96 protein-coding genes (1 of these 96 running past the window's edge) are annotated in these 115,343 nt (G+C 67.9%); 65 read left to right on the top strand and 31 right to left on the bottom strand.

Features of this window, described 5'->3' with window-relative positions:
* The 15 genes from ACFWFP_RS14380 to ACFWFP_RS14310 all read left to right on the top strand — a co-directional run.
* Positions 1 to 12,639, top strand: the 3' portion of a protein-coding gene (locus tag ACFWFP_RS14380) for a hypothetical protein (protein WP_379295214.1). 3,981 nt of this gene lie to the left of the window's left edge; only the last 12,639 of its 16,620 coding nucleotides appear in the window; its start codon lies beyond the left edge, outside the window; its stop codon occupies positions 12,637 to 12,639.
* A gap of 22 nt (positions 12,640 to 12,661) precedes the next feature.
* Positions 12,662 to 13,411: a toxin-antitoxin system YwqK family antitoxin gene (locus ACFWFP_RS14375; protein ID WP_379295213.1), complete on the top strand. Its 750-nt coding sequence runs from the start codon at positions 12,662 to 12,664 to the stop codon at positions 13,409 to 13,411.
* 16 nt (positions 13,412 to 13,427) lie between these two features.
* Positions 13,428 to 14,627, top strand: a complete 1,200-nt coding sequence (locus tag ACFWFP_RS14370; RefSeq protein WP_379295212.1) for a hypothetical protein — start codon at positions 13,428 to 13,430, stop codon at positions 14,625 to 14,627.
* Between the two features lie 97 nt (positions 14,628 to 14,724).
* Positions 14,725 to 15,201 carry a YbaB/EbfC family nucleoid-associated protein gene (locus ACFWFP_RS14365; protein ID WP_379295211.1) on the top strand — a complete coding sequence of 159 codons (477 nt, stop codon included), beginning with the start codon at positions 14,725 to 14,727 and terminating at the stop codon, positions 15,199 to 15,201.
* Positions 15,202 to 15,376: 175 nt separating this feature from the next.
* The gene (locus ACFWFP_RS14360; protein WP_379295210.1) at positions 15,377 to 17,125 is read left to right on the top strand and encodes a hypothetical protein; all 1,749 of its coding nucleotides are present in this window, start codon (positions 15,377 to 15,379) and stop codon (positions 17,123 to 17,125) included.
* Positions 17,122 to 17,904: an ESX secretion-associated protein EspG gene (locus ACFWFP_RS14355; RefSeq protein WP_379295209.1), complete on the top strand. Its 783-nt coding sequence runs from the start codon at positions 17,122 to 17,124 to the stop codon at positions 17,902 to 17,904. Before ACFWFP_RS14360 ends, ACFWFP_RS14355 begins: the two co-directional genes overlap by 4 nt.
* A gap of 29 nt (positions 17,905 to 17,933) precedes the next feature.
* Positions 17,934 to 18,266 (top strand): hypothetical protein, encoded by a 333-nt coding sequence (locus tag ACFWFP_RS14350; protein WP_379295208.1) that lies wholly within the window; start codon positions 17,934 to 17,936, stop codon positions 18,264 to 18,266.
* A 25-nt stretch (positions 18,267 to 18,291) separates the two neighbouring features.
* Entirely contained in the window at positions 18,292 to 18,588 is a 297-nt protein-coding gene (locus ACFWFP_RS14345; protein ID WP_379295207.1) for a YbaB/EbfC family nucleoid-associated protein, read from the top strand.
* 101 nt (positions 18,589 to 18,689) lie between these two features.
* On the top strand, positions 18,690 to 19,001 hold the full coding sequence (locus ACFWFP_RS14340) for a type VII secretion target (protein ID WP_378632320.1): 312 nt from the start codon (positions 18,690 to 18,692) through the stop codon (positions 18,999 to 19,001).
* Between the two features lie 32 nt (positions 19,002 to 19,033).
* Positions 19,034 to 20,365 carry a hypothetical protein gene (locus ACFWFP_RS14335; protein WP_379295206.1) on the top strand — a complete coding sequence of 444 codons (1,332 nt, stop codon included), beginning with the start codon at positions 19,034 to 19,036 and terminating at the stop codon, positions 20,363 to 20,365.
* Positions 20,366 to 20,393: 28 nt separating this feature from the next.
* Positions 20,394 to 20,696 carry a PE family protein gene (locus ACFWFP_RS14330; protein ID WP_379295205.1) on the top strand — a complete coding sequence of 101 codons (303 nt, stop codon included), beginning with the start codon at positions 20,394 to 20,396 and terminating at the stop codon, positions 20,694 to 20,696.
* Positions 20,696 to 21,676 (top strand): PPE domain-containing protein, encoded by a 981-nt coding sequence (locus tag ACFWFP_RS14325; protein WP_379295204.1) that lies wholly within the window; start codon positions 20,696 to 20,698, stop codon positions 21,674 to 21,676. Before ACFWFP_RS14330 ends, ACFWFP_RS14325 begins: the two co-directional genes overlap by 1 nt.
* Entirely contained in the window at positions 21,673 to 22,464 is a 792-nt protein-coding gene (locus tag ACFWFP_RS14320; RefSeq protein WP_379295203.1) for an ESX secretion-associated protein EspG, read from the top strand. Before ACFWFP_RS14325 ends, ACFWFP_RS14320 begins: the two co-directional genes overlap by 4 nt.
* Positions 22,465 to 22,506: 42 nt before the next feature.
* Entirely contained in the window at positions 22,507 to 22,836 is a 330-nt protein-coding gene (locus ACFWFP_RS14315; protein WP_378993625.1) for a WXG100 family type VII secretion target, read from the top strand.
* 31 nt (positions 22,837 to 22,867) lie between these two features.
* The gene (locus ACFWFP_RS14310) at positions 22,868 to 23,161 is read left to right on the top strand and encodes a WXG100 family type VII secretion target (RefSeq protein WP_378632332.1); all 294 of its coding nucleotides are present in this window, start codon (positions 22,868 to 22,870) and stop codon (positions 23,159 to 23,161) included.
* Between the two features lie 177 nt (positions 23,162 to 23,338).
* On the opposite strand, the gene eccE (ACFWFP_RS14305) is transcribed toward ACFWFP_RS14310, so the two are convergent.
* Complete coding sequence (eccE, locus tag ACFWFP_RS14305) at positions 23,339 to 25,090, bottom strand: type VII secretion protein EccE (RefSeq protein ID WP_379295202.1); 1,752 nt, start codon at positions 25,088 to 25,090, stop codon at positions 23,339 to 23,341.
* Positions 25,091 to 25,196: 106 nt separating this feature from the next.
* Between eccE (ACFWFP_RS14305) and eccB (ACFWFP_RS14300) the strand changes: the two genes are divergently transcribed.
* The gene (gene eccB / locus ACFWFP_RS14300) at positions 25,197 to 26,705 is read left to right on the top strand and encodes a type VII secretion protein EccB (RefSeq protein ID WP_379295201.1); all 1,509 of its coding nucleotides are present in this window, start codon (positions 25,197 to 25,199) and stop codon (positions 26,703 to 26,705) included.
* A 51-nt stretch (positions 26,706 to 26,756) separates the two neighbouring features.
* On the opposite strand, the gene eccA is transcribed toward eccB (ACFWFP_RS14300), so the two are convergent.
* On the bottom strand, positions 26,757 to 28,598 hold the full coding sequence (gene eccA / locus ACFWFP_RS14295; RefSeq protein WP_379295200.1) for a type VII secretion AAA-ATPase EccA: 1,842 nt from the start codon (positions 28,596 to 28,598) through the stop codon (positions 26,757 to 26,759).
* Between the two features lie 157 nt (positions 28,599 to 28,755).
* Here eccA and eccD (ACFWFP_RS14290) point away from each other — a divergent pair, with 157 nt between their 5' ends.
* From eccD (ACFWFP_RS14290) to eccCa (ACFWFP_RS14280), 3 genes are read left to right on the top strand one after another with little or no spacing between them, the layout of a single operon-like run.
* Positions 28,756 to 30,216: a type VII secretion integral membrane protein EccD gene (gene eccD / locus ACFWFP_RS14290; RefSeq protein ID WP_379295199.1), complete on the top strand. Its 1,461-nt coding sequence runs from the start codon at positions 28,756 to 28,758 to the stop codon at positions 30,214 to 30,216.
* Positions 30,213 to 31,625, top strand: coding sequence for a type VII secretion-associated serine protease mycosin (gene mycP, locus ACFWFP_RS14285; protein ID WP_379295198.1), 1,413 nt, complete (start codon positions 30,213 to 30,215; stop codon positions 31,623 to 31,625). The genes eccD (ACFWFP_RS14290) and mycP (ACFWFP_RS14285) overlap by 4 nt, the downstream gene beginning before the upstream one ends.
* A gap of 8 nt (positions 31,626 to 31,633) precedes the next feature.
* Positions 31,634 to 35,701, top strand: a complete 4,068-nt coding sequence (eccCa, locus tag ACFWFP_RS14280; RefSeq protein WP_379295197.1) for a type VII secretion protein EccCa — start codon at positions 31,634 to 31,636, stop codon at positions 35,699 to 35,701.
* A gap of 8 nt (positions 35,702 to 35,709) precedes the next feature.
* On the opposite strand, the gene ACFWFP_RS14275 is transcribed toward eccCa (ACFWFP_RS14280), so the two are convergent.
* Entirely contained in the window at positions 35,710 to 36,309 is a 600-nt protein-coding gene (locus ACFWFP_RS14275) for a GNAT family N-acetyltransferase (protein WP_379295196.1), read from the bottom strand.
* Positions 36,306 to 37,115 carry a GntR family transcriptional regulator gene (locus tag ACFWFP_RS14270; protein WP_379295195.1) on the bottom strand — a complete coding sequence of 270 codons (810 nt, stop codon included), beginning with the start codon at positions 37,113 to 37,115 and terminating at the stop codon, positions 36,306 to 36,308. Before ACFWFP_RS14270 ends, ACFWFP_RS14275 begins: the two co-directional genes overlap by 4 nt.
* A 281-nt stretch (positions 37,116 to 37,396) precedes the next feature.
* Between ACFWFP_RS14270 and ACFWFP_RS14265 the strand changes: the two genes are divergently transcribed.
* Positions 37,397 to 37,789 carry a DUF4254 domain-containing protein gene (locus tag ACFWFP_RS14265; RefSeq protein ID WP_379295194.1) on the top strand — a complete coding sequence of 131 codons (393 nt, stop codon included), beginning with the start codon at positions 37,397 to 37,399 and terminating at the stop codon, positions 37,787 to 37,789.
* Positions 37,790 to 37,840: 51 nt separating this feature from the next.
* Here the strand turns inward: ACFWFP_RS14265 and ACFWFP_RS14260 are convergent, their stop codons facing one another.
* Positions 37,841 to 41,002, bottom strand: a complete 3,162-nt coding sequence (locus ACFWFP_RS14260) for an AAA family ATPase (RefSeq protein ID WP_379295193.1) — start codon at positions 41,000 to 41,002, stop codon at positions 37,841 to 37,843.
* Between the two features lie 341 nt (positions 41,003 to 41,343).
* Here ACFWFP_RS14260 and infA point away from each other — a divergent pair, with 341 nt between their 5' ends.
* The 11 genes from infA (at position 41,344) to ACFWFP_RS14205 (ending at position 49,607) form a co-directional block, all read left to right on the top strand.
* Complete coding sequence (gene infA / locus ACFWFP_RS14255; RefSeq protein WP_003418601.1) at positions 41,344 to 41,565, top strand: translation initiation factor IF-1; 222 nt, start codon at positions 41,344 to 41,346, stop codon at positions 41,563 to 41,565.
* A gap of 145 nt (positions 41,566 to 41,710) precedes the next feature.
* Entirely contained in the window at positions 41,711 to 41,824 is a 114-nt protein-coding gene (gene rpmJ / locus ACFWFP_RS14250) for a 50S ribosomal protein L36 (RefSeq protein ID WP_056818299.1), read from the top strand.
* A 177-nt stretch (positions 41,825 to 42,001) separates the two neighbouring features.
* Positions 42,002 to 42,373: a 30S ribosomal protein S13 gene (gene rpsM / locus ACFWFP_RS14245; protein WP_067448181.1), complete on the top strand. Its 372-nt coding sequence runs from the start codon at positions 42,002 to 42,004 to the stop codon at positions 42,371 to 42,373.
* Between the two features lie 9 nt (positions 42,374 to 42,382).
* Positions 42,383 to 42,796, top strand: coding sequence for a 30S ribosomal protein S11 (rpsK, locus tag ACFWFP_RS14240; protein WP_019045110.1), 414 nt, complete (start codon positions 42,383 to 42,385; stop codon positions 42,794 to 42,796).
* 24 nt (positions 42,797 to 42,820) lie between these two features.
* Entirely contained in the window at positions 42,821 to 43,426 is a 606-nt protein-coding gene (rpsD, locus tag ACFWFP_RS14235) for a 30S ribosomal protein S4 (protein WP_067448178.1), read from the top strand.
* Between the two features lie 91 nt (positions 43,427 to 43,517).
* The gene (locus ACFWFP_RS14230; protein ID WP_056818293.1) at positions 43,518 to 44,576 is read left to right on the top strand and encodes a DNA-directed RNA polymerase subunit alpha; all 1,059 of its coding nucleotides are present in this window, start codon (positions 43,518 to 43,520) and stop codon (positions 44,574 to 44,576) included.
* Positions 44,577 to 44,597: 21 nt separating this feature from the next.
* Positions 44,598 to 45,113, top strand: coding sequence for a 50S ribosomal protein L17 (rplQ, locus tag ACFWFP_RS14225; RefSeq protein ID WP_379295192.1), 516 nt, complete (start codon positions 44,598 to 44,600; stop codon positions 45,111 to 45,113).
* A 90-nt stretch (positions 45,114 to 45,203) separates the two neighbouring features.
* Positions 45,204 to 46,016 (top strand): tRNA pseudouridine(38-40) synthase TruA, encoded by an 813-nt coding sequence (gene truA, locus ACFWFP_RS14220; RefSeq protein WP_379295977.1) that lies wholly within the window; start codon positions 45,204 to 45,206, stop codon positions 46,014 to 46,016.
* Between the two features lie 301 nt (positions 46,017 to 46,317).
* A complete protein-coding gene (locus tag ACFWFP_RS14215) occupies positions 46,318 to 47,292 on the top strand; it encodes a helix-turn-helix domain-containing protein (RefSeq protein WP_379295191.1) in 975 nt (324 codons plus the stop codon).
* A gap of 246 nt (positions 47,293 to 47,538) precedes the next feature.
* Positions 47,539 to 48,489: a helix-turn-helix domain-containing protein gene (locus ACFWFP_RS14210; protein ID WP_379295190.1), complete on the top strand. Its 951-nt coding sequence runs from the start codon at positions 47,539 to 47,541 to the stop codon at positions 48,487 to 48,489.
* A gap of 167 nt (positions 48,490 to 48,656) precedes the next feature.
* Positions 48,657 to 49,607, top strand: coding sequence for a nitrilase-related carbon-nitrogen hydrolase (locus tag ACFWFP_RS14205; RefSeq protein WP_379295189.1), 951 nt, complete (start codon positions 48,657 to 48,659; stop codon positions 49,605 to 49,607).
* A gap of 38 nt (positions 49,608 to 49,645) precedes the next feature.
* Here the strand turns inward: ACFWFP_RS14205 and ACFWFP_RS14200 are convergent, their stop codons facing one another.
* Both ACFWFP_RS14200 and ACFWFP_RS14195 read right to left on the bottom strand, forming a co-directional pair.
* Complete coding sequence (locus ACFWFP_RS14200) at positions 49,646 to 51,022, bottom strand: ATP-binding protein (protein ID WP_379295188.1); 1,377 nt, start codon at positions 51,020 to 51,022, stop codon at positions 49,646 to 49,648.
* Between the two features lie 104 nt (positions 51,023 to 51,126).
* A complete protein-coding gene (locus tag ACFWFP_RS14195; RefSeq protein ID WP_063004986.1) occupies positions 51,127 to 51,462 on the bottom strand; it encodes a metal-sensitive transcriptional regulator in 336 nt (111 codons plus the stop codon).
* A 133-nt stretch (positions 51,463 to 51,595) separates the two neighbouring features.
* Here ACFWFP_RS14195 and ACFWFP_RS14190 point away from each other — a divergent pair, with 133 nt between their 5' ends.
* Positions 51,596 to 52,402, top strand: coding sequence for an S-methyl-5'-thioadenosine phosphorylase (locus ACFWFP_RS14190; protein WP_379295187.1), 807 nt, complete (start codon positions 51,596 to 51,598; stop codon positions 52,400 to 52,402).
* On the opposite strand, the gene ACFWFP_RS14185 is transcribed toward ACFWFP_RS14190, so the two are convergent.
* Positions 52,403 to 53,407, bottom strand: coding sequence for a GAF domain-containing protein (locus tag ACFWFP_RS14185; RefSeq protein ID WP_379295186.1), 1,005 nt, complete (start codon positions 53,405 to 53,407; stop codon positions 52,403 to 52,405). It abuts the gene before it with no gap.
* 83 nt (positions 53,408 to 53,490) lie between these two features.
* Between ACFWFP_RS14185 and ACFWFP_RS14180 the strand changes: the two genes are divergently transcribed.
* A complete protein-coding gene (locus ACFWFP_RS14180) occupies positions 53,491 to 54,051 on the top strand; it encodes an NADPH-dependent FMN reductase (protein ID WP_379295185.1) in 561 nt (186 codons plus the stop codon).
* A 48-nt stretch (positions 54,052 to 54,099) separates the two neighbouring features.
* Here ACFWFP_RS14180 and eccE (ACFWFP_RS14175) read toward each other — a convergent pair whose 3' ends face one another.
* Positions 54,100 to 55,743 (bottom strand): type VII secretion protein EccE, encoded by a 1,644-nt coding sequence (eccE, locus tag ACFWFP_RS14175; protein WP_379295184.1) that lies wholly within the window; start codon positions 55,741 to 55,743, stop codon positions 54,100 to 54,102.
* A gap of 113 nt (positions 55,744 to 55,856) precedes the next feature.
* Here eccE (ACFWFP_RS14175) and eccB (ACFWFP_RS14170) point away from each other — a divergent pair, with 113 nt between their 5' ends.
* On the top strand, positions 55,857 to 57,335 hold the full coding sequence (gene eccB / locus ACFWFP_RS14170; RefSeq protein ID WP_378993603.1) for a type VII secretion protein EccB: 1,479 nt from the start codon (positions 55,857 to 55,859) through the stop codon (positions 57,333 to 57,335).
* On the opposite strand, the gene ACFWFP_RS14165 is transcribed toward eccB (ACFWFP_RS14170), so the two are convergent.
* The 3 genes from ACFWFP_RS14165 to eccD (ACFWFP_RS14155) all read right to left on the bottom strand — a co-directional run bounded on the left by ACFWFP_RS14165 (position 57,332) and on the right by eccD (ACFWFP_RS14155) (position 61,043).
* Positions 57,332 to 58,099, bottom strand: coding sequence for a potassium channel family protein (locus ACFWFP_RS14165; protein WP_379295183.1), 768 nt, complete (start codon positions 58,097 to 58,099; stop codon positions 57,332 to 57,334). The genes eccB (ACFWFP_RS14170) and ACFWFP_RS14165 overlap by 4 nt on opposite strands.
* A 62-nt stretch (positions 58,100 to 58,161) precedes the next feature.
* Entirely contained in the window at positions 58,162 to 59,517 is a 1,356-nt protein-coding gene (gene mycP, locus ACFWFP_RS14160; RefSeq protein ID WP_379295182.1) for a type VII secretion-associated serine protease mycosin, read from the bottom strand.
* A 59-nt stretch (positions 59,518 to 59,576) separates the two neighbouring features.
* Positions 59,577 to 61,043, bottom strand: a complete 1,467-nt coding sequence (gene eccD, locus ACFWFP_RS14155; protein WP_379295181.1) for a type VII secretion integral membrane protein EccD — start codon at positions 61,041 to 61,043, stop codon at positions 59,577 to 59,579.
* A 187-nt stretch (positions 61,044 to 61,230) separates the two neighbouring features.
* On the opposite strand from eccD (ACFWFP_RS14155), the gene eccCa (ACFWFP_RS14150) reads away from it, so the two are divergent.
* The 4 genes from eccCa (ACFWFP_RS14150) (at position 61,231) to ACFWFP_RS14135 (ending at position 68,263) form a co-directional block, all read left to right on the top strand.
* The gene (gene eccCa, locus ACFWFP_RS14150; protein ID WP_379295180.1) at positions 61,231 to 65,268 is read left to right on the top strand and encodes a type VII secretion protein EccCa; all 4,038 of its coding nucleotides are present in this window, start codon (positions 61,231 to 61,233) and stop codon (positions 65,266 to 65,268) included.
* Entirely contained in the window at positions 65,265 to 66,695 is a 1,431-nt protein-coding gene (locus ACFWFP_RS14145; RefSeq protein ID WP_379295179.1) for a type VII secretion-associated protein, read from the top strand. The genes eccCa (ACFWFP_RS14150) and ACFWFP_RS14145 overlap by 4 nt, the downstream gene beginning before the upstream one ends.
* Positions 66,692 to 67,252 carry a hypothetical protein gene (locus tag ACFWFP_RS14140; protein ID WP_379295178.1) on the top strand — a complete coding sequence of 187 codons (561 nt, stop codon included), beginning with the start codon at positions 66,692 to 66,694 and terminating at the stop codon, positions 67,250 to 67,252. The genes ACFWFP_RS14145 and ACFWFP_RS14140 overlap by 4 nt, the downstream gene beginning before the upstream one ends.
* A gap of 150 nt (positions 67,253 to 67,402) precedes the next feature.
* Complete coding sequence (locus ACFWFP_RS14135; RefSeq protein WP_379295177.1) at positions 67,403 to 68,263, top strand: hypothetical protein; 861 nt, start codon at positions 67,403 to 67,405, stop codon at positions 68,261 to 68,263.
* 96 nt (positions 68,264 to 68,359) lie between these two features.
* Here the strand turns inward: ACFWFP_RS14135 and ACFWFP_RS14130 are convergent, their stop codons facing one another.
* From ACFWFP_RS14130 to ACFWFP_RS14090, 9 genes are all read right to left on the bottom strand, one after another.
* Positions 68,360 to 68,662 carry a WXG100 family type VII secretion target gene (locus ACFWFP_RS14130; protein ID WP_378661988.1) on the bottom strand — a complete coding sequence of 101 codons (303 nt, stop codon included), beginning with the start codon at positions 68,660 to 68,662 and terminating at the stop codon, positions 68,360 to 68,362.
* A gap of 33 nt (positions 68,663 to 68,695) precedes the next feature.
* Positions 68,696 to 69,019, bottom strand: a complete 324-nt coding sequence (locus tag ACFWFP_RS14125; RefSeq protein ID WP_378661991.1) for a WXG100 family type VII secretion target — start codon at positions 69,017 to 69,019, stop codon at positions 68,696 to 68,698.
* Positions 69,020 to 69,367: 348 nt separating this feature from the next.
* Entirely contained in the window at positions 69,368 to 70,597 is a 1,230-nt protein-coding gene (locus ACFWFP_RS14120; RefSeq protein ID WP_379295176.1) for a hypothetical protein, read from the bottom strand.
* A 26-nt stretch (positions 70,598 to 70,623) separates the two neighbouring features.
* Positions 70,624 to 71,832 (bottom strand): hypothetical protein, encoded by a 1,209-nt coding sequence (locus ACFWFP_RS14115; protein WP_379295175.1) that lies wholly within the window; start codon positions 71,830 to 71,832, stop codon positions 70,624 to 70,626.
* A gap of 85 nt (positions 71,833 to 71,917) precedes the next feature.
* Complete coding sequence (locus ACFWFP_RS14110) at positions 71,918 to 73,462, bottom strand: serine/threonine-protein kinase (protein ID WP_379295174.1); 1,545 nt, start codon at positions 73,460 to 73,462, stop codon at positions 71,918 to 71,920.
* 87 nt (positions 73,463 to 73,549) lie between these two features.
* The gene (locus ACFWFP_RS14105; protein WP_379295173.1) at positions 73,550 to 74,782 is read right to left on the bottom strand and encodes a hypothetical protein; all 1,233 of its coding nucleotides are present in this window, start codon (positions 74,780 to 74,782) and stop codon (positions 73,550 to 73,552) included.
* Positions 74,779 to 75,972, bottom strand: a complete 1,194-nt coding sequence (locus ACFWFP_RS14100) for a hypothetical protein (protein WP_379295172.1) — start codon at positions 75,970 to 75,972, stop codon at positions 74,779 to 74,781. The genes ACFWFP_RS14105 and ACFWFP_RS14100 overlap by 4 nt, the downstream gene beginning before the upstream one ends.
* A gap of 50 nt (positions 75,973 to 76,022) precedes the next feature.
* The gene (gene tnpB / locus ACFWFP_RS14095; protein ID WP_379295171.1) at positions 76,023 to 77,504 is read right to left on the bottom strand and encodes an IS607 family element RNA-guided endonuclease TnpB; all 1,482 of its coding nucleotides are present in this window, start codon (positions 77,502 to 77,504) and stop codon (positions 76,023 to 76,025) included.
* Between the two features lie 130 nt (positions 77,505 to 77,634).
* A complete protein-coding gene (locus ACFWFP_RS14090) occupies positions 77,635 to 78,834 on the bottom strand; it encodes a hypothetical protein (RefSeq protein ID WP_379295170.1) in 1,200 nt (399 codons plus the stop codon).
* A 144-nt stretch (positions 78,835 to 78,978) separates the two neighbouring features.
* Here ACFWFP_RS14090 and ACFWFP_RS14085 point away from each other — a divergent pair, with 144 nt between their 5' ends.
* Entirely contained in the window at positions 78,979 to 80,301 is a 1,323-nt protein-coding gene (locus ACFWFP_RS14085; RefSeq protein WP_379295169.1) for an FHA domain-containing protein, read from the top strand.
* Here the strand turns inward: ACFWFP_RS14085 and ACFWFP_RS14080 are convergent.
* Positions 80,298 to 81,743, bottom strand: coding sequence for a metallopeptidase (locus ACFWFP_RS14080; protein WP_379295168.1), 1,446 nt, complete (start codon positions 81,741 to 81,743; stop codon positions 80,298 to 80,300). The two genes, ACFWFP_RS14085 and ACFWFP_RS14080, sit on opposite strands and share 4 nt — an antisense overlap.
* A gap of 107 nt (positions 81,744 to 81,850) precedes the next feature.
* On the opposite strand from ACFWFP_RS14080, the gene ACFWFP_RS14075 reads away from it, so the two are divergent.
* The 7 genes from ACFWFP_RS14075 to ACFWFP_RS14045 all read left to right on the top strand — a co-directional run bounded on the left by ACFWFP_RS14075 (position 81,851) and on the right by ACFWFP_RS14045 (position 89,034).
* Positions 81,851 to 84,388: an ATP-binding cassette domain-containing protein gene (locus ACFWFP_RS14075; protein WP_379295167.1), complete on the top strand. Its 2,538-nt coding sequence runs from the start codon at positions 81,851 to 81,853 to the stop codon at positions 84,386 to 84,388.
* A complete protein-coding gene (locus ACFWFP_RS14070; protein ID WP_379295166.1) occupies positions 84,385 to 84,528 on the top strand; it encodes a hypothetical protein in 144 nt (47 codons plus the stop codon). Before ACFWFP_RS14075 ends, ACFWFP_RS14070 begins: the two co-directional genes overlap by 4 nt.
* A complete protein-coding gene (locus ACFWFP_RS14065; protein WP_379295165.1) occupies positions 84,525 to 85,883 on the top strand; it encodes a hypothetical protein in 1,359 nt (452 codons plus the stop codon). The genes ACFWFP_RS14070 and ACFWFP_RS14065 overlap by 4 nt, the downstream gene beginning before the upstream one ends.
* Positions 85,884 to 86,059: 176 nt before the next feature.
* Positions 86,060 to 86,503 (top strand): 50S ribosomal protein L13, encoded by a 444-nt coding sequence (gene rplM, locus ACFWFP_RS14060; RefSeq protein ID WP_194825954.1) that lies wholly within the window; start codon positions 86,060 to 86,062, stop codon positions 86,501 to 86,503.
* Positions 86,500 to 87,024 carry a 30S ribosomal protein S9 gene (gene rpsI, locus ACFWFP_RS14055; RefSeq protein ID WP_379295164.1) on the top strand — a complete coding sequence of 175 codons (525 nt, stop codon included), beginning with the start codon at positions 86,500 to 86,502 and terminating at the stop codon, positions 87,022 to 87,024. Before rplM ends, rpsI begins: the two co-directional genes overlap by 4 nt.
* A gap of 142 nt (positions 87,025 to 87,166) precedes the next feature.
* Positions 87,167 to 88,504 carry a phosphoglucosamine mutase gene (gene glmM, locus ACFWFP_RS14050; RefSeq protein WP_379295163.1) on the top strand — a complete coding sequence of 446 codons (1,338 nt, stop codon included), beginning with the start codon at positions 87,167 to 87,169 and terminating at the stop codon, positions 88,502 to 88,504.
* A gap of 167 nt (positions 88,505 to 88,671) precedes the next feature.
* Entirely contained in the window at positions 88,672 to 89,034 is a 363-nt protein-coding gene (locus ACFWFP_RS14045; protein WP_379295162.1) for a hypothetical protein, read from the top strand.
* Here the strand turns inward: ACFWFP_RS14045 and ACFWFP_RS14040 are convergent.
* Both ACFWFP_RS14040 and ACFWFP_RS14035 read right to left on the bottom strand, forming a co-directional pair.
* Entirely contained in the window at positions 89,031 to 89,456 is a 426-nt protein-coding gene (locus ACFWFP_RS14040) for a hypothetical protein (RefSeq protein WP_379295161.1), read from the bottom strand. The two genes, ACFWFP_RS14045 and ACFWFP_RS14040, sit on opposite strands and share 4 nt — an antisense overlap.
* A 3-nt stretch (positions 89,457 to 89,459) precedes the next feature.
* Positions 89,460 to 91,100 carry an ABC-F family ATP-binding cassette domain-containing protein gene (locus tag ACFWFP_RS14035; RefSeq protein WP_379295160.1) on the bottom strand — a complete coding sequence of 547 codons (1,641 nt, stop codon included), beginning with the start codon at positions 91,098 to 91,100 and terminating at the stop codon, positions 89,460 to 89,462.
* Between the two features lie 144 nt (positions 91,101 to 91,244).
* Between ACFWFP_RS14035 and ACFWFP_RS14030 the strand changes: the two genes are divergently transcribed.
* The 5 genes from ACFWFP_RS14030 (at position 91,245) to ACFWFP_RS14010 (ending at position 94,286) form a co-directional block, all read left to right on the top strand.
* Positions 91,245 to 91,436, top strand: a complete 192-nt coding sequence (locus tag ACFWFP_RS14030; RefSeq protein WP_063057023.1) for a PspC domain-containing protein — start codon at positions 91,245 to 91,247, stop codon at positions 91,434 to 91,436.
* A gap of 92 nt (positions 91,437 to 91,528) precedes the next feature.
* Positions 91,529 to 91,837 (top strand): DUF6802 family protein, encoded by a 309-nt coding sequence (locus ACFWFP_RS14025; protein ID WP_379295159.1) that lies wholly within the window; start codon positions 91,529 to 91,531, stop codon positions 91,835 to 91,837.
* A 17-nt stretch (positions 91,838 to 91,854) separates the two neighbouring features.
* Complete coding sequence (locus ACFWFP_RS14020; RefSeq protein ID WP_379295158.1) at positions 91,855 to 92,307, top strand: hypothetical protein; 453 nt, start codon at positions 91,855 to 91,857, stop codon at positions 92,305 to 92,307.
* A 31-nt stretch (positions 92,308 to 92,338) separates the two neighbouring features.
* On the top strand, positions 92,339 to 93,898 hold the full coding sequence (locus ACFWFP_RS14015; protein ID WP_379295157.1) for a hypothetical protein: 1,560 nt from the start codon (positions 92,339 to 92,341) through the stop codon (positions 93,896 to 93,898).
* A gap of 31 nt (positions 93,899 to 93,929) precedes the next feature.
* The gene (locus ACFWFP_RS14010) at positions 93,930 to 94,286 is read left to right on the top strand and encodes a hypothetical protein (protein WP_379295156.1); all 357 of its coding nucleotides are present in this window, start codon (positions 93,930 to 93,932) and stop codon (positions 94,284 to 94,286) included.
* A gap of 70 nt (positions 94,287 to 94,356) precedes the next feature.
* On the opposite strand, the gene ACFWFP_RS14005 is transcribed toward ACFWFP_RS14010, so the two are convergent.
* Positions 94,357 to 95,211, bottom strand: coding sequence for a dienelactone hydrolase family protein (locus ACFWFP_RS14005; RefSeq protein WP_379295155.1), 855 nt, complete (start codon positions 95,209 to 95,211; stop codon positions 94,357 to 94,359).
* Positions 95,212 to 95,247: 36 nt separating this feature from the next.
* Between ACFWFP_RS14005 and glmS the strand changes: the two genes are divergently transcribed.
* On the top strand, positions 95,248 to 97,128 hold the full coding sequence (gene glmS, locus ACFWFP_RS14000; RefSeq protein WP_379295154.1) for a glutamine--fructose-6-phosphate transaminase (isomerizing): 1,881 nt from the start codon (positions 95,248 to 95,250) through the stop codon (positions 97,126 to 97,128).
* A gap of 36 nt (positions 97,129 to 97,164) precedes the next feature.
* On the opposite strand, the gene ACFWFP_RS13995 is transcribed toward glmS, so the two are convergent.
* Positions 97,165 to 97,590 (bottom strand): plastocyanin/azurin family copper-binding protein, encoded by a 426-nt coding sequence (locus tag ACFWFP_RS13995; protein ID WP_379295153.1) that lies wholly within the window; start codon positions 97,588 to 97,590, stop codon positions 97,165 to 97,167.
* 71 nt (positions 97,591 to 97,661) lie between these two features.
* Here ACFWFP_RS13995 and ACFWFP_RS13990 point away from each other — a divergent pair, with 71 nt between their 5' ends.
* The 7 genes from ACFWFP_RS13990 to tsaD all read left to right on the top strand — a co-directional run bounded on the left by ACFWFP_RS13990 (position 97,662) and on the right by tsaD (position 104,164).
* Positions 97,662 to 99,110 carry a bifunctional ADP-dependent NAD(P)H-hydrate dehydratase/NAD(P)H-hydrate epimerase gene (locus tag ACFWFP_RS13990; protein WP_379295152.1) on the top strand — a complete coding sequence of 483 codons (1,449 nt, stop codon included), beginning with the start codon at positions 97,662 to 97,664 and terminating at the stop codon, positions 99,108 to 99,110.
* Between the two features lie 71 nt (positions 99,111 to 99,181).
* Complete coding sequence (gene alr, locus ACFWFP_RS13985) at positions 99,182 to 100,318, top strand: alanine racemase (protein WP_379295975.1); 1,137 nt, start codon at positions 99,182 to 99,184, stop codon at positions 100,316 to 100,318.
* Positions 100,315 to 101,391, top strand: coding sequence for an alpha/beta fold hydrolase (locus tag ACFWFP_RS13980; RefSeq protein ID WP_379295151.1), 1,077 nt, complete (start codon positions 100,315 to 100,317; stop codon positions 101,389 to 101,391). The genes alr and ACFWFP_RS13980 overlap by 4 nt, the downstream gene beginning before the upstream one ends.
* Positions 101,384 to 101,839 (top strand): tRNA (adenosine(37)-N6)-threonylcarbamoyltransferase complex ATPase subunit type 1 TsaE, encoded by a 456-nt coding sequence (gene tsaE / locus ACFWFP_RS13975; RefSeq protein WP_056818220.1) that lies wholly within the window; start codon positions 101,384 to 101,386, stop codon positions 101,837 to 101,839. Before ACFWFP_RS13980 ends, tsaE begins: the two co-directional genes overlap by 8 nt.
* 65 nt (positions 101,840 to 101,904) lie before the next feature.
* Positions 101,905 to 102,597 (top strand): tRNA (adenosine(37)-N6)-threonylcarbamoyltransferase complex dimerization subunit type 1 TsaB, encoded by a 693-nt coding sequence (gene tsaB / locus ACFWFP_RS13970; RefSeq protein ID WP_379295150.1) that lies wholly within the window; start codon positions 101,905 to 101,907, stop codon positions 102,595 to 102,597.
* Between the two features lie 29 nt (positions 102,598 to 102,626).
* The gene (gene rimI, locus ACFWFP_RS13965; protein ID WP_379295973.1) at positions 102,627 to 103,121 is read left to right on the top strand and encodes a ribosomal protein S18-alanine N-acetyltransferase; all 495 of its coding nucleotides are present in this window, start codon (positions 102,627 to 102,629) and stop codon (positions 103,119 to 103,121) included.
* On the top strand, positions 103,118 to 104,164 hold the full coding sequence (gene tsaD / locus ACFWFP_RS13960; protein WP_379295149.1) for a tRNA (adenosine(37)-N6)-threonylcarbamoyltransferase complex transferase subunit TsaD: 1,047 nt from the start codon (positions 103,118 to 103,120) through the stop codon (positions 104,162 to 104,164). Before rimI ends, tsaD begins: the two co-directional genes overlap by 4 nt.
* Positions 104,165 to 104,224: 60 nt before the next feature.
* On the opposite strand, the gene ACFWFP_RS13955 is transcribed toward tsaD, so the two are convergent.
* The gene (locus tag ACFWFP_RS13955) at positions 104,225 to 105,703 is read right to left on the bottom strand and encodes an Hsp70 family protein (RefSeq protein WP_379295148.1); all 1,479 of its coding nucleotides are present in this window, start codon (positions 105,701 to 105,703) and stop codon (positions 104,225 to 104,227) included.
* A gap of 365 nt (positions 105,704 to 106,068) precedes the next feature.
* Between ACFWFP_RS13955 and groES the strand changes: the two genes are divergently transcribed.
* Positions 106,069 to 106,368, top strand: coding sequence for a co-chaperone GroES (groES, locus tag ACFWFP_RS13950; RefSeq protein WP_056818214.1), 300 nt, complete (start codon positions 106,069 to 106,071; stop codon positions 106,366 to 106,368).
* A gap of 144 nt (positions 106,369 to 106,512) precedes the next feature.
* Entirely contained in the window at positions 106,513 to 108,123 is a 1,611-nt protein-coding gene (gene groL, locus ACFWFP_RS13945; protein ID WP_379295147.1) for a chaperonin GroEL, read from the top strand.
* 55 nt (positions 108,124 to 108,178) lie between these two features.
* Here groL and ACFWFP_RS13940 read toward each other — a convergent pair whose 3' ends face one another.
* The 3 genes from ACFWFP_RS13940 to ACFWFP_RS13930 all read right to left on the bottom strand — a co-directional run bounded on the left by ACFWFP_RS13940 (position 108,179) and on the right by ACFWFP_RS13930 (position 109,490).
* On the bottom strand, positions 108,179 to 108,430 hold the full coding sequence (locus tag ACFWFP_RS13940; protein WP_379295146.1) for a hypothetical protein: 252 nt from the start codon (positions 108,428 to 108,430) through the stop codon (positions 108,179 to 108,181).
* Between the two features lies 1 nt (position 108,431).
* Positions 108,432 to 109,049 carry a sigma-70 family RNA polymerase sigma factor gene (locus tag ACFWFP_RS13935; RefSeq protein WP_378635331.1) on the bottom strand — a complete coding sequence of 206 codons (618 nt, stop codon included), beginning with the start codon at positions 109,047 to 109,049 and terminating at the stop codon, positions 108,432 to 108,434.
* Positions 109,050 to 109,196: 147 nt separating this feature from the next.
* A complete protein-coding gene (locus tag ACFWFP_RS13930; RefSeq protein ID WP_022567299.1) occupies positions 109,197 to 109,490 on the bottom strand; it encodes a WhiB family transcriptional regulator in 294 nt (97 codons plus the stop codon).
* Positions 109,491 to 110,110: 620 nt separating this feature from the next.
* Here ACFWFP_RS13930 and ACFWFP_RS13925 point away from each other — a divergent pair.
* The 3 genes from ACFWFP_RS13925 to ACFWFP_RS13915 all read left to right on the top strand — a co-directional run bounded on the left by ACFWFP_RS13925 (position 110,111) and on the right by ACFWFP_RS13915 (position 112,790).
* Positions 110,111 to 110,944 carry a hypothetical protein gene (locus ACFWFP_RS13925; RefSeq protein ID WP_379295145.1) on the top strand — a complete coding sequence of 278 codons (834 nt, stop codon included), beginning with the start codon at positions 110,111 to 110,113 and terminating at the stop codon, positions 110,942 to 110,944.
* 156 nt (positions 110,945 to 111,100) lie between these two features.
* Positions 111,101 to 111,679 carry a sigma-70 family RNA polymerase sigma factor gene (locus ACFWFP_RS13920; RefSeq protein WP_056818204.1) on the top strand — a complete coding sequence of 193 codons (579 nt, stop codon included), beginning with the start codon at positions 111,101 to 111,103 and terminating at the stop codon, positions 111,677 to 111,679.
* Positions 111,672 to 112,790 carry an anti-sigma-D factor RsdA gene (locus ACFWFP_RS13915; RefSeq protein ID WP_379295144.1) on the top strand — a complete coding sequence of 373 codons (1,119 nt, stop codon included), beginning with the start codon at positions 111,672 to 111,674 and terminating at the stop codon, positions 112,788 to 112,790. The genes ACFWFP_RS13920 and ACFWFP_RS13915 overlap by 8 nt, the downstream gene beginning before the upstream one ends.
* A 166-nt stretch (positions 112,791 to 112,956) precedes the next feature.
* Here ACFWFP_RS13915 and ACFWFP_RS13910 read toward each other — a convergent pair whose 3' ends face one another.
* Positions 112,957 to 113,370: a DUF5319 domain-containing protein gene (locus tag ACFWFP_RS13910; RefSeq protein WP_022567296.1), complete on the bottom strand. Its 414-nt coding sequence runs from the start codon at positions 113,368 to 113,370 to the stop codon at positions 112,957 to 112,959.
* 221 nt (positions 113,371 to 113,591) lie between these two features.
* Between ACFWFP_RS13910 and guaB the strand changes: the two genes are divergently transcribed.
* The gene (guaB, locus tag ACFWFP_RS13905) at positions 113,592 to 115,136 is read left to right on the top strand and encodes an IMP dehydrogenase (protein ID WP_379295143.1); all 1,545 of its coding nucleotides are present in this window, start codon (positions 113,592 to 113,594) and stop codon (positions 115,134 to 115,136) included.
* Positions 115,137 to 115,343 lie beyond the last annotated feature (207 nt).

Genomic DNA, 115,343 nt, shown 5'->3' with positions numbered 1-115,343 from the left:
AACCCCGTCGAACCCCGGCTCGTCTCGCCCGACTACCCGGACACCGATTTCATGGGCGACGACGATGATGTCGCCGGTCCGGATCGCGGGTCCGATGATTCGGTGCCGCCGGGGATGGTGCGTGGGGAAGACGGGCTGTTGCACCGGCCGGGGGATCGAACAGACAGCTATCGGGATCCGGATGGGACCTGGCATCACGTCGATGACCCGGCGGGCACCAAGCGCAATGTCAACTTCGGCCTGCACGGGCCCGGCGGGGCGTTCGCCAAGGATCATCTGAGCAGCGCCGACTACCTGTACGACGCGATGAAGGGCGATTCGGATTCGCACGAGATGCGCGATCCGGACCGGGCTGCCGAACTGGAAGCCGCGTCGCAACGGCGTCTCGAACTGCAAACCGAACGTGACGGCGTTCGGACCGAGCTCAAAAAGCTCATGGCCGAGTTCGAGATCAAAGAGGCGAAAGAGCTGGCGCCCAAGCGTCTTTCCGACGCGATCCAGAACCTGCGCCAGGACATCCGGTCCGATGCCGCGCTGAGCCCGGACGAACGGACCGCCAGGCTCGAGCTGCTCGGCGATCTGGAAGACACCGCCACCGACTACAACGACCTCGGTCGCGAGATGATCGAGGTGTCCAAGACGCTCGGCGAGGTAGCCGGAATCGACTTCGCGCTCGATCCGGACGCCCGCCCGCGCGCCGTGCTGCTGACGCCGTTCGAAGGGGCATTCGACGGCGCCGGTGTGGTCGACATCGCTGCCTACGTCCCGCGCGCGGACGCCGACTCGGCGCCGACTCTGGTCGTCGTCGAGGCCAAGGGTGTGGGCTCGGTCCTGGGCGGCTCCAAAATTGCGCAGGCGGAACAGGGTTCGCCGGAATACCTCCGGCGCACCTTGGACATGGACCGCAATCTCGCGCAGATCCTCAACGAGACTCCCGACCAGATGGCGGCACGGGGCATCGACCCCGACAGCCCCGAGGGCCGCGCGCTGACCGACGCGGTCGCCGACCTGCGGCAAGCGATGGAAGACGGCACCCTGCAGGTCGAGTACCGGCTGGTACACACTGCCGCCGACGGAACGATCACCGTCACCGAGCTGCTGCTCCAGCGCGACGGCGTGAATGTGCTCGCCGATGTCCCGTTGCCGTTCGGCGCCGATCCGAATGCGCTCGACCGTGGCGATGACGCGCCCGACGACGACATCGATTTCATGGATGACGACGACGATCTGGTGCCCGGCGATACACCGGATTCACGGGACAGCGATCCGCCTGAGCTCGCCCCCGCGATGTCGAAGGTCCAACCCGTGCCCGCCGTCGACGCAGAGCTGGGGTCGAGCGATGTGCCCGCCGCGAAGGCGCACCTGCTCGGCGAGCTGACCGGCGACATAGTCCGGGATGCCGACGGCTACATCACCAAGGTCGACGGTGAGTACGTCGACGAACTCGTGCGCCGGGTGGCTGCCGAGCGGTTGCCCTTGTACGCGGCGGCCAGCGAAGCGGCGGACCGGCAGAAGGCAGCCGATATCGCGGCGACCAAGCCGGAGAAGACCCGTCTCGCTGACGAATTGGACGACGCCAGGCGTGCGCGAGGCATCGCGAATCGCAATCTGAAGGACGCGGCGCCCGAGGATCTCGATACCTTGACCGAGATTCGCGACCAGGCGAACGAAAAGTTCGAAGCCTTGGAGAAGAAGGCTGCGGCGGCGAAATCCGCGTTCGGTGAGGCGAATGGGCGGCCGAACCCGATCGGACCCGTTGTGGCCGTCACGATCGATCGTCTGACCGGGCGGGTCTACGAAGCGGCGAACGGCGCGCCGGAATCGGGCCTGCGCGTCGCCGACCTTCACCCGAGGTTGTACGAAAACGCCGAAGCGACCGGTCAAGATATGGCCGAGCTGGCCAAGGGCAACAAGGACGCGACGGTGTGGGATCACGGCGACGATCCGCTTCGTCATGCCGAGGTTCGCACGACCAACGAAGCGCTACACGATCGCGAACGCAACGGTGAGCGCACCGATCGCGCCTCGATGGCGGCGCTCGTTCACGCACCCATGAATCTCAAGTCGGCCGAAGGCGTCGTGTGCTGTGCGAACTGCACCCGAATGGTTTCCGGGACGGAGAGCGCGGAGGGCTTCTCCCGCAGGCACGTCGACGGCGTGCCGCACGACATCGTCGACGCCGAACTGCGCGCAGACCTCGAAGGCTCGACGAATCCGGACGGCACGCCGCGGAGGCCGGCCCTTGTCTCCTGGGACGGTGCTCTGCGGGCCGACACCGACTTCATGGGTGACGAGGACGGCGAAACACAAAACCGGAAACCAGATTTCGCCGACCCGGAACCCGAACCGCCGCAGCGTGAGGTCCGCGTCGAGCTCGGTGCCAACGGGGAAGTCGTCGCTCTGCACATCCAGCTGGCCGACGGGCAGTGGGTGGTCGCGCGGAACGACGGTGACGAGGCCGCGCAGAATGTGCCCGCGCGCAACGACGCCGACATTCCCGAAGTCGACAACCGGAATGCCCTGCGGAAACTGGTCGATGATCTCAACGCCGGGTATCAAGGGCTGAATCTCAAGTACCCGTCCGGATCCGGCCTCGATCATCGTGGCCAGACCGCGATCCGCGATGGGGTGTCCGGTGGCGCGCATCTGATCTCCGATCCGGCGCCCACGCCGGCGCAGCCCGCACCGCCGCCAGTGGATGGTCCGACGATCGGTGAGCCGCCCCCCGGCGCGGGCGATCCCGCGTTGAATGTGGCGCGGATCGGCAGGGAAGGGCTCACCTGGTACCACAACCGTGAGCACATTCCGGTGATCGGCGGGATACTGGGACGTGAGGCGGATTCGGCAGGCGACTACCGCCCGGTGTACTTCCCCGACGGCACCGAATACCGGCCGTGGATCTCCGACGCCGATCCGAACGCGGTGCGCGACACCGTACTCAGCGAGCTGCGGGCCAACCGGATGGACGCCGACGAGGTCCGCGACATCCTGCAGCAACTGTTCGCCGATGCTCGCGATCCGCGACTGCGCCAAGACCTGATCGACGATCTGGAATTCAACGGACTCATCGACACCGACGAGGCGCGGGCGATGGAGGACGCACCCCTTCCGCCCGCCGAGACGCCGCCGCAACAGCAGGGCCTGCCGCCCGAAGGCGAGACGCTGACCGAGATGGCCGAGCGGCTCGGCATCGACCTCGACGGCGAGGGACCCCGCGATGTGCGCCGGGCGATCGACGTCCAGAGCCACCGGCTGCTGCGCGAGATCGGCGCGATCGAGGGCCTGGCCGACGCGGCACGCCGAGCCGACGAGGAACAGACCCGCCCGTACCGGCGCGCGGATCATCCCGCCGACCCCGCACCCGCCCCCGATGACCGGACACTGCACGGACCGGACCGCCTGCGCGAGATCGAGTCGGACGAACCACGCGACGACGCCGACTACTACGACGACGACGAACCGGCCGGTGCCGAGCCACCGCGGAGTCACTGGGGCGACACCAGTGCCCCACGCCCGGTGCCGTTCTCTCGGGAGGTCAGCTTCCTCGACAAGGATCCGCTCGGCCGGTTCCTGCGCGACCTGATCGTCGCCTTCGAGGGCGTCACCTCGCTGCGCGACTACGACCGGGTCGGCAACGGCGCGGACCGGCTGCCCGAATGGGCCAGCTTCTCCGATGACCGGGAGCCGGGCCGGGACGAGGCACGGGCCCGCGAGTTCTTCGAACACGCACTGCGCCGTGACCAGTTGCGTGACGAATTGTCCGGCTGGGCGGCGATGTTCGGCCGCGATCTCAGCGATCTGTCCGGCGATCGAATGGAGCCGACGCTGAACGAGCTGCGTGACGCGGCGCGACAGCGGGCACAGAACCTCGCCGATTTCATCGCCGCCGCGCAGCCGATCCTGCAGGGTGACGGCGCCGAACCGGTGGGCAAGTCCTACGGTGACCAGGTCGCGCGGGTGCCCGATGCCGACGGCGGTCCGGACCGGCTGCTGGTCGTCGACGGTGCGCTCGACCGCGAGGAGGCGCTGGCCCGCGCGCTGCGGGACAACCCGGAGCTGGCGATCGACATCGACAACGGGGTGCTGCGGCCCGATTTCCGGGCCGTGCACGCCGATGGCGCGGGCAGGCAGTTCCTCGATCCGGTGGCGACCCCGGAGGTGCAGCACATTCGGCGCACCGTGGACGGCGCCGAACTGCAGGTGACGATGATGCGCGGCGAGGACGGCCAGTGGCGCCCCGTCCAGCCGACGCCCGAACCGCCGCCCGCCCCGCGCGACCGCGCCGACATGGTGCGCGACATCGTCGATCTGGCACGGCAACTCGAGCTCGGACCGGCCGCACTGCACCCGGACAACATCGATGCCACCATCCGCGCGCTGCACCTGGACAACGCGGTGCGCGCCGGGCAGGCCGAGGCGCTGTTCGACTACGCCCGCACGATGGCCGACATCGAGACCTTCTACCTGGTCGGTGACGCGCGCGATCAACTGACATCGCGGCTCGGTATCCCGGAGGGCGAGCTCACGCCGAGACGGATCGCCGAGGCACTGACCGATCCGAAACAGCGGCGCGGCAAACGCCAGCAGCAGTTCGAGGACCTGCTCGACGGGCAGCAGCGCGACCCGAGCAAGACCGCGGGTTACTCCCAGCAGCTGCGCAACGTCGACGCGGCCGCGGTCAAGGCGGCGCAGGAAGCGCTGATCCAGGCACTGAGCCCGGGGAATCCGGAGGCGCTGCGCCCGAAGGTCAGCAAGACCGACCCACTCACCGGCCGTTCGAAGGTCGGCCCGGCCGCGAGCGGCATCGATCCCGCCAAGCTGCGCAAACTCGTCACGCGGATGCACCGGCTCGGCGCGGGCGACCATGCGCGGGCGGCGCTGGCCGCCTACGCCGACGCGCTGATGCGCATCGACCCGTATACCGATCATCCCGCGGGCACCAGAGCGGCTGATCCGCGCACCACCGGCGACCCGCACATCTACGACCGCGACGCGATCCACGCTCTGCGCGATGTGGTCGGCGCCGCCGAGCCGGGTGCGAATCCGGTCGACTTCGCCGCCCAGGTCGCCGACAATGTCGCCCGCTCCTATGGCGCGGACGAGCCGGTGGGTCAGAATGATCCACGGCCACAGCCGAATCGGGATTGGGCGCGCTTGGTCGGTGTGGATGTGTCCACCGCCGACGGCGCGAAGTTCGTCGAGATCTACGAGGCCTACCGCGACGGCAAGATCGAGAAGCACGAGGGCCTGAGCCCGGAGGAGCTGGCCGCCGAGATCGCGGCCGTCCGCGAGGAGATCCGCCTCAGGACCGAGCAGCTCGAGCAGCTGAAGGCGCTCACCGACGAGTTCTACCGGCCGGTGGCCGATCTGCCGCCCGCCGAGGGCACGCCGGCCGGGCAACACCCAGGGCCACGGCCCGACGCATTGCCCGAGGGCCGGCGCGGGCTGCCCGCTGGGCCCGCCAGTGGCGAGCCGCGACCGGTTGGCCCGCAATCGGATTCGCGTCGACCGGACACCGAGGTGCCGCCCGAGCGCGGCCGCGACCTCGACGATCGGGCCGATGCGAAGCTCGACCACACCCTGCGCAAGCTGGACGAGGTCGCCGGCGAACTGGCCGAACCGATCCCCTCGCTGGACGATCTGGTCGGACCGGGCGAGCCGGTCGATCCGCTGGCGATGATCGACGACGCCGTCGAACGCCAGAACAAGCTGCACGACCAGGCCGACGAGCGCCGCGCCGACGGTGCCGATGCCGCGCTGGACGACACGCTGCGCGATCTCGACGGCGTCGACGCGGATCTGGCCGCGTTGGAGTCGTACCTGCGCGCCCAGCAGGATTTCGACGCCGCGCAGGCGGAGATCGCCGCCAGGTTCGAGGAGCTGGCGGCCAGGGACGCGGAGGCCGCGGCGCAGCGCGCCGACGACGGCGCGGCGGATTTCGCCGTCCGCGCGGCCGACTTGGCCGCGCTCGAGTCCTACCTCGCCGCGCAACAGCAGTTCGACGCGCTGCGTGCCGAACTCGCCGAGGCCGCGCAAACACGGCCGGAGGAGCTCGACGCCGAAGCGTTGGCCGACGCGCAGGCACTCGAGTCGTATCTGCGGGCGCAGCAGGAATTCGATGCTGCCCGTGCGGAAATGGCCGCCCGGTTCGCCGCCGCGGTCGAACGGCAGGGTGGGGCCTCGACGCCGGAGGGCGGGGGCGGTTCGACGAGCGAGAGCGTCAACGGTTCGCGTTCTGAGGGTGGTTCGCGCGACAACGACGGTTCGCGCGACAACGACGGTTCGCGCGAGGACGACGGTTCGCGCGATGATGACGACGATTCGGGTGATCCGCCCGCGTCGCAGACGGCGCCGGGCGGCCCACCGTCCAAGCCGCCGTCGCGCCCGCCGACCGCACCGAGCCCGGAACCCGAAGAGCCGGCGAAGAACTCGTCGCCACTGGACTTCGGTCTGCCCAGGACGCCCGCCGAACTGGCCGTGCCGGGCGACGGCGCGCTGGATCAGCCGGTCACCGACGGTGTGGATGCCGGCGACGCACCCGAACGCGCGTACCAACGCAGAGACTTCCTCAACGACGTCCACCAGTTCCTCCAGGAGCTGAGCGATCTGCCGCCCTCGGCCACCGCCGACACGCCACCGCTCACCCCGGAGCAGGCCGAGCAGGTCCGCGTACTCGCCGAAGCCCTCGGCCTCGGTGACGCGCTCACCGGTCAGCGTGATCCGCTCGGGGCGCTCGCCGAGATCGCCGATATGGCGCGGGCGCGCGGATTCCTCGACAGCGCACTGGATCCCGACGCCGAACTCGGCACACCCATGCGGTACCCGGACGACTACGAGCCGCTCGACGTCGACGAGCTGCAGGACGGGCTCGACCACTGGCGGGTCGAAGGCGATCCGCAGGTGCGTGCCGAGATGGCCGAGGAGCTGCGGCTGGCCGGACTCGATGACGCACGGCCCTCGCTCGGCACCGAACCGGAGCCGAACCCGCAGGCCACGCCGCTGCACCCGTCGTCGATACTGCCGCCGGAAGACGGAGCACGCCAGCCCGGCGGACCGCGGATCGAGCCCGCCCAGCAGGCGATGGATCGCCTGGCCGCCAGGTTCGGTGTGGATCTCACCGATGCGGGTTCTCTCGATGCCGCACGGTATCGCCAGTTGCTGCGAGCGGGTGCGGTCGAGGCGTTCGCCACCGCGGTCCGCCATGCCGAGGCCGCCACCGATCCGCAGCAGCGGGCGCTGCGCGAGGCCGTCGCGCGGCGCTGGGCCGCCCGGCTGGGACTGCCTGCCGACCCGGGTCTCGTCCGCGCCGCCGACGACATCAACCGGTTGCGCTCCGGGGTGAGGCGCGATGCCGGCGACATGGCGCACCTGTATCAGATGGTGCGCACCGAACTCGACGAGCGCGTGCTGTCACTGGACGTCGACGGCGACAAGATGCTGGTGCGGTTGGTGGCAGACGGGCCCGACGCCTGGCATCTCGAACCGCTCGCCCGCGTCGAACCGAGGCCCTTCACACCGACCGCGGACAAGGCGGTCGAGGTGCCGCCGAAGAAGAACTGGTTGCGCAAGCTGTGGGACCGGCTCGTCAATCGTGGCTACTACGGCGACAATCCGAAGTATCCGTCCGGGTCGAGCATCGACGGTGCCGGTCAGTCGATGCTCGGTCACAGTGCCGGGCTGCCACTGACCACGGTCAAGGACTCGACGCCGGGCCAACCCGGCGGCGAGTACGACCAGCTGCAGATCAAGTTCAATCCGGCGCGCATCCTCAAAGAGGGTGTGCTCATGTGGCAGAACCGCGAGCTGGTGCCGATCCTCAAGCACCTGTCCTCGCGAATCGCCGATCAGGCGGGCGAATTCCTGCCGCTGCGCAATCTCGACGGCAGCGAGTACAAGCCGTGGATCTCCGACGCCGACCCGCAGCTGCGGCGTCAGATCGAGCAGGACCTGCGCGACGCGGGGCTGGAGCATCTGCTCGAACCGGAGAGCTTGACGCCACGGGAACTGGCTGCGCGGGAGGCGAAGGAGCTCCCGGAAATCGGTGAGCCGGTCCAGATTTCGAGCGAAGGCGAGGAAGTTCCCGCACTCGCCGAGCCGCTGCCGCCGTGGCTGCAGGATGTGGTCGACGCGGTCAACGGGCGCATCTCCGACGCGACCGTGCTCGAGGCGCTGGCCCGCGAACTCGGGGTCCAGCTCACCGATTTCAGCGAAGACGGGCTGCGCAAAGCCGTCGCCGAGGCCGAATACCGGCTGCTGCGCCGCGACGGTGTGATCCAGGCGCTGGAAGCGGCCGCGCGATTCTTCAACTCCGAGCACGCGAACATCCCGTTCCGACCCGCCAACTTCCACAGCAAGGACCCGCTCGGCGCCTACCTCAAGGAAGTCGTCGCGGCCAAGGGCGACGAGTTCAGCTTGCGAATGCTGAACTGGCGCGGGGTGAACAACGGCGGCGAATGGGTCAACATCTGGGGCGATCTCAGCGACGACGGCGGCGATCCGACCGTCCACGCCGAGGACGCACGCAAGATCTTCGACGACGCGCTGCGTCGCGCCGGGCTGCGTGACGAACGGTCCACCTGGGCGCATCTGGCCGGGGCGGACCTGGAGGCGCTGGTCAACAATCTCGACGGCGAGATCGCGAGGCTGCGTGCGCAGCTGGACGACAACGTCGGGGTGCTCGGTGAATTCACCCAGCGGGTAACCGATTTCACCGACAGCGACAGCGGCGACCGGCTCGTGGTCGACACCGAGAACGGCAAGATCGCCATCGTCGACACCGGGGCCGGGCACGAGGCCGCGCTGGCTCGTGCGCTCGCCGACGCCGACGCCGACTTCATCGACCGGCTCAACCGTGGCGAGGTCGACATCGAGATCCGCGTGGTCGGGATCGATGACGGGGGCCGCGTGCACATCCTCGAGGTCGACGCGCCCGAGGTGCGGCACCTGCGCACCGAGGTGGACGGGCGCACGGTCGACGCGACGATGGTGCGCGACGGCACGCAGCCGTGGCGGATGATCGAGCGGCCGCCCACGGGCGCCGAGCCGGACACCCACCTGCCCGCCGTGGCCGAGGACACGAATCAGCCGGTGCCGCAACCACGTTCGCTCGCCGAGCTCAGGGCCGACATCGCCGAGGTGGCGCAGCGGCTCGGCATCGACGATCCGTCGAACCTGCCGGGGGAGCAGCTGGACAGGCTGCTCGCCGAGCAGGAACGCGCCAATCAGGTGCGGGCCAGGCAGGTCGAGGGGCTGGTCGATTACGCGCGCAGCGCCGACGCCATCGACAACTTCAACGCGCTGCACAATGCCCGCAGTGCGTTGGCGTTGCGGTTCGGCGTCACGCCGGAGGCGCTCAGCCCGGAGGTGATAGCCCGTGGGCTCGCCGATTCGGCGACGCGGGTGGAGCTGCATCGTCAGCGGTCGGCCAACCTCACCGACTACGCGAAGCTGCTGCGCGCGCTCGACCCGGCGGCCGTCGACGCCGCCCGCGACGCGCTCGCCCCGCATCTCGGCCTGCCGCGTGGTGCGCTACCGCTCGACGCGGCGGCGCTGGCCGAGGCGCTGTCCAACCGGGCCGCCCGCGGTGAGATCGACGATCTCGTCGGCCCGCTCGCCGACTACGTGCGGGCGCTCGCGAAGATCGACCCGTACGCAGACAACCTGGTCTACGACCCGGACACCGACCCGCGCGCGATCGGCGAGGACCCGCCGGTGCACCCGCGCGACGCCCTCGACTTCCTGCGCGAGGTAGGCGCCGACGACCTCGGCAACCGGTCGCCGCTACCCGCCCCCGAAGACACCGTCCCCGGACCGAGCCGCGACCACGCGCGTCTGCTCGGCGTCGACCTGACCGACGCCGACGACGCGCGGGTGGCCCAGGTTTACGAGTGGTTCCGCGACGGTCGCATCGACAAGCACGAACGCCTGACCCTCGAACAGCTGGCGCGGGTACACGAGGAGATCCGCGACGAGATCCGGCAGCGCGCCGCCGACCTCGCCCGCCTGCGCGAGCTCCTCAACGAACCGTTCGTCACCGACCCCGAGATCGACGCACCCACGCCCACGCCCACGGTGGACAGCGGACCCACCCCCAGTGCCCCCACCCCGGATTCCCCCGCACTACCCACACCTGATCCCGCCACGCCAACCCTCCCCGGTACACCCACGCCGCCCGCGTTGCCTGCGGGGCCGGAGGTTGGAGGCAGCAACGAGGTACGGCCCGGGTTGCCTGCGGGTCCGGAGGTTGGCGGCGGCAACGAGGTTCCGCCGGGGTTGCCCGTGGGGCCGGAGGCTGGCCGCGGCAACGAGGTTCCGCCGGGGTTGTCTGCGGGTCCGGAGGTTCACGGCGGCAACGAGGTTCGGCCCGGGTTGCTCGTGGGGCCGGAGGTTGGCGGCGGCAACGAGGTTCCGCCGGGGTTGTCTGCGAGGCCGGAGGTCGAGGGCGAGAACGAGGTTCTGCCGGGTGCTGGTTCGCGGCAGGATCCGGGCGCCGACCCGGCCGCGGAGAATGCTGATCCCGGGCTTCCGGCACGGGGGCCGTCGGATCCGAGCGAACGAGTGGTCCCGAGAGAGCCCGGCGACGCTGGTGACCCGACGGATTCGTCTACTCCGCGCAGGGTCGGCCCGGTGGGCGCAGACCCGGATGTTGCGGTGGGCGAAGCCGTTCCGGGCGGCGAGTTCGGCGCGGGTCGGGCCGGCGACGGCATTACGGCTGGGCAGGTGGAGCCGTCGTCCATTCCGCGGGAGCCCGAGTCTGCGGGGGCTGGTACGGATGTAGTTGTGGGCGAAGCTGATCCGGGCAAGCCGACATCGGGCGTTGACGACACCGGTCGGGCCGAACAAGAAGATTCGGAGGCGAGCCAGGGTACGCGTCGACCGTCGGTGGACGATCCGGATTCGGGTGTCGATGACGGCGAACCGACCACGGCCGCAGACCCGGACAGAGGCGGCGACAACGCTGATTCGGAGGACCCCGACAAGAGCTTCGACCTGGATCGGGACGGCGATTCCGACCGGGACGGCCAGGGACCGCCGCGGTCGCCCGACGCTGAGGGGCGGCCGGGAGTACACCGGCAACTGCCGGGGTCGGCGATGCGTTCGCACATCCCGCATCCGCCGCACGAGTACGAGGTCGAGCTCGACGTGCCGGTGTTCGACGCTGTCGCATGGCCGGTGCCGCCGCTGGTACTGACGCAGGATCCGCCGCTGCCGCCTGAACCGCCGCGCCCGCCCGGCCAGCCTGAACCGCCGCGCCCACCCGTCCAGCCGGAACCGTCGCGTCCACCCGTCCAGCCGGAACCGCCGTGTCCGCCGGACCAGCCGAATCCGCCCGTGCCGCCGAAACCGCCACTGCCGCCGGTTCCGCCACTGCCGCCGGTTCCGCCACTGCCGACGGTTCCACCATTGCCGCCGGAACCGTCGGTGCCGCCGCTTCCGCCGGTACCGTCGCTTCCTCCTGTGCCGCCGTGGCCACCTGTGCCGCCGTGGCCGACCGATCCGACTCCAAACGAACCGACGGTGCCGTCGTGGCCGGTCCAGCCGACTCCGCCCGGCGGAAATCCGAGCCTGCAGTCTCTTCCGCCGTGGGGAACGCAACCCCCTGGCTCGGGCATGCCGGACCTGCCGGGGAGCAATCAGCCGTTCCCGCCCGGTGACGGTCAGCCGTTCCCGCCTGGCAATGGTCAGTCGTATCCCGGTGACGGTCAGCCGTTCCCGCCTGGCAATGGTCAGTCGTATCCCGGTGACGGTCAGCCGTTCCCGCCTGGCAATGTTCAGTCGTATCCCGGTGACGGTCAGCCGTTCCCGCCTGGCAACGGTCAGTCGTATCCCGGTAACGGCCAGCCGTTCCCACCTGGAAGTGGTTACCCATACCCGCCGGGTAATGGCCAGCCGTATCCCGGTAATGGTCAGCCATACTCCGGTAACGGCCAGCCGTACCCACCTGGAAGTGGTCACCCGTACCCGCCCGGTAACGGTCAGCCGTACGCGCCGGGCAATGCTCAGCCATACGCGCCGGGCAATGCTCAGCCGTACGCGCCGGGCAATGCTCAGCCGTACGCGCCGGGCAACGGCCAGCTCTACCCCCCGGCGAACGGAAATCCCGTCCCCGACCAATCCGGTTGGCAGCAGCCGGGTACCGGCAATCCACAGGGTGGTGCTCCGATGTATCCGCCGCCCGCGATGCCGCCTGGCGGTGGGCAGGGTGAGGCTCGCAGGCCCTATCGGCCGGAGTATCAGCCGCCGACCGAGCACGTCGTGCTGCGCGTGCGTCCGTATGGCGGCGGCGTACCGGCCGAGTTCGATCCGCGGTCGGGTTCGTTGCGGCCCGCGGCACCGGGACAGCTCGGTGCCGACGGCGTGTACGCCGATCTCGGTGGGGTGACGGTGATCTTCTATCGCCTCGCCGATCGGCTGATGGTGCAGGTCGGCGCGCAGCCGATCGAGCTCACCTGGGCCGCGCAGGTGGGCTGGGAGCGGTCACGGCAGCGGATGACGCGGTTCACGGTCGCGGTCGACGGCAGGCCGATGGGTGAGCTGATCTACCCTTCGCTCCCGCCGGAGCTGGACCTCGGCCTGCTGATCCGTAACGTGGTTGCCGATCCGGCGGGCCGGATGACAATCTTCAGCGACCGAGTCTGATGCGATCGGAGAGGTTTCGAAGGTGAGTGACGATCCGATCGAACTGAGCGATCCGGATGTGGTGGTCGACGCGGCGACCGGCAGGTTGTCGTATCGGGGTGAGCCCTACAGCGGCGCGGTGACCCAGACCCGCCCCGACGGCACCTGGCGCGAGTACTGGAGCTACGACGACGGCGACCGCGAGGGCGACTGGACGGGCTGGTACCCCGACGGCACCATGCGCTACAACGGCGAGTTCTACCGCAACCGGCCCGTGGGCACCTGGCAGGAGTGGTACCCCGACGGCGCCCGTCGACTCGAGGACGTCTACGACGTCGAGGGCACGCTGCTCACCCACTCGGTCTGGAACCAGGCGGGCGAGGTGATCGAATTCGAGGACGAACGCACCCGCAAGGGCATCGCCGCCGACGCGGTGCCCGCGGACGATCCCGCCTTGCGCTGGGACGACGAGCAAGCCCGCCTGTATTACGGCGACGAGCCGTTCACCGGCCAGCAGTTCCGCCGCCCGGCACCGAGCAGCCCCGTCACCGACCTGGACGGCTACACCGACGGCTACCCTGACGGGCCGACGCGCGGCTGGTACCTCGACGGCACCCCGCGCTACACCGGCGAGTACGCCGATCGGCAAGCGGTGGGCCGCTGGTGCACATGGTTCCCCACCGGGAATCGCAAGGAAGAAACCGTTTTCGCGCCCGACGGCGCGCTGCTCACCCGGACCGAATGGGACGAGGCAGGCACCGTGACCGCGCGGTACGGCGAGAACCAGGATTAGGCAACAGGAGTGCGCAGTGGCTGACGAGCTGGCCGGGGATCCCGATGTCGGATTCACCCTCACCACGGTGGTGGCCGCCGACGACGGGATCACGGAGCGGGCCGCCGCGCTGAGTCATCGCATCGCGAAAACGCTGGCGGCGCTCGGCCCGCCGGGCTGGACCAAGGTCGAGGCATCCTTCGCGATGACGGCGGCGGCCGAGGTGTCGATGGTCGTGTTCCACGATGAGCAGGAACGGTTCGCCCGGGTGTTCCCGAGCCCGGAACTGCTGGATCTGCTGCGTGAGCACCGGCACCTGTCCGCGTCGATGGGCGACGGTCCGTGGTGGCGCTACCTGCTCACGCTGAGTAACACGGGCCGGATGAACGTCGAATTCGACTACGGCGACGACCCGTTCCCGGACGACCAACTCTTCCCGCCGACGGTGTACCTCACCGATATCGAGATCTATCCGCGCGATCGGCTGCCGATCTGGCTGGCCGCCTATGTCGGTCACGGCAACCGGCAGATCCGGACTCCGCTGGCCGCGGCCGAGCAGGCGCGCGCCGATACCGCGGCCGGCCGCACCGCCATCGGGTCGGCGCCGGACGTGGAATTCCCGCCGCTCGATCTCCTGGCCCGTCGGTGGGCACTGATCGCCGCCGCGTTCGTCGCGATCGGCTCCAAGTGGGGACCGCGCGTGACACCGGCCTTCCACGTCTTCGAGGGCTCGAAGCACAGTGGCTCCACCCTGTGCCTGCTCCCGGGTGATCGCGCGGTGCTCTCCGGCGGGATATGGGACGCACCGGAACTCGACGCCGTTTACAACAAAGACCTCCCGATGCCGGACTTCTATCTGGGTGCCCCCGACTGGGTTGCCGAGCCGGTGATCAACCGCCGCGCCGAGAACGGCCTGCTGAGCTTCTGCTACTGGTGGGAGGGCGGCCGCTGGTATCGGGGCGCATCGGCCGGTGCCGACGCGCTGGCTCCCGCCGTCCCCGGCATGTGGGACACCAGGACTGTCGTCGAGGTGCTGACCGGTTTGCTCGGCCCGAAAGCGGGCCAGGCGCAGAAGGAAGCGGTCCCCGGTCTGGTCGAGGCCGCCGAGCGCGGGGCCGTGGCCAGGGAAGCGTTCACCCGTGTCTTTCCCGACGATGTCTACAACGTCGACTCCGCCTGGTTCCAGCTGAATCTCGCCGGTTCGACGGGCACCCACACGGCCGGCTTGGCGACCTGACCTACGGCGTCGTGCTGTTGCGTGGGTGTGGCAGTTGTGGTGTGCTCGCTAACCGACGGGCTGGGCGCGACGGCTCGCGAGTCGGAGGGAATCGGCAATGGCCAACGAGCACGCCAAGGCACAGATGGCGGACATCCTCGAGACTGTCCAGACCCAGATGCGTGCGATCGCGCAGGTCCAGCAGGATCGCGCGAAGATCATCGCCAGCGCCACCGTGCGCAAACGGGTGACGGTGACTGTCAACGCCGATTACAAGGTCATCGAGACGAAATTCACCCCCGACATCGACGATCTCACCTACACCGAGATCGCCAAGGCCGTGACCGAGGCCGCGCAGCAGGCCTCGATCGAGGTGGCCCGCAAGACGCAGGCGCTGATGGCGCCGATCCAGAGTGAACGCGCCCGCCTGCCGAAGATCACCGAATTGGTCGACAACATGGACGGTTTCGCTATTCCGCAGCCGGTGGAAGCCTCGCTGGAGCCGCCCAACTCGCCTGAGCGGGAACGACTCTCGACCGACGAAGAGGACGGATCCCGTGATCCGTCGCGGCCCGCTACCGACGCGGGCTGGTGATCGCGATGGACGGAGATGGTCGAACCATCGCCACCAGTGAGATCGCTGCTGTACATGCGTAATTCATGTCGCAGACCGTAGAATCGTTAGCAAGCCGTGCGAATCGGCGGTGTCGTGGTAGCGGTGCCAGGCGGGGCGCGAGGCGACACCGGTACGGACAGGGAGGGTCGACTTCATGACGGGACCATCGGCGCAGGATCAGTGGGCGGGGCTGCGTTCGGCAGCCTCGGACGGATCACTGATGCTCGAGCCGTCGGCGCTGCCGAACCTGGTCGAAGCCGCCAACAACGCGCGCTACTGGGTCAACTCGGTGAAAACCCAGGTGGACATGGTCTCCAACCTGCCCGAGTTCTCCTCATTGGAGTCGGGCAAACAACTGTCCAAGCAGTTCGAAGGCAAGGCCGGTCAGCTGAAGACCGTACTCGGCAAGCACGAGACGGTACTCGACAATGTCGCCAACACTTTTCTCGACGCCGCCCGGCACTACAAGGGCGCTGAGGACGGCAGCAAGGTGGATCTGGACGCGCTGCGCACCAAGATCGAGCAGGGCCGCAGCGCCGGCATGGCCAAGACGCCGCTGCCGCCCACGGTCGTCCAGTTTCCGGCGGTGGCGACCGCGGTCAACCTGCCGAAGGTCCTGGCCGACGGCAAGACGTTCGATCCGGCGGGAATGAAGGCGGAAGGCCCCGGCGGCTACAACTACAACGAACTCCAGGCGATCATGAATTCCCTGTCGGCGGTTCCCGGGAATCTCGCCCACACCGCGTTGTATTGGGGCGACCTGGCGGGTTGGCTCAAAACAGGTTTCGACGACCTGAACGCCAAAGTCGAAGCGAGCAAGAAGAGCTGGACCAGCCCGGGCGGCGCCACGCGCGCCATGTCCGCGATGTCGGCCTATCACGAGGCCAACGGACTGCTGGTCGATCAGACCGAACAGGTGGCCGCCGCACTCGATTACACCGTCGGCTGGATCAACGCCACCTCCAAAGGGCTGGCGACCGCGCTCATGTTGCCCCGGTGCTACTCCGATCCCAACGGCTCGCAGGCACAGGCCGACAAGGAGGCCTGCGCCAAGAACGGCCGCCAGGTCATGTGGAACACCTACGTTCCCGGACTCAACAGCACCACGAGCCACATTCCCACGCTGCCCGATCCGACCGCGCCGTCCTCCGGGAACGGAACCGGCAACGGCAACGGCAACGGGAATGGGAACGGCTCCGGAAACGGCAGCGGGAGCGGGAGCGGCTCCGGTTCGGGGAGCGGATCGGGTTCGGGCGACACCTCCGCCGCGTTCAAGAAGGCCATGGCGGAGCTGCAGGGACAGACCTCCGGTAGCCAGCTGGGCAACGGCAGCGCCGACACCACGGGCAACGGCTCGCTGGGGTCGACCGGTTCGACGGGATCGACGGGGTCGTCCTCGGCCGATCAGCTGACCTCGGCCCTGCAATCCGGTCTCGAACAGGCCAGTTCCGCCGCGCAGTCGGCTGTGGACCAGGCGACCTCGGCCGCGGAACAGAGTGCCCTGGCGGGTATTCCGGGCTCCGCCGCGCTCGGTTCACTGCAGGAACAGGCCAAGAAGGCGCTGAGCGCGGCGAGCAAGGGTGGTGGCGGCGGCGGTGGCTCGGGTGCGGGCGGCGGTGGCGCCGGTGCCGGCGCCGCTCCGCTCTCGCCGAGTTTGGACAGCGCCTCCAAGCTGTTCCCGCGGGCTTCGGCCACCACGGGGATGGAGGGTTTCCGCACGGGCGTCGCGTCGTCGGCGGCCGGCTCGCCGATGGGTGGTATGCCGATGTCGCCGATGGGTGGCGCGGGCGGTCAGGGCCAGCAGAAGGAACACAAGCGGGCCGACTACCTCGACTCGACCACCCACTTGGACGAAGCGCTCGGTGACGCGCCGATCGTCGCGAGGCCGGTGGTGGAACAGTGACCCCCACCTGGGAATTCACCGGCGACGAGTTCGATGCGCTGTGGGCGGGCATCGACGAGGAGTACATGCCGGACCCGTTCATCCACAGCAGTGAGCCGGGCACCGCCGACGCGGCGGAGTTCACGCTGAAACACAACTGGATGACGATCAAGCAGCGCTGGGGCCACGAGCTCGACGACATCATCGACGTGCTCACCCACCCCGATATCCGGCTGATCGTGCGCGGGTACGGCGGCGGCGAGCGACTCACCGATCCCGCCTTCTCGGTGCGCATGCTCGCGGCGCGCAAGGGTGACGTGGGCTATCTGGTGCGCCAGCGTCCCGGCCGAACCCTGTACCACGCCGAGGGATTCGTCATCACCCGCCACGATGCGCTGTCGCTCGGTGACGTGGTCGCGAGCCACCTGCCCCCGGCGGAAGCGGGCCGCGGCCAGGAGATCCGGCTCGACGAGCCGGCCGACGACCAGCTCGATCACTCGTACGGCCGCTCACTGGTGCAGCACTACGACGACGATGCCGCGGTGCGGACGATGACCTTTCAGCAGGCGCCGCTCGACCGCGACGGCTTCATCGACATCGAGCAGGGCTGGTCGCGATTCGGTCCGCGCGGCATCGTGCGCCTGCGGCTGGGCTGGCGAGACCTGACCGACGACGGTCGCTATGTGCTGGTGCCCGGCACGCCGCGGGTGGCGGTCGGCGCCGATCGCCGGCGGGTGGTGTCGCTGATCAACACACAGATCGCCGAAGTTGTCAGAGCCATCAGGGATGATCGGGCGTAGTGATGCCGGGCCAGACGGAAGGGGGAGTCGTGGACGAGTTTCCGACCGAGTTCAGCGCGTCGTCGGTGACGGGCGCGATCGTGGTGCGGACCACCGAGCAGGGCCTGCCGGTGGGGATCACCGTGGATCACGAACAGGTCCGGCGAGACCCCGCCGAGCTGGCCGCCGAGATCCTGCGGTTGTGTCAGAAGTCGGCCAAGCGTGCGGGCCTGGCGCGGCGTAATCAGCTGGCGGAGGCGGGATTCGACCCGGCGTTGCTGGCGGCGACGGGATTGCCGACCGAGGCCGAGGTCGCGGCGGCGGAGATCGTCGAGGAGCAGGAATACGACACCGAGCCGGACAGCTGGCTGCGGTCGGTCTGACGAGCGAAGAGGGGAGGACAAGGCGATGGTCGAGACCATGGACGAGCTGATCGCGAAGGTGCAGGGTCAGCTCTATCGGCTGCAGGACCTGTCCGATGCCACCAATGACATCCGGGCGCACGAGGTTTCGCCCGACGGCGCGGTGACGGTGACGGTCGACGGTGCGGGCGCGCTGGTCGGGCTCGAGTTCAGCGCGGCGATCGCCAAGTTGTCACCGGCCGATTTCGAGCGTGTGCTGGTACAGACCGCGCGGGCCGCCGCGCACCGTGCCTTCGGTGAGCGAGCCGAGCTGGTCACGGCGTACAACCGGGCCGGCACATGAGATTTTAACTGTTCTTCACCGCGTATTTGTGTGGTGTCAGGGCCGGACGAGTAGATAAAGTAACGAAACACCATGGGCTGTTTCGAGATTGGACGATAGCCATGAACCATGTTGCGGTAGTTCCGGACGCAGTTCGTGCGTACGCGGGTGCCTCGGCCACGATGGCGGCGGGGGTCGCCCAGGCAGGCGCGGTCGACCAGGTCGCCACCATGGCCGCCGCGGTGCCCGTGTTCGGCCTGATCGGCCAGGAATTCCTGATGTCGTTCGCGTACGCGCAGGCCAACCACCTCACCTCGGTGGCCCAGCTGGCCGCGGTGCACGCGGGTACCGCGTTGACCGCTACCCAGGCCGCCGCTACCTATGAGGGCGCCGACGGCGCGTCCAAGCTGGGTATCTCGGCGGTCGATCAGTAGCAATGACGTATCCAGGGGGAGATTCGGCCGGCGTGGCAGCGTCGGTCGATCCGACTGTGCTCGAGCTGCTGCGCGGTAGTTCGCTGGCGCCGATGCTCGATCAGCCGGTGAGTCAGGTACTCGGCTCGATGGGGTTGCCGCAGTTGCCGCAGCTGCCCGAGTTCATCCAGCTGCCGGAAATGCCCGCCCTGCCGACGATCGATCTGACGGCGCTGATGCAGCCACTCACCGAGCTGGCCTCCGCGTTCGGTACCGGTGCGCTCGGCAACACCGGTACGACCTCGGGCACCGGCACGTCGAGCAATCCCGCTGAGGCGCTGACGAATATCTCCTCGGTGCTGGAAACCGTGATGTCGCTCGGCTCGACCGCGCTACAGACGGTGATGCAGCTGTGGCAGAGCGCCGCGGCGACGGAGGCGACCACCAAGGCGACCGCGGCGCAGTCCGACGGCGCCAAGCTCGCCACCCAGAGCACCCAGGAGAAGGCCGTGCTCGCCCAGGCGGCGGGCAATGTCGCCGTCGGTGGCGCGAAGCTGGCCGCGGTGATCGCCCGGTACTCGGCCACCCTGGCGCTCGCTCCGCTCTACGTGCTCACACCGGGTGGTCAGGCGGTGCTGATCGCGGCGACCATGGAGGCGATGGCCGAGGGTCTGGCGATCACGGCCGAGACCAAGGCCGAGATGATCGCGCGCAGCGGCGAGATGGTGCAGGCGGGTGAGAAGGTCGAGGTGACCAACGCGCCGTCCGGCGTCGACGCGGGCAGCGAGTCGCTGAGTCAGCTGATGAGCCTGATCACGCCGTTGATCAGTACCGCGAGTACCGCGGTCTCCTCACTCGGTTCGCTGGCCGAACAGGTGAGTTCGCTGTCGACCGGCACCACCGGCGACTCGACGACCACCGGTACCGAGATCTCCGCGACCGGCGAGGAATCCGCCGGCGAACTGGCCGCCGCGAGTGGTGGCGGTGGCGGCGCGGTCGGTGGAGTCGGTGCGATCGGCGGCGTCGGGTCGTCGTCGTCGCCACTGAGTCCGTGGCAGGGCGGTCGCGCCGGTGGTCTGTCCACCGTCGGGGCCACCGGTGCGGTCGGCGGTGCGGGCGGCACCACCTCCGGCGGCGCGAACATGACCACGGCCTCGGCCGGCGGCTCGTCGCCGGGAATGATGCCGATGGGTGCCGCCGGTGCGGGCATGCCGATGGCGCGCGCGGTGGAGGGCGGCGGCAACGAGGCCGTGCACTCACAGCTGGTCACCGGAAACCACGGCGACGAAGTCGTCGGCCAGATCGCGGGGGTGGCGACCCCGGTCGTCGGCGCCGCCGAACCGGTGGTCGCCGACGCGCCGCCGGACAAAGAACTCTCACTGTGACGCGGCACGACCATGACAGGAGTGGCAGATGAGTAACACCTTCGAATTCGATGCGGCCGCGGCGAGCAAAGCCGCGGCAGCGCTGGACGGCATCGCCGACCGGCTCACCACCGAACTGACCGCTGTCGCACCGGCGCTGCACGTCGCACCGGCCGGTACCGAGGAGGTGTCGGTGCGCGCGGCGAACACGGCCAACGGCGTCGCCGACGACTACCTGACCGGCGCCGAGGCGGGCGCGCACGAGATGAACAAGCTCGCCGCCACTCTGCGCGCGCAGGTGAGCGAGTTCGATCAGATGGAAACCGACAACACCAGCGGCTTCAACGGATAATGATCGAACCACCGCAGCCCGGCTTCACCGGAGTGGTGTGGGAGGCGCGCGAGCCGGACAAGCTCGCCACCGACCTCACCGCCGGTGCCGGACCCATGCCGATGGCCGACGCGGCCGCCGCCTGGACGCGGCTCGCCGCGGCCTTCGGCGCGGCCGTGCTCGACTACGAGCAGGTGCTGCAGACCTTGCGTGGTTCCTGGACGTCCGGGAGCAGCGAGCTCGTGTGGGAACGGATCTCGACACTGCGGGAGTGGTTGCTCGAGACCGCGGCGGCCGCGACCGCCAACGCGGCCAGGATGCAAGCCCAGGTCCTCGCCTACGAGGTGGCGGCCATCGCCATGCCCAATACCGCCGACCTCGCCGCGATCACGGCGATGCAGCAGGCGCTGGAACAGGTCGGTACCGCTCTCGGTGCGCCGATCAAGGCGATCGCGGCGCAGACCGACGCCGATGCCGACCTGGCCAAAGCTGTTGCCTCCCGGGTGATGCGCAGCTACGAGGCGGCCACCGAACCACTGGCGACGCCGTGGTTGCACGCGCCGCCGCCGCCGATCGCCCCGGAAGCCGCGCTGACCGGCGAGAAGTCGGGCCAGAGCGCGTCGCCGACTCCGACTGCCGGGGCGATGCCCGGGATCGGCGCCATCGGCCTCGGCGCGCTGCCGTCGATGCCGGCTCCGGTCCAAACCGCTTACCGTGCACCGACGTTCGTTCAGTCCGCGACCACGGTCGGTGCCACCACGCAGGCGGCGCCGGCCACCACCGCCCCGGCCGGGCAGTCCGCGCCGCTCGTCCCCGGCGCGATGGCGCAAGGCGGCAGCCAGGACTCGGCTGCCCGCTTCCCGCGCGCGGGCCTCGCCTACGAGGAGTCCGACCAGCTGGTCGCCGAAGGCGAGATCCAGGCCGCGCCCGCGGTGCTCGGCGTCGCCGAGCGCGCCCCCGCACAGACCGGCGGCACCGCCACCGCGGAGGGACGGCCATGACCACGCTCACCAACGACGCGCTGCTCGCCGTCGCCGACCGGCTCGGTGTACAGACCCTGCCGCTGGTGCTCGCCGTCGGCCCGCGGCAGGACACCTTCGACGCCTGGCGCGCGGCCCGCGATGCCGCGGTCACCGAACTCACCGCCACCGGCATCTTCGACAGCTACGGCGATGTCGAACCCGACTTGGCGGGCGCGCTGCACACCCTGGCCCAACCCGACGCCGAACTCGTCGCCCGTGGCTACGGGGACGACGGCCGGCGGCGAATCTGCCTGGCCCGCCGCGGTTCCGGTCACGCCAGCGCGGTACGCACCGGCGAGACCTTCGAGATCGCCACCGATGCCATCGACGGATCCGACCGCGAACTCGCCCGCCTGCTGCTCGCCGCGCTGCCGACCTGCGCGCCCGCCGAGGTAGCGCCGGTGAGTGTCGCGGCCGACAACCTGGCGGCGCGCCTCGACGCGGCCGACACAACCTCCCAGTACGTGGACGCGATGTATGCGCTCGGTATCGACGCGCACCAGGCGACCGTGCTCGGCGCGGCCTTCGGCACCTGCCATGGCTACACCGAGATCATCGCCGCAGTCCACCACGACGGGCTGACCACCCGAGCCCCTGGCGCGGTCGCGGTGTACGACACCGCGCGCGGCCGGATCGTCGTAGCGCCGATGACGGCGCCCGACGGGCAGGTGTGGTCGACCATCACGCCGGGCACCGATCACCGCCTCACACAGGCGATCGGTGCGCTCCTCGAGGGGCTTCCCGGTGGGGGGTGGCGGCCAGATTAAGCCATCTCTCGTTTCAACCATCAAGTAGGAAAGGTTCGGCACATGCCCCCTCAGGGACCAGTAGGTGTAGAAGCAGGCGGCGTAGACGGCGTCGTCTCCAAGCTCGAAAGCAGCATCGGCAACCTCCGCACGTCGGTCGGCCAGATCGACGACGCCGCCCAGGCTGTGCTCCGCGGCTGGAAGGGTGACGCCTCCGACGAGTTCGTGAAGGTCGCCCAGGCCTGGCACGACGAGTCCGACGCACTGAACAAGAAGTTCGACCGGCTCACCGAAGCGGTCAGCTCCGGTAAGTCCACCCTGGTGAACATGGACGGCCAAGGCCTGTCCGGTGGCGGTTCCACCGGCGGTGGCGGCGGCTACACCAACCTCTGACCGCGCTTCAGACACGAACAGGAACTGAGCTATGACCATTCTTTATGATCCCGCGGCGATGAACGAGCTGTTCAGCGACCTGCAGACCTACGGCGGGAAGATGAAGGGCGAAATCGACGAACTCGAGGGCGCCGCTTCGGATTTCCGCAACAACCTGCAGGGTGACCAGGCGATCTCGACCTTCGACACCGCGCACAAGAACGTCACCACCGAGCTGACCGACACGCTCGACAAGCTCGACAAGCTCGCCGCTCAGGTCGAGTCCGCGCTCAACCGCGCACTCGAGGCAGACGGCAAAGTCGGCGACGGTTTCGCGGACTTTTAGCAGCGCTGCCGCGCTCGAGCGCGGCCCCTGTGGGGCCACCCGAAAACGGGGCGGGACTTGTGCCTTCGGCACTGTGTCCCGCCCCGTTCTTCGGTCGGCCGGGCCGCTACGCGGGCGTGGGCCTTCTCGAGGTCGGCCCGCGCGGGTCGGCTAGGAGGGCACTGTTTTCCTGCCTGCTCAGCGCGCCGCGAGTGATTCGCCGATGTAGTGCATTTCGTCGGGGGTGGTCACCATCGACACCGTCGCACTGCCGGTGCTGGTTCGGACCGTGATCCGGTTCGGGGCGTACGGGTCCTGGATGAGGGTCACGTCGGGTGGCAGCGCGTCCGGATCACGTTCGGTGGTACGGATTTCGACGAAGGTCGCGCCGCCCAGGTGGGTTGTCGGCGCGATACCGTCGAACACCAGAACGGTGGTGGTGGGGTACGGCGCCGCGGGAACGGGGGGCGGGCCGGGGGGTGCCTGTGGGGTCGCGCCCGCGGCGCGTGGCGCGATCGACAGCAGTTGGGGGGTGGCCAGATTGGCGACCATCGACTGCCACGCCTGCGGGCGCGTGGTGTGCACGACGGCGTGCGCGCCGAGCGCGGTGGCCCGCAACACCACCTGCTGAGCCAGGTCCAGGTTGCCGATCACGTCGACATGGCGTGTGCCCGCGCCGATCAGCGGGACGGCGATGCCCTGGCCGCGTTCGTCGGCGCCGATCAGCTGCCCGCAACCGGTGGTCGGTACGGCGATGTCGGTGAGTGCGGTGAGGGTGCCTCGGTAGCCGTCACGGCCACCGAGGTCGTCGGCGGCGCCGATGGGCAAGGTATCGAGCAGGATTCGGCGCTGGCTGCCCGGGAGCTCGCGCAGCCCGGCGATCGGCGCCTTGTCGTAGGGCTCCGCCGAATCGAAGCGGACGACGGCGTTGAGCACGACGGTCCCCGCCTTGTCGTCCGCGCGGCCGATCCGGCCCGCGCCGGGGTGCAGGCGCAGGGTGACGGTGGTCGACAGCGTGGGCAGCGACCAGATCTCGGCCAGTCCGTTGGTGCCGATCATCGGCGCGGTGAGCTGGTAGTGCGTGAGATGCCTGCCGTACTCGGACTCGAGGCCGTGCGCCGACTCGGTGAGCCGCAGCGGATCGAAGCCGTAGGACAGTTCACGCAGCGCGCTGTTCATCTCGGTCGCGGTGAGCACCGCGGCGTCGATGCCCTGGGTGGCCAGCCGATTCGCGACCCGGCGGGTCGCGATGATCATGGTGCGCAGCGCACCGGTGGCACCGCCGCCGCGCTTGTCCACCGCGGTCGCGTTGGCCACGGGGTCCAGGCGCAGCACGAGCCAGCAGGTGCGGTGCGCGATGGCGGGCAGCGGGCCGAGAATCCGGTTGTACAGCTGTGCGGCGGCGCCGGTGCCCGCGGTGCGCGCGCCGGTGGAGATCACATCGATGCTCACCAGTCCCACGTCGAATTGTTCGAGGCAGCGCGCCACTTCGGTGAGCGGCAGCAACTGGTCGGCGCTGAGCGAGCCGCGGCGCAGCAGGGTGAGGGTGTCCGGTGGCGGGTCGATCCGCAGCATGGTGAGCAGCAGATCGCCGTCCCAGCGGACTCCGCAGCCGCCCCCTTCCGGCAGCGGTACGTCGAACGCGGGCGCCCGATCGAGAGTATCGGCGCGGCCGCGCAGGCGGCGGGCCAGCCAGTCACCGATGCGGACCGCCGGTGGCCGCCGCCGGATCGGCACGAGCCCGATCAACAGCACGGCCGCGGCGCCACCGATCGCGCCGTAGACCGAATCCGTCGTCGCCAGCACGATCCAGGCCACGATCGCCGCGAGTATCGCGGTCGGCACGCACGCACGCAGCGGATACATCCGGAACAACCAGAATTCCGGGTCACGCAGGGTGTCGTAGACGTGTGCGCTGCCGGTTTGCCCGGCGTTCATACTGTCGTTCAAAGCCGTTGTCCCCGCTTGGCGTACGTCGAATCATGGTGAAGGACAAGTTCGGGATTTACGGTACCGTGTCCGACGAGATGGTGATCAACTCAGCAATGGAGTCCCTGTGCCGGCACAGCTGACAACCAAAGCCCAGGTCAATGGTTATCGCTTTCTGCTACGCAGGCTCGACCATGCTCTGGTCCGCCGTGACGTGCGCATGTTGCACGATCCGATGAAGTCGCAGAGCCGCTCGCTGATGGTCGGCGCGGTCCTCGGTCTGATCATCGTGGCGGGGGCGGCCATCCTCGGCTTTCTGAAACCACAGGGCGCGATCGGCGACGCGCTGATCGTCACCGGGAAGCAGAGCGGCGCCATGTATGTGGTCGTCGAGGCGAAAGAGGGCGAGAAGACCCTCCACCCGGTGCTCAATCTGGCCTCGGCCCGGCTGATCGCCGGCGAGGCGCAGTCACCGAAATCGGTCAAGGACGACAAGCTCGGTTCGATGCCGCGCGGCCCGCTGCTCGGCATTCCCGGTGCTCCGGCGGCGATGCCGGGGTCCAAGCAGGGGTCGAGCTCGAATTGGACGCTGTGCGAGACCACCCCGCTCTCGGCCGCGGGTAGCGCGTCCGGCGCGGGCGGCGGGCTCACCACCGCCATCGTCGGCAAGCTCGAGACCGGTGACCGGATCGGCGCTGTCGGCGCCGACGACGCCATGCTGATGCGTCACAGCGACAAGACCTTCCTCGTGTACAAGGGCGCGAGGGCCGAGGTCGACCCGGCCAACTCGGTGCTCGCCCGTACCCTCGGACTGACCGGGCAGCAGGTCCGTCCGATCGGCAGCGCGGTGCTCGGCGCGACCACCCAGGCCCCGCCGCTCGCCGTGCCTGCCATCGAGCGCGCGGGCGAACCCGGCCCCGGCAAACTGTCGAATGTGCCGATCGGCGGCATCATCTCGGTGACCGGCGTCGAGGCCGCGGGCAAGGAGACGATGTACGTGGTGCTCGCCGACGGCGTGCAGCGTGTCTCGGAGTTCACCGCCGACCTGCTGCGCAACGCCGATTCCCGGGGCATGCGCGAGATCGCCGAGCTGGCACCGGATGTGCTCGACCGGATGCCGATGCTGCACACCTTGCCGATCGACGCCTTTCCCGAACACAAGCCGCGCATCCTGTCGGCCGAGGACGCCCCCGTGGCGTGCGTGAACTGGGCCAAGGATCCCGGTGAGGCCACCGCGCAGGGCAAGTCGGTGGACGGGCCGACCGAACGCGCCACGGTGACGTTGCTCGCCGGCACGAAACTCCCGCTGGCCGCTGCGGCCAAGCCGGTGGCTCTGGCGACCGCCGACGGTTCGGGCAACCGCATGGATGCCGTGTACCTGGCGCCGAGCACCGGCGAATTCGTGCAGGTCACCGGTGCCGAGCCGGGAAGCCTGCGGCGTGAGTCGCTGTTCTATGTGGCCGACAACGGGATTCGCTACGGCATCCCGGATGCCGCGGCCGCCGCGGTGCTCGGACTCGGAGACAAGCCGAGGCTCGCGCCGTGGTCGATCATCGGCCAGCTCGTCCCCGGCCCGACTCTGTCCGCGAAAGACGCACTGACCAGCTACGATTCGCTGCCTTCGACCAGCAAATAGCCGAAAGGAGCGGGGCCGGGCGCGCATTCGCACCGGCCCGCTCGTCGGCGTTCAGCTCAGGTTCGGGATCTGTCCGATATTGAGGGTGGCGACGATCCCGGCCAGCGCGGTCCGCATGTCCGGCTCTTCGATGCGCATCAGCACGTCGTCGTCGACCTCGGCGAGGTCGAGCCCTTCGGTATTGGCCAGCCGGAACTCGCGTTCCTCCTCCGCCGACTCGATCACATTGCGGATGAAGCGACCGTTGCCCGCGAGGTCGACACCGCGGCGCGGTTGCCCGCTCTGATCGGTGCTCTCCAGGTTGTAGAGGTAGTCGCAGGTCTCGATCAGGGTGTCCAGCGACTCCGGCGACAGCTGCGAATCCCGGCTGCCCGCCACGATTTCGCCGATCTGCCCGAGTTCGGCGGCCGTGTACGACGGGAACTGCAGACGCTTGGCGAAGCGGGAGGCCAGGCCGTCGTTGGCGGCGAGCAGCCGGTCGATCTCACCGTCGTACCCGGCGATGATCACCACGAGCCGGTCACGGTCGTTCTCCATGCGCGCCAGCAGCGTGTCCACCGCCTCGCGACCGAACGCGTCACCGCCCGAGAGTCCGGTCTGGATCAGCGTGTAGGCCTCGTCGATGAACAGCACGCCGTCCATCGCGCTGTCGATCAGCTTCTCGGACTTGATCGCCGTGCCGCCGAGGTTCTGGCTCACGAAGTCGACCCGCTTGGCCTCGACCACCTTGTCGGTCTTCAACAGCCCGACACCGCAATAGATCTTGGCCACCACCCGCGCGATGGTGGTCTTACCGGTACCGGGCGGACCGGTGAAAGCCAGGTGCTGGCCGCGGGATTGACTCGACAGGCCCTTGCCCGCGCGGATCTTGGCCAGCTGCGCCGAGGACTGCAGCTTGGCCACCTGGTTCTTCACCGAGGCGAGTCCGACCTGCTTGTCGAGCTGTGCGCGTGCCTCGGCGAGCACGGTCTTCGCACGGTCCTCGGCGGCGGCCTCGTTCATCGAGGCCAGCGTCGGCGCCGAGCCGGCATCCCACTTGTCGGTGCGCGCGTCGATCACCTCGCGGCTGGTGACCACGATCCGGAAGGTGCGGTCGCGCATGGCGGACGTGTTGGCGGCGAAATCGGGCAGCTGCGAGTAGACCTGTTCGAACAGCTTCTGGGCTTCGGCCTCGTTGCCCGATTCCCGCAGGCACAGGCCACGGTTGTACATGGCGGTGAACTTGGCCGACGGAATCGGGCCTGCCTCAGCCTGTTCCATCCGCCGGATCGCCTCGCCGAACAATCCCAGCTGCGCGCACGCGGTGCCGACCATCACATTCGCGCCGGTGGCCAGATAGGGGTCTTTCCAGCTTTCCGAGCCGGCCAGCACGGTCATCACGTCCGACCAGCGCTGCGTGTTGTAGTGCAGGATGCCGCGAATGTAGGAGCTGATCCGATCATCGATCTGCTTGTCGGGGTCCTCGGCGCGGCCGCCGCGCAGCTTCGCCAGTTCGTCGAGCACCTGCTCGGCCTGGTCGTAGTCGGTGTCCGCGATCAGCTGCGATGCCCAGGCCAGCCAGATCTCGGTGAGCCCGGCCAGCGGGTAGTCGATGTAGAGGCCGGGCAGGAAGCGCCCGGCCATGGCGCGCGGGGCGAGGCCGATCCTGCGCTGCTCGCGACCGAGTGAATCGAGGCTGGTCCGGTGCAGATTGAACAGCACCTCCTTGGTCACCTCGCCGGCTGCCGCGCGGCCCAGCCACGCGTCGCACATCGAGGAATCCCATTCCGTCGCGCGCTGGAAAGCCAGCTTCGCGTACTCCTCGTCGCGCGCGGACTCCTGACCGTCGATGGACAGACCGAGCGAGAGGACGCCCGCGTCGAAGGCGCGCTGAGCCTGGCGAATGTCTGGCATGTGTTGTCGGACCCCGAAATCTTCCTCTGATGGACAGCTGGTGTTCAATCCGGCGGTAGGACTTCGATCGCGCCGGTTTGCCCTGTCCGTTAGATTAGGTAACGCTGCCGTGTGGTCGCAACGGAAGTAGTCAGCTACGACTGAGAGTTCATCACTGGTGTCGACGTTGTTAGGCAATGAGCCCGAATTATGCCGAGTTTCAGTGATCGGGGGTGATACGCAGCTCGACATAGGTCTGCCCGCCACGGTTCCGATCGCCGGATTCATCGGTGATCTGGTGGCGCTGATCCGCTCGCGGGATCCGCGCCCGCTCGAAGGCGACGAGGACTCCGCGCCGATCCGCGCCCAGCACTGGACGCTGGCGCGACTCGGGCAGGACCCCCTCGCGCCGAGCCGCACGCTCACCGAGGCCGAGGTCTACGACGGTGAGCTGCTGGTGCTGAGCCCGGTGACCCGCCGAGAGTCGCCCGCGCTGTTCGACGATGTCATCGACGCCGTATCCCGGCTCACCGCAGGCGAGTTCCGCGGGTGGTCCGGATCGGCGGCCCGCTGGACCGGGCTCGTGCTGGCGACCGTCTCGATCATCGCCGCACTCGCCCTGTTGGTCGTCTCGCGCGCACACACCGATCCACTCGCCCCGGCGTTCGCGCTGCTCGGCACCGGGATCGCCGCGTCGGCGGCGGCCGGAATCGCCGCGCGGAAATTCACGGATTCGATTACCGCGAACTGGCTTTCGCTGGACGCGCTGCTGCTGCTGTTCGGCGGGGGCGCGCTGGTGGTGCCGGGCGGGCTCGGTGCGGGCAGTCTGCTGCTCGGCAGCGTGACGCTCCTGGTCGCCGCGGTGATCGGGTACCGGGTCACCGGGATCGGTGCCGGATTGTTCGCCGCCGCGATCACGCTCAGCGTGTTCGGCGCGGTGTCGGGCGCCATCTACCTGATCTGGCATCCGGGGCTGGCCAAGCTGTTCGCCGGGGTACTCGTGGCGGCGGTGATGCTGCTGTCGTCGGTGCCGCGCCTGGCCGCGGTGACGGCAAGACTGCCGATTCCGCCCGTGCCGACCGCGGGCGGTGCCATCGACCCCGCCGATCACGAACAGCGCCCGACGATCGAGGGCGTCGGTGCGGTCGGTGCGATCGCGCTGCCCTCGGCGGCCGGGCTCGGCGAACGCGCGCGGGTGGCGAATCAGATCCAGACCGGTCTCGTCGTCGCCTGCGCGCTCGCCGCGCTGATCGGTGCCGTCGGCGCGGCCGACCCGTTCGGCTCGTTCCACTCCGGCGGTGTCGCCCTCGCGGCGGTGGCGGGGATCGTGCTGTGTCTGCGCGGACGCTCCTACGCCGACCTGGTGCAGGCCGCCACGCTGATCATCGCGGGCGCGCTCACCCTGCTCGCGTTGCTGACCGGCCTCGGCCTCGGCCACGAATCCCTCGAATTCGTCGCGGTGGCACTGCTGTTGGCGACTGCGGGTGCTGTCATCGGGTTCGGCGTCATCGGACCCCATGTGGAAGTGACGCCGGTGACGAGGCGAATGATCGAGATCTTCGAGTACCTGTTGATCATCACGATGATCCCGCTCGCGCTGTGGGTGATGGATGTGTACTCGACCGCCCGCAACATATGACCGGCGCAGCCATGCGGCGCGCGCTGCTGCGGCTCACCTGTGCGGCGACCGTGCTCGGCACGGTCGCCGGATTCCCGATGCCGGCGGGCGCCATCGCCCCGCCGCGGATCGATCCGGGCGCGCTCGACGCCGCACTGGCGCTGAGTGGGCGACCGGCTCCGCTCGAGGCGACCGAACAGCGCGAACTGTGTGCCGAACCGGTGCTGCGCGGCAACGCGCCGGTCGAACCGCCGATGGCGCAGCAGGTTCTCGATCTGCCCTCGGCCTGGCAGTTCAGCCGGGGGGCCGGGCAGAAGGTGGCTGTGATCGATACCGGCGTCAACCGGCATCCGCGCCTGCCCGCGCTGCAAGCGGGCGGTGACTACGTCAGCGATACCGACGGCACCGTCGACTGCGACGGCCACGGCACGTTGGTGGCGGGCATCATCGCCGCCCGGCCCTCACCCGACGACGCGTTCGTCGGTGTCGCCCCGGACGCGGAGATCCTGGCCATCCGCCAGCTCAGCCTCGCCTACGACCGCAAGGACCGGGCCGGTTCGGTCAAGGAAGACGGTGCGCTGCGCAGCGACGGCTACGGCAGTGTGCTCACCCTCGCCGGCGCGGTCGTGCGCGCGGTGGACATGGGCGCCACCGTGATCAACATCTCCGAAGTGGCCTGCACCGCAGCCGGTTCCAATACCGCCGACGGCTCGCTCGGCGCGGCCGTGAAGTACGCCTACGACCGCAATGTGGTGGTCGTGGCGGCGGCGGGCAATGTGGAGCAGGGCGGACCGTGCCAGAACCAGAACGAGGGGTCCGGCTGGAGTTCGGTGACCACGGTCCCGTCCCCGGCGTGGTTCACCCCGTACGTGCTGTCGGTCGGTTCGGTCGACGCCGACGGCCAGCCCTCGGCGCTGTCGCTGCGCGGGCCGTGGGTCGGAGCCGCCGCGATCGGCCGCAACATCGTGTCGCTGGACAGCAAGCCCGGTGGCGCCGGGCTGGTCGACGGCGTGCAGACCATGGAGGGTGTGCAGCCGATCGACGGAACCAGTTTCGCCGCACCGTATGTCGCCGGGTTGGCCGCGCTGATCCGGTCACGGTTTCCGGAACTGTCCGCCCAGCAGGTGATCGAACGGATCACCCGCACCGCGCACGCACCGGGGCGCGGCCGCGACGACGCCATCGGCGCCGGTCTGATCGACCCGCTCGCGGCGCTCACCGCACCGTTGTCCGCCGAGCCGCCCAGCCGGGGCGCCGACGTCGGCCATCCGATCGCCGAACCCTACGCGGCGCCGGAACCGGATTCCCGGCCGCGCCAGGTCGCGATCGCCGGATCGCTGTTCCTGTTGGCCGCCTTGGGAATCGGCGCCGCGTTCGGGTTCCCGTTCCGCCGCCGCGGTGTTGACCTCAATCAGGAATTCGAGGAGTAGAGGGTTCGATGGCAACCGAAGGTTTCGTCCGTCGCCCCCGGATCGCGCCGCCGCGCGCACCGGGCGGTGAAGTAGCGCTCACCCCGCCGCCGGAGATCCAGCGCGCCATCCCGTCGCCGCTGATGATGAAGCTGATGCCCGTCATCATGGTGGTCGCGGTGGTCGGCATGATCGCGATGATGGTCACGATGGGCCGCAATCTGCTGGCCAATCCGATGATGATGATGTTCCCGATGATGATGCTCATGTCGATGGTCGGCATGATGGCGGGCATGCGCGGCGGTGGCCCCAAGCGCGCCGTCGAGCTCAACGAGGAACGCAAGGACTACTTCCGCTATCTCGACCAGGTGCGCAAGGACGTGCGCACCACCGGAACCAAACAGCTGGAGACCCTCGGCTGGAGTCATCCCGAACCCGCCGATCTGCCCTCGCTGATCGGCAGCAGGCGGATGTGGGAGCGCCGCCCCACCGACCCCGACTTCGGGCATGTGCGCGTCGGTGTGGGCAGCCACCGCCTCGCCACCAAGCTGGCCAGGCCCGAAACCGGCCCGCTCGAAGACCTGGAGCCGGTGTCCACGGTGGCGCTGCGCCGTTTCGTTCGCACGCATTCGGTGGTGCACGAACTGCCGACCGCGGTCTCGCTGCGCGCCTTCCCCGCCATCAATATCGGCGGTGACCTCGACGAGGGCCGCGAGCTGGTGCGGGCGATGCTGATGGAACTGACCACCTTCCACGGCCCGGACAATCTCGTCGTCGCCATCGTCTGCGCCGATCCCGACGCACAGTGGGCCTGGGCGAAATGGCTTCCGCACGTGCAGCATCCCTCGGTGCGTGACGGACTCGGCTCGGCGCGGATGATGTACACCTCGCTGGGCGAGCTCGAATCGGCGTTGCAGACCGAGCTGATGGAACGCGGCCGCTTCATGCGCAATCCGCAGCCGACCCAGGGCAGGCTGCACCTGGTGGTGGTGATCGATGACGGCTACATCAGCGGCAACGAGCGCACCATCAGCGAATCCGGCCTCGACTCGGTGACCGTGCTCGATCTGACCGCCCCCGAGAACGGGCTCGCGGCGCGTCGCGGCCTGCAGTTGGTCGTCGCCGACGGCGCGGTGTCGGCGCGCAGTGCCGCCGGGGTGGAACGGTTCGCCACGGCCGACGAGGTCAGCCCGGCCGAGGCGGCGGCCTTCGCGCGCTCGCTCGCCCGCTACCGGCTCGCGACGGCCGCGCAGATCGTCAGCCTGGGGGAGGGCACCACCAGTGACCCCGGCCTGATGGCGCTGCTGCGCATTCCCGACGCCGCCCAGATCGACCCGGCCAGGGTGTGGCGACCGCGAACCGCGCGGGAACGCCTGCGGGTGCCGATCGGTATCACCCCGGACGGCACGCCGGTCGAGATCGACATCAAGGAATCGGCCGAGAACGGCATGGGCCCGCACGGGCTGTGCATCGGCGCCACCGGCTCCGGCAAGTCGGAATTCCTTCGTACGCTGGTGCTTTCGCTGGTCACCACGCACTCGCCGGACGCGCTCAACCTGGTACTCGTCGACTTCAAGGGTGGCGCGACGTTCCTCGGCCTCGACTCGCTGCCGCACGTCGCGGCCGTGATCACCAACCTCGAGGACGAGCTCTCGCTGGTCGACCGCATGAAGGACGCGCTCGCCGGTGAGATGAACCGCCGCCAGGAGCTGCTGCGCTCGGCGGGCAACTACGCCAACGTCACCGACTACGAGAAGGCGAGGGCGGCGGGCGTTCCGCTCGACCCGCTGCCCGCGCTGTTTGTGGTCGTCGACGAGTTCTCCGAATTGCTTTCGCAGAAACCGGATTTCGCCGAACTGTTCGTGATGATCGGTCGCCTCGGTCGTTCGCTGCACGTGCATCTGCTGCTGGCCTCGCAGCGCCTGGAGGAGAACAAGCTGCGCGGCCTGGAATCGCATCTGTCCTACCGGATCGGTCTGCGCACCTTCTCCGCCAACGAATCTCGCGCGGTACTCGGCATCACCGACGCCTACCACCTGCCCAGCGTGCCCGGCGCAGGCTACCTGAAAAGCGATGCCTCCGAACCGCTTCGATTCAACGCCAGCTACGTCTCGGGTTCCTATGTCGCGCCGGTCGGCACCGTCATCGACGACGACGGCGCGCCGGTCGGCGGGCAACGGCCGGTGGTGTTCACCGCGGCCCCCGTCGAAGCCGCCGAGCTCGAGCCGGAACACGAGGAGACCGACCCGATCCTGCGCGGTCGGCCCGAACTCCCGCCTCCGCCCCCGGCCGGTGGGCAGAGCACCGAGGAGGGCATCCCGGATTCGTTGCTCGACGTGGTGGTCAAGCGGCTGACCGGGCACGGCAGGCCGGCCCACGAAGTGTGGCTGCCCCCGCTGGAGGAATCGCCGACCGCCGACATGTTGCTGCCCGATCCGGACTGGCGTTCCCCGGTGAACCGGCACGGCCAGTTGTGGATGCCGATCGGTGTCATCGACAAGCCCTACGAGCAGCGCCGCGACGTGCTCACCATCAATCTCGCGGGCGCACAGGGCAATGTCGCGGTGGTCGGTGGCCCGCAGTCGGGCAAGTCGACCACCTTGCGCACGATCATCCTGGCCGCGGCCGCCACGCACACGCCCGAACAGGTGCAGTTCTACTGCCTCGACTTCGGTGGCGGCAGCATGGCCGGCCTGGTCGGAATCCCGCACGTCGGTTCGGTCGCCGGTCGTCTCGACGGCGATCGGGTCCGGCGCACCATCGCCGAGCTCACCACCCTGATGCGGCAGCGCGAAGAACGGTTCGCCGAGCTCGGTATCGAATCCATGGCCGAGTTCCGCCGGCGCAAGTTCTCCGCGCTCGAGGCGCGACAGATCAACGGGACCACCGCCGCACCGGGTGACCTGCTCGCCGCCGACCAGTTCGGTGACGTCTTCCTGGTGATCGACGGCTGGGGCGCCATCCGCGAGGAATTCGACATCCTCGAACCGCTCATCAATGCCATTGCCACCCAGGGTCTTTCCTTCGGTGTCCACCTGATGATCGGCGCCTCGCGCTGGGCCGAGATCCGCCCGGTGGTCAAGGACCAGGTGGGTACCAGGCTGGAGCTGCGCCTGGGCGATCCGGGTGACTCGGAGATGAATCGTCGCACCGCGCACCAGGTTCCGGTCGGCAGGCCGGGTCGCGGTCTCACCCGCGAACAGCTGCACATGCTGATCGCGCTGCCCCGCCTGGATTCGGACTCCGACCCGTCCACGGTGGCCGACGGTGTCACCAGGGCACGCGAAGAACTCATCGCGCTGTATCCGGGACGACGTGCCCCGCAGGTGCGCATGCTGCCGCTGAGTTTCCCGCGCGACGAGGTCGTCGCCACCGCCAAGGGGCAGGGCGTCGAGCTCGACCGCAGCAAGGTCGTCGTCGGTCTCGGCGAATCCGAATTGCAGCCGCTGATCCTGGATTTCGGTCTCGAACCACACTTCATGGCCTTCGCGGACGTGGAATGCGGCAAGACCACGCTGCTGCGCAACATCGTGATGAGCATCGCCGAGCAGTCCGACGCGTCCCAGGCGCGGGTCATCCTGATCGACTACCGGCGCACCATGCTCGGTGTGCTCGAGGGCGATCAGCTGGCCGGGTACTCCACCTCGTCGCAGACCTGCGGACCGATGATCGCCGAGGTCGCGGGCTACCTGGCCAAGCGAATTCCCGGTTCCGACATCACCCAGCAGCAACTGCGCGAGCGCAGCTGGTGGTCCGGCCCGGAGATCTATGTCGTCGTCGACGACTACGACATGGTGGTCACCGGATCGGTCAATCCCTTTGCCCCGCTGCTCGAATACCTGCCGCAGGCACGCGATATCGGCCTGCACCTGGTGGTCACCCGGCGCATCGGTGGCGCGTCGCGTGCGCTGTACGACCCGGTGCTCGGCGCGATGAAGAACCTGTCGGTACAGACGCTGATCATGAGCGGTTCCCGGGACGAGGGAAAGCTGATCGGCGATGTCCGCCCGAGCAAGATGCCGCCCGGCCGAGGCACGCTGGTCTCCCGGAGCCAGGGCATCGAACTCGTGCACATCGCCGACCTGCCACCGCTGTAACCGTGCACTCAGCCGGGGAAGCGATCCATCAGCGGCAGCGCCGGGACGGAACGCCGGTGGCCCGGGCGGCGCAGCGGCGGACCGCACCAGCTGTCGGTGCGCCGTTCGAACAGCGCGCAGGACGGGCCGGTCGCCAGTGGGTCGGCGATGCGGGCCAGGGTGAAGCCGGCGCGGCGGTAGTAGTCGTGGAGCTGGCGGTTGGCGGTCCAGGCATCGAGGCGGACCCAGTCCCGGTGCTTCTGGTCGGCCAGCCGGGCCGCGTGGGCGAGCATCCGGTGTCCCACCTGCTGACCGGCGAATCGCAGGTCGACGATCATGAAATGCACGATCACCGACTCGGCGAGTTCCCACGCCGACCACAGACCGGGATCGGCACGCTGGTTGACCGTGATCGTCCCCGCGGGCTCGGTGTCCACCTCCGCGATCCATGTCTCACCCCGATCCAGCGCCCGCCCGACCGCCCCGGCGAAGCTCTCGATCGGTCGGCCGCGTCCCGCCACCGTCCACTGATCCGACCCGCGTGCCGTCAGCCACGACGTGCGCTGGACACGCAGGCGGCAGATCAGCGGCAGATCGCCCAGGGTGGCCGGGCGCAGGCACACCGTCATGGCAGCGCGACGGCCAACCCGGGTGCGATGCCTAGGGTGCGGGCGATGACGTCGCTGCCCGTGGTGTCGCCGAGCTGGTAGGCCAGCTGGTTGCGGCCCGCCAGCGAACGGTGGCGGGTGGCGCGGGTGACGCGGTTGTGGTTGGCGCCGATGCGCAGGTGGTCGAGCAGGACGGTGCCGGTGGCGACGCCGAGCACCGCCGCCTCCTCGGCTGTGGCGGCGCGCGCCAGCACGGTGTCGCGGTGAGCGGTCTCGCCGTAGCCCCGGTCGGCCAGGCGGCGGGTGGTGCCCTCGGGGATGTCGTGCGGGGAGTCGATGCCCGCGGCTTCGGCGAGGTCGCGGGGGTAGAAACTCACTTCCCACGACCACGGTTCGTTGTCCAGGTACTGCACGACCGTGCGGGCGAGCACCCACGAATCAACGGCCACACCGAGCCAGCGCGCGACTTCGGTGTTCGCGGGTTCCATCCTGGTGCTGAATTGCTTGGACGGTTCCCGGTTGGCCGCGCGCGCGATCTCCTCGAAGATGTCGTGCGCCGACTTGGGCCGATCGCGCCGGATGTGGTCGGTGACCACCGACTCCAGGACTTCCTGGTTGCGCACGATGGTGCCGCGGGAAGTCGCTGTGTAGACAAGATTTTCGGCGACGAGCACCTGAATCGCGTTGCGCGAGGTGGTGATCGAGACCTGCATCTGATCGGCGAGCTCGGAGTGGCTGGGTAGCCGGTCGCCCGGTTTCCATGTGCCCGCGTGGATCTCCTCACGGAGGAGGTTCGCGATCCGGAGATAGGTCGGACCGTCCGCCATCATGCTCCTCGGTAGGTCGTGCAGGTAACGAAGTGTACTCGTATCGGTTACCTACGGCCGAGTAATGCTTGACAGAAAGCTTGCGAGGTTTATTGTAATGAACGTCCTGATCCGGTGCTCTGCGGCGATGACGGCGAGGCAACGTGGCTGGTTCGGAAAGTTCGACAGTTGTAATGGCTTTCCCCGACACAGTGCGGAGTGTCGATACCATCGGGCTCCCGGCTGCTCCCGGTCTGTTACCCCTCTCCGACATTCTCGTCCGGGCGTGTCGCGGACATCGGGTGGTCGGGGGACCGCTGCTGTGGTTCGCGCGCGATCTGGCCGTGCTGCACGAGAAACGTATCGTCGGGCGCGGCGGCCGGGTCGACACCGATCCGGCGGTTCTGCGCGAAATCGACTGCCGGCGTAGTGAACTGGTGCTGGCGATCGACGACTGGGTGTTGCGGGGCGTACCGCAGCACCGGCTCGGCGCGACGTTGCACACAGAGACCGTCGGCTCGGTCATCGACCGGATGGCCGAGGCCTCCGTCCGCGCGCACCACGCCCTGATGACGCTGGCAGCCAACGACGAGATGCTGCACTGCGCGTGGCACCACCTGGCCGAACTGGCCGACGCCTACGACGATCTGGTGCGTGACGTAGTGGCCGGGCGCAGACGGCTGCCCGAATGGTGAGCTGACACGCCGACCGCACCACGCCCGCAGTGCGCGCGGGTGTGGTGCGTGTCAGCCGAGCCGGTGGTGGTGGACGCTGAACTCGTCGGCCACCGTCGCCGCCAGTTCCACGTAGGCGCGCTTGGTGGTCTTGTGCAAGCGGTGCAGGTCGATCTCGGCGCCCTCGGAGAGGTGCTCGTCGAACGGGATGATGTGAACCGCCCGACAGCGCGACAGGAAGTACTCGCGCAGCTGCTGGACCCCGACGTTGGGTGAGCCCTCGCGCGGGAGGTTGATCACGACCACCGCGTTGCGGACGAGGTGGTCGTGGCCGTGCAGGGACAGCCAGTCCAGGGTCGCGGCGGCGCTGCGGGCGCCGTCGATGGCGGCCGAGGAGATCAGCACGAGCGAATGGGCGAGGTCGAGGACGCCGCTCATCGCCGAGTGCATCAGACCGGTGCCGCAGTCGGTGAGGATGATGTTGTAGAAGCGCTGCAGGATGCGGGCCACGGCCCGGTATTCCTCGTCGTTGAACGCTTCCGACGCGGCCGGATCACGCTCGCTGGCAAGGACTTCCAGACGGCTCGAGCCCTGAGAGGTGTGCCTGCGGACGTCGGAGTAGCGCTGGATCGCCGGGTCGAGCAGCAGATCGCGCACGGTGGAGCGGGTCTGGATGGCGACGCGCTGCGACAGGGTGCCGAAGTCGGGGTTGGCGTCGACGGCGATCACTCGGTCGCCGCGGATCGAGGCGAAGATCGAGCCGAGACCGGTGGTCGTGGTGGTCTTGCCGACGCCGCCCTTCAGCGAGAGGACCGCGATGCGGTAGTCGCCGCGCACGGGCTGGCGGATACGGGCCACGAGTTCCTGCAGGCGCAGCTCCTCGGCGGACATGCCCGGGTTGATCGCACCGCCGGACACGTGGTGCACGGCCTTGCGCCAGCCGCTGCCCGGAGCCTTCTTGGCACGCTTGACCGGAACGTCGTCGAGCGAGGGCTGGTAGCCCTGTGGCTGTGCGCCCCAACCCGGTTGGCCGTAGGGCTGCTGTTGGCCCTGCTGGTAGTTGCCCGGCTGCTGGTACTGCTGCGGCGCGTTCGGCTGCTGGTACTGCTGGGCCGGTGTGCCGTCGGGCTGGTACTGCGGGCCGGGCCCGTTGGGCTGGTTGTACTGCTGCGCAGGCGTGCCGTCGGGCTGGTACTGCTGACCGGGGCCTTGCGGCTGCTGGAACTGCTGTGCCGACGTGCCGTCGGGCTGGTACTGCGGCACGGGCGTGCCGTCGGACTGGTACTGCGGGGCCGGACCGTTCGGCGGGAACTGTTGCTGCGCCCCCTGATTCGGCTGCTGATAGTGCGGAGCGGGGGAGCCGTCCGGCCGGTACTGCTGCACGGGGGCGCCGTCGGGCTGCTGCGCGGGTGCGGCATCGGGCCGATACTGCGGTGCCGCGCCCTCGGGCCGCTGGGCGACGCCGTCGGGACCGTACGTGGGCAGACCGTCGGGCTGCTGGTGCTGGGCCGGGGTGCCGTCGGGGCGGGGATACGGCGACGCGGTGTCGGCCGCCTGCACGAATTCACCCGAGCGGTACCCGGTCTGCGCGGCGCGTGCTTGTTCCGCGGGGTTCGTGCCACCCTGCCGATTCGCCTGACCGTGCTCACCCGGAGCACTGCCCTGTAGCCGTGGATCATCGGACCGGTACACCTCGGTCCGCCCATCCGGCGCATGCGTCGGCGCGACCGGTGTCGGGTCACCGGGGACCGAGTTGTACTGCGTCGCGGGGTAAGCCGACGGCGGCACGCGCTCGCCCGATGCGTACGGCGACCGCTGCTCGGTAGCCGGCGGCTGCTGCGGAGCTACGGACTCGGCGGAGCTGTACGGCGACCCGTGTCGTGACGCGACCGCGTCTTCATCGGGCGCGGACCGGCCGTCGGCCGAGTGACGCGCACCGGTTGTCGGCGATTCGGTGGCCTCCGCGGCGATTGTCGCCGGGGATGGTTCGGGCACCTCGGCAGCTGCGCGACGAGGCGGTGTGGCCTGCTCGGCTGCCTGGAACGACGACGGCGGGCGGGGTTCTACATCGGCGGACTGCGCGACCTCGCTGGGCGTGGGTGTCGACGGTGCGTCTGTGGCGTGTTGTTCGACTTCGTCCCGTGCGGTGACCGGCGATGGCGCATGGTCTGCCTGCCCAACCGCCTGGTCGGCGCCGATCGGCTGCGGTTCGGCGGCGACCAGACTGGGTTCGGCGGTGGTCGGCTGCGGTTCGGCGGCGATCGGCCGGGGCTCGGTGGTGGTCGGCTGCGGCGGGACGGTCAGGCGCGGTGGGGCCTGGGTCGGACGTGCGGGCGGGTCCGGCAGCGGAGGGGGTGGGGGAAGGTCGGGGCGCTGCTGGCTCGGGCCGAGCGGGGTGAAGCCGGTCGACGGTGGCGCGGGCGTCCGGGTCGGGAGCGCGTTCGCGGCGTGGTCCACCGCCTCGCTGGTCGGCGCGGGTGTTGCCGGGCCCGTGTGTGTGGGCACGCTGGTGGGCGACGGCGGGAGCGGAGGGGGTGTGCCGGTGGATGTCGGCGCGTGATCTGCCGGTGGCTGACTTGCCGACCACGGAGCCGCTGTCGACGCCTGACCGCCTGCCCACGGCGCCGGATCCGCGGCCGAGGGCCCCGGAATCGACGACGGACCGTTGGCGTCCGGTCGCGGTGCCGGATCCGCCGATGACAACGGCGCGTTGACCGGGGGAGTCAGCGGGTTCGGGGCTGCCTGCCACCCGGCGTTCGGCTGTGGCCACCCGGCGTTCGGCTGTGCGGGCGCGGCCTGCTGGTGTTGCGACGCGTCGCGGCCGGTCTGGGGTGCGGGCTGCTCGTAGGTGGGCTGCGGACGCGGTTGCTCGTCGCGACGGGGCTGCTGGTGGGACGGGCCGGGGATCAGCGGGTCGGCGGGCTGCTGCGGAGTGGACCAGCCGGAACCGGACTGGTGGGCCGGGTCGGCGGGGCGTCGCTGGTCGACAGCCTCGCCCGGACGTGCGGTGGCTGCCTCTTCCTCGGATTCGCGATCCTTGCGACGGCGCCTGCCCTTGTCCTTGCGCGGCGCATCGTCACCGCGCCCGCCCATGAAGCGCCGGCGTTTGGGTGCCTCGTCGATCTCGTCGTCCTGGGGCAGGTTCTCGACCGGAGCCTCGTAACCGACCTGTGTGACGTCGCTCTCCGACAGCCACGGCGGCAGCATGGGGAGGCTGTCGTTGTTGCGGCTCACCGGCACGCCTCGCTCACCAGGGTCCCCCGATCTGATCGACCCACTTCTCCGACGCCGGTGAGTTTACGCGACAACCCCTACGGCGTGGTGGCCGCCTGGTGGCTCGGCACCAGGCTCGGGGCGGCTCGCTCGAAGGCCTCCCGATTGTGCGGCGCGGGGCCCGGTCAGGGTGTACGGTTCGGGGCACTTTTGCCTCTGGCACCCCGGCCCGGTAAGCTTGAGCGGCGGTGCACCTATGCGCCGACTGTTCGCATGCATGTCGACCGTTCGTCGTCGGCCCTGCGAGCGAACAGCACGAGTAATCCAAACTCAGGTTGAGCGTAACCGGGATCGCGGAGGATATGGCGAAGAAAGACGGGGCCATCGAGGTCGAGGGTCGAGTTGTCGAGCCGCTGCCCAATGCGATGTTCCGGATCGAGCTCGAGAACGGTCACAAGGTTCTCGCGCACATCAGCGGAAAGATGCGGCAGCACTACATTCGTATCCTTCCGGAAGACCGCGTGGTCGTCGAGCTGTCGCCGTACGACCTCTCACGCGGCCGGATTGTCTACCGCTACAAGTGATGCCTGACGGCGTCGCGAGCCCCACCGGCGCGCGGCGTCGCACAGCGTCCCGGCAACGGGCCGCACACCAGACTTCCCCAGTCCTCTGGCTGGGGAAAAACTGTGTTCACACCACCTGTGTGGACCAATACAAGATTGGACTGACGTGAAGGTTAATCCGAGCGTCAAGAAGATCTGCGAGAAGTGCAAGGTGATCCGCCGTCATGGTCGGGTCATGGTGATCTGCGACAACCTGCGCCACAAGCAGCGTCAGGGCTGATCCAGCCTCACCACCGGGCACCGATCGTCTGATCGGACTGACCGAAAGAAGAACTCCCAGATCCAGCGCGTACGCACGTGTGCGCGCCATCCACCGGCACGGAGGCCGGTGCCCCCACTTAGTACACGGGGGGACGGACGGGGAGCAGACCTCCGCAACCATTAAGGAACCTGCCACATGGCACGTCTGATGGGCGTTGATCTCCCGCGCGAAAAGCGCATGGAGATCGCGCTGACCTACATTTTCGGAATCGGGCGCACCCGCGCCACCCAGATCCTGGCCGAGACGGGCGTCAGCCCCGACCTGCGCTCCAAGGACCTGAACGACGACGACCTGGCGAAGCTCCGCGAGTACATCGAGGCTTCGGACTACAAGGTCGAAGGTGACCTGCGCCGCGAGGTTCAGGCCGATATTCGTCGCAAGATCGAGATCGGCTGCTACCAGGGCATCCGCCACCGTCGTGGCCTGCCCGTTCGTGGTCAGCGCACCAAGACCAACGCGCGTACGCGCAAGGGTCCGAAGAAGACCGTCGCCGGCAAGAAGAAGTAGGGATAGCGTATGCCTCCGAAGAGCCGGGCCGCTGGCCCGAAGAAGACTCAGAAGTCGCGTCGCCGGGATAAGAAGAACATCCCGCACGGCCACGCGCACATCAAGAGCACGTTCAACAACACCATCGTCTCGATCACCGACCCCGAGGGCAATGTCATCTCGTGGGCGTCGTCGGGCCACGTCGGTTTCAAGGGTTCGCGTAAGAGCACCCCGTTCGCCGCGCAGCTCGCTGCCGAGAACGCTGCCCGCAAGGCGCAGGAGAACGGCGTCAAGAAGGTCGACGTGTTCGTGAAGGGCCCGGGTTCGGGCCGCGAGACCGCGATCCGTTCGCTGCAGGCCGCAGGCCTGGAGGTCGGCTCGATCTCCGATGTCACTCCTCAGCCGCACAACGGCTGCCGTCCGCCCAAGCGGCGTCGCGTCTAACAGCGGGAAAGGAAAAAGCTTAAAATGGCACGTTATACAGGCCCCATCACCCGCAAGTCGCGTCGTCTGCGCGTCGACCTCGTCGGAGGCGACCAGGCGTTCGAGCGTCGTCCTTACCCGCCCGGCCAGCACGGCCGCGCGCGGATCAAGGAATCCGAGTACCTCATGCAGCTGCAGGAGAAGCAGAAGGCTCGCTTCTCGTACGGCGTCATGGAGAAGCAGTTCCGTCGTTACTACGAAGAGGCCAACCGCCTCAAGGGTAAGACCGGCGACAACCTGCTCCGTCTGCTCGAGGCTCGTCTGGACAACGTCGTGTACCGCGCCGGTCTGGCCCGTACCCGTCGTCAGGCCCGTCAGCTGGTCAGCCACGGTCACTTCATCGTCAACGGCGTCAAGGTGAACGTCCCCAGCTACCAGGTCTCCCAGTACGACATCATCGATGTCAAGGAGAAGTCGCTCCCGACGCTGCCGTTCCAGGTGGCGCGCGAGACCGTCGGCGACCGTCCGGTCCCCGGTTGGCTGCAGGTCGTCCCCGGCCGCCTGCGCATCCTGGTGCACCAGCTGCCCGAGCGCGCGCAGATCGATGTGCCGCTGCAGGAACAGCTCATCGTCGAGTACTACTCGAAGTAAGCGCTTTTGGTGGGGGCTGCTCACACGGCAGCCCCCGCAATCACTGACGAGGCATCAAATAGCGGATGCCCTGAACAGGAAGTAGATCCTCATGCTGATTTCCCAGCGTCCGACACTGACCGAAGAGGTTGTGGCGGAGAACCGCTCGAAGTTCACCATCGAACCCCTCGAGCCGGGCTTCGGTTACACCCTCGGCAACTCGCTGCGTCGTACCCTGCTGTCCTCCATCCCGGGGGCCGCGGTCACGAGCATCCGCATCGACGGCGTCCTGCACGAGTTCACCACCGTTCCCGGCGTGAAGGAAGATGTCACCGACATCATCCTGAACCTCAAGGGTCTGGTCGTGTCCTCCGAAGAGGACGAGCCGGTCACCATGTACGTGCGTAAGCAGGGCCCGGGCACCGTCACCGCCGGTGACATCGTCCCGCCCGCCGGCGTCATCGTGCACAACCCGGACATGCACATCGCCACCCTCAACGACAAGGGCAAGCTCGAGATCGAGCTCGTCGTCGAGCGGGGTCGCGGTTACGTGCCCGCCGTGCAGAACAAGGCGACCGGCGCGGAAATCGGCCGGATCCCGGTGGATTCGATCTACTCCCCGGTGCTCAAGGTGACCTACAAGGTCGAGGCCACCCGTGTCGAGCAGCGCACCGACTTCGACCGTCTCATCCTCGACGTGGAGACCAAGAACTCCATCACGGCTCGGGACGCGCTGGCTTCGGCCGGTAAGACCCTGGTCGAGCTCTTCGGCCTGGCCCGTGAGCTCAACGTCGAAGCCGAGGGCATCGAGATCGGCCCCAGCCCGGCCGAGGCGGACCACATCGCCTCGTTCGGTCTGCCGATCGAGGACCTGGACCTCACCGTCCGGTCCTACAACTGCCTCAAGCGCGAGGGTGTGCACACGGTGGGCGAGCTCGTTGCCCGCACCGAGTCGGACCTGCTCGACATCCGCAACTTCGGCCAGAAGTCCATCGACGAGGTGAAGGTCAAGCTGCACACGCTGGGCCTCTCGCTCAAGGACAGCCCGGCGTCGTTCGACCCGTCCTCCGTGGTGGGTTACGACGCGAGCACCGGAACGTGGAGCGACAGCGGCACGTTCAGTGATACCGACGGCGGCGAGCAGGACTACGCCGAAACCGAACAGCTTTAATACGCCCAGGAGAAACCCACAATGCCCAAGCCCAAGAAGGGCCGCCGGTTCGGCGGCTCGGCGTCGCACCAGAAGGCGATCTTCGCCAACCTGGCCACGGCGCTTTTCGAGCACGGTCGGATCACGACCACCGAGGCCAAGGCCAAGGCGGTGCGTCCCTACGCCGAGAAGATCATCACCAAGGCGAAGGGCGGCAGCCTTGCCGACCGTCGTGAGGTCATGAAGGACATCCGCAACAAGGACGTCGTCCACGTCCTGTTCGCCGACATCGGCCCCTCGTTCGAGGGTCGCGAGGGCGGCTACACGCGGATCACCAAGGCGCTGCCGCGCAAGGGTGACAACGCGCCGATGGCCATCATCGAGCTCGTCCGCGAGAAGACCGTGACCAACGAGGCCGATCGGGCCCGTCGCGTCGCCGCTTCGCAGAAGACCGAAGAGGCTCCGGCCGCTGAGGTCGCCGAGGAGACCGCCGCCGACGAGACCGTGGCTGACGCCCCGGCCGCCGACGAGGCCACCGAGGACAAGAAGGACGCCTGATTCTCAGGAGTTCTGCCGAGCCCGTCACCCTTCGTGGGTGGCGGGCTCGGTTTTTTCCGCGTGCGAATTCAGGAGGATGACATGACTCGGGTGCGGCTCGGGATCAGTTATGACGGCACCGATTTCACCGGCTGGGCACGCCAGCCGGGGTTGCGCACGGTGCAGGGTGTGCTGGAGGAGTCGCTGTCGAAGGTCTTCCGTGAGCCCATCGTCTTGACGGTCGCCGGGCGTACGGACGCGGGCGTGCACGCCGAGGGACAGGTCGCGCACTTCGACACGGCGTCGGAGTTCGACGCAGGCAAGCTGATGCACCGCATGGCCAAGTTCCTGCCCAAGGACGTGCGGATCACCGAAATCCGCACCGCTGCTCCCGAGTTCGATGCTCGTTTCTCCGCGATGCGCCGCCACTACGCCTACCGGCTCACCACCGCCCCCTACGGCGCCCAGCCGTTGCAGGCGCGCGGGGTGGTGCCGTGCAAGCCCGGCGTAGATCTCGAGGCCATGCGCGCCGCCTCACGAAACCTGTTGGGCCTGCACGACTTCGCCGCGTTCTGCCGCCGCCGCGAGGGGGCGACCACCATCCGCGAACTCCAGCGCTTCGACTGGGAGCGCGACGGCGACCTGCTCACTGCCTACGTCAGCGCCGACGCCTTTTGCTGGTCGATGGTTCGCAGCCTCGTCGGCGCCGTCCTCGCCGTCGGCGAAGGCCGCCGCGCCCCCGAATGGACAACGAGTCTGCTCGCCGAGACCGCACGATCCAGCTCGGTCACGGTCGCCCCCGCTCACGGCTTGAGCCTTATCGCCGTCGACTATCCGGCCGATGCCGACCTCGCCGCCCGCAACGCCCAAACCCGGGAATCCAGAACTGTGCCGGTGGCCGAAGGCGGTTGCTGCGGCGATTAATGGCCGTGTCTCTTCGCCGAATTCTGTGACACCTGAACTGTCGAGTGGCGATTCGATATTTGTTCGAGACTTTCCCTACATTAAGAAAGTAAGGAAAAATTCTTGTCTCGGCGTACAGGTTATGGTGGCGGCGCTCACGTTATCAGTACGGTCTCGGTGGCGATGCTAGATTCCCGGAAGATGGCTACTTCCTCGGCCATCTCATTCGACGAGTGGAAGCGATCATGGCGGAGACGGGAATGACGCCAGGCGAATTCAGGGCGAGCCCGCGCCCTGTCGCGATGGAATAGCGCGTCCGGCGATGACATCGTTCGACGGGTTTCCCGAGATCTGTTCGACCGCGCGGATCGCCGCGCAGGACGCCTTCGAGCACTGGGAACAGCTGGTCGCCGGCGCGATCACCGAGGTGTCGATCGCGCCCACCGTGTCGCGCGCGTTCGAGGGGCGGATCAGGTCGGCCGACTTCGGGGACATCTCCGTGGGAACGGTGGTCGCCGAGGGCCACGAATTGCGCCGGACGCGCAGGCATATCGCCCGGGCTGACGATTTCCATGTCATCGGCAGCGTCGTGCTCGCGGGGCACGCTCAGGTGGAGCATGCGGGCAACCGGGTCGAGCTGGCACCGGGCGCGATGATCTTCTACGACACCTCGCAGCCGATTCGGTGGCGCTCGCAGGAGCTGATCGAGGATCTCACGGTTCGGGTGCCCCGGCAGCAGGTCGTCGACTACCTGGGCATCCGTGCCGATGTGCTGCCTGCCGGGATGGTGATCGGGGAGGGTGTCGGGCTCATGCTGGCCAGATTCTTCCGTCAGGTCGCACAGCTGCACAGCACTGATCCGGCGTCGGCGGCCGTGCTCGCCGGCAGCGGCATCGACCTCCTCGGCGCGGCGGCCACCATCGCGTCGGGGCAGCGACCCGGCCGGGCGCAGATCGCGGCGCTGAACGCGCAGCAGGTGCTGGACTATCTCCGCGCCAACTTCACCGACCCCGAGCTGACGATCGAGCGGATCGCGGACGGCTGTCGGGTGTCGCGGCGCACGCTCTACCGGGTGGTCGCGGAATTCGAGGGCGGGCTCGGGGCGGTGCTGCGCGGAATGCGGGTGGAGCGGGCGCGGGTGTTGCTCGGAGCGAGCGACTTCGGTTCGGTCGCAGCGGTAGCGACCGCGTCGGGTTTCGCCACCGAGCGACAGTTCTATCGCGCGTTCCAGGCGGCGACGGGCATGACGCCGGGTGAATACCGGGTAGTTGCTCGTTCCGGCGCCCCTATCGGCTGACGATTGCTGTCAACCCGGGTTAGGTGATGTGACTCACACGAATGTTTCATATTGAATGACTCGTGTCGGTTATCCGCTGGAATCGTCGGTGCTAGACGCATTTCCGGTGTCGGCTAACCATCCCATTCGGAAACAGTTGATGGAAATTGGACGGTTGATCTGGCAGGCTCGGCCCCGGGCGAGCCCGACGATTGTGCGACGCCAGCTGTTTGCTGTTCGACTCGGATAGGGAGCGAGGTGGTTGGCATGGAGATCGCGCAAACCCGTGCCGGGGTACGCGAATCGTTTGACGAGTGGGAGTCGCTGCTGTCGGAGAGCTACGTCCCGCTGATGGCGGATCCGAGCGGCGACGACGCCTTCCACGGCCGGATCGAGCGCAGCAGCCACCCCGGCTTCGATCTGTCGACGGTCCGCGCGAGCGGCCAGCGTATTCGCCGCACGCCCCGCGGGATCTCGAGGACCGAGGGCGAATTCCTCCTGGTTTCCATCCTCACCGAAGGCTCCGGACTGCTGCACCAGGACGGTCGAGTCGCCCTGGTCCGCCCCGGCGACATGGTCTTCTACGACACCTCGCGCCCGTACCAGTGGGACCTGGACGGTCCGTGGGCGCAGGTCGTGGTGCAGACGCCGCTCGAGGTCCTGCGTCAGCAGCTCGGCCCTGGCGGTTCGCCGCTGCCCACCGCGGTGACGGTCACCGCCGACGGCGCGGGTGGGGTGGTCGCCGGCTTCTTTCGCGATTTGGCCCGCATTCAGCAGAGCGCCCCCGGCCACGCGACCGTCCTGGCCGACAACGGTGTCAAGCTGCTCGCCTCCGCGGTCCGGCTGGCCTCGGGGGAAATCCCGTCGGGCGAGCCCGCGCAGGCGCTGTCGCGCGAGCAGGTGCTGTCCTTCATGCGCACCCGGTGCGCCGACCCGAGCCTGTCCATCGACGACATCGCCCGTGCCTGTCTGGTCTCGCGCCGAACGCTGTACCGGCTCTTCGGTGATGTGGAAGACGGGCTCAGTGCCGTGCTGCGGCGCATGCGGGTGGAATGCGCGCGCACCCTGCTCGCCCGCGACCCCGGCCGGGCGACGGCGACGGTCGCGCTCGCGTCGGGCTTCGCCTCGGAACGACACTTCTTCCGGGCCTTCCGGCTGGAGACGGGGATGACCCCGGGCGAATTCCGCCTGCTCGCGTCGAGCGCGCTGTCTATCTGATACCGCCGTTCTCACGCGATATTCGGTAGACCCTTAGCGAAACTCATCGCAATCGGCGGATTGGCACAAACCGTCAGTCGGCTGGCACGGGATGACAGTTTGTGTAGCGCCATTCTGCGAGAGAGTGAATTGAACACTCTTCACTGGTTGAGCGACAAGGGGGCACGATGAGTCGGGTACGCGTGGCAGCGGTGCAAGCCGAGCCGAAGTGGTTGAATCTTTCCGCCGGAGTCGAACAGACAATCGAATACATCGAGTCGGCCGAACGCGGCGGCGCGCAAGTGATTGCTTTTCCGGAGACATTTTTGCCCGGATTTCCGTGGTGGATGTGGCTCAATTCGGTCGATTGGGGTGAGGAATTCCTGGCCAGGTACCTGGCCAACGCGCTCACCGCCGACGGCCCCGAACTGCGTGCCATCGCCTACGCGGCTCGGCGCACGGGCGTGCACGTCTCGATCGGCTTCGCCGAGCGGGCCGGACACGAAGTCTTCATGTCCCAGGCGTTGATCGATGCCGACGGCACCATCGCCGTCGCGCGCAAGACGGAACCGACCGGGCTCGAACGCACTGTCTTCAACGCCGCGACCGATGGGGGACCGCTGGTTCGTGACACCGTGCACGGCCGGATCGGCGTACTCGGCGGCGCCGATCATCTGCGCGCGGACCTGCGTGGACAGATGCACGATCAGCGCGAGCAGATCCACGTCGCCGCGTGGTCGGGCTTCACCGTGTACTACGGGGAGGGCAAGGAATGGGGGCCCGATCTCAATACCTCCGCCAGCGTCCGCTACGCGATGGACGGGTCGACCCATGTCATCGCGCCCGTCGCGGTCGTGCCGGTGGCAGGCTGGGAGGTCGTCGACGCGCGGATGCCGGAGCGGCGTCTGCTGCGTGGTGGTGGCGGGGTCTCGCGGATCTTCGGGCCCGGTGGGCTCGAACTCGCCGCACCGCTGGCCGAAGGCGCGGAAGGGCTGCTCTACGCCGATCTAGATCTCGGCCGCGCCGTGCGCCCCGCCGCGGCGGTCGCCCCCCGCGGTGAGCGCTCGCAGCCGCTCCGGGTGCCGAGCGGCCGGATCGTGCGGCATGAGCCGGTGCGCGTCGGGCTCACGGGGGCCTGAGGCGACGGCCGCGAACCACAGTGCGACGAAGCCGGACGTCATCGCAGCGGCACCGACACATCGGCGCCCGCTTCACGGGTCACCCGGGCATTCACCTTGGCCAGTGCGGGCGTCGGGACGAATCCGCCCGCCAGCAGCGCCTCGCCCTGCCGGAACCAGGGTGCCTGGGCGAGCAGGCCGCTCGGCGCGTAGCCGAAGTAGGTGCCGAGCTCCTCCAGGTCGGCCGGGGAGGTCATCTTCATCAAGGCGAGGTTGTCGCACTGAGAGATGATGCCGGGGTGCACCTTGGACGGGCGCTGCGTGGACAGCAGTAACCACAGACCGAATTTGCGGCCCTCGGCGGCGATCTGGATCAACCGCTCGCGCACCGCCACGGCCACCGGCGATTCGAGTCGGGGCGAGGCGAGGTTGTGCGCTTCGTCGATCACCAAGAGAACCGGGCGGCGTTCCTCGCGTTTGGCCCACAGATCGTCGAGCAACGACAGCGCGACGACGAGTTGCTGTGCGGGCGTGGAGAATCCCCCGAGGTCGAGGACTGTCACGTCGGGGCGATCGGCGACGATCTCGGTGACCGCCTGGTCAGTTCCCGCCCAGACCTCCCAGTCGAGCAGTCCCAGATTCTCCACGCGCATCGCGAGGCGGCGGCGAGCGGGGTTCTCGACGGCACGCAAGTTGTCCAGGACATCGTGGATCTCGCCGGTCATCGCGGACGACAGATGCACCAATTCGTTGAACTCCTCCCGGTCGGCCACCGGATCCAGCTGCAGCACAGCGGCCTTCGAGGTCAAGGGCATGTCGATGAACTTCGCCCGCAAGCGGCCGGGCGGTTCGGACTTCGGTCGCAGGACGCGGATATCGCGCTCGCGCAGGGCCTGCGCGGTGGGACCGGTGGCGCCGGGGAGCACCTCGCCGATGCGGACGAAATCGGAATTCGGGTCGAAGATGACGATCGGCAGCGCGGTGTGCGCGATCAGCTGCTCGAGGACGACGCCGAGCGCGTAGGTCTTGCCGGAACCGCTCTGCCCGCACCAGAACGTGTGCCGGTTGAAGCGGGCGGGGAGCAGCCGGGCGGGCCCGCCGGGCGCCGACAGGCTCACGCCGACCTCGAGTTCGGCGCCGGTGGTGTGGTGGAGGACGGCGACGGTGTCGCGATCGGCGGGGCTGATCTCGCCGCCGTCGAAGGCATGACTGGCCCTGGTGTCGATCCCGTCCTCGGTGAGTTCGCCGATCAACCGGCCGCGCAACCCGACGGGCACGGTCGCCGTGCGCTCCTCGACCAGCCCGAGCTGCCTGCGCCCCGCGCAACTGACCACGATCAGGGATCCGGCGGGGAAGGAGCTGGCCGCGACGTTCTCGACGACGAACGAGCGGCCGTCCTCGGAGCGCACGGACAGGACGGCGGATTCGGCAGACATGGACGTGTCCTCCCGGTGGCGCGTCGACGAGCATCCTGCTGGCAACCACCAGTAAACACGGCCGGGTCACCTCTGCCGGTGCACCGCGCGCAAGTGGACCTGTGTCAGGACCTGACCAGCCGGGCGATCGCGTCGGTGGCCTCTTTGATCTTGGCTTCGGCCTCGGGTCCACCGGCGACCGCCGCGTCGACGACGCAGTGTGAGATGTGATCCTCGAGCAGCCCCATCGCGACGGCCTGTAGTGCCTTGGTCATGGCGGAGACCTGGGTGAGGATGTCGATGCAGTACTTTTCCTCTTCGACCATCCGCTGGAGCCCGCGCGACTGACCCTCGATGCGGCGCAGTCGCTTGAGGTAGTCGTCCTTGGCGGTGATGTAGCCGTGGCCTGCGTGGCCCGCGTGCTCGTCGCCGGTCGCGGTGTCGGGGGTGGGTGTTGTCACCGTAGGTCTCCTCGCCTGCCTGGTAGCTCGCGTGGCGAACTAATACCCCCCTAGGGTACAGTTTCCCGGTCGAAATGTCAGATGACAGTCCCCGGTGCTGCGCGCGGTCGGCCAGGGCGGAAGAATCGACGTCATGAGTTCGCTTCCCCGGCCCGCCCTCGCCGTCATCGGCGGCAGCGGTTTCTATGACTTCTTCGACCACGACGCGGTGCACGTCGAGGTCGACACACCGTATGGCGCGCCGAGTGCGCCGGTCGCGATCGGAGAGGTCGAGGGCCGCGCCGTCGCCTTCCTGCCTCGGCACGGCAAGCAGCACGAGTTCGCGCCGCACACCCTGCCCTACCAGGCGAACATGTGGGCGCTGCGTTCGCTCGGGGTGCGCCGGGTGTTCGCGCCGTGCGCGGTCGGCAGCCTGCGCGCCGATTGGGGTCCCGGCACCGTGGCGGTGCCGGACCAGCTCGTCGACCGGACCTCGGGTCGCCCGCAGACCTATTTCGACGGCGGCGGCGTCCATGTCTCCTTCGCCGACCCCTACTGCGATGATCTGCGCGCCGCCGCGGTGAAGTCCGCCGGTGATCTTCGGGTCGAGGATTCGGGCACGATGGTCGTCGTGCAGGGCCCGCGCTTCTCGACCCGCGCCGAGAGCCGCTGGTTCGCCGGGCAGGGCTGGGACCTGGTCAACATGACCGGGCACCCCGAGGCCGTCCTCGCTCGCGAACTCGAAATGTGCTACGCGGCAGTCGCTCTCGTCACCGATCTGGATGCCGGCCTCGAAGAGGGTGACGGTGTGCACGCGGTGGACGTGTTCGCCGAGTTCAAGAAGAACCTCGGACCGTTCAAAGAGCTCCTGCGTCGCGCGGTCACCGCGGTCGACGACTCGGACACCTGCGAGCGCTGCCGCGTGCACGCCGGGGTATCGCTGCCCTTCGAACTGCCCTGATCACCCCGGCTGCGCGGTGACCTGCAACTGAGCGAGCAGGAATGCGGGCGCCGCGCCGCCGCTGGGCAGCGGTGACACCTCGACGTCGACGGTGAGCCAGCCACCCGCCTCGGCGGCCAGCCGCAACCCGCTCAACCCGGCGCGCGTGGCGCCTGCCAGCACCTCGGCCCGCAGCGCGGCGATCCTGGGCCGGTCCTGCGGATGCGGGACGGTCCGCTCGTCGACCCCGCGCCACGTCAGCCCCGGCACCGGCTCGGTGACCCACCGCACCGCGCGAACCTGGGCGGTGTCGACGATGACCAGGTACAGCCCCGGCTGGGACTCGCGCAGCAATTCGAGCGTCACGGCCTCGAACGACTTGTGTTGCGGGGCAACACTGTCGGTGACATCGACGGTGACCCCACGCCACGCGAACCGCCGCTCGGCGTCGCCGTTGCGCGCGGCCACCAGCAGCGAACGCGGGCCGATCCCCGAATGCACGGTGGCGACGCCCGACCATCGGCTCCGCGGCTCCGAACGGTACAGCGCGGCAACGAATTCCAGCGCGCGATCGAAACGCTCGACGCGCTCGAACGACTCGGCGCCGCTGTATTCGACCGGGGCCGAACCGAAGTGGGGCCCGAGCCCGGCGGGATAGGTGCGTACCACGCGGGCGTACGCGTCGACCTGGAACGGGGCGACCCGAAGCTCGTCCGCCGGGATTTCCGGCCCCACCCACACCTTCACCGCATGCACCGACGAGTCCGGCCACAGCACCGGCACAGCTCGAAACCGCAACTCCGACCAGGGATTGCGCGACTTCGGCAAGACTTCCTCCACCGGCGCCCCCGACTCGTGCGCGGCCGCGATCAACGGCTGCAACCGGGCCGGAACGGCCCGCTGATACGACGCCCACTCGCGCGGCGCGGTCCCCGCGGTCAACATCGACCAATCCCGCGACGTCCCCAACGTCTCCACCAACTGCCAACGTCCGACAATCACGCGTGCGACCCCCCTGCGCCCCATGAACGAAACCGACAGCCCTATCGTGCACGAGCCGGCCTGCGGCTCCGGTACCGGGGCATTTCGGGGTCGATAAGCTCGGCGGCATGAATGCACCGCTGCGGTTGGAGATCATCGTCGCCAGCACCCGGCCCGAGCGATTCGCGCCCGTGGTGGCCGGCTGGCTGGTCACCGCGCTGGGGGAGCGACCGGAATTCGAGGTGGGGGTGCTCGATCTGCGGGATCTGGCGCTGCCTGTCGATCTCACCGAAACGCCGGAGGTCGAGGCGTTCCGGGCCAGGCTGGCCGGTGCGGACGCGTTCGTCGCCGTCACCTCCGAGTACAACCACGGGTATCCGGCGTCGCTGAAGACCGCGCTCGACAGCGCCAAGCACGAGTGGCGGGCCAAGCCGATCGGGTTCGTGTCCTATGGCGGGTTGTCGGGTGGGTTGCGCGCGGTCGAACAGTTGCGTCAGGTGGTGGCGGAACTGCACATGGTGTCGGTGCGCGAATCGGTGAGCTTCGCCCAGGCCAAACGCCGCTTCGACAAGACCGGCATGACCGACGACAACGCCGCGATCGATGCGTGCGACCGCATGCTGAACCAAGTGGCCTGGTGGGGAACGACTTTGCGGGCAGCCCGCACCGTGCAACCCTATCCGGGCTGAGTCCACCAGGCCGTCGCTCGCGGGGTGACGCGAGCTACCACGGACCGATCAGGCCGACGCCATCGTGCGCTGACCGCGCGGCTGGCCGATGTAGGTCGACTCGCGCGGAATCGACACCAGCGTGAGGTTCACCCTGGTCGTTCCCGTGCGCAGCACCACGCGGTTGCCGATCGCACCCGGCTGGTAGATCTCCAGGTCGGGGCGAGACGCGGGCCAGCCGTTCGGGTCACCGGTGAGGTAGATCGTGGTGACACCGGCGTGCGGGGCGGGCGCGAGCACACCGTCGACCACTGTCGCGGTGAAACCCGCATCGGACTGGTGTGTTTCGACGGCGATGGTCAGCCGCTCCGGATTGCCGACGGTGGTCACCAGCTGCTCCCAGGCCTGCGCCCGGTCGGTGCGCACCAGCACCCGCTCGCCGACAGCCAGCGCCCGGAACACCAACTGCTGGGCCAGATACAGCTCACCGGCGACGTACACGGTGGAGATACCGGCGCCGACGATCCTGGTGGCGACGCCGTTGCCCTCGTCGTCGGAGCCGAGCAGCTGCCCGCAACCCGACGACGGAAGGTGCAGCGCGCCGATGACATCGATCGGGTACTCGATGGTCGGGATCGTGTCGTCGACTCCGGGCACCGCGATCGGCAGGTGCGCCAGCAGCGCGTCGCGATGGCGTCCGCTCATCGACACCATGCCCTTGGACTTGGTCTTCTCGGGCAGCTCGCGCGCGGTCAAACGCCATGCGGCGCCGACACTCACGGATTCGGCGTCGCTACCGGGACGCAGCCGCACGGCGACCGTGGTGCCCCGCGACGGCGCGACCCACAGCTGCGCGAGCAGATCCGAACCCAGCTGCTTGGGGTCCACCGCGCTGCCGATGTTCACCGCGTTGCCGATCTCGGCGTACTTCCATCGCTGACTCAGTGTGCGCGGATCGAGACCCGCGGTGATCTGCTGCACGGCCTTGCGGATCTCCGGCGCGGTGAGGATGCGCGCGTTGCAGTCGGCGTCTTCGAGCGTGCGCATGATCCGCTGGGTGGCGATGGTGACCGAGCGGGAAGCGCCGTCGGTGCCGCCGCCACGGCGAGCCGTCGCATCGGGGCAGGCCACCGCGTCGAAACTGATCGCGAGCCATACCGTGCGGTGCGCGGTCGCGGGCAGCGGGCCGAGCAGCGATTCGTAGATCGCGCCCGCGGGGGTACCGGACCGGCTGCGGTGGCCGTGGCTGATGATGTCGATTCCGCTGAGCAGGATGTCGTGCTGGTTGAGGCAGGCTGCCAGCTCTGGCAGCGGCAACAGGTGGGAGGCGTGCACGGCGGTGCGGGCGATTCGGGTCAGCCCGCCGCGCGGCGGCAGCACCTCGACGACGGTGACCACGCGACTGCCGTCCCAGTACAGGCCGAGCGATCGCCCGTCGGTGTCACGGAAGTCGACGGTGTCGCCGAGTGTGTAGTCGCGCTTGCCGGAATACCGGCGGACAGTCGAGATCCAATCGAGGATCGTGCGCTTGCCGATCGGGATGAGCGGCACCAGCGCCACCACGACGGCGATGCCGAGCGACGGCAGTGGATCGATCCGGCAGATCAGCGCGACAACCCCCGCGATCAGGCCGAGGACCTGCGCAATGAGTAGGTGCGGCAGCGAAATACGACCGAACAGCGGGCGCGGTCCCGCCCCGGTGAACTCAGCCATTCGTTCCTCCCCCAGGTACCCATTTGTCGATCGGCCGATGGCCGAATGCGAACAACTGCTGCCGGGAACTGTACTGTGTTGCCCGGACGAGAGCACTGTTCGGGGGAGGAACCATGCCTTCAAAACCCACAACGCGCTGGCAGGTCAGCGGATACCGCTTCCTGGTGCGGCGAATGGAGCACGCCCTGGTGCGCCGGGATGTGCGCATGCTGCACGACCCGATGCGCGCGCAGACCCGTGCCTACGTAGTCGGACTGGTGCTCGGCATCGTGGTCCTGGCAGGGTGCGGCGTGCTCGCACTGCTGCGCCCGCAGGACAAGATCGGCGACAGCAAGATCCTGATCGCCAAGGAATCCGGCGGCGTCTACGTAGTCGTCGACAATGTGGTGCATCCCGCGCTGAACCTGGCCTCGGCCCGGTTGGCGGCCGGTGAGGCGTCCAAGGCGGCGATCGTCAAGGAGTCCGAGCTGGGGAAGAAGCCGCGCGGTCAGCTGATCGGCATTCCGGGCGCCCCGTCGTCGATCCTCTACGACAAGGGCGGCAAGGGCCGCACGTGGACGGTGTGCGATCAGCTCAAGTCCGACGGCACAGCGGATCTGACCACGTCGGTGCTGGCCGGTGATCCGAATCTCGGCGCCAAGGCATCGAAGGTGGATGCGGGCAAGGCCATGCTCGTGAAGGGCAAGGACGCCGTGTACCTGGTCTATGACGGCAAGCGTGCCCGCGTGAAGATGGACGATCCGGCCGTCACCCACGCACTCGGAATCACCGGCGTGACACCGCGTCCGATCAGCGAGGGTCTGCTCAACGCGATTCCCGAAGTGCTGCCGCTGATCACGCCGGTCATCGACAACCCCGGCGGCACACCGACTTACAACGTGAGCGGCCACAAGATCGGTGACGTGGTCCAGGTGTTCAACGAGCCCAACCAGAACTATGTGGTGCTCCAGAACGGACTGCAGGAGATTTCGGCGCTGACCGCCCAGATCATCCGCAACTTCTATCCGACGATGATGAACGGCACGACCATTCAGTCGACCGACCGTACGTACGCGACCATCGTGCAGACGTTGAAGGTGCAGGACTACCCGCGCGATCGGCCGACGCTGATCACCGCCAAGGACCAGCCGGTCAGCTGCATGTCGTGGAAGCCGATCGCGGGCGCCACCGATAACACCGACGCGACCGCACGCGCCGAACTGACCTTGCTGACCGGCATCGACCTGCCGATCCCGGACAAGGCGAAGATGGTCGACCTCGCGCAGGCCGACGGCGCGGGCCCGAACGCGGACACCGTCTTCATTCCGCCGGCCTCCGGCGCCTACGTGCAGTCCACCGGCATCGAACCGAACAGCCGCCGCAAGGACAGCCTGTTCTACATCGCCGACACCGGCGTGCGCTTCGGCGTCAAGAACGCCGACGCGGTCAAGGCGCTCGGCCTGGAGGAAGTCAAGGCCGAACCGGCGCCGTGGCCGATCATCGGGCTGCTCGCGGGTGGGCCGACGATGGGCCGGGAAGAGGCGATGGTCGCGCACGACGGTGTCGCGCCGGATCCGTCGCCCGCCAAAAAGCCTGTCGCCACGGTGAATTAGTCGGGTGGGGTCGCCGGCTTCGCGGGATCGGAGCGCAGTTCGGCGACCTCAATTCGTAGGGCCTTGACCTCGTCGACCAGTTCGCGAAGCGTGCTCTCGGCGCGGTCGGCGGCGTCATCGACTGTCTTGAGCTGTTCGACAACCCAGCTGGTCATGGTGCCGATGGCGAAGGAGATCAGGCCGATGCCCAACGTCATCAGGACCAGCGAGACCAGTCGGCCCTCGGTGGTCACCGGATAGACGTCGCCGTAGCCGACGGTGGTCACCGAGACCGCCGACCACCACAGGGCATCGCCGAAGGTCTCGATCTTGGAATCGGGTGCGCCGTATTCGGCGTCGAAGAAGGCCAGACTCGACAGCAACAGGATCAGAATGGAACTGGTGGCCACGAAGGTCACCAGGCGGGTACGCGGGTGCGTCGCGCGGTTGAGGGCGTCGAGCAGCAGCAGGGACGCACGGAGCAGGCGCAGCGGGCGAAACGGCGGCACGAGCACGACCAGCAGGTCGAGTGGATGCTTGCGGATGAAGCGCAACCGGTCGCCCGAGAGCCAGGACCTGACCACGAAATCGACGAAGAACACCGCCCAGATCGCGATATCGGCCAGCACGAGACCGGTGTCGAGCCGCGGTGACACATCGGTGTCGAGCACCCGCCACGCGTACATGATGACGAACACCACCGCCAGCACCATCAACGGCAGATTGGTCGCGCGCTCCCACCGCTGCCGGCGAGTGAGTGGACGGTCGGTCGTTGACGAGATCATGCGGCTACCTGGGTCGACGGGCTCTGGCCCGCCGACCGTACCCTGCTCTTTGGTCGGGCAGGTCAGAGATCGTCGGCCGACATCCCGAATTTGCGCCGGATCGGGAACGACGCCAGTACGCCGAGGACCAGGATCAGGCCGATGGCACCGGAACCGATCAGGGCCACGTTGCGCGCGGTGTTGTCCGCGGGCGGCGGCGGTGCGGGCACGGCGAGCTGCAGACTGCGCGCCGGGCTGGCCTGCTTCGGCGGAAGTTCCCTGGGCACTTCGTTGGTGAGCGCGGCGACGGGGTCGACCGCGCCGTAACCGATGTAGGGATTCCAGCCCTCGGCCGGTGCGTGGGCCGTGGCCTGCAGCCGCTGAATGACCTGCTTGGCGGTCAGATCGGGGAACCTGTCGCGTACCAGCGCGGCGACACCGGCGACATAGGGCGAAGCGAAACTCGTTCCGCTGTAAGCCATGTACTTGCCCTGGTTGTCGTACTTGCCGTCGGAGATGCCGGTGGTCCTGGCGTCGAGCGAGGTGATGCCTTCGCCGGGCGCGGCGATGCCGACCCACGGGCCGGGCACGGAGAACGACGAGGGTGCGCCGTTGGCGCCGATCGAACCGACCGAGAGCACGTACTCGTCGTACCAGGCGGGGTTCACATAGGTGCGGATCGTGCTCCACAGATCTTGCGCGGGCTTGAGCGGGTCGGGCCCGGGATTGCCTGACTTGCAAGCGTTGTCGGAGTTACCCGCCGAGCTGACGATCACCGCGTCCTTCTCGACCGCCGCGTACTGCACGGCCGCACCGAGGGCGCGGAACGCCGCCTCGCCGGCCGGGGAGCCGCTGTTGCAGGCGACCAGCGAGATATTGATCACACCAGCACCGAAATCGGCGGCCCGCCGGATCGCGCTCGCCAGCGAGGAGACCTTGCCGTAGCCCTCGGGGAAGTCGTCGGGTCCTTTGTTCCGCCCTGCGCCCTCGGACTGATACAGCGAGCTGGTCTGGCGAATGCTGAGGATGCGGGCTTCGGGCGCGACACCGGAGAAGCCCTGGTTGTCGATCTTGGTCGCGCCGATGATTCCGGCCACCACGGTGCCGTGCACATCGCAGTCCTCGGTGCCGTTGCCACCGGCGGCCACGTAGTCGCCACCGGCCCACAGATCGGGCAGGCGGGGATGCGGTTCCACGCCGGTGTCGATCACCGCGACGAGTTGTCCTGCGCCACGCGAGAATTGCCAGGCCCGCTCCAGATCGAGCGAGCGCTGACTGGGCGGAATCACCGCCAGCGAGGTACTCGCCTGGGTACGGAAGCACAGTCCGTTGGTCCCACTGCCCCGCTCGGTCTTGTCCGGCGGCGCGGCGGGATCTCCCGCGGGCAACATCCCGGGGTCGATCGCGGGCGGCCGATCAGCGAAAGCCGTTCCGCTCACACCGAATCCGGCATTCAGACCGACGACCAGAGCAACGGCCGTCAGTCGAAGGCCGAGCCTCACAGCCCGCGAACCAGCGAGTAGAGATCGGCGACCCAGAACACCAGCGGCAGCACCGCGGCGACGAACGCGTACTCGAGCAGCTCGACGGCCCGGCGCATCGGCGGCGTCGCGGACTGGTTCGGCACGATCAGGCCCATCACCAGCGCCGAGATCAGGATCACCAGCGCGGCACCGAAAACGACCAGGGGCTGGCGCATTTCGAGCGCGACGCCGACCAGCATGATCAGGACGATCCCCGAGCCACCCGCGATCAACACGATGGCCTGTTCGGCGCCCGCGTAGGTGCGGCTGCGGAACATCAGCACCACCGCGCACACCAGCGCGAGCGAGATACCGGGCCAGTAGGGATCTTCGGAGCCGGCGTCGGTCGCCAGCAGCGCGCCGGCGACGGTGACCAGCGTGGTCGCGCTGACCAGACCGGCGAGGTAGTTACGGGCCCGCTCCGACCGCGCGCGCAGGGCGTCGAGGGTCGGCAGGGCGCGGTGGTCGTCCGGGTCGTCCTCGGTCGGATCGATCGGGGTGCCGGGGGAGGGGACCGGCGGCAACGGCAGCTTGGCCAGCAGCATCGAAACACGCGGCGCGAGTGAGAGTCCCGCCAAACCGAGCGCGGCGACGGCCGCGCCGATCGCCTTGACCGGCTGATCGGTGAGCAGTCCCACCAGGGCGGCGGGCACACCGAACACCGAGACGGTGGCGGTACCGATGAACAGCGCGAGGCCGATGCCGGTGACTCGCCAAGCGAGTACCGCGATGGAACCGAGCAGCGCGAATCCGAGCAGCAGATGTGCCGCGCCGTAGTGATCGGGGACCAGCAGCATGCCGCCGGTGAACGCGGTCGGCAGCGCGCAGCCGGCCAGCACGAGTGCGGCCGAGGCGTCGCGGTACATGCGGCTCAGCACCGTGCCCGCCACCACGCAGAGGATCGCGACGAACAGCGCGAGCGACCCGGAAACCCAGAACGGCAACGCATCCGGCGCGGCCAGCAGGCCGAAGCAGCCGACCAGCATGGTGAGCGCGGCGAGCACCGAACCGGTGACGCGGGCGGTCTTCGGCGTCCAGCTGCGGTAGTGCTCGGCGTCGGCGACCGCGACGTTGTACATGATGTCGTCGAACAGGGGCGTCGGCGCCGCGTGTGAGGCGCTCTCCAGCATGAGCAGTTCGCCGTCGCGGACGCCTTGTTCGCCGAGGCTCAACGAGTTCGAGAACGGGGGGTGGCCGATGCGGGCGAGCACCCATTCGGCGGGTTCGTAGCGTTCGCCGTCGTTGTCGAAATCATTCGAGCGGCTGTGCTGCGCGACCATGTCGACCACGCTGGGGATGACGAGGGCGACCGGCACATCGACCGGAATAGCCATGTCTACCTGCGTGTGCTTGGCCAGGATGGTTACTCGGGCAAGGTCCGGCGCGCGCACGATGCCGCGCGCGGAGTCCTCTTCCACATGATCGAGTCGCGCGTGCGTCAAAACTCCCCCAGTTCCGTCTCTACCTCGTGTTTCCGCTCGACCGCTCTTAACGGTCGACAGTTTGCGGAACCCACCGTTCGGACAGCAGAATGCCTGACGAACCATACGACATGTCGGCCGCGACCTCTACACTGAGCCCGTCGCGACGACAGATGAGCGAGTAGTCAAGCAGGGGGAGTCTTCGACCATGAGCACCGTCAGGTTCCAGCGCCGTGCCCGGCGCGAGATGCCGCGTACACCCGGTGGCGAGGTCACGTTGCAGCCGCCGCCGGAGATCCCGCGGATCACCCCGGGCAGCCTGCTGATGAAGCTGATGCCCGTCGTGATGGTGGTCGGCATGGTCGGCATGATGGCGCTGATGTTCACCCAGGGCAGCGGCATGCTGTCCAACCCGATGTCGATGATGTTCCCGATGATGATGATCATGTCGATGGTCACCATGTTCGGACAGGGTGGTGGCAAGGGCGCCAAGGCCGCCGAAGCCAACGAGGACCGCAAGGATTACCTGCGCTACCTCGATCAGGTCCGCAAAGATGTCGACGAGACCGCCAAGCAGCAGCGCGCCGCCGTCGAGTGGAGCCACCCCGAGCCCGGCCTGATCTGGATGCTCGCGGGTACCAGCCGGATGTGGGAGCGCCGCTCCGGCGACAAGGATTTCTGCCACGCGCGCATCGGCCTCGGTGGCCAGCGCCTGGCGACCAGGCTGGTGGCCCCCGAAACCGGCCCCGTCGAAGAGCTCGAGCCCATCGCCGCGGTGTCGCTGCGCCGTTTCGTGCGCGCGCATTCCACGGTTCCCGATCTGCCCACCGCCATCGCGGTGAAGGGCTTCGGCACCGTCGCCCTCGACGGCGACCGCGCCCAGGCCCGCGACATGACGCGCGCGATGTTGTTGCAGCTGTGCATGTTCCAGGCGCCCGACCAGGTGCTCGTCGCCGTGGTCTGTGGCCCGGACACCGCCCGTGAGTGGGAGTGGACCAAGTGGCTCCCGCACACCCAGCACCCCGATTCCCAGGACGGCATCGGCAGCCAGCGCATGTTCTACGGCTCCATCCGCGAGGCGATGAGCGGCCTGCATCCCCTGCTCGGCAACCGGGTCCGGTACTCGCGTAACCAGCCGAACAACCCGAACATGGTGCATGTGGTGATCGTCGTCGACGGTGGCCTGCTCGAGGCCGAGGACGACCAGCTGCGCGAGTCCGGGTACGAGGGCGTCACCATCATCGACCTGTGCAATTACGCACCGCGCCTTGCTGTTTCGCGTGGCATCAAGATGGTCGTCGAAGACGGCGAGTGCCTCGGCCGCGGCGCCACCGGCAACCAGGAACGCTTCGCCACCATCGACCGGGTCAGCGCCGAGCAGGCCCAGCAGCTCGCCCGCAGGCTCGCGCCCTACCGCGCCGCGACCCAGCGCAGCAGCGATGTGGAAACCGACGACACCGAGACGATCTCCACCTGGTCGCAGCTGATGAGTCTGGGCGATATCGGCAACTTCAACCCGGCCAGCGCCTGGCGTCCCCGCTACGGCCGCGAGCGACTGCGCGTGCCGTTCGGCATCGGCGCCGACGGTGCCCCGGTGGAACTCGACATCAAGGAAGCCGCCGAGAACGGTATGGGCCCGCACGGCCTGTGCATCGGCGCGACCGGTTCCGGTAAGTCGGAATTCCTGCGCACCCTGGTGCTCAGCCTGCTCGCCACCCACTCGCCCGACCAGCTCAACCTGGTCCTCGTCGACTTCAAGGGTGGTGCGACGTTCCTCGGTCTCGACGGCGTTCCGCACGTCGCCGCGGTCATCACCAACCTCGAGGACGAAGCCGACCTCGTCGACCGTATGAAGGACGCGCTGGCGGGCGAGATGAACCGCCGCCAGGAAGTCCTGCGGCAGGCGGGCAACTTCGCCAACGTCTCCGAATACGAGAAGGCCCGCGCGGCGGGCGCCGACCTGGACCCGCTGCCCGCGCTGTTCGTCGTGCTCGACGAGTTCTCCGAACTGCTCACCCAGCACCCCGACTTCGCGGAACTGTTCGTGATGATCGGCCGCCTCGGTCGCTCGCTGCAGGTCCACCTCCTGCTCGCCTCGCAGCGTCTGGAAGAAGGCAAGCTCAAGGGCCTGGAATCGCACCTGTCCTACCGCATCGGTCTGAAGACCTTCTCCGCCAACGAGTCCCGTCAGGTCCTCGGCGTCCCCGACGCCTACAACCTGCCGAGTACCCCCGGTGGCGGTTACCTGAAGTCCGACTCCGGTGAGATCCAGCGCTTCCAGGCCTCGTACGTGTCGGGCGCGTATGTCGGTGGAGGTTCGGCGCGTGAGGTCACCAGCGCCGGCATCGTCGGCGGCGAGATCGACGTCCACGCCCGTCCTTTCGCGGCGACCCACGTCGGCTTCCGCGCCGCCGATCGGGTTCCGCTGCCGGTGGAGGCCGAGTTCGAGCCGGAGCCGGTCGGCGATGAGAACGAGCAGATGTCGAACCTGAACATGCTGGTCTCGCGCATCGCGGGCCACGGCAGGCCCGCCCACGAGATCTGGTTGCCACCGCTCGACGAAGCGCCGACGATGGATCAGCTCGTGCCGCGCTCGATCCTCACCGGCGAGTTCGCCGCGATCGCCACCCTGCGTGCCCCCATGGGCATCGTCGACCGCCCCTACGATCAGCGCCGCGACCCGTTCGTGGTCGACCTGTCGGGTTCGCGAGGCAACGTCGCCATCGTCGGCGGTCCGCAGTCGGGCAAGTCGACCGCCCTGCGCTCGATGATCATGGCGATGGCGCTGACCCACACCGCCGAGCAGGTGCAGTTCTACTGCCTCGACTTCGGTGGCGGCACGCTGACCAGCCTGCAGGGCCTGCCGCACGTCGGTTCGGTGGCAAGCCGCCTCGACGAGGACCAGGTCCGGCGCACCGTCGCCGAGATGACCACGATCGTTCGCACGCGTGAGGCGAAGTTCCGTCAGCTCGGTATCGAGTCGATGGTCGAGTTCCGTCGCCTGCGCTCGGTGGACCCGGCATCGAGCCCCGCCGCCCAGGGCGCACACGAGGATCCGTTCGGTGACGTGTTCCTGGTCATCGATGGCTATGGCTCGATCCGCCAGGACTTCGACGCGCTCGAGCAGGTCATCATGAACCTCGCGGTGCAGGGTCTTTCGTACGGCGTGCACGTGGTGATCGCGCTCGCTCGCTGGGCGGAAGCTCGCCCCGCCCTGAAGGATCAGATCGGCACCCGCATCGAGCTGCGCCTCGGCGATCCGATGGATTCCGACCTCGGCCGCAAGTTCGCGTCGCTGGTTCCGCAGGGTCGCCCCGGTCGCGGTATGACCGCCGAGTGCCTGCACATGCTCACCGCGCTGCCGCGGATCGACGGCTCCTCCGATCCGTCCAACCTGGGCCAAGCGGTGTCGTCGGCGGTCGAGACGATCGCCCGGATGACGCCGGGCCGTCCCGCACCGCAGGTCCGCATGCTGCCCGATCAGCTGCCCCGCGAACAGCTGCTGTATCTGGCGGGCAACTGGCCCTCGCGCGTCGATCCGGCGACCAAGTGCCTGCGAATCCCGATCGGTATCAACGAGGCCGAGCTCGCTCCGATCTACATCGATTTCGCGGAAAGCCCGCACTTCATCATCATCGGCGACTCCGAGTCCGGGAAGACCACGCTGTTGCGCTCGATCATCGAGGGTATCGCCGCGTCGAACACCCCCAACGAGGCGCGGTTCATCGTCGGCGACTACCGCCGCTCGATGCTGGGCATCATTCCCGAGGGTTACCAGGCCGGATACGGTTCCACCGCACCGCAATTCACCCAGAACATGGCCGACCTCGCGGCGTATGTCGCCAAGCGGACCCCCGGTCCCGAGGTGACGCCGCAGCAGCTGCGTGAGCGTTCGTGGTGGACCGGTCCCGAGCTGTATGTGCTCGTCGACGACTACGACCTGGTCGCCACCTCGTCGGGTAACCCGGTCTCGGCGCTCGTCGAACATCTGCCGCACGCTCGCGACCTCGGTTTCCACCTGATCATCGCTCGCCGCTCCGGTGGCGCCAGCCGCGCCATGTACGAGGCGACGCTGGCGCGGATGAAGGACCTCGGTTCGGCCGCACTGGTGATGAGCTGCAGCAAAGATGAAGGCGTCATGGTCGGAACCACCCGTCCCGGCCCCAAGCCCGCCGGGCGTGGCACCTTCGTCACGCGTAATACCGAGGGCCTGGTCCAGACCGCCTGGATGCCGCAACCGGAATGACCGTCGTCGAGCTCGTAGTCAGCGAAGCCAAAGTGTGGGCGCGTGGCGCCACCACCCACTGGGATGTCGCGCCGTCGGTGGTGTTGGGCAGCAACGGTTCCGATCTCGTCGTCGGTGAGCCGCTGACCCCGCCCACCCAGGCTGTGTCGGTGGTGCAGTACCTGACCGGTGGTGTGCTCGCGTTGCCACCTCGGATGCCGACGGTCGGCCAAGCCCTGTCCGCGCTGCTCGCGGCGATCATGGACACTCTGCGGGTGACGCCGCTGTGTGAGCGGATCGTCGTCGTGCACCCCACCTCGTGGGGGCAGCCCGAACTCGACCTGTTCGGCACCGCGACACAGCAATTCACCCACGAGGTCGTGTTCGAGACCTGTGCCCTGCGGGCGTCGGCCGTCGATGTCACCGCCAGTCGCAGCCGCCGCACCGCGATCATCGAGTTCGGCATGCTGTCGACCGCGGCCTCGTCGGTCACCTACGACACCTACGGCACCCATGTCGAGGCGGTCGAGGTAGAACCGAACCTGGCGGCCTCGGAACTCGCCGACGAGGAAGGCTTCGGCCATCTCACGGCCCTGCTGGGCCGCCTGCTCGCCGATCGCCCCGCCGACGTCGTCCAGGTGTTCGGCGCCACTGATCCGGCGGTCCTGGCCGCGGTCGCCGCCGCGGTCGAAAGTGTGTGCGGCGCGGATGTTCCCGTCAGCTCACTGACCGGAACCGACCTGGCGCGGCCTACGCAGAAGGCCCCGGCCTACACGCCGAACATCCCGCCCGCGGCCGAGTGGATGCAGCCTCTGCGCGAACGCGCCGCGGCGACCAACCCGGTCGACCGCCGCCCGCTCTACATCGGCGCCGCGGCTCTCGTCGCTGTTGTCGCCGCGGCGGCGATCGGTGGCTTCTTCCTGTTCGGATCCGGTGACCAACAGGCCACCGCCGCCGTCGCGACCACCTCGGCTCCCGCGGTGACGAGCGTTGCGCCCCAGCCCACGTCGGCGAAGCCGAAGCCGCAACCCACCACCGCGACAGTCGGCCGAGTCGTCGTAGAGATCCCCGCGGGCTGGCACCGCACCACGGCCACCGATATGCGCGCCGACCTCGTCCCCGACGTCGCCGCCCGCCACCGCATCACCATCACCCAGAAACCGGTCACCCCCGGTGCCGGCTACGACGAAATCGCCGCCGACCTCAGCGCCCAGATCGCCAAAAAGCCCGCGGGCACCGTCACCGCCGTGCGCCGAGACGTAGTCTTCGCCGGCCGCCCCGGACTCTCCTACGAAGAGCGTCCTGCCGACGGGTCAACGGTGCGCTGGCAGGTCCTCGTCGAACGCGGAGTCCAGGTCAGCATCGGCTGCCAGTACGCCGAAAATGGTTGGGCCGGTGTGATGTCCGCCTGCGAACAGGTCGTCGGAGGCGTCCACGTCGGGCCGTGAGCCGCATCCTCTTCACCGCACTCCTGGCGTCCTGCACGCTGGCCTGTACACCGGCCGACCTGTCGACCTCGAACGCGCCCACGTGCCCGGCCGACGTCCCTTCGGCCATCACGGCCAACCCGGTCGGCTTCACCATCCATGCCCCGCAACCCCCTGGCTGGTCGACCCGGCCGGTCGAAGGTGGCGGTCTCGTCCTCCACCGTTTCGAGACCATCGAAGGCGCCGACCCACCGTTCGGCACGGCCACGGTCACCGTCACCACCTTCAGCCCCGCGAACACCGCCGACGCCGCGAGCAACACCCTCCAGATCCTGCGCCCCCACGAATCCGACTGGCAACCAACACGTTCCGAAGAGGTCCAGATCTGCGGCAACTCCGCCCACCTCACCACCGGAACCACCACCAACACCCACCACGACTACCTGGAGTTCGCCTACCCGGTGGGCGACAGGTTCTACCCCATCCAGATAACCACCCAAACCCCCATCGCCAACGTCTCCCGCTACCGCCCAGACCTGGACACGATCCTGAGCGGTGTGCGAATCAGCGGGCAGTAGTCATTTCACGACCAGGTCGCCCGGCCAGCTCGCGAGACCGGCTCAACAACAGCCGCGTACCGATTGAGCAAGGGCCGATCGGCTCGATTCGGGTTCGACGGCGTGCACAAGTACGCTCGCAGCGGGTCGCTTGCGTATCGCGTTCGGCCTGTGAACAGGGAGGGGAAATCAATGACTTATCCACCGCCGCAGCAAGGTCCGGGTTGGGCGCCCGGTCAGGGTGCGCCGCAGCAGTATGCCGGTCATCAGCCATACGCGCCGCCGCAGTCGCCGCATTACGGCTCGCAGCCGCATCCTCAGCAGGGTGGTCAGCCCCACCCACAACAAGGTTGGGGTCAGCCACAGCAGGGATGGCCCCAACCGCCGCAGCAGAACCCGTGGTGGAAGTCGCCCCTTGTGCTGGTCGGCGGGGCTGTTGTTGTCATCGGTGTGCTGGTGGTCGGGGTTGTCGTTGTCGCCGGCGGAGGCGACGAAGCGGGAACGGTCGCAGCGCCCCCATCGTCGTTCCAGGAAGCGCCCTCGGCGCCCACCTCTGCGAAGAGCACCTCCAAGCCCGCACCGACGACGACCAAAGCGGCCCCACAACCTGTTTCGGCCGACGCCAAGATCGTCCTCGAAGCGTTGCCCGCGCCTCTACGCGAAGTCGTCGCCGTCAACAACATCACCGAGAAGGCCCCGATCGGCAACGACCCGTACGCGGTGCGAGTGGTCTTCACGGTGCCGGCCAAGAACAGCCTGACGGTAGGACTCCTGAGAACAGCCGTCGACATCGACCGATACCCGATCGCCTGGATCGACACCAACCCGGACAAGCTGCTTCGTCAGTGGAGCAGTCAGCACCCGGAATGGCTGATAGACAAGGGAGAGAAGAAGTTTCGCATCGATGACACGATCCCGGGTGGTGGGGCCACCGTGGAAACCTTCAACACGGCGACGAAGCTGTACACGGTGATGTCAGGGTTCAAGGACAAAGACGCCGCGTTGAAATATCTCGAGCGCGCTGGGTTCTAGGACAGCTCACTCGGTGCGCCCACCGCGGGAGAGCGGTTGTCGTGAAACAAAATCAGGCCCCGGCTGTGAGCCGGGGCCTGATTTATGGTGCTGCGATCAGAACAGACCCGCGAGGGCGGTGTCGGTGCCCTTGAGGTCCGAGTTGCCGGTCTGGACCAGCGTGCCCGCGCCTTCGAGGGTGGTGTTGAGCTGCTGCACGTGGGTGTTCCACTGCGCCTGCAGCTGAGTGAACGCATCGTTCGCGTCACCAGCCCAGTTGTTTGTGACGAAGTCGGTGACCTGCTTGTGGAAGTCTTCCAGCATGGTCATGATGCCGCGGGCATCCTGGACGATGCGCTGAGCACCGGCCTCGACCTCGCCGAAGTTAGCGGAAATCCGCGTGACGTCGTTGCCTGCCATCGATGGCTCCTTACTAAGTGTGGTGGGGTCGGATCAGAGAGCGGGGAGGTCGAGCGAGCTGACCTGGGCCTTCACCTGCGAGGCGAAGTCGTGGTCCTGCTCGTCGTACGACTTACCAGCGTTGCGCAGGTTCTCGCAGGTCTCGAGGAGCTTGTCGTTGAGCTTGTCAGCCTGGAAGTAGTAGCGCTCCATGAAGGAGTCGAACGCCGCGCGGGCGCCACCACTCCACGTTGCGGTGGTCTGGTCCTCCAGCGTCTTCAGCGCCTGGATCGCGGTAAGCAGATCCTGGTGCTTGGACTCGGAGGTCTTCACGAAATTATCAATTTCGGTTGCACTGGCACTGAGCTGACCCGCCATGGTGTCTTCCTTCCGATTTGCTGTGCTGGGAGTCGGGAGCAACTGCTCCGGTCGACCCGTTCATATGATTGGACGCGAGCCAGGGTGGATCGGTTCCCACATCTTCCGAGATTTTTTTCGGCCCCCGGGATGACGTCGATGTCCACCCTGCTGTACCTGCGGATTCATGGCTCCGTGGTCGCCGTGCGACACGACGCCTACATGTCCGCGAATCTTTCCCCCTCCTTCCCCTGCCACAGCCCGAGTCACAAGGCCAGCGGCACTTCGCGTATCACCATACCGATCGCGACGCTGTCTGCACACCCCACTCCCGCAGCCGTTGTTGGACCGGAGCATGTGCAACGTCGGCTACTGGGCGTTGGCGAAGACGGCGTACTGCGCAGCCGATCGCTGGTGTGCGTCGTTGATCTGGTGGCTACTGACGACCCCGACGTACTGCCGGTAACGCACTGAGCAGGAGAACCGCTTGATGTCACTGGAGGTGACCTTGTTCTCGATGCAGTTGGTAGCGGGCACCGCGGCAGGCGAGTTCGCCGGGCCGAATCGTGGGCCCTCGAACATCCCGGCCTGGAACTTTTCCGCAGCCGAAGCGTCGCGAGCCTGGAAAACGGTTGCGTCCCATCCGATCCCGATGTGGTCGACGCCGGTCTCCTCGTACAGCCCCCGGTGTTCCTGCTCCGCGCGTTGTATCTGGAGGAAGCCCTGGAGGCCGTATGATGCCGACCGCGTATCTTCTGGTCCGCCCAACTGTTCGCGGTTCAACGCGCGTTCCAGCACATGGGCGGGATCGTGGTCGAGCATCAGTATTTCCATCGCCGTGAGTGCTGGCAGCTTATCGAGCCTTGGCAACTGGGCATCCAGGACTCGACTGGCGAGATCTTTCATTTGCGGCAGATCGGCTGATGGCAGACCCACCTGCAGGCTCACGACGTAGCTGCCTCGCGCGATATTCACGGCCATGCTCGGCACTCCGGGGCGCCAGTGCGCGTGGGCTGCCGAGTACTTGTCAATGGCCAGCTTCTGATTCTGGTCAGCGGCTACCTGGAAGTCGAGGACCTCGATCGATTCGGCCGCGCGCTTGGCTGCATCCTCGTTGGGGAACTGCATTACGCGCATTCCGAAATATTTCGGTTCGAGTGATCGCTGAGAATCTGCCAGAGTGTCATCTCCGGGCGATAGAGTAAACGGTCCGAAGTGTTCTTTGTCGGTACTCCCCGTACTGAATCCGTACAGTAGCCGATGCTCTTTGAGTGCTGGCTTCACGGTATCACTGAATTCGCTCAACAAGGTTTCCGATGTAAACGAACCCCATGCTCCGTACTTCAGGCCCGGATCAACATCTGTGCCGAGTACGAGATGGTCGGCGAGGCGCATAGCTGCCAGTTCCTGCCCGTACTTGTAGCCGTGCTTATATTGGTAGTAGGCGCTGACCGGAAGCGTCTGATATTTGCCTACATCCAGGGTTCGAACATCGATTTCGCCAGCGATAGCGGTTCCACCGACGCTCGATCCGCAGCCTGATGTCAAAATCGATGAAATGATCGCTGCGACCGCAACTTTGGCGATATTTTTGCGCATGGTCTGTCCTCGCTTCCGTCTGACCATTATTTGGAGTTCGCCAACAGCGAGTACTGGGCCGAAATGCGCTGATGTGCATCGGTCAGCTGGTTTGCGGATATCTGGGCAGCATATCTACCGAAACTGATGGTGCAGTAGAAACGTGGGTTGACTCCGCGGAATTTCTCACGGTTTTCGTGACATTTGGCAGACGGTAGTCCTGGTGGGCTCGGTGCCGCAACAAACATACGTCCGCGTTCGCCTCGCCGCTTCTCGAGGAGTTGCGCGGACTCTGCGTTCTTGGTTCGGTATAATTCACCGCCGTTGAAAGCGGCCACGTCAACGCCTGTTTCATCGAATAACCGCTGGTCTTCAGTGATATTCAGGGAGACCTGCAATGCGCCGTGCTTCTGATATGCACTAGGGATCGTCGCACCGTCAGTTACGGAGTCGTTGGTCGCGGGGACCGTCATGGCGAGCATGCCATCGACATCGCGGTCCAGGCTCGTCCATTTATCGCGTGGAGTCGGCGTGAATTTCGATAAACTTGGTGTCATGGCCGCGATAACCTTTTCGGCTCTGGCTTGCATCCCGGGTAGGTCGTCGGATCCGATTTGATCACTGAGATTATCTCTGACAACAGTCAGTACCAAGAATTGACCTACTGAATGCCATACATAGATTGCATCAGATCGTGGGGTCCATACGGCATGAGCTTCGGGAAATCGTGCGAGCCGGGTGCCTTCGTAGTTCGCCCCTAGAATTTCCTGATGCTTGGCACCCAAGGAGGGCACCGCCTTCTTCGCTGCCTCGGCGTCAGTGAACAGAAGAGCGTAATTATTCAACGTCCACGAGAGGTTTCCATTGAAATTTGTTCGTCCCTCGCTGTAGTAGCCGGATACGAATCCAGGTGCGAAAATATTGAAATCTTCGCGGCTCATCAGTAGATCCCGCGACAATGGGTAGTGCGATACATCTGTGAACGTACGACTCTGGTTGAATCTGTTTGTGAAATTCAGGGCGGGGTCGATCTCCGTGGGTAGAGGCATGACCTCGGCAATGCGTCGGGCTTCGGCAAGCGCGGCCTCGTCGTCGGTTTGAGCCATTCCCAAGGGGATCGGTTTGCTCGGGTAGTTTCCCATTTCCAGCTTACTCAGGTCGACCTGCGACTCTGGAGCAACAACCGGGCCGGTCGAACCAGCTTCGCCCCCGCAGCCTGTCGCCAACAGACACGCGACAGAGACGGTTGCGCTCAATACCGTTCTGCACGCTCGCTTTCTCAGTGTATTGGACGACTTCAATTCAGAACGCAAAGCATCCCCCCATGGTGGTTTCGGATTTCTATCTGATCTTTGATTTAAGGACGGGAACCAGCTTGCTGATCATCAGCGCCTCGGACTCGGGCGACCAATTTCGCATGGCGGTTACCGTGCTGGGATCGTCGATGGGGAGGACTATTGCGCGGGAACTGGTTATCCCGTATGGGAGACCGAGAAGCCCACCGCCACCGGCCTTCTCGTCGCTTCGCAGCACGAGGACGTAGCTGTCGTCCGGTGCTTCGAGCGCACTCGAGCTGTCCGATACCACTTTGGGTGACGGAATGCCTTCGGTATTCGTGTATTTGAAGTTGTAGGCGAAACCGAGTTTCTCCAGGAACTGTGTCTGAGGGCTGCCGGTCAGATAGATTCCGAATTTGTTCGGTTGCTGCGTGACATCTAGGAGGGTGATAGTTTTGCCCGCAAATTGGGGATTGTCCTTGCGCTCCTGCTCGATCGGCGGCAGCGCGGAGGCCGATGTACTGGTGGTGGTGCCGGTCGTGGGGTCGGACCCGCCGGCGGCCCAAATGCCGACACCGGCGCCGATTCCGACGACCAGCGCGAGTGCAGCACCGATCACTGCCGCGCGCTTGGCTTTGCTGGGAGTGTTCGAGGTGGACGCTGCGAGACCATGTAGCGATACCGCCGCCCGCGGATCGGTGTGCTCGCGGGGCGGCATCACCTGGATCGGATAGGTCGGCGAGGTGTTGTGGCCGGTCGGGTTGAATCCGGGGATGAGGGCGTTCGATGCCGCGTCGGTGAATTCGCGGCAGGTGGCGAAACGCTCGGCGGGGTTTTTGGCCATCGCGCGGGCGAAGACGTGGTCGATGGCGTGGGGCAGGCCGGGGCGGATTCGGGTTGCCTGGGGTGGGGGCTCGTGTAGGTGGCCCATCATGACCATGGCGGGTTGGGCTGCGGGGTAAGGGTTTTGGCCGGTCAGGAGTTTGTAGAAGGCACAGGCGAGGCTGTAGATGTCGGCGCGGTGGTCGAGGACGGCGCCGCTGAGCTGCTCCGGCGGGGCGTAGGCGATGGTGGCGAGGAAGCTGCCGGTCTGGGTGAGTTCGGTGGCGTCGTCGGTGGACTTCGCGACACCGAAGTCGGTGAGCAGGATGCGTTCCTCTTCGCCGTCGCTGCTCGACAGCAGGAAGTTGGCGGGCTTGACGTCGCGGTGCAGCAGGCCGCGGCGGTGGGCGTAGTCCAGGCCCTTGCCGACCTCGGTGGTGATACGAAGGGCGCGCAGAGGGGTCATGGCGTGCGGGTCGCGGGCGAGTTCGGCGGCGGCGTCGGTGCCGTCCACGTACTGCATGGCGATCCACAGCTGGCCGTGCTCTTCACCGCGGTTGTAGACCGAGACGATGTTGTTGTGGTCGAGGCCGGCGGCGAGATTGGCCTCGCGTTCGAAACGGGCCCGGAACTCGGGGTCGCGGCTGAGTTCTGCGCTGAGTACCTTCAGTGCGTCCATCCGCGGCAGGCTGGGATGTTTGGCCAGGTAAACCGTGCCCATGCCGCCGGCGCCGAGCACCCGCTGCACGCGGTACCCGCCGACGATGGTGCCGTGGCTCATCACCATCTTTTACGATCTCCTGACTCAATGCCGCACACTGCCGCTTTCCCGGGTGGAGCATATCGGACTCCGCAGGGGTCGGCCGGTGTGGGATTATCGGCTGTTGGCGAAAAGCGCATATTGCGCGGCCGCACGTTGATGGGCGTCCAAAAGCTGGTTGCCGCTTACTATTCCGACGTATTCGTTGTAGGCGAGGATGCAGCTGAAGCGTTTCGCCGCGCCGGTGCGTTTGTTCTCCACGCAGGCGGCGTCGGGGAGGTTGGGTGGGTTGGCGGCTTCGGCTTCCACCTGCCAGGGGAACATCTTCTCGGTGACCGCGCGCCGGGCGGTCTGCTCGTCGGGAGTGCGCACGGCGATCGAGCCCCAGGACAGGGCCACCCGCTGGGCGCTCATCTTGGTGAGCTGCTCGTCGACGTAATGGCGATCGGTGGGGAGCTGGTCGCCCGCGTAGTGCAGGATGCCGTGTTTGCCGGTGACCACGTAGTAGCCGGTGCCCTCCGGGTTGGCCAGCTGGTCCGGGTTGAGGGTGCGCATCAGGAGGTGGTCGGGGTCCCACGGCAGCGTCATGACCTCTTCGTCGGTCAGCGGCGTGGTTCTCGCCAGCGCCTCGATCTGCTCGGTGAAGGCGTTCGCGGCGAGGGCGGTGAGTGCTTGTTGGTCGGGCGTGGGCACCGAGAGCAGGAAGGCGATCACGTAGGGGCCGTGGGGGAGAACGGTGCGCAGGAAGGGCGAGTCGGGACGCCAATGTGACAGGGCCGCAGGGTGTCCGGGGACGGCAACGGGTTGGTTGCGGCCTTCTTTCATGGCGAAGTCGGTGTCGTAGAACTCTTTCGCGGCAGCGGCCGCGCGGTCCGCGTCGGGGAACTGCAGGACCATGGTGGTGGCGGTGAGCCGGTTGTCGGCCTTCTTCGTCGGCCAGTCACCGTAGGTTTCGACGCGCGAATCCTTCGCGGCGCCATTGGATTCGAAGCCGTACAGCATCTTGTGTTTCTTGGCGATCGCCGACATCGCGGGCTCGTCGCCCAGCGCCGAGGGCATCACGCCGGCGGAGACGGTGGTCGCGCGTTTGCCGTAGGTCATCTGCGCGTCGACGTCGCGGGAGTTGATCACGTAGTCGGCGATCCGCATCGCCGCCACTTCGTACATCTCGTAGAACGGCGGGACCGGATCGTCGTCGTGGGCGTTGATCGGCTCGGTCGGGTACGAGCCGACGTCGAGGGCGCGAACATCCATCTCGCCGGGCAGCGCCTGCCCGGACAGGGTGGAGCCGCACGCGGTGAGCACGGTGGCCAGCGTGGCAGCCAGCACGGCGTATCGGATTCTCATTTCGCGTTCACCAACAAGGCGTACTGGGCCGAGATTCGCTGCTGGGCGTCCAAGAGCTGGTTCGACCAGACATAGGCGGCGTAGCGGTCGTAGGACACCGCGCAATAGAAGCGGATCGCGATCCGCTGTTTCCTGCCGATGTATTCCTTGCACTGGGCGCTCGGCAGGTTCTTCGGTGCGGCGGAGGCGGTGAATTTGCGGGTGACGCCGCCGAGTTCGTCCCGGACGCCCTGGGCGCCGGCGATGTCGCGGGCGCGGTAGACGTCGGCGCCGTCGTTGGCGTAGAGGTCGATGCCGAAGTCGTCGATCATCTTGGTGGCGCTCACCGGGTCGGAGAGGAAGTGGCGGGCGGTACGGCCCGCGTAGACGCCGGGTGGGTTGATCCAGGAATCCTCGCGGGGGCGGGGTGCGGTGCGGCCGAGCATGCCGTCACGATCACGCTGCAGGGTCATCAGTTCGGTGCTGGGGGTGGGGGTGAACTTCGCGACCGCGGGGACGATCGTGTCGAGGCTCTTGCGGGTGAGGTCGAGCAGCGCTTGCTTGTCGACCTTCTCCAGCCAGATCTTCAAGTAGTCGTAGAACCAGGTGTAGATGACCAGATGGCCGGTGGCGAACCAGGATCCGATCGACTGCTGGTCGGGCTGCCAGTGCGCGGTCGCCGCGGGATAACCGGGGATCTCGATGCGCTGGTTGTTCGGGGCGTAGCCGAAGTCGAGTTTCTCCAGCTCGGTCGCGGCGGTGGTGGCCTTCTGCGCGTCGGGGAAGATCATCACCGCGTTCACCATGTCCAGGCCCATATTGCTGGGCTCGGTCTCCGCCGAGCTCACGAAGCCGCCGATGAAATCGGGGGCGACTTCGGTGAACCGGTCGACGGCCATGATCTTGCCGAGCGCGGCTTCGGCGTCGAGGAACACCGACGCGATCGACGGATTGGTGTGCACGAATCGGGGATCGATATCGGCGGGCGTCGGCACGAAGTCACCGAGGCGTTCGGCCTCGATGAACCGGCCCTGGTCCAGATTCGCGACCGTCCCGACCTGGCGGGGCTGCGTCGGATAGTTGCCGACATCGAGGGTGGCGAGGTCCACGGGCGCGTCGGTGGCGGCGATCTCGCTGGGACCACCGCAGGCCGTGACAACAGTGGTCAACAGCGCGCTCGCCAGCACACAGACGACTTTTGTGGCTCGCAACTCATTCCTCCGTTGCCTGAAATTTGTGAGTGCTTGTACGACAACCCATTTCAGGCAGCCTCTCCTTGCGAAGGGACAGTCCCCGCCTGACCCACCAACTGGTGATGCGGGGTAGACGATTCAACGCCTCCTGCCTTCCCCACCGAATCGGTGAGGCAGGACTTGGGGATGGCTCCACGTCCATCTCCAGCCGTAACGCTGGCGGCCGGGCTACTCCCGGTACCGGTCCCCGACACACCACCGTGTGCGGTGGTCTCGCCGAGGCGGGCGAGGTTGATCGCCGCATTGGTATCCCGATCGATCGATGGACACCCATTGCGGCAGTGGTAGACACGATCGCGCAACGCAAGCTTGGTCTTCGCTTGACAACGCGAACATGTTTGGGTGGAAGGAAACCAGCGGTCCGCAACGACGAGCTGGGTGTGGTTCCAGGTGGTCTTGTATCCGAGCAGGGATCGTATTCGCCCGAGCGCGGCGTCTCCGATCGCCCGGTTGAGCCCGCGCTTGTAGGCACCGCCACGGCGACGCAATCCCATCACGTTGAGGTCCTCTACTACGACGACATCGTGAATGCGGGCAAGCCTGGTGGTGGCGATGTGTAGTTCGTGGCGACGGATATTTGCCACGTGGGCATGGGTTTTCGCGATGCTGGTCTGCGTGCGCAGCCACCGTTTCGATGGGTCTTGCCGGGTCGTGCTGTCAGGGTTCCAACGGCCTTGCTGTCTGGCGGCGCGTCGTTGCAACAGCCGTAGCCTCAGTTGCGCCGCTCTCAGTGGTTTCGGCGCCGTCACTCGGTTGAGTTCGGTGCCATCCGGTGCTGCGACGACGAGCAGCTCTTTGACTCCGATATCGATTCCCACGATCGGGTAAGGAGATCGGGCCACATGCGCGGGCCGCTGTTTGCCTTCGACGATCACCTGGAATGCGCAGTACCAGCGTCGACCGTCGAATTTGACGGTCGCGGAAAGAACCCGCGCGGTGCCCGCTTCGATCCGGCGCGCGAGTTTTCGGGTCGATTCGTGAGTATGGATCGTGCCCAGCACAGGCAAGGTGACGTGGTGTCGGTCGGGAGTCACTCGGATCACGCCGGTGGTGAACCTGACCGAATTCACCGCGCGATATTTGGTCTTGAATCGGGGGAACCCGACTTTGGCGCCCGCCCGCTCGCCGTTCCGCGATGCAAACCATGCATCCAGACCCCGGGCAAGACTGTCCAATCCGCTGTTGTAAGCCTCTTTCGAGTTCTCCGCCCACCACGGCGCGACCGTCGTCTTGCGGGTGTTCCAGCTTTTGCGCAGTACCGCAAGGCTCCACCCCAAGGCTGGTGTCAACTCGTTGTCGGGCACACCGTAGGAGCGTTCTGCGGCACGCTGGGCGAGTACGGCTTTCACTAGAGCGAGCATGTGATTGTGAGCGAACCGCGCTGCTCCGCAATGTGAGCGGATTGCGCGCTCCTGGGCAGGGGTGGGATCCAGCGCGTAGCGGTAAGCCTGTGCGGTCCACCCGGCCGGTATCCGAAATCTCCCTCCCACTTCACCCTCCAGCTCAACATGCGTTCAGTGATCAGGCTCACATCTACTCACGTGTGCCGACCAGTCCTCCCCGAAACGATCGTCGGCGAGATTCTACGTCACCGCAATCGAGGGGTGGGGTCGGGCGAACTCACAGGCTGTTGGCCAGCAGGGCGTATTGCGCGGTGATCTTCTGGCGGACCTCGGGTTCGCCGTCGGCGCTGACCATGGCCAGATAGCGCTTGTAGGCGACGTAGCAGCGGTAGACGTAGTCGTCTTCTTTGTTGCCGTTGTCGTTGAGTTTCAGGCAGGTCGCGGTGGGGACGTCGGCGGGGGCGGTGATCGGGTCGTAGTGGCCCGCTGCATCGATGAGGCCCTGCATGAGCGATTGCGCGGCGGACTGGTCGCGTACCCGAGTGACGGCGCCGCCCTCGACCACCGCATGGGCGTCGACTCCTGTTGCGTCGACCAGGTTTTGGCGGGTGGTGAGGTCGGCCGCCTTGTTGACGAGATGCTCGGGGGCATAGGAGGCGAACGCGTACTGGTCAGGGCTCGTGGCGGCGCGGTCGTCGACGACGGCGCGGGACAGGAGCCCGGCGGGGTCGACCGGAAGGTCGGAGATCTTCTCGGTGGGGGTCGGGTCGAACTTCGCGAGCTGGGCGAGCTCGGCGGCGAGATTCTTGTCGATCCAGGAGGTGAGGTCGGTCGCGTCGGCCCGGGGTCGCTGGATGAACAGCGAGATCACGAACTCGTCGTGGGCGAGAAAGGCGCCGATGGTGGGCACACCGGGGCGCCAATGAAGGTAGGCGTCGGGATATTTGGTGGAGGCGAGTTTGCGGTTATCGGGGGAGACGGCGAGGTCGACGTCCTCGAGTTCCCGCGCGGCGAGGGTGGCGGCGGCCGCGGTGGGGAAGCGGAACAGTGCCGTGGTCAGCGCGGTCGCGTCCGGGCCGGGCCGGGTCTCGCCGTCGGGATCGGCCTTGTCGGCGCCGAGCGCGACATAGCCGGTGACGAACTTGCGGTTCTCCAGAACAGGTTTGGAGACGTTGGCGACGAAATCCAGCGCGCGTTCGATATCGGGAACGATCACGCCGCCGCGTCCGTGCGACAGCGACGGGTCGATCCGTACCGCGGGCACCACGGCCGCCGACATCCGCGCACCTTCGACGAGCGCGCCTAGGTCGCCCGCGGTGTCGGTGTAGGTGTGCCGGTCGGTGGCGAAGGTCCCGGTCTCCAGGCCACGCACATCGGGCTCCCCGGCGACGGGCGTGCCGCTGACTGCACAGCCGGACAGGATGATCAGAGCCCCACCCCAGGCGAGCGCGAGGCGAATTCTGGTCGAATCGATCATCAGGTTCCCCTCGATGTTCCGCCCACAACACCTATGAAGTTACCGGACCAACCCCGCCCAGGGGGACCCAAGCGGGGTGCTTTGCCATAGTCTGGACGACATGGCGACCCCCCTGCTGTGCAGTTCCGGTGGAGGCCGATACCTGTGAGGGATCGGCAGGTCGAAGTGGTGCTCGGAAGTCACGCGGTCGCCCGGGTCGCGGGCGCGGTGATCGTGGTCGCGCACCGCGGGCAGGGCAAGCTCACGCCCGGCGATACCGCGGCGATCGCGCTGGAATCGCTGGCGGAGCTGGTCCGCGACGCACACGAGCAGGCGCCGTCGGGGCCGGGTTCGGTGGTGGCGCGCGAGGCGACGCGGTGGCTCATGAAGTACGCCGAGCAGATCTCGCCGGGCGTGCCGATCGATTTCGGGGTGCTCTCGGCCGCCGACAACGGGGGCGTGGCGATCTTTCTGCACGGTTCGGTGACGGCGGTGCTCGCCGACGATCGCGGCCCGGAGTACTACCGCGGTAGTGACGCGGCGTTCACCGTCGACCGGGTCGCCTCCGAGCCCGCGAAGGCGGTCGCGCTGTTCGTCGACGATGCCAAGGGGCGGATTCCGGACCTGCCGCTGGATCGCGGAATCGGTTGGCTGGTCGAGGGAATCGCGCAAGCAGGCGGGGCCGTGATGTGGTCCAACGATGTGCGCAGCCGGGTGCGCACCGCGGAGCCGGTCGGGCAGACGCGCAGGCCGCCACCGCCTACCGCGCGGATCGACCGGGAACCCCGCGCGGCGCAACCGGATTCACGACCGTCCGAGCAACCCGCGACGGGGATGCAACCGGCGACCTCGATGCTCGACGCTGTCACCGGCGCCGCGCACGGCACGGTCGACACTCCCCTCGCCGATCCGCACAACGCCGAAACCCGGCTCTCCGGAACCAATCCCGCGCCCGAACCCGATCCCGACCTGCAGCGCAGGCTCGAGGCCACGGCCAAGTCGACGGTGCTGGCGGTGAAGGTGATGGGATTCAAGTGCGCGCGTGCGCATCCCAGCGATCCGCGCTCGGCGTTCTGCACGGTGTGCGGCATGCCGGTCGACCAGACCCAATCGCTGGCCGAGGTGGTCCGCCCACCGCTCGGCATGCTCGTGCTCGACGACGGCATGACCTATCTGATGGCCGCCGACGCGGTGATCGGGCGTGACCCGGAGAACTCCGACGCCGCCCAGCGTGGACTCATCCCGCTGCGCATCGACGACACCTCCGGTGGCATGTCGCGCGCGCACGCCGAAGTGCACCTGGTGAATTGGGACGTGCAACTCGTCGATCGCGGTTCCACCAACGGAACTCGCAGCCGGCACCCCGGCTATCGCGACTGGGTTCGGCTCACGCCGAATCAGCCGATGGTGCTCGTCCCCGGCACCGAGGTGATGATCGGCAATCGGGTGCTGCGCTACGAACCGGCCGCACCGCCGCCGTTCGGCTAGGAATAGCGTGACAGGCAGGTGGTTTCGCCGTTGAGTACGCCTGCTCGGAAGGCGTCGACGCGGGAGAATCCGCTGGGCACCGTGTTGCCTTCGGCGTCACTGGCGGCCAGACCGTCGGTGAGCAGGCCAGAGACCGCCTCGTCGAGGTCGCCCGCGGACAGCTGGATATCGCCCTGACTCACGGGTCGGCCGGGCTGGGCGAGTTTGCCGGTGACGACCCCGGACAGGCAGGCCGCGCGCAGACCGGTCTTCGCGCCGGTCAGCTGCTGGCCGTGACTGCGCTGCACGGCCAGGGTGTAGCGGGAGATGAACACCACGTAGCCGTTGTAGTCGCCACTGACCTTCACCGGCAGCGGGCCGTCGTCGTCGGTGTCGGTGGCGCCGCGCTCGGCCAGGCCGGGCACGTCGGTGGCGATGGTGTTCTTGGCGGGGCAGTAGGTGACCGGGTCGGTGACCGCGCCGTCCTTGCAGTCGATGCGTGAGCCCGCGTAGTCGTAGGTCGGGGCCTCTTTCACCGGCAGGATCGCCTGCAGCGCCTTGCTCAGCTCGACCAGGTTCTCCTTGGAGACGGGGTATTCGCCGCGACCGCTGTCGTCGGCGAAGCTCTGCGGGAGGTTGCCGCGGCGCGAGTCGATCTCGTCTTCGTCGATGCCCTTGCACCCGCGCGGTCCGTCGGTGAACCCGATCTGCACGGCGGTGACCCGTTCGAAGGCCGAACCGTGCACGCTCTCCGGGTCGTCGGGATCGGAGTCGCGAATCGAAACCGTCGCGGCCAGCACGGAGTTCAGGCCGTCGGAGGTGTTGATCGTGAAGTGGTTCGACTTGCCTTCGGCGACGTGGCGCATGAACGCGCCCGCGAAGCAGTCCGCCTGCTGTTCCTTCACCAGGACCGGGGTCTTCTTGGTGACCATCTTGGCCATGGTCTGGATGGCGTGGCCGTACTCGTGGGCGAGCACCATCACCACCGACATCGGGCCGAAGGTCTCGCTCATGGTGGGCAGCAGCATCTCGCGGTCCCAGCCGATGGAGTTGTCGCTGCGGCAGTAAGCGGCATTGACCAAGTGGTAGGTGGTTTCCTTGCAGAACTCGATCGCCTGGCTGCGGGCGGCGCGGGCGTTCCAGGAGATCAGCTTCTCGACCGGGTCGAAGGTCTCGCCGGGGAATTCGGTGCCGAAGCCCGCCTGCCAGTAGGACTGGATGTCGTCGATCGCGTTGAGCGCCAGCTTGTCCACGTCGCCGCCGTCGCCGTTGGACGCGGTGAGCGTCGAATCCGGGACGCCGGTGCGCGGACCGTTCGGCCCACCCGTGGTGGGCAATCCCGCCACCTGGAACGGATCGTCATAGACCGAGACGCCGTGACCGTCGATCGCCCGTGTGCAGCCGACACCCATCAGCGCGCATAGCACGACAGTAATCGCCATCAACACTTGGGCTTTCGGCATCAGTCCCCCTGGTCGGCCGGATACACGTGCAGGTCGATCGCCGGATCGGGACTCGAGCCGTCTCGGGGGCACCGCCGATGTCCGGGCGATGGCATAGTATCCGCTCCATGTCTTCACCGGGGGCGCAGACCATCACCGTGCGCCATGATGGAACCGAACGAGTCTTCGAAGCGAGTCAGCAGATCACCATGGGCCGCGCGCCCGAGGTCACCCTGTTCGTGGACAGTCCGCTGGTCTCTCGTGTGCACGCCACTCTTCGATTCAGCAACGGCGCGTGGGTACTCGCCGACAACGGCAGTACCAACGGCGTCTTCGTCGACGCGCGCAGGCTCAACCAGCCCGTCTCGATCGACCGACCCACCCAGGTCCGACTGGGTGACGCGATCACCGGACCGCTGCTGCACCTGGTCCCCGCGGCGCCTGGGGCGCGCCACGCGGCGACCATGGTCGCGCAGCCTTCCCAGCCACAGCAGCAGCCACACCTGCAGCAACCGCACCACCAGCAGCCGCGTCCGCAGCACCAGCCGCATCCCGGCTTCCAGCCGCCGTCGCGCCCGCAACAGCAGCAACCGCACTTCGTTCCCACCTCGCAGCTGCCCGCGCAGCCGCAGGACAACATCAATATGACCCGCCGCGCCGATTCGTCGATGCTGCCGCCGGTCCGCAAAGCCGCCTCGACCGAACCGGTCGCGCGCGGTGACCGCATTCCGCCCGGCGGCCTGAGCATCGGCCGCACCTCGGACAACCAGATCGTCGTCAACGATCCGCTGGCTTCGCGTGCGCACGCGAAGCTGCTGGCCTCGCCCGAGGGCCTGGTGATCGAGGACCTCGGTTCGGCCAACGGCACCTTCGTCAACGGTCACCGCCAGCAGCGCTCGGTGCTGCGCGAGCGCGACATCGTCACCATCGGCAACATCGACTTCGTCGTCACCCAGGGCGCGCTGGCGCATCGGCAGAAGCCGGTCGCCGAGCAGGGCCTGTCGGTGCACGGGGTCGGGTTCACGGTCGAGAACAACAAGCAACTGCTCGTCGATGTGAACATGACGGCGGGGCGTGGGACGTTGACCGCGCTGATCGGACCGTCGGGCGCGGGCAAGTCGACGCTGTCGAAGCTGATCGCGGGCAATACCCAGCCCTCCGGCGGTGTGGTGACCTTCGAGGGCCGCAACCTGCACGCCGAGTACGAGGCGCTGCGTTCGCGCATCGGCATGGTGCCGCAGGACGACGTGCTGCACCGTCAGCTCACCGTCCGCCAGGCCCTCGGTTTCGCCGCCGAGCTACGGCTGCCGCCCGATACCACCAAGGCCGACCGGCAGAAGGTGATCGACGGTGTGCTGCAGGAGCTTTCGCTCACCCAGCACGCCGACACCCGGGTGGACCGGCTCTCCGGCGGTCAGCGCAAGCGCGCGTCGGTGGCGATGGAGCTGCTCACCGGTCCGTCGCTGCTGATCCTGGACGAGCCGACCTCGGGCCTCGACCCGGCGCTGGATCGGCAGGTCATGCAGATGCTGCGCGAGCTGGCCGACGCCGGTCGCGTGGTGATCGTGGTGACGCACTCGGTGGCCTGCCTGGACATGTGTGACCAGGTGGTGCTGCTGGCCCCCGGCGGCAAGACGGCGTTCGCCGGTCATCCGGGTGGGGTCGGTGCGGCGATGGGGACCAGCGACTGGGCGGAGATCTTCGCCGAGGTCGCGGCCAACCCGGATCAGGCCTTCGCGAAGTATCGGTCCCGGCAGGCCTATGTGCCGCCACCGCCGCCCGCGCAGCCCAATCGCGGCAACGTGGGCGCGCCGCCGCAGTCGAGTGCGATGCGGCAGTTCAGCACGTTGGCGCGCAGGCAGTTGCGCTTGATCTTCTCCGACCGGGGATATTTGATCTTCCTTGTCGTGCTGCCTTTCATCCTCGGCGCGTTGTCGCTGGTGGTGCCAGGTAGTGACGGGTTCACGGCGGGCGCACTCGTGCAGCTGCCCGACGGCTCGTTCGGGCGTGAAAGCGGCGGTGAGGCCCAGCAGCTGCTGGTGGTGCTCATCCTCGGCGCGTGCTTCATGGGCGCCACGCTCAGCGTGCGCGACCTGGTCGGCGAACGGTCGATCTTCCTGCGTGAGCGCGCGGTCGGCCTGCTGCCCTCGGCGTATCTGATGGCCAAGATCGTCGTGTTCAGCGTGACCGCGTTCCTGCAGTCGGCGGTGCTGATCGGTATCACGTTCCTCGGCAAGAAGGCGCCGGGCGCCGGTTCGCTGCTGCCGAGCGGCAGCGTCGAGCTGTACTTCGATATCGCGATGACCGCGGTGTGCTGTGTGGTGTTCGGCCTGCTGATGTCGAGCCTGGCCAAGTCCAACGAGCAGGTCATGCCGATGCTCGTGGTGATGATCATGGTGCAGCTGGTGATGGCGGGCGGCCTCATCCCGGTGACCGACCGGGTCGGCCTCGAGCAGATCTCGTACCTGTTCCCCTCACGCTGGGGTTATGCGGCGGGCGCGTCGACGGTGGACCTGACGGAGCTGGTCTTCGGCTCGCAGGACGACCCACTATGGGGCCACAGCGCGGGGATCTGGATCCTCGACATCGTGATGCTCACCGTGATCACCTCGATCCTCGCGCTGATCACCTGGAGCCGGCTACGACTGAAGAAGTCACAGGCATGAGCGGTCAGCGCCGGGACGCGGCGGGCCGTGTCACCACCCGAATATGTCTCGATGTGCACGGCATGATCCGCCAGCTCAGCACCGTTTCGGTGGGCAAGCTGCGCGTGTCTGTCGCCGACCGGGCACACTTGATCCTGTGACCGTTCGAGTTGGGGCCCTACATCTGGGGTGGGACGTGGTGTCCGTGGCCGCGGGTGGCGGCGCGACCCCGGTCCGCCCGGTACAGGTCGAGGGCACCTACACCCCGCCCGCCTACCTGCTCGCCGATGCCGCGGGCCGGTTGCACACCGCCGGCGTGGACCGGCAGCGACCGGATCTAGGGATGGCGATCGCCGATGTGCGCGACATCCTCGGCCACCCGCAGATCGTGATCGCCGGTGCCACCTGGCCCGCCGAGCTGGTCTTCCGCGCCCGGCTGTACAACCCGCTGGCCGCGATCGGCAAGTACCTCCAGGGCAAGCCGCAGCTGGTGGCGCTGCCGTATCCGGACAGCTGGCCCGACGACAAGGTCGAGGTGTACGCGGCGCTCGTCGAGCAGCTCGACGTGGTCGTGGAACCGCTGCCCGAAAGCGTCGCGCTCTCGGGTTATGTGCGCGCGCTCGGCCTGGTCTCCCCGCCCAGCGAGCGGCATCGCACCGGCATCGGCGCCACCGGGATCTACTCCGACGGTCGCTCGCTGCTGGTGGTCGCGGTGCACGGCGACGACGAACAGCCGACCGAATCGACGGAGGTCTCGGTCAGTGCCGAGGCGCTGCGCGACGCCCGCACGGCCGACAACGTGGTGATCGAGGCGATGGCCGCGGCCCGCTCGATCGGCGCCGACACCTCGACGGTGCTGCTCGCGGGCAACGTCTGCTTCAACGACGCCCTGCGCTTCGCCTTCCAGAACCACCTGGGCCAGCGTCTGCACGTGGCCGACCATCCGATGCACGCGCTGGTCCTCGGCGCCGCGCATCTGCTGGTCACCGAGCCCGGGCTCGACGACGAGGAGGACGACTATCCGGACTCGGGTCATCCGGGTCAGGCAGTCGCCGCGCAGGTCGGGTGGGGCGCCCAACCCACGGCACCGCCCGCCGCCCAGCCGCCGGGACCGGCCGGGTTCGTCGCCGGTCCGCCCGCCGCGCCACCGGCGCGGCCCGCCGGTCCGCCCTCCGGCGCACCGCGGCACGCGCTCGAACACGACGATGCCGAGGACGACGATCGCCGCGGCAAACTGCTGGGCAAGGTGAAGAAGGGCTTCTTCGGCGCACCGGCCGTGGTCGGCGCGCTGGCGCTGGTGGCGTTCCAGCCCGATCCCGCCGTCGCCGCGGCCGCCGAACCGGTGAATTGCGCGTTCACCCCGTACGCGAACACGGTCCCGCGCGAGGGCATCGAGACCGCGCGTGGCCTGCTGGTCGACGAGTCCGCCTGCGCCACCCCCGGCATCGATACCCTGCGCTACCTGATTCCCGGTCCCACGCGTGCGACCGACCCCGGTCCGCCCGTCGTGATCTAGCATCGCCCGATTGCGGGTCGGTGATGCGTGGCTGGTATCGTTGCCCGTTGGCGTGTGGAACGCCGAACCGTTCGCGGATCGGCGTCTCCTCGATGTCCTGGGTCTCCACCGGCCGCCAGGACAGCCTCGATCCACACATCAGGGCCGGCAACACCGACGACAGACAGGGAACGACTGTGCCTACGTACAGCCCCAAGGCGGGTGACGTCACCCGCAAGTGGTACGTCATCGACGCCACTGACGTAGTCCTCGGCCGTCTCGCCGTGCAGGCCGCTGGCCTGCTGCGCGGCAAGGGCAAGCCGACCTACGCACCCCACGTTGATGGTGGCGACTTCGTCATCATCATCAACGCGGAGAAGGTTGCCATCTCCGGCAACAAGAAGCAGGACAAGCTCATCCACCACCACAGCGGACACCCGGGCGGCCTCAAGTCGCGCACTGTCGGCGAGGTGTTGGCGACCCGTCCCGATCGTCTCGTGGAGAAGGCCGTCAAGGGCATGATCCCGAAGAACAAGCTGGGCAACGCGATCGCGGGCAAGCTGAAGGTCTACGCAGGCCCGAACCACCCCCACGCCGCGCAGCAGCCGGTTCCGTTCGAGATCAAGCAGGTGGCCCAGTGACCGCTCCTGAAGAGTTCGCAGCCGAAGAGTTCGACGCCACCGATGAGGTCGTCGTCGAGATCGTCGAAGACGGCGAAGGCTACGCCGAAGGCGAGTACGTCGAAGAAGAGCTGGCCTTCGAGCCGCTCGGCCTCGACCGCCCGGTGCAGACCGTCGGCCGCCGTAAGGAAGCCGTCGTTCGCGTTCGCCTGGTGCCCGGTTCGGGCAACTTCGAACTCAACGGCCGCACCATCGAGGATTACTTCCCGAACAAGGTGCACCAGCAGCTCGTGAAGTCCCCGCTGGTCCTGGTCGAGCGTGTCGAGAACTTCGACATCTTCGCTCGCCTGGTCGGTGGCGGCCCGTCGGGTCAGGCAGGCGCCCTGCGTCTGGCCATCGCCCGCGCGCTGATCGAGGTCACCCCGGACGACCGTCCCGCCCTCAAGCGGGCCGGCTTCCTGACGCGTGACCCGCGTGCCACCGAGCGCAAGAAGTACGGCCTGAAGAAGGCCCGTAAGGCGCCTCAGTACTCGAAGCGCTGATTTATGCACTGTCGACCGCCGTCTTCGCTTACTTTGGATGAGACGGTACGGTCGGCGGAGCACGTGTGCGAGAGCAGGCTTCCAGCACGGCTGGTCGCCTGCTCTCGTGCTGTAAACGGGGACCTACGACGGGTAGAGGTTTATGGGACGGCTGTTCGGCACAGACGGTGTTCGCGGGCTCGCCAACGAGTCGCTGAGCCCGGAACTGGCGATGCGCGTCGCCGCCGCGGCAGCGCAGGTGCTCTCGCGCGGCAAGAGGCGCCCGGTCGCGGTGCTCGGCCGCGATCCCCGCGCCAGCGGCGAGATGCTCGAGGCCGCGGTCACCGCGGGCCTGACCTCCGTCGGCGTCGATGTCCTCTCGGTGGGCGTGCTGCCGACTCCGGCGGTGGCCTACCTGACCGGCCTGTACGACGCGTGCTTCGGCGTGATGATCTCCGCCTCGCACAACCCCATGCCCGACAACGGCATCAAGATCTTCGCGGCGGGCGGGCACAAGCTCGACGACGCCGTCGAGGCCCGGATCGAAGCCGTGATCGCCGACGGCGTCACCGTGCGCCCGACCGGCGCCGGCATCGGCCGCGTGCGTGGCGACTACACCGTCGAGGGCACGCACGAGCGCTATGTCGAGCATCTGCTCGAATCCACCGGGCAGGACCTGTCGTCGCTGACCGTGGTCGTCGACTGCGCGCACGGTGCGGCCGCCGAGGTGGCCCCGCAGGTGTACCGGGAGGCGGGCGCGACGGTGATCGCGATCAACGCCGAACCCAACGGGCTCAACATCAATGACGGGTGTGGTTCCACGCACTTGGACAATGTGCGGCGCGCGGTCCTCGAACACGGCGCCGACCTGGGCATCGCGCTCGACGGTGACGCCGATCGTTGCCTCGCCGTCGATGCCGCGGGCGAGATCGTCGACGGTGACGCGATCATGGCGGTGCTCGCGCTGGCGATGCGTGACGCGGGCGAACTGGTCGGCGACACCCTTGTCGCTACCGTGATGAGCAACCTCGGCCTGCACATCGCGATGCGCGCCGCCGAGATCACCGTGATCACCGCCGCAGTCGGCGACCGCTACGTGCTCGAGGAGCTGCGTCGCGGCGGATACAGCCTGGGCGGGGAACAGTCCGGGCATGTGGTGTTCCCTCGATTCGGCACCACCGGGGACGGGGTCCTCACCGGCCTGCGGTTGATGGCGCGGATGGCGCAGACCGGGCACTCGCTGGCCTCGCTGGCCTCGGTGATGACCACGGTGCCGCAGGTGCTGATCAATGTCGCGGTGTCGGACAAGGGCGCCGTCGCTGTCGCTCCCGAGGTGCTCGAGGCAGTCGCGGAGGCCGAGCGGATCCTCGGGGAGACCGGACGGGTTCTGTTGCGGCCCAGCGGGACCGAGCAGTTGGTGCGGGTGATGGTGGAGGCCACCGATCCCGCGCAGGCGCGTCAACTGGCCGACGATCTGGCCAAGCGGGTCGCCGCGGTCTAGTCGCGCGGGTCCGGACGACGGGGCAGGCGATCGGTACTGTGGCGTGTTCCACCGGGCCCCACTAGTATCGGGATACGCCGTCAGGACCTGTGTGCCCCGTGGCGCGTGTGTGCTGCTCGGCGCAGGCGGTTATTTTGGCGCGCAGCACGATTCGAAGGGGGCCGATCATGGTTCCGCCGCTGCCTGCCCGCAACTACCAGGATCAGTACCCGTACGAATACGGCGAAGTCGACCAGCCGCACCGCTGTGGCGGGGCCTGCGGGCGACCGGGGTGCCGCGAAGTGCCACAAGGGTATTCGCACACCGTGCCGATCCGCGACGAAGGCTATGGTCAGTCCGCCTATGAGCCGGTCGCCGAGGCGCCACGCACCCGCCCGTTCGCGGCGCCACGGGTGCCGCGCTCGCGATCGTTCATCGCGGTGGTGGCCGTGCTCGGTGTCACCTTCGGCGTCGGTCTGATCGGGGCCAAGCTCGGCTCCGACATCGACCTGTTCGGCGCGGCCGAACCCGCTGTGGTGCGCCCGCTCTAGAACTGCCCGGCGACGAAACCGCTGAACAGCACGCCGAAACCACCGATCTCGCCCACGATCAGCCCGTACATCGACAGCCGCAGTTCGGCGGGAATCTTCCCGTCGAACTGGTTGGTGGTGTCGCGGCGCAGCCCGTGCAGGGCGTAACTGGCGATCGCACCGGCGAAGAACGCGAGCACCACCAGGTCGGCGGTCAGATTGACGATCGTCGGCCAGGCGCTGAGTTCGGTGAACACCGCGAGCAGGATCCCCGCGAAGGAGTACATCAGCGCGGCGCGGTGGGCGATGTCGACGTAGACGTGCGCCGCGCCGTCGGTCCGGATGCCGTGGTACTTCCACACCCCGAGCAGTAACGCGCTCAGGAAGAGGAAGCCGGTGACGAGCAGGGTGATTCGGGTGTCGATACCTAATGCGTAGTCCATGCGTCATTCCTCGCTGAGAAGCCCACCGGACATGTGCCAACGGCGGGTCGCACGAACAGAATCCAGCATCCGGCGATCGTGCGTCACCAGAATCAACGTGCCGGTGAAGGATTCGACAGCCTGCTCGAGCTGTTCGATGGCGGGCAGGTCGAGGTGGTTGGTCGGCTCGTCGAGTACCAGCAGGTTCACCCCGCGCGCCTGGAGCAGGGCCAACGCCGCGCGGGTGCGTTCGCCGGGGGACAGGGTGTCGCAAGCGCGCAGCACGTGCGGCCCGCGCAGCCCGAATTTGGCCAGGAGCGTGCGGACTTCGGCGTCGGGCCAGTCGGGCATCGCCGCGGCGAAGGTGCCCGCCAGCGCGTCGTCACCACGGAACAGCCCGCGGGCCTGGTCGACCTCGCCGATCTCGACACCGGAACCCAGTGCGGCCGAACCGGAATCGGGTGCGATCTTGCCGAGCAGCAGGCCGAGCAGGGTCGACTTGCCCGAGCCGTTGGCGCCGGTGAGCACGATCCGGTCGGCCCAATCGATCTGGGTGGTGATCGGGCCGAGGGTGAACTCGCCGCGCGTGAGGGTGGCGTTGTTGGCGGTCGCGACCACCGCGCCGCTGCGTGGAGCGGTCGCGATCTCCATCCGCAGCTCCCATTCCTTGCGCGGTTCCTCGACCACGTCGAGGCGTTCGATCCGGCGCTGGGTCTGGCGGGCCTTGGCGGCCTGCTTCTCGGTGGATTCCGCGCGGGTCTTGCGGCCCATCTTGTCGGAGTCGTTCTTGCCCTTACGGCGGGCGTTGCGCACGCCGTGCTCGAGCCAGTTGCGCTGCATCTGCGCGCGCGACTCCAAACCCGCTTTGGTGTCGGCGAATTCGTCGTAGGCCTCGCGGGCGTGCTTGCGGGCGATCTCGCGTTCGGCGAGGTAGGCGTCGTAGCCGCCGTCGTAGAAGCCGGTCTGCTGCTGCGCCAGATCGAGTTCGAGAACGCTGTTCACAGTGCGCGCCAAGAACTCCCGGTCGTGGCTGATCACCATGAGCGGCACCCGCACCCCGGTGACGAACTTTTCCAGCCGGTCCAGGCCGTCGAGATCGAGGTCATTGGTCGGCTCGTCGAGCAGCAGAATGTCGAAGCGCGACAACAACACCGAGGCCAGCCCCGCGCGTGCCGCCTGACCGCCGGACAGGCCCGTCATCGGGGTGTCGAGGCCGCCGGCCAGGCCGTGGGTCAGCCCCAGCTCGGCGGCGACCTCCTCGGCGCGCTGATCGAGATCCGCGCCGCCCAACGCCAGCCAATGTTCCAGCGCGGGTGAGTAGTCGTCGTCGCCACCCTCGCCGAGACGTTCGGCCGCCGCGTCCATCACCTGCTGGGCGTGCGCGACACCGGTTCGGCGCGAAAGGAATTCGAGCACCGTCTCGCCCTCGATGCGTTCCGGTTCCTGCGTCAGATAACCGACGGTCGCGTCGGGCGGGCTCAACGCGATGGTGCCCTCGCCCGGCTCGCGCTCGGCCAGCATCCGCAGCAGTGTCGACTTGCCCGCGCCGTTCACCCCGACCAGCCCGATCACATCGCCGGGGGCGAGAGTGAAATCGAGGTCGGCGAACAGGGTCCGTTCGGCGTGCCCCGCGGACAGGCCGCTGGCGTGCAATGTCGTGCTCACCTCGACAATTGTGCCCGTCTCGGGGTCTGACCCTGAGGCCGGGGCCCGTCGAAATCAGGGTGTGGATGGGTCTGTGGACCGATGCGACCGCGGGTGCTCCGACGGCACAGTGGAGATATCACCGCTCCACAGGAAGGCAACATCATGACCGCCCCCGCCCGCCGCCTCACCCGTTCGACCAGCAACAAGTGGATCGCCGGCGTCTGCGGTGGCCTCGCCGAACGCTACGGCTGGAACCCCAACGTCGTCCGCCTGGTCTTCGTCGTCTCCTGCCTGCTGCCCGGTCCCCAGTTCCTGATCTACCTGGCGATGTGGATCCTCATCCCGAACAAGTAGCCCCGAACTCCCCGGCGCCCGCTCGCGGATGACAAGATGGTGGCCAACCCCGCCACGTCGTCATCCGCGAGTTTTCCGTTGGAGGAGCAGTCATGGTCACCTCGGGTGAGTTCCCCGGCCTCGGCCTACCCGACATCGACGCCCACTCGTCCCTGGGCGGCCTCGGCCCCGTCGAGCTGAACAACCCATCCCTCGACCTCGACCACGACGGCGTCGTCGACTCCCTCTCCACCAGCGACACCGACTCGACCAGCATCTGGTCCGACTACGACCACGACGGCCTGGCCGACCACGTCACCGTCGTCGAGGAGGACGGCGACTACGCTGCCTGGGAGTACCACCGTCATCCCGACGGCACGTCGGAGTGGCGGCGGACCGACCAGGGGAACCTGGACAAGTAGCGCACGAGGGTGCCGCTGTGATCGAATCCGAGCACAGCGGCATTCGTCGTGTGATCGTGGAACCGATCCGGGTCCTGGCGCGTCCAAGAAGACAGGGAGTCTTCCGGACGGTGGGGGACGGCAACGGGATCCGGAACGGAGGGGACGCTATGGGGTACTCGAACACACTGGGCGTGCAGACGGGTGAACTCGGGCAGTTGGGCAACGATTTGAAGATGTCGGGCGGTGCGGTCAAGGACACCGTGAAACGCATTTCCGACAACAAGTTCGGCTCAGGTGACGCGGGGAAGAACTACGCCGCCGAGGGAAAGACCGTCACGGCAGGCCTCGATGTCGCAATCGCGTGGCTGAACAACTGGAGCTCGGCCACCACAGCGATAGGTGATGCGATCGGCGCCTCGTCGATTGCCTACTCCAACACCGACGCCGAAAACGCCAAGCAGACCAACAAGGCAGGGCAGGCGCTGTAGTGAGCAACGCAGGACAGGTGGGAGCCGACCGATGACGGTGTTGAGCAGCCCCGTAGAGGGCATACGCGGACAGAACGTCGATTCGCTTCTCGACGACGGTGCATCGGGGTTGCAGTACTTCATCCAGTTGCTCCCCAGATACAACAAGGCGTTCGGCAACTGCAGTCATACCGAAGCCAAGATCTGCGCGGAGTACGACGAACAGCGCGGTATGAATCTGGACAAGCTGGCTGACACGGCCGAAGCCCTGTACAACGCGCTGCAGGTCTCCGATACGCAATGGAATGTGCAGCAGGGGCTTTCACAGAAGATGTCCACGGTGTGGAGTAGCGGCGCGGCAGCCCAGGCCGCAGCGACGATGCTCGGACAACAGCTGACGCTGGCTACCGAGGACCGTACGAAATTGTCCACGGCGGTGGAAGCGTTCGCCACCGCGACGACCAAATTGCGCGGGCTGGTCACCAGTAAGAAGGATTGGGTCAAGGCGCTGGTCAGCGGTAATCAGGTGTTGGTCGGCGGAAAGACCGTCAGCGACATCGACGAGATGATCGAGGAGACAGATGTCGTCGATGTCGGGACGATCGGCCTCGGCGTCGTTGCGATGGCCGTCCCCGGCTTGGGTACTGCCTACATCGGGAAGACGGCTTACGACAAGCAGCAAGCCGAAGCGTGGTTGAGAGATGTCTTCAAACCTGACTTCGACGACAAGCTGGCGAACTTCCTTTCCCTGTGCTCCAACACCGATGACACCGTCAAGCTGGCGTACGGGGTACTGACGACAGCGACCAACGCGCTCGACAGCGGGGCGTATCCGCGACCGGCAGGCACTGTCACCACCGACAACAAAGGTGACGGGACGACACCCGCGGGGACCACGCCGTCCGGGACGACCCCCGCCTCGACAACGCCGACGACGACAACGCCGTCCACGACAACACCGACGACGACAACGCCCACCACGACAACGCCGTCCACGACGACCGACGACACGGTCAGCGAGATCGTCAGCACAGTCACCGACGCTGCCAAGGACCTGTTGACGACAGCTGCCAGCACGCTCAGCGAGAACATGGACACCATCACGTCCACGATCACCGAAGGCATCGAGAACGCGGTCGGGCAGATCGAATCTGTGTTCCAGGATGCCGACGGCGATGGGGTGCCGGATGTCATCGATGGCAAGTCCGCGGAATTCGACGTGGCCGGAAACAATGTCAAAGTCGAGATGGGCGAGGACGGCAACCTGAAGATGGTCGTCACCGGTGCCGACGGTCAGTCCACCGAATACGGCATGACGATCGGCGCCGACGGCCAGCCGGTCATCACGACCGAGAGTGGCGAACCTGTCGGCGAGGGTGAACCCACCGGCGACGACGCTGCGACCGAAGAAGGTGTCATCGGTGATGGCACGCCGAGCTCCGGTTCAGGAACCGCTGAGGAGGGTGGCACGCCTGCTTCGAGCACGCCGAGCATGCCGGGTGCCACCAAGCGCGAAGACGACGGTGAGCATTACTCGCAGCCGCTGCCTGTCGGTGATACCGAAGAGCCGGTCGACACCGGCGCAGTGCTGGCTGAGGCAGGCCCGCTGTGATCGTCCGCTCATCATGTGAGGAGCCCTGCTCATGAACTATGTCCTCGAACTCGAGCAGATTTTCGACGAGCACGCCCGGCGTACGGCGATCCTGCATCAGGAACTCGACGCGATCAACCGTGCCACTGCCGACCGGGACCGCGACCATGCCGAGCGCACTGCCGCCGGTCTGGAGCTGGTGCTCGCGCAGGCCGAGGAAGACGAGAAGGCGAGGGCGGCAGCCGAACAGCGCCAGGCCGAACTGAACCGCCTCGAATCAGAGGCGCAGGAGCAGCGCGACGCCATTGCTCGCGCGGCGGCAGCGCGCCGTGCGAACGACGTCGTCGCGCCGTATGACGACGACGATCCCGAAGCCGAGTACTACCAGCGCAAGAGCTGGCTGGTCTGAATCGCCGGCGCGCCGCCGAATTCGGAGGGTGATCGCGCCGGGGTGACGTCGCTCGGTGAGCTCGGAGCTTCTAGCCGCGGATCAGTTTGGCGACCGTGCCGATGGACAGCTTCGGCGCCTCGACCTCGACCTCCGCGTGCGGGTCGACCACCTTGGTGTGGGGGATCTCGGCTTCCGGGTCGGCGAAGACCGCGTATTTCTTGTCGGCGAGGAGGGTGGCGAGGAGGTAGCCGGTGACCAGGGCTCGGGTGGTTTTGTCGGTTTTGTGTTCGTAGCGGCCCGCGCCGAGGGCGGCGAAGAGGCGGCGGCCTTCGATGATGCCGTTGTGGGAGGCGCCGCCGATGGTGCGCAGGATCGACGGGCCCGACCAGGCGGCGGCGAGGGGGCGGGCGTTGGAGCTGACCGAGTCGAGGTCGTCGCCGGTCAGGATCAGGCCGGGTGCGCTGATCTCGGGGGCGATGTTCTCCGCGGCGGGGGAGGTGGGGGCCGGGAAAAGCGCTACGACGGCGGCTACCCGGCGCTGCGCCGCGGCGATCACCGCGGCGCCTGCCCCCATGCCGTGGCCCGCGAGGGCGAGGCGGTCGGGATGGACGCTGATGGTGCCGTCACCGAGCCGGACCTTGCTGACGATGTCGAGCGTGGTGAGCAAGTCGGTGCCGAGGTCCAGATGTGACGGGATCGGGCCACGCTCGGTATCGGGCGCGGCGACCACGAAACCCCACGACGCGATGTGCTCGAGCAGGCTCTTGTAGTTCTCGGAGCTGGTGAGCCAGCCGTGCGCGAACGCGACAGCGGGCAGGTTCAGCCCGGACTCGGGCGTGTACACCACACCCGGCTGACCTGCGATCCCTAAGTTCCCACGCAGTACCCGGTGGGGGCCGCGCACGGACAGGGTGCTCACGAGCGATTTTGCAGACACCGACACGGCGAGAAGAGTATCCGATCAGTAGGGTGGGGGACCATGTGCGGAATCGTGGGGTACGTCGGATACCGGGATGCGCTGGGCGTTGTCGTCGACGCGCTGCGACGCATGGAGTATCGCGGATACGACTCCGCGGGGGTCGCGATCCTCGACGGAAACGGTGCTCTCGCGGTCGAACGCAAGGCCGGGCGGCTGGCCAATCTGGAAGCCGAACTGGACGAGGCGGGGACCGGGCGTTTCGCCGGGTCGACCGGGATGGGCCACACCCGCTGGGCCACCCACGGCGCGCCGACCGACCGCAACGCGCACCCCCACCGCGACGTCTCCGGCAAGCTCGCCGTCGTCCACAACGGCATCATCGAGAACTTCGCGCCGCTGCGCCGCGAGCTGGAGGACGCGGGCGTCGAGCTGGCGAGCGACACCGATACCGAGGTCGCGGTGCACCTGGTCGCGCGCGCGTACGCCGACGGTCCCACCGCGGGCGAGTTCACCGCGAGTGTCCACGCCGTGTTGCAGCGGCTCGAGGGCGCGTTCACGCTGGTGTTCACCCATGCGGACCACCCCGGCACGATCGTGGCGGCTCGCCGGTCGACGCCGCTGGTCGTCGGGGTCGGCGAGGGCGAGATGTTCATCGCCTCCGACGTCACCGCGTTCATCGAGCACACCCGCGAGGCGGTCGAGCTCGGTCAGAACCAGGCCGTGGTGATCACGAAGGACGGCTACAGCGTCACCGACTTCGCGGGCAACACCGACGGGGTGGTCAGCAGGCCGTTCACCATCGACTGGGACCTCGCCGCCGCCGAGAAGGGCGGCCACGACTACTTCATGCTCAAGGAGATCGAGGAGCAGCCGACCGCGGTCGCCGACACCCTGCTGGGGCATTTCGTCATCGACGAGAAAGGCGGCCGGATCGTCCTCGACGAACAGCGCCTCGCCGACCAGGAGCTGCGCGAGTTCGACAAGGTGTTCGTCGTGGCGTGTGGCAGTTCGTATCACGCGGGCCTGCTCGCCAAGTACGCCATCGAGCACTGGACCCGGGTGCCGGTGGAGGTGGAGCTCGCCAGCGAATTCCGTTACCGCGACCCGGTTCTGGACCGATCGACGCTGGTGGTGGCGATCTCGCAGTCCGGTGAAACCGCCGACACGCTCGAGGCGGTGCGCCACGCCAAGGAGCAGAAGGCGCGCGTGCTGGCCATCTGCAACACCAACGGGGCGCAGATTCCGCGCGAGTCCGACGCGGTGATCTACACCCGGACCGGGCCCGAGATCGGTGTCGCCTCCACCAAGGCGTTCCTGGCGCAGGTGGCCGCCAACTATCTGGTCGGTCTGGCCCTGGCGCAGGCGCGCGGGACCAAATACCCCGACGAGGTGGCGCGCGAGTTCGCCGAACTCGAGTCGATGCCGAAGCTGATCGCCCGGGTGCTCGAGACCGCGCCGCAGGTGCGGGCCATCGCGCGCGAGCTGGCGCACGTGCCGACGGTGCTGTTCCTCGGTCGTCACGTGGGCTACCCGGTGGCGCTCGAAGGCGCGCTCAAACTCAAGGAACTGGCCTACATGCACGCCGAGGGCTTCGCCGCGGGTGAGCTCAAGCACGGGCCGATCGCGCTGATCGAAGAAGGTCTGCCGGTGATCATCGTGATGCCGTCGCCGAAGGGGCGCGCGGTGCTGCATTCCAAGCTGCTCAGCAACATTCGTGAGATCCAGGCCCGTGGTGCCAGGACGATCGTGATCGCCGAAGAGGGCGACGACACCGTGCGCCCGTTCGCCGACGACCTGATCGAGATCCCGGCCGCCCCGACCCTGTACCAGCCGTTGCTGTCCACGGTGCCGCTGCAGATCTTCGCCGCCGAGGTGGCCCAGACCCTGGGCTACGACGTGGACAAGCCCCGGAACCTGGCCAAGTCGGTCACCGTCGAATAAGGGCTTGCCGCCGGTCTCGGCCGCGAGGCCGGCGGGTCACTTGACGGTGATGGATCCGCGCATGTCCGGGTGCAGGGTGCACATGTAGCGATAGGTGCCAGGTTGGGTGAAGGTGTAGGACCATTCGCCCTTGTCGAAGATGGGACTGTTGAGGCCCATCGCCTTGTCGCCGATGCCCTGCACGTTGTGCGGCACCTTGTCGGAGAACTTCCAGGTGACTGTCTCGCCGACCTTGATGGTGGCATCGGCGGGGGCGTAATTCATGCCGCCGACCTCGACCGTGAGGTTGGTGGGTGGGTGCTGCTGGGTGGTGGTCGTGGTGCTGACCGGGCGGGGTTTGCGGGTTGTTGTGGTGGCGGCGTTTCCCGAGTCGCCGGAACAGCCGGCGGACAACAGGGCGGCGGCCACGACTGTTCCGGCGACAAACCGGACGGATGCGGCGCGGTGACGAACCATCGACATGGGTGTGGAGCGTAGTCTGCGAGCGACCCCGGGCCGGTCGGCGGCCCGTTTCGGGCAGCTGGGAGGCGACTATGTCGGATCGGCGTGGCTACTACACCGTCGACGAGGTGCGGGCGGCGGAAGCCGAGCTGTTCACGCGGGTGCCTGCGGGGATGCCGATGCGACGGGCGGCCTTCGGACTGGCCGGGGTGGTCGTCGACGAAGTGCGGTCACTGACCGGGGGCGTGGTCGGGCGCACCGTCGGATTGCTGGTGGGGTCGGGGGACAACGGTGGGGATGCGTTGTGGGCGGGGGTTTTCCTGCGGCGTCGAGGGGTTCGGGTATCGGCTGTCCTGCTCGATCCTGAACGGGCGCATGGGGAAGGGCTTGCCGCGTTGCGGGCGGCTGGGGGGAGGGTGGTGGATCGGCTCGATTCTGTTGATCTGGTGATCGATGGGATCGTGGGGATTTCCGGGCGGGGTCCGTTGCGGCCCGGGGCGGCGGAAATGGTTGCTGCCCTCGATGTTCCGATCGTCTCCGCTGATCTGCCCAGTGGGGTCGATCCCACTACGGGGGCGGTGGACGGGCCCGCGGTGACGGCGGATGTGACGGTCGCGTTCGGCGCCTATAAACCGGTGCATGCGTTGGCTGTCCCACGGTGCGGGCGGATTGTGTTGGTGCCGATCGGATTACGGCTTCCGGAGGCTGGGCTGGCGCAACTCGATCCGGGGGCGGTGGGGGCCGGGTGGCCGGTGCCGGGGCCCGCTGATGACAAATACAGTCAGGGGGTGACGGGGGTTTGCGCGGGGAGTGCGAAGTATCCGGGGGCGGGGGTGCTGTGCACAGGAGCCGCGGTGGCGGCGACCTCGGGGATGGTTCGGTATGTGGGCTCCGATACCGAGGTCTTGGAGAACTTCCCCGAAGTTGTCGCCAGTGCGTCGATGTCGGAGACCGGGAGGGTGCAGGCCTGGGTGGTCGGGCCGGGCGGTGGTACTGATCCGGGGGCCAGGGATCGGCTGGCCGAGGTCCTGGGTACTGATCTGCCGGTGTTGGTGGACGCGGATGGGTTGACGATTCTCGCCGAGGAACCGGGGCTGGTGCGGGGGCGCGCCGGGGTGACGGTGCTGACGCCGCATGCGGGGGAATTCGCTCGGCTGACCGGGGGCGCGGTGGGGGCGGATCGAGTGGGGGCGGTTCGAAGGCTGGCCGAGGAGTGGGGGGTGACTGTTCTGCTCAAGGGACGGGCAACGGTGATCGCTTCGCCGGGGCAGGCGACGCTGGTCAACGACGCGGGTGGGGATTGGGCCGCTACCCCGGGGTCGGGGGATGTGCTGTCGGGGATTATCGGCGCGTTGCTCGCTGCGGGGTGTGAGGCGGGCTGGGCCGCGGCTGCGGGGGCTCGGGCGCATGCACTGGCGGCGAATCTGGCTGCTCATGGGGGACGGGAGGCGGGGGCGCCGATTTCCGCTACGCCGTTGCTGGGGCATGTTCGGGGCGCGGTGCGGGTTTTGCGGGAGGTCGGTGGGGGCCCGGGTTGGTAGTCCCGGACGAAGCCGAGCACTGGTAGTCCCAGGACGCCCCAGGTACGGGGTATTCGGCGGGTCCTGGCACGATCGGGGGTGTGAATGCGCAAGTGGAGACGGTCGTCGACTTGGATGCCATTGCTCACAATGTGCGGGTGTTGCGGGAGTACGCGCACGGGGCTGCTGTGATGGTGGTGGTCAAGGCCGACGGGTACAACCATGGGGCGGTGGAGGTGGCTCGGGCCGCGTTGGGGGCGGGGGCGCGGGAGCTGGGAGTGACCACCGTGGGCGAGGGGCTGGCCTTGCGGGCGGCGGGGATCACGGCGCCGGTGCTGTGCTGGCTCAATACTGTCGACGCTGACTACGCGGGCGCCGTGGCGGGGGATCTCGAGATCGGAGTGTCGTCGCTGGCGCAGTTGCGGGCGGTGGAGCGGGCCGCGGTGGCGGCGGGGCAGACCGCGACGGTGACGTTGAAGGTGGATACCGGGCTCAATCGCAACGGGGTGTCGGTGACCGAGTACCCGCAGGTCTTGCGGGCGGTGCGGGAACTCGTCGACGGGCAGGTGGTCCGGTTGCGGGCGATCTTCTCCCATCTCGCGCACGCCGATGAGCCGGGGCATCCGATGGTGGATCGGCAGCGGGACCGGTTCGTCGAGGCGATCGCGCTGGCCAAGGAGCACGGTCTCGAACCCGAGCTCGTCCACCTGTCGAATTCGGCGGCCACCTTGACCAGACCGGATCTGCGGTTCGACATGGTTCGGCCGGGTATCTCGGTATACGGGCTTTCGCCCATTCCGGAGCTCGGACAATTCGGTCTGCGGCCCGCGATGACATTCCAGGCGGAGGTCGCGTTGGTGAAACAGGTGGCGGCGGGGGAGGGCGTGTCGTACGGGCACCGGTGGGTGGCACCGCGTGACACCACGGTCGCGCTGGTGCCCGCGGGATATGCCGACGGTGTATTCCGGTCGCTCAGTGGGCGTTTCGAGGTGTGGTTGGGCGGGGCGCGACACCGTAATGTCGGACGGGTGTGCATGGACCAGTTCATGGTTGACCTCGGCGACAACCCGGACGGCGTGCGCGAGGGCGACCACGCGGTGCTGTTCGGCGGCGGCGCGGGACAGCCACACGCGCTCGACTGGGCACGGGCGCTGGACACGATCGACTACGAGGTCGTCTGCGCGCCGCGTGGACGTGTGGTCCGTCGTTACGTGGGTACCGGCCGATGACCCGGCGCACGGTGATCCGCCGCGGTGGTCTGGCGACCGCGGGGCTGCTCGCGGGCCTGGCCATCGCCCATACCCTGCGCCAGATCGGCGCGCGGGTGATGTGGCCCGCCGAACGCGACGAATACCGGGACGAGAACTTCGCCCTGATCGATGAGGACGAACCGGGCATGGTGCTCGCCGACGACGGCGTGTCGCTGGCCACCCGCACCTTCGGTGACGACTCCGCCGAGGTCACGGTCGTTTTCGTGCACGGCTTCTGCAACAGCATGGAGTCCTTCCACTTCCAGCGCCGCGATCTCGCGCAGCAGTGGGGGTCGCGGGTGCGGATGGTGTTCTTCGACCTGCGCGGACACGGACGCTCCGGCACACCGAGCACCGACAGCTGCACGGTCGCCCAGCTCGGTCGCGACCTCGCCACGGTGATCCGTGAGTGCGCGCCGATGGGACCGGTGGTGCTGGTCGGGCATTCGCTCGGCGGGATGGCCGTGCTCGCGGCGGCCGCGCAGTTCCCCGAACTGTTCGCGGCGCGGGTGCGCGCGGTCGGGCTGCTGAGCACCGCCGCCGCGGAGGTGACCGCGACCGGGATCTCGCAACTGATCCGGCATCCCGCGGTCGACGGCTTCCGGTTGGCGGTGCGGACGGCGCCGACGCTGGTGCAGTTCAGCCGCAGCGCGAGCAAGCAGGTGGTGACGCCGATCCTGCACGTGAGTTCGTTCCACGGCCCTGTGAGTCCGACGCTGTCGCGATTCACCACGATGATGATCGACCGCACACCGGTCGGCACCATCGAAAAGTTCCTGAAAGCGATTGAGCTGCACGATGAATCCGCCGCACTGTCCGTCCTGGACGAGCTGCCGGTACTGATCCTGGGCGGTGCGCACGACGTGGTGATCCCGTTCCGCAACTCCCGCGAACTGGCGGCGGAACTGCCGGGCAGCGATCTGGTCCGGGTGGGTGGGGCGGCGCACATGCCGCACCTGCAGTTCCCCGAGGTGAGCCTGGCCGCACTCGACCGGCTGCTGGCGCGCGCGGGATTCACCGGCAGCCACGGTGAGGAGGCCGTCGGTGGCTGACCCGCACCAGCGCGTTCTCGACACCGTCGAGGACACCGAAGCGTTCGGCCGCGAACTGGCGGCCACCCTGCGACCGGGTGACCTGGTCGTGCTCGACGGCCCGCTCGGCGCCGGTAAAACCGCTTTGACCAGAGGAATCGCCGCCGGACTCGGTGTCGCGGGCCGGGTCAGCTCACCGACGTTCATCATCGCGCGGGCGCACAAGGCCGGCGTGCGGCCGGACGGCACGCCCGGGGTGGCGATGGTGCATGTCGACGCCTATCGCCTCGCGGGCGACCTCGACGAACTGGACTCGCTCGACCTCGACACCGACCTGCACCACGCGGTCGTCGTCGTGGAATGGGGCAAGGGGGTCGTCGAACACCTCGCCGACCGGCACCTGCGAGTGCAACTCGCCCGGGAGCCGGAATCCGATGTGCGCACGGCGATCTGGGAATGGATCGAATAACGCGCGATCACCCGCGCACCGGTGCGCGCCGAGCGCCGATACCACCCGGTATTGTTGAGACAATCATGCTCGTACTAGCAGTCGACACCGCGACACCCGCCGTTACAGCGGGATTGGTGCACCTGTCACCTGCCGGTGAACCCGGCACCCGGCCCGCCGTGGCGACGCTCGCTGCCCGCGTGAAGGTCGACGCCCGCGCGCACGCCGAGGTCCTCACTCCGCAGATCCTGGAGTGCCTAGCCGAGGCGGGGGTGCGCCGCGACGAGCTCGACGCGGTGGTCGTCGGGCTCGGACCTGGACCGTTCACCGGGCTCCGTGTGGGAATGGCCACCGCGGCCGCCTTCGGTGACGCGCTCGGGTTACCCGTGCACGGGGTGTGCAGTCTCGACGCCATCGCCGCCGACACCATCGGTGAGAAGCGCGATCCCGGCGAGCTGTTGGTGGTCACCGACGCGCGCAGGCGCGAGGTGTACTGGGCCAAGTATCTGAACGGGGCGCGGGTCGCCGGCCCCGAGGTGAACAAGGCCGTCGACGTGCCGGTGGGTGAGGCCGCGGCGATCGCCGGGTCGGCCGCGCACGTGGACTTCTTCGATCTGCCGGTGCTGCCCAGCGAGACGCCCTCGCCTGCCGGGCTGGTCACTGTCGCGGCGTCGGCGCTGCTGGCGGGAGAGACGCCGCAAGCGCTGGTGCCGCTGTATCTGCGCAGGCCCGATGCGGTGGAAAACAGTTTCCGCACACTCGACCGGACCGGGGCGTGAGTGCCGTGACCGAGTACCTGATCGCTCCCATGACGCTGCCCGATATCGACCGCTGCGTCGAACTCGAGCACCTGCTGTTTCCCGAGGACGACCCGTGGCAGGCGGTGTCGTTCCGGTCCGAGCTGGCCGGCGGGCACAACCGCTACATCACCGCGCGTACGGCCGACGGGGTGATGGTCGGCTACGCGGGCATCGCCCTGCTCGGCGACGACGCCCACCCCGAGGCCGAGGTGCACACGATCGGCGTCGACCCGGAATGTCACCGGGCCGGCATCGGCACACTGCTGCTCGAAGCGCTGCTGGCCACGGCGGCCGAACGCGGTGGGCCGGTGTTCCTCGAGGTGCGCACCGACAACGCTCCCGCCATCGCGATGTACGCCAAGCACGGGTTTCACATCATCGGGCTGCGCAAGAACTACTACCACCCCAGCGGTGCCGACGCGTACACGATGCGCCGTCCGGAACTGACCGCCGCGGCCGATGAATGGGCCGCGCGCGGTCGGCAGGACGAGGTGTTGTCGTGATCGTCATGGGGATCGAAAGCTCGTGCGACGAAACGGGAGTCGGCATCGTGCGCCGTCATTCCGACGGCTCCGTCGAGCTACTCGCCGATGAGGTGGCCTCCAGCGTCGACCAGCACGCCCGCTTCGGTGGCGTGGTACCCGAGATCGCCTCGCGCGCGCATCTCGAGGCGATCGTGCCCGCGATGCGTCGTGCGCTGGCGACCGCGAAGATCAGCAAGCCCGACGCGCTCGCCGTCACCATCGGGCCGGGGCTGGCCGGTGCGCTGCTGGTGGGGGTGGCCGCAGCCAAGGCGTATGCGGCGGCGTGGGATGTGCCGTTCTACGCGCTCAACCACCTCGGTGGGCATGTGGCGGTCGATACGCTCGAGCACGGGCCGATGCCGCCCGCGGTGGCGCTGCTGGTGTCCGGTGGGCACACGCATCTGTTGCAGGTCACGGATCTCGGTGAGCCGATCACCGAACTCGGTAGCACCGTCGACGATGCCGCGGGCGAGGCGTTCGACAAGGTCGCGCGGCTGCTCGGTCTCGGATATCCCGGCGGGCCCGCCCTCGATGCCGCCGCCACCTCGGGCGATGCGCGGGCGATCGCCTTTCCCCGTGGCATGACCGGGCCCCGTGACGCGCGCTACGACTTCTCCTTCTCCGGCCTCAAGACCGCGGTGGCCCGCTACGTCGAGGCCGCGCAGCGTCAGGGCATCGCGCCCGACCAGCTGCCCATTCCCGATATCGCCGCATCCTTTCAGGAGGCGGTCGCGGATGTGCTGACGATGAAGGCGGTTCGCGCGGCAACCGACATCGGTGTCGACACGATCGTTCTCGGGGGTGGCGCCACCGCCAACTCGCGCATTCGATCACTCGCCGAAGAGCGGTGTACCGCCGCGGGTTTGACGCTTCGGGTACCCAAGCCACGGCTGTGCACAGACAACGGTGTGATGATCGCGGCGCTGGGCGCGCATGTGATCGCGGCGGGTGCGCAGCCTGCTGAACTGACTGTCGCCACGGATCCGGGGCTGCCGGTCTCGGTGAGCGCCCTGCGCGGCTAGGGTCCGTCCTACCCGGCCGTACGGCACCCCTGAAGGACCCCGTCATCGGTCCGCCTTGCGCTAATCGGTCGGCGGTAAGGGGATTTCGTCCGTCGCGGTGGCCGACGGGATCGGCAGGGTGCTGTTGGCGGGGACCTGCGTGGGGGAGGTGTTGGGGGTGGAGGGACGTTGTCCGCCGCCGGAGGAGCCGCTGTCCAGGCGACCGAGGGGGGACTCGGGGTAGGGAATCTGCGGCAGATTCGGATCGGGGCGCAGGGTGGGGGCCGTGGGCGCGGCGGGCGAGGTGGCGTTCGGGCTCGCCGGCGGTGCCGGCGCCCCGGTGGTGGCGTTGGGTGCTTCGGTGGCGGGCGGGGCGACCGTGGCGCCGGTGCGTTCGGTGCTCTCGCGATTGGCGGGGCCGGGTGCCGGTGAGGGCACCGGGGGTAAGGGTGATTGACGCACGGTGCTGCTCGTGCCCGCGGGGGTGACATCGGGGGCGTCGGGCGAGACCGCCTGCACGCCGTAGCCGATCACCAGGCCGACCACCACGACCGCGCCGACAAGGGTGCCGACGACCTTGGCGAAGGTGCCGCTCGGTGCGTCGGCGTGCGTGCCGCCCGACAGCCCGGACGGCGCGGCGGCGTCGGCGACCAGCGCGGCGCCCTTGGCGATCACGGCCTCGGGGTCGGGCACGGTGAACACGGGGACGTCGAGGCGCGAGTCGAGAATGTCGATGACACACGGGATATTGGCGCAACCGCCGATCACGGCGACCGCGTCGGGGTACTTCGGCGCGCGGGTGAACACCGACGACGAGAACAGCGCGATATTGCGCAGCAGGCCGTCGATGAGCTCCTCGAAATCGGGACGGGTGAGCTCCAACCCCTGTCCCGCGACATGATCGATGGTGACCACGGGAGCCAGCGACAGGTGTTCCTTGGCCGCGCGGCCACGGTTGGTCAGCGTGGTGCGGTTGGGCCGGGTGCCGCGTCGGGCGTAGTGCAGGTCGACCAGGTGGTGGTAGATCAGCTCGTCGATCGCGTTGCCGCTCAGCGTCGGCGTCCGTTCGGTGTGCAGCACCGCGTTCTCGGTGTAATCGGCCACGGTGACGGTGAGTCCGGTCGCGCCGAGGTCGATCACGGCGACGGTGGCGTAGCGGTCGAGCAGGCCGGTGTGGCGCAGATAGGCGAGGGCGGCGGCGCCCTCGGTGACGAGCCGCAGGTCACGGTGGCGCGTGGTGGCCGCCCGAATGGCTTGTGCCTGTTCCTTGTTGCGGTAGGCGACGGCGACACTGGTCGGTGGACGCGACCGGACGGACTCGGCGCGACGGTGGCCGCCGGAATAGCGGCCGAGTGGTTCGCCCGCCATCGCCGCCTGTGACACCGGCAGCTGGGTGGTCATCAATTCGATCGAGGACGACACGAGATCGCCGAGATCGGAATGTGCCTCATCTGCGGAAACGACCCGGTAGTCGAAAGTCTGCTCGCCCGCGGGCCCCGTCGCGACCAATGCCGAGCACACCACCTCGTTCCCGGCCGAGATGCCGAGGGATGTTCGCATGTTCACCTCCCTTCAAGCCGATGGTGCTCTCCGAGCGGATGGCGCCTTCCTGTGCTATGTCACAGCCTGTTATGCGAACGTTACAGATTGTGGCAGGCGATGTGAAGATCACTGGCGAGTGTGGGCGTGTCGAAAATGCGACATCGGCAGAACCCGACCTTGAGTGCTGGCACTCTCGCGTATAGAGTGCTAGTCGGCACGTACCAGTGGGCATTGCGTAGCTGTACTTGTGCCAAGTCGACTTCTGGGCTTCGGCTCCGGCACCCGCGACGACGGGGCTGTGCGCAGGGTCGCGAGTGACCGAAACCCGGTCCGGGACACCAGTTCCGGACGACCGAATTTCCCCTGAAAGTGGAGGGCTCAACGTGGCGAGCGTGAACATCAAGCCGCTCGAGGACAAGATCCTCGTCCAGGCCAACGAGGCCGAGACGACGACGGCCTCCGGCCTGGTCATCCCGGACACGGCCAAGGAGAAGCCGCAGGAGGGCACCGTCATTGCCGTCGGCGCGGGCCGCGTCACCGATAAGGGTGACCGCATCCCGGTCGACGTCAAGGAAGGCGACGTCGTCATCTACAGCAAGTACGGCGGCACCGAGATCAAGTACCAGGGTGGGGAATACCTCATCCTCTCGGCGCGCGACATCCTGGCCGTCGTCACCAAGTAAGGCCGACGCCGCATCAGCGTTCCGCCCCGGCGTCTTCACAGGCCCGGGGCGGATTGCGTTGCCCAGCGCCTTCGGCGTATCGGCTGGCAAGTGGGATCGAGCGCAGCGTCGAGTTGTGCGCGACATGACTAAGGATTGGAACTTATGCCCAAGCAGATCGAGTTCGACGAAAAGGCTCGCCGGGCTCTGGAACGCGGTGTCGACAAGCTGGCCGACGCCGTCAAGGTGACCCTCGGCCCCCGTGGCCGGCATGTGGTGCTGGCCAAGGCTTTCGGTGGCCCGACCGTCACCAACGACGGTGTCACCATCGCGCGTGAGATCGACCTCGAGGACCCCTTCGAGAACCTCGGCGCCCAGCTCGTCAAGAGCGTCGCCACCAAGACCAACGACGTCGCGGGCGACGGCACCACCACCGCCACCGTGCTGGCCCAGGCCTTCGTGCGCGGCGGTCTGAAGAACGTCGCCGCGGGTGCCAACCCGATCACCCTCGGCCAGGGCATCGCCGCTGCCGCCGAGAAGGTGTCGGAGGTGCTGCTCGCGCTGGCCACCCCCGTTTCCGGCGAGAAGGCCATCGCCCAGGTCGCCACCGTTTCCTCACGTGACTCCGAAATCGGCGAGATGGTCGGTAAGGCACTCACCACGGTCGGCAAGGACGGCGTCGTGACCGTCGAGGAATCCTCGACCACGAACACCGAACTCGTCATCACCGAGGGTGTGCAGTTCGACAAGGGTTACCTTTCGCCCTACTTCCAGACCGACCCCGAGACCCAGCAGGCCGTGCTCGAGGACGCCTACGTCCTGCTGCACCGCGACAAGATCAGCTCGCTGCCCGATCTGCTGCCGCTGCTGGAGAAGATCGCCGAGTCCGGCAAGGCCGTGCTGATCGTGGCCGAGGACGTCGACGGCGAAGCGCTGTCCACCCTGGTGGTCAACTCGATCCGCAAGACCATCAAGGCTGTCGCCGTCAAGGCGCCGTTCTTCGGTGACCGCCGCAAGGCGTTCCTCGACGACCTGGCCGTCGTCACCGGTGGCACCGTGATCAACCCCGATCTCGGCGTCACCCTGCGCGAGGCCACCATCGAGCAGCTGGGTCAGGCGCGTCGCGTCGTCGTCACCAAGGACGAGACCGTGCTGATCGACGGCGCGGGCACCGATGACGAGATCAAGGGCCGCAGCGCGCAGCTGCGTCGCGAGATCGAGGCCTCGGACTCCGACTGGGATCGCGAGAAGCTCGAAGAGCGTCTGGCGAAGCTGGCCGGTGGCGTCGCGGTGATCAAGGTCGGCGCTGCCACCGAGACCGCGCTCAAGGAGCGCAAGTACCGCGTCGACGACGCGGTCGCCGCCGCCAAGGCCGCGGTCGAGGAGGGCATCGTCCCCGGTGGTGGTTCGGCGCTCGTGATCGCCGCTGCCGCGCTGGTCGAGCTGCGTGACTCGTTCACCGGCGACAAGGCTGTCGGTGTCGAGGTGGTTCGCAAGGGCCTCGAGGCGCCGCTGTACTGGATCGCCGGCAATGCCGGTCTCGACGGTGCGGTTGTCGTCGCCAAGGTCTCCGAGGGCAAGGAAGGCTTCAACGCCGCCACCCTGACCTACGGCGACCTGCTCGCCGACGGTGTCGTCGACCCGGTCAAGGTGACCCGTTCCGCCGTGGTGAACGCCGCCTCGGTCGCGCGGATGATCCTGACCACCGAGAGCGCCATCGTGGAGAAGCCGGCCGAGGCCGACGACGACCACGGCCACCACGGTCACGCGCACTGACGCATAACGAAGGCCCCCGGATCGCGAAGGCGGTCTGGGGGCCTTTCGTTGTCCGCTAGCTGGCTACCGGGGGATCTTCGGCATTCAGTGCGGCCAGTAAACGGACGCGCAGGGACGGTGGCGGTGGGGTGGGGGTTGCGGACGCGAGCTGGGCGAGAGCTTCGCGGGTACCGCGAACCTCTCGCAGGAACTGCGTACACAGGGTGGGGTCTTCGGTATCGATGATGGTCTGGATCGCGTGATGGTCTTCGTCGTCGATCAATCCGAGCGCGACGGCGTGCGCGAGATCGATCTGGGCTTCGTTCATCTCACGTCACCCCCAAACTTTTCTTCAGTCGTGTCAATCCGTCCCGAATTCGGGACTTAACGGTCGGTAACCCGATGCCGAGGTATGTCGCTACCTCCGCGTAGGTCCGCCCGCCGTAGTAGGCGAGCGAGATCGCCTCGCGCTGGGTCTCGGTGAGGGTCGAGAGTCCGCGCTGGACGGCCTGTTGTTCTAGTCTGCGTTCCACCTCCTCGGTGACCTCGTCGAATTCGTGGCCGAGCACCCTGATCCCGTACGCGACCTCGCGCTGGGTGTGGGCTTGCTCGGCGCGAACCCGGTCGACCGCGCGCCGGTGCGCCAACGTCATCAGCCAGGTCACCGCCGACCCCTTGGCGGGGTCGAAACTCGTGGCGGTACGCCAGATCTGGAGATAGACCTCCTGAGTGGTCTCCTCCGCGTACCCGGGGTCGTGGAGCACCCGCAGGACCAGGCCGAAAACGCGCGCGGACGTTCGGTCGTACAGCTCGGCAAAGGCCTGCTGGTCGGACAGACCGCATCGTTCCAGCAGTGCAGCTAGCTCGACTCCTTCGGCCGCGCGTGCGGTAACCGCAGAATCCACGCTCGGTGGAAAGGCTTCGCTTCGGAACCCATTCTGTGTCATCGGTCACGAATCTAGCCCGAGGCTATGACCTCCCCGCGACCGGGGGTGCCCTTATTCGGGTGCCAGCTGTTTGCTAGGGATTCGGCGCGCCATGGCCAGCGGATTGGAACAGATTTGCCAACCCGGCCAGACGGGGCTCGCGGGACCTCAGACGGCCATCCGTCGCCGGTTGCGACGAGCGTGCATCTCGCGTTCGGTCTCGGACATACCGCCCCAGATGCCATAGGGCTCGCTGACCTTGAGGGCATGGGTGCGGCACTGCATCAGTACGGGGCAGGCCCGGCAGATTTCCTTGGCGCGCATCTCGCGCGCCGTGCGGGCGCGGCCGCGTTCGCCGTCGGGGTGGAAGAAGACCGCGGAGTCCTGACCGCGGCACGAGCCACGCATCTGCCAGTCCCAGACATCGGCGTTCGGTCCGGGGAGGTGGGTGGGCATGGGCATGTGAACTCCTTGAGGCGCGAGCTCGTCAGCGTTGTCGAGCGAGTGGTGCGGCAGGTCTTCGCGCCACCCGGTTGGGGTGGCCGGCTCGACGGTGCCTGACGGTGCCGCTCGGCGGTCGCTGCGATTTCGCGCGGCGCCAACCGTGGCGATGAGCTACGTTAGGTGCAGGCGGGAATTTCCGTCAATAGTTCGGCGCATGAGTTCAGTAAATCTGCAACGCCGAAATTTAACCTCCTCACTATTTACATTTCATACCCGATCCCTCCATACTGTTTGGTTGGCTATGGATCGGGTGTCTCGGGGTATTCCCGACATGGTGAGTTTTCCCAGGTCGCGCCGGTCGGAGCCGGGTTCGCGCCGGTGGCGCCCGAGGTGAGTGGGTGTGCTGGATCACAGCGGCCGCCGCGGCGGGCCCGCGCGGAGATGGCGAAAACGGGGCGTGAAGGTTAATTGCGCGAAACGCATGTGAATTCGAGACTTTCCGGTAGCGGCATCGGGTAGCGGAGATTTACCTGATGGCAACATCGACACTCGAGGTAAATGCTGATTGTTTGCTGATTGCCCCTCGTTGATCCATAACATGGGAACTGCCCGGGAACGTCGGCGGCTAGAGTCTCGGCGTGCAGACAACGGCCTCACCCGCGGATATCGGTTCCGAAATACTCGCTTCGACGGCTTTCGGGCCCACTCCGGGCCTGGCCGCTACGGAGTTGCCGGAGCCGGCGGACCCGGTGTCGCGGTGGTACCGCGCGGTCGCGCTCGGTGGCCAGGGTCGCTACGCCGCCGCCCGTGCTGACCTGCGGATACTGGCCAGAACGGTGACCGATCCCGGCCTGAAATCCCTGGTCGAGAGCACCCGTGGATCGCTGCTGCGCCAGCTCGGCGATCACGCGGGCGCGGCGGCGTTCGACGGTCGCGCCGCGGCGATCGCGCTCGGCGCCACCGGAGCGTCTCGCGCGCAGGCGCTCGCCGACGCGTATACGGGCCTGGCTGCCGACGCCCTGGGCACCGGTCGGCTCGCGCTGGCCCGAACACTGCTCGGCCGGGTCGAGCCACTGCTCGCCGAGGCACCCGCGCGAGCCGAGGTGCGCTGGCGTTGGGTGCGTGCCGAGACCGCGCTCGCCGGCGGTGCGGCGGACGAAGCGCTCCGCGACGCGGTCGCGGCGGTCGACCTCGCCGCGGCGCTTCCCTCTGTGCGTCACCAGGTGAAATCGGCACTGCTCGTCGCGGCCGCGACAGCCGCGACCGGCGACCTCGCCGGGTCCGCGGAACTGGCCGTGCGGGTCGACGCGGACTGCCGCGAAAACGGCCTTCTCCCACTGCGTTGGGCCACCGCGATGCTGCGTTCGGGAGTCGCCGAACCGGCTCGAGCGCGCGACGCGGCGGACGAAGCCGCAGATCATGGCGCCCGTCTACGGGCCTGGGGTGGGGACATCGCCCCGCTGGGTGCGTGATTGCTCCGGATGATCTTTCTGAGAGCACGGTTAGAAGCGACCACGCCCGCTGGCGGCCGATCCGGGGGTCGCTATTGTTAGTGCCGTTCCGCCCTTTCGGTGGAAGCTCGGTCACATTCGACCGCGCCACTCGTAACGCCAGGAAAATCTCTGACGATGACGCATATGGGCGAAGAGTTGGACCTCGCCGTCGCTGCGGCTGCGCAGGGCGACAGGACCGCTTTAGCTCGGGTATTGGAACTGGTCCGTCCCTTGGTAGTTCGCTACTGCAGGGCCAGGATCGGAGCCGCGGAGCGCGGACAGCTCTCCGCGGACGATGTTGCGCAAGAGGTCTGTTTGGCTGTGATGACCGCCCTGCCCCGCTATCAGGATCAGGGTCGGCCCTTCATGGCCTTCGTGTACGGAATCGCTTCGCACAAGGTCGCCGACGCCCATCGCAACGCCGCCCGTAACAAGGCGGAGGCGATGGCCGAAGTACCAGATGTCATATCCACCGACCACGGGCCGGAACAGCGGGCTCTCGACTCGGAGACGAGCAGGCAGATGAACACTCTGCTGGCAACGCTCCCCGAGAAGCATCGAGAGATCCTGATCCTGCGCTTGGTCATGGGTCTGTCAGCAGAGGAAACCGCAGTCGCCGTGGGCAGCACGGCGGGGGCGATACGGGTTGCCCAGCACAGGGCACTCGCGAAACTGAAGTCACAAGTGGCGAGGGCAGGTGAAATGTATGGCTAGGGATGGCGAGCGCGGTCTAGGCGACCGGAAAGCGTGGCAGCGCGGATCGCACGACAGCGGTCCCTACGCCGCCGAGGATGCCGGTGACTCCGGGCCGGTCGACATTGCGGCGGTGCGCAGCGATGATGCGCTGATCGACGCGATCGCGAGCGATGGTCCGGTGCGTACCGACAGTCCCGAAGAGTTCCAGCTGGCGTCGTTACTCGCGGATTGGCGGGCCGACCTAATGGCCGAGCCGCTGCCCGCGGGCCCTGATCTCGACACCGTGTTCGCGGCCGTCAATCAGGAGATCGGCGCGCGGCAGGTTCGAGTCGGAGCTTCCTCGCGCGGACGTCTACGACTGGTCCGCCCGATTTTCGGGGCAGCGGCGGCACTGGCGCTGGTGTTCGGCGGTATCACGGCCTTCGCTTACAGCGCGGCTCCCGGCGATCCGCTGTGGCGGGTCAAGGAGGTCGTGTTCAGCGAGCAAGCGCAGTCTACCGTCGTGCAGTACGCCGACGAAGATCTGCTCGCCGCACAGAACCTGCTCACCTCGGGCAATCCGGAACAGGCCAAGGCCAGGCTGGAACAGGCTTCGGCCAATGCGGGCCAGGTCGACGACCCGGCCAAGCGTGACGATCTGATCGCGCGCTGGAACCTGCTGCGAGATCAGCTGATCAAGGTCGCCCCGGAGATCGGCGCGCAACTGCCGCCGACCACCACCGCGCCGGCCACCAAGCCGAGCTCGCCCGTTCAGGTCCCGCCTGCGACGAACCCGGGCACCACCGCGCCGGTGGCGCCGACCGGTCCCGGAGCGGGCACCACCGATCCGTCGGCCCCGCCGCCGGTCATCCTGCAGACGCCGGGCCCGGAGACCAAGCCGGTGGCTCCGGTCGAGCCGACCCAGCCGCCGGTCGAGCCGACGCAGCCGACACAGCCGCCGGTGACTCCGCCACCGGCGACCGTCGACCCGACCACGCCACCGACCACCATCGTCGAATCACCGCCGGTCGTCACTGTGCCGACGACGGTGGTCCCGACATCCGCACCCCTGCCGAGCTTGCCGCCCACGCAGCAGGTGCCGCCGCCGGCGACCATCCTGCAGTCGCCGCCCCCGGTGCCCTCGCCGTAGCGCAACGATGAATTGAACAAAGACGAAGGCCCCGAACAGGTTCGGGGCCTTCGTCTTGTGCTGGGGAGGTTCCGGTGCGGGCCCGCGTGCTCGCCCACTCACGCGTGACCGAGAGCGGGGAGCGCGGGCGCCGCGACGACTCAGCTGTGCCGAGCCGCCGGAGAGCTCAGTTGTCGAACCCGTCGAACCCGTCGCCGTGGAACGCCTCGTTCATCGACGCGTCCGCGTAGCCGCGGCAGTAGTCCCACGTGACGTAAGCCTCGGGGGTGGGGTCGTAGGCGGGCTCGTGTGGACGGACGGTGCCGTCGACCAGTAGCTGTAGGAGGTTCGCCCGCAGCATGTCCCAGTCGTGGTAGTGATCTTGCCGACAATCCTCACAGCTGACGACCAGACCGCGGATACCGCGGTGGGCCAGCAGGGCTTCGTATACGGCGAGGTCTGCGAGATCTTCCTCGACCGCGAGGCGCTCATGAGGATCCAACGGCTCACCGGGCTCGATCGCATCGAGCGCGGCAGACGGGTCGGAGGGGTCTCCGGCGAAGGGATCCGGCGGCAGGCCAGGTGGTAGATGGTCACGCACATCCCCACGGTACGCAGTACTCGGTGCATCGCGCCAGCGATGCGGGGGGCAAGTTTTGCGGAAGGGCTCACTTCACAGGCGTCCGCGGGCGCCGGATACCATGGAATACAGGCGTCGGCGACTTTGTTCCAGCCGACCATCCGAAAGCTTTTTCCGCTCGAGCATCGACGCACCGTGTCCATCGCGTCGGTAGCTATGACGACCAGGAGGGGTCGATCCGAATGAGTAATCCCGTGTCGGGCGAACGAATCGCGGTGCGCCCTCCTACGGGGGGCGACGATCCGACCAAGATCGCCATGCTCGGCCTCACGTTCGACGACGTGCTGTTGCTGCCTGCCGCATCGGATCTCATCCCCAGCTCGGTCGAGACTTCCAGCAAGCTGACCAGGGACATCACCCTGCGCACCCCGCTGGTGAGCTCGGCCATGGACACCGTCACCGAGGCGCGCATGGCCATCGCCATGGCGCGTGCGGGCGGGATGGGTGTGCTGCACCGCAACCTGTCGGCCGCCGATCAGGCCGCCCAGGTGGAGACGGTGAAGCGCTCCGAGGCGGGCATGGTGACCGACCCGGTCACCTGTCGTCCCACCGATACCCTCGCCGAGGTCGACGCCATGTGCGCCCGCTTCCGCATCTCGGGTCTGCCGGTGGTGGACGAGACCGGTGCATTGGTGGGCATCATCACCAACCGCGACATGCGCTTCGAGGTCGATCAGGACCGCCGCGTCGACGAGGTGATGACCAAGGCGCCGTTGATCACCGCCCGTGAGGGCGTCACCGCCGAGGCCGCGCTGGGTCTGCTGCGCCGCCACAAGATCGAGAAGCTGCCGATCGTCGACGGCAACGGCAGGCTGCGCGGGCTGATCACGGTCAAGGACTTCGTCAAGACCGATCAGTACCCCAACGCCACCAAGGACCGCGACGGCCGGCTGCTGGTCGGCGCCGCGATCGGTGTCGGCGAGGATTCCTGGTCGCGGGCCATGACGCTGGCCGACGCCGGGGTCGACGTGCTGATCGTCGACACCGCGCACGGCCACCAGTCGCAGGTGCTGCAGATGGTCGCGAAGGTCAAGGCCGAGGTCGGTGACCGGATCCAGGTCGTCGGCGGCAATGTCGCCACCCGCGCCGGTGCCGCCGCGCTCGTCGAGGCGGGCGTCGACGCGGTGAAGGTGGGTGTGGGCCCCGGCTCCATCTGCACCACCCGCGTGGTCGCCGGTGTCGGCGCGCCGCAGATCACCGCGATCCTCGAAGCCGTCGCCGCGTGCAAGGCCGCCGGTGTGCCGGTGATCGCCGACGGTGGCGTGCAGTACTCCGGCGACGTCGCCAAGGCCATCGCCGCGGGCGCGTCCACCGTGATGCTCGGCTCGCTGCTCGCGGGCACCGCCGAGTCGCCCGGCGACCTGGTGCTGGTCAACGGCAAGCAGTTCAAGGCCTACCGCGGCATGGGCTCGCTCGGTGCCATGCAGGGCCGTGGCCAGGCCAAGTCGTACTCCAAGGACCGCTACTTCCAGGACGACGTGCTCGCCGAGGACAAGCTCGTCCCCGAGGGCATCGAAGGCCGCGTTCCGTTCCGTGGCCCGGTCAACCAGGTGATCCACCAACTCGTCGGCGGCCTGCGTGCCGCGATGGGCTACACCGGTTCGCAGAACATCGAGCACCTCCAGGGCGCGCAGTTCGTGCAGATCACCGCCGCGGGTCTCAAGGAGAGCCACCCGCACGACATCACGATGACCGTCGAGGCCCCGAACTACACCGGGCGCGGCTGAGTACAATAGATGCGTTTGTGCGCCGGGAGGTACGCTCCCGGCGCACAAGGGCAATGCAGGCAGGCTCCGAGTCCGCCGCCTACCGGCACTCCCGGCCCCGCACGACCCGACCTCGAGGAGGGTCCGCCGCGAAGCGGCGGTTCGCGGCCGGGTCGCCGGTCAGGCGCCGCCGCGTAGGCGACGAAGGAGCAAGCGGCGGTGCCTGAC

Origin of the sequence: Nocardia sp. NPDC060249, assembly GCF_042728755.1 — a bacterium.
Classification (GTDB): domain Bacteria; phylum Actinomycetota; class Actinomycetes; order Mycobacteriales; family Mycobacteriaceae; genus Nocardia.
The sequence above is the reverse complement of the archived record's forward strand: the minus strand, read 5'-3'. Positions and strand labels throughout refer to the sequence as shown.

Bases quoted from the DNA above. Each gene is read 5' to 3' on its own strand.
- ACFWFP_RS14365 (WP_379295211.1), top strand. From the start codon at position 14,725: ATGGCCAACGAGCACGCCAAGGCACAGATGGCGGACATCCTCGAGACT.
- ACFWFP_RS14360 (WP_379295210.1), top strand. From the start codon at position 15,377: ATGACGGGACCATCGGCGCAGGATCAGTGGGCGGGGCTGCGTTCGGCA.
- ACFWFP_RS14345 (WP_379295207.1), top strand. From the start codon at position 18,292: ATGGTCGAGACCATGGACGAGCTGATCGCGAAGGTGCAGGGTCAGCTC.
- ACFWFP_RS14340 (WP_378632320.1), top strand. From the start codon at position 18,690: ATGAACCATGTTGCGGTAGTTCCGGACGCAGTTCGTGCGTACGCGGGT.
- ACFWFP_RS14330 (WP_379295205.1), top strand. From the start codon at position 20,394: ATGAGTAACACCTTCGAATTCGATGCGGCCGCGGCGAGCAAAGCCGCG.
- ACFWFP_RS14325 (WP_379295204.1), top strand. From the start codon at position 20,696: ATGATCGAACCACCGCAGCCCGGCTTCACCGGAGTGGTGTGGGAGGCG.
- ACFWFP_RS14320 (WP_379295203.1), top strand. From the start codon at position 21,673: ATGACCACGCTCACCAACGACGCGCTGCTCGCCGTCGCCGACCGGCTC.
- ACFWFP_RS14315 (WP_378993625.1), top strand. From the start codon at position 22,507: ATGCCCCCTCAGGGACCAGTAGGTGTAGAAGCAGGCGGCGTAGACGGC.
- ACFWFP_RS14310 (WP_378632332.1), top strand. From the start codon at position 22,868: ATGACCATTCTTTATGATCCCGCGGCGATGAACGAGCTGTTCAGCGAC.
- eccA (WP_379295200.1), bottom strand. From the start codon at position 28,598: ATGCCAGACATTCGCCAGGCTCAGCGCGCCTTCGACGCGGGCGTCCTC.
- mycP (WP_379295198.1), top strand. From the start codon at position 30,213: ATGACCGGCGCAGCCATGCGGCGCGCGCTGCTGCGGCTCACCTGTGCG.
- eccCa (WP_379295197.1), top strand. From the start codon at position 31,634: ATGGCAACCGAAGGTTTCGTCCGTCGCCCCCGGATCGCGCCGCCGCGC.
- ACFWFP_RS14275 (WP_379295196.1), bottom strand. From the start codon at position 36,309: ATGACGGTGTGCCTGCGCCCGGCCACCCTGGGCGATCTGCCGCTGATC.
- ACFWFP_RS14270 (WP_379295195.1), bottom strand. From the start codon at position 37,115: ATGGCGGACGGTCCGACCTATCTCCGGATCGCGAACCTCCTCCGTGAG.
- infA (WP_003418601.1), top strand. From the start codon at position 41,344: ATGGCGAAGAAAGACGGGGCCATCGAGGTCGAGGGTCGAGTTGTCGAG.
- rpsM (WP_067448181.1), top strand. From the start codon at position 42,002: ATGGCACGTCTGATGGGCGTTGATCTCCCGCGCGAAAAGCGCATGGAG.
- rpsK (WP_019045110.1), top strand. From the start codon at position 42,383: ATGCCTCCGAAGAGCCGGGCCGCTGGCCCGAAGAAGACTCAGAAGTCG.
- rpsD (WP_067448178.1), top strand. From the start codon at position 42,821: ATGGCACGTTATACAGGCCCCATCACCCGCAAGTCGCGTCGTCTGCGC.
- ACFWFP_RS14230 (WP_056818293.1), top strand. From the start codon at position 43,518: ATGCTGATTTCCCAGCGTCCGACACTGACCGAAGAGGTTGTGGCGGAG.
- rplQ (WP_379295192.1), top strand. From the start codon at position 44,598: ATGCCCAAGCCCAAGAAGGGCCGCCGGTTCGGCGGCTCGGCGTCGCAC.
- ACFWFP_RS14215 (WP_379295191.1), top strand. From the start codon at position 46,318: ATGACATCGTTCGACGGGTTTCCCGAGATCTGTTCGACCGCGCGGATC.
- ACFWFP_RS14210 (WP_379295190.1), top strand. From the start codon at position 47,539: ATGGAGATCGCGCAAACCCGTGCCGGGGTACGCGAATCGTTTGACGAG.
- ACFWFP_RS14205 (WP_379295189.1), top strand. From the start codon at position 48,657: ATGAGTCGGGTACGCGTGGCAGCGGTGCAAGCCGAGCCGAAGTGGTTG.
- ACFWFP_RS14200 (WP_379295188.1), bottom strand. From the start codon at position 51,022: ATGTCTGCCGAATCCGCCGTCCTGTCCGTGCGCTCCGAGGACGGCCGC.
- ACFWFP_RS14190 (WP_379295187.1), top strand. From the start codon at position 51,596: ATGAGTTCGCTTCCCCGGCCCGCCCTCGCCGTCATCGGCGGCAGCGGT.
- ACFWFP_RS14185 (WP_379295186.1), bottom strand. From the start codon at position 53,407: ATGGGGCGCAGGGGGGTCGCACGCGTGATTGTCGGACGTTGGCAGTTG.
- ACFWFP_RS14180 (WP_379295185.1), top strand. From the start codon at position 53,491: ATGAATGCACCGCTGCGGTTGGAGATCATCGTCGCCAGCACCCGGCCC.
- eccE (WP_379295184.1), bottom strand. From the start codon at position 55,743: ATGGCTGAGTTCACCGGGGCGGGACCGCGCCCGCTGTTCGGTCGTATT.
- eccB (WP_378993603.1), top strand. From the start codon at position 55,857: ATGCCTTCAAAACCCACAACGCGCTGGCAGGTCAGCGGATACCGCTTC.
- ACFWFP_RS14165 (WP_379295183.1), bottom strand. From the start codon at position 58,099: ATGATCTCGTCAACGACCGACCGTCCACTCACTCGCCGGCAGCGGTGG.
- eccCa (WP_379295180.1), top strand. From the start codon at position 61,231: ATGAGCACCGTCAGGTTCCAGCGCCGTGCCCGGCGCGAGATGCCGCGT.
- ACFWFP_RS14145 (WP_379295179.1), top strand. From the start codon at position 65,265: ATGACCGTCGTCGAGCTCGTAGTCAGCGAAGCCAAAGTGTGGGCGCGT.
- ACFWFP_RS14130 (WP_378661988.1), bottom strand. From the start codon at position 68,662: ATGGCAGGCAACGACGTCACGCGGATTTCCGCTAACTTCGGCGAGGTC.
- ACFWFP_RS14125 (WP_378661991.1), bottom strand. From the start codon at position 69,019: ATGGCGGGTCAGCTCAGTGCCAGTGCAACCGAAATTGATAATTTCGTG.
- ACFWFP_RS14120 (WP_379295176.1), bottom strand. From the start codon at position 70,597: ATGCGCAAAAATATCGCCAAAGTTGCGGTCGCAGCGATCATTTCATCG.
- ACFWFP_RS14110 (WP_379295174.1), bottom strand. From the start codon at position 73,462: ATGGTGATGAGCCACGGCACCATCGTCGGCGGGTACCGCGTGCAGCGG.
- ACFWFP_RS14105 (WP_379295173.1), bottom strand. From the start codon at position 74,782: ATGAGAATCCGATACGCCGTGCTGGCTGCCACGCTGGCCACCGTGCTC.
- ACFWFP_RS14090 (WP_379295170.1), bottom strand. From the start codon at position 78,834: ATGATCGATTCGACCAGAATTCGCCTCGCGCTCGCCTGGGGTGGGGCT.
- ACFWFP_RS14080 (WP_379295168.1), bottom strand. From the start codon at position 81,743: ATGCCGAAAGCCCAAGTGTTGATGGCGATTACTGTCGTGCTATGCGCG.
- ACFWFP_RS14075 (WP_379295167.1), top strand. From the start codon at position 81,851: ATGTCTTCACCGGGGGCGCAGACCATCACCGTGCGCCATGATGGAACC.
- ACFWFP_RS14070 (WP_379295166.1), top strand. From the start codon at position 84,385: ATGAGCGGTCAGCGCCGGGACGCGGCGGGCCGTGTCACCACCCGAATA.
- glmM (WP_379295163.1), top strand. From the start codon at position 87,167: ATGGGACGGCTGTTCGGCACAGACGGTGTTCGCGGGCTCGCCAACGAG.
- ACFWFP_RS14045 (WP_379295162.1), top strand. From the start codon at position 88,672: ATGGTTCCGCCGCTGCCTGCCCGCAACTACCAGGATCAGTACCCGTAC.
- ACFWFP_RS14040 (WP_379295161.1), bottom strand. From the start codon at position 89,456: ATGGACTACGCATTAGGTATCGACACCCGAATCACCCTGCTCGTCACC.
- ACFWFP_RS14030 (WP_063057023.1), top strand. From the start codon at position 91,245: ATGACCGCCCCCGCCCGCCGCCTCACCCGTTCGACCAGCAACAAGTGG.
- ACFWFP_RS14025 (WP_379295159.1), top strand. From the start codon at position 91,529: ATGGTCACCTCGGGTGAGTTCCCCGGCCTCGGCCTACCCGACATCGAC.
- ACFWFP_RS14015 (WP_379295157.1), top strand. From the start codon at position 92,339: ATGACGGTGTTGAGCAGCCCCGTAGAGGGCATACGCGGACAGAACGTC.
- ACFWFP_RS14010 (WP_379295156.1), top strand. From the start codon at position 93,930: ATGAACTATGTCCTCGAACTCGAGCAGATTTTCGACGAGCACGCCCGG.
- glmS (WP_379295154.1), top strand. From the start codon at position 95,248: ATGTGCGGAATCGTGGGGTACGTCGGATACCGGGATGCGCTGGGCGTT.
- ACFWFP_RS13995 (WP_379295153.1), bottom strand. From the start codon at position 97,590: ATGTCGATGGTTCGTCACCGCGCCGCATCCGTCCGGTTTGTCGCCGGA.
- ACFWFP_RS13990 (WP_379295152.1), top strand. From the start codon at position 97,662: ATGTCGGATCGGCGTGGCTACTACACCGTCGACGAGGTGCGGGCGGCG.
- ACFWFP_RS13980 (WP_379295151.1), top strand. From the start codon at position 100,315: ATGACCCGGCGCACGGTGATCCGCCGCGGTGGTCTGGCGACCGCGGGG.
- tsaB (WP_379295150.1), top strand. From the start codon at position 101,905: ATGCTCGTACTAGCAGTCGACACCGCGACACCCGCCGTTACAGCGGGA.
- rimI (WP_379295973.1), top strand. From the start codon at position 102,627: ATGACGCTGCCCGATATCGACCGCTGCGTCGAACTCGAGCACCTGCTG.
- ACFWFP_RS13955 (WP_379295148.1), bottom strand. From the start codon at position 105,703: ATGCGAACATCCCTCGGCATCTCGGCCGGGAACGAGGTGGTGTGCTCG.
- groL (WP_379295147.1), top strand. From the start codon at position 106,513: ATGCCCAAGCAGATCGAGTTCGACGAAAAGGCTCGCCGGGCTCTGGAA.
- ACFWFP_RS13940 (WP_379295146.1), bottom strand. From the start codon at position 108,430: ATGAACGAAGCCCAGATCGATCTCGCGCACGCCGTCGCGCTCGGATTG.
- ACFWFP_RS13935 (WP_378635331.1), bottom strand. From the start codon at position 109,049: ATGACACAGAATGGGTTCCGAAGCGAAGCCTTTCCACCGAGCGTGGAT.
- ACFWFP_RS13930 (WP_022567299.1), bottom strand. From the start codon at position 109,490: ATGCCCATGCCCACCCACCTCCCCGGACCGAACGCCGATGTCTGGGAC.
- ACFWFP_RS13920 (WP_056818204.1), top strand. From the start codon at position 111,101: ATGACGCATATGGGCGAAGAGTTGGACCTCGCCGTCGCTGCGGCTGCG.
- ACFWFP_RS13915 (WP_379295144.1), top strand. From the start codon at position 111,672: ATGGCTAGGGATGGCGAGCGCGGTCTAGGCGACCGGAAAGCGTGGCAG.
- guaB (WP_379295143.1), top strand. From the start codon at position 113,592: ATGAGTAATCCCGTGTCGGGCGAACGAATCGCGGTGCGCCCTCCTACG.